At 72.7% G+C, this 114,896-nt stretch carries 92 protein-coding genes and 3 pseudogenes (2 of these 95 running past the window's edge); 52 read left to right on the top strand and 43 right to left on the bottom strand.

What is annotated here, in order from left to right; translation table 11 throughout:
- Positions 1–263 carry the beginning of an MFS transporter gene (locus J2S55_RS08515; protein ID WP_306858510.1) on the bottom strand. The gene continues 1,042 nt to the left of window position 1, outside the view, so the window shows 263 of its 1,305 coding nt (coding positions 1–263); the start codon lies at positions 261–263; the stop codon falls past the left edge of the window.
- 119 nt (positions 264–382) lie between these two features.
- Here J2S55_RS08515 and J2S55_RS08510 point away from each other — a divergent pair, with 119 nt between their 5' ends.
- The 8 genes and pseudogenes from J2S55_RS08510 to J2S55_RS08480 all read left to right on the top strand — a co-directional run bounded on the left by J2S55_RS08510 (position 383) and on the right by J2S55_RS08480 (position 7,479).
- A complete protein-coding gene (locus J2S55_RS08510) occupies positions 383–1,372 on the top strand; it encodes an Lrp/AsnC family transcriptional regulator (RefSeq protein WP_306858509.1) in 990 nt (329 codons plus the stop codon).
- Positions 1,369–2,673 carry a M20/M25/M40 family metallo-hydrolase gene (locus J2S55_RS08505; protein ID WP_306858508.1) on the top strand — a complete coding sequence of 435 codons (1,305 nt, stop codon included), beginning with the start codon at positions 1,369–1,371 and terminating at the stop codon, positions 2,671–2,673. Before J2S55_RS08510 ends, J2S55_RS08505 begins: the two co-directional genes overlap by 4 nt.
- Before the next feature lie 852 nt (positions 2,674–3,525).
- A complete protein-coding gene (locus tag J2S55_RS08500; protein WP_306858507.1) occupies positions 3,526–3,774 on the top strand; it encodes a DUF6400 family protein in 249 nt (82 codons plus the stop codon).
- Positions 3,761–3,991, top strand: coding sequence for a hypothetical protein (locus tag J2S55_RS08495; RefSeq protein WP_306858506.1), 231 nt, complete (start codon positions 3,761–3,763; stop codon positions 3,989–3,991). Before J2S55_RS08500 ends, J2S55_RS08495 begins: the two co-directional genes overlap by 14 nt.
- A gap of 103 nt (positions 3,992–4,094) precedes the next feature.
- On the top strand, positions 4,095–4,499 hold the full coding sequence (locus J2S55_RS08490; RefSeq protein WP_306858505.1) for a RidA family protein: 405 nt from the start codon (positions 4,095–4,097) through the stop codon (positions 4,497–4,499).
- A 145-nt stretch (positions 4,500–4,644) separates the two neighbouring features.
- A pseudogene (locus tag J2S55_RS08485) lies at positions 4,645–5,151 on the top strand (lytic polysaccharide monooxygenase auxiliary activity family 9 protein); the annotation flags it as partial.
- Complete coding sequence (locus tag J2S55_RS48715; protein WP_503167700.1) at positions 5,140–5,376, top strand: carbohydrate-binding protein; 237 nt, start codon at positions 5,140–5,142, stop codon at positions 5,374–5,376. The pseudogene J2S55_RS08485 and the gene J2S55_RS48715, both read left to right, overlap by 12 nt.
- Before the next feature lie 231 nt (positions 5,377–5,607).
- On the top strand, positions 5,608–7,479 hold the full coding sequence (locus J2S55_RS08480; protein WP_306858503.1) for a glycoside hydrolase family 15 protein: 1,872 nt from the start codon (positions 5,608–5,610) through the stop codon (positions 7,477–7,479).
- A 64-nt stretch (positions 7,480–7,543) separates the two neighbouring features.
- Here J2S55_RS08480 and J2S55_RS08475 read toward each other — a convergent pair whose 3' ends face one another.
- Complete coding sequence (locus J2S55_RS08475) at positions 7,544–8,752, bottom strand: damage-control phosphatase ARMT1 family protein (protein WP_306858502.1); 1,209 nt, start codon at positions 8,750–8,752, stop codon at positions 7,544–7,546.
- Positions 8,753–8,921: 169 nt separating this feature from the next.
- On the opposite strand from J2S55_RS08475, the gene J2S55_RS08470 reads away from it, so the two are divergent.
- Positions 8,922–9,680, top strand: a complete 759-nt coding sequence (locus J2S55_RS08470) for a DUF72 domain-containing protein (RefSeq protein WP_503167698.1) — start codon at positions 8,922–8,924, stop codon at positions 9,678–9,680.
- A gap of 93 nt (positions 9,681–9,773) precedes the next feature.
- Here J2S55_RS08470 and J2S55_RS08465 read toward each other — a convergent pair whose 3' ends face one another.
- Both J2S55_RS08465 and lanL read right to left on the bottom strand, forming a co-directional pair.
- The gene (locus tag J2S55_RS08465) at positions 9,774–11,585 is read right to left on the bottom strand and encodes an ABC transporter ATP-binding protein (protein WP_306858500.1); all 1,812 of its coding nucleotides are present in this window, start codon (positions 11,583–11,585) and stop codon (positions 9,774–9,776) included.
- A gap of 217 nt (positions 11,586–11,802) precedes the next feature.
- The gene (lanL, locus tag J2S55_RS08460) at positions 11,803–14,760 is read right to left on the bottom strand and encodes a class IV lanthionine synthetase LanL (protein ID WP_306858499.1); all 2,958 of its coding nucleotides are present in this window, start codon (positions 14,758–14,760) and stop codon (positions 11,803–11,805) included.
- Between the two features lie 381 nt (positions 14,761–15,141).
- On the opposite strand from lanL, the gene J2S55_RS08455 reads away from it, so the two are divergent.
- Positions 15,142–16,260 (top strand): LLM class flavin-dependent oxidoreductase, encoded by a 1,119-nt coding sequence (locus J2S55_RS08455; protein WP_306858498.1) that lies wholly within the window; start codon positions 15,142–15,144, stop codon positions 16,258–16,260.
- Positions 16,261–16,322: 62 nt separating this feature from the next.
- On the top strand, positions 16,323–16,970 hold the full coding sequence (locus tag J2S55_RS08450; RefSeq protein WP_306858497.1) for an FMN reductase: 648 nt from the start codon (positions 16,323–16,325) through the stop codon (positions 16,968–16,970).
- Between the two features lie 267 nt (positions 16,971–17,237).
- Here J2S55_RS08450 and J2S55_RS08445 read toward each other — a convergent pair whose 3' ends face one another.
- The gene (locus J2S55_RS08445) at positions 17,238–18,917 is read right to left on the bottom strand and encodes a penicillin-binding transpeptidase domain-containing protein (protein ID WP_306858496.1); all 1,680 of its coding nucleotides are present in this window, start codon (positions 18,915–18,917) and stop codon (positions 17,238–17,240) included.
- Positions 18,918–19,161: 244 nt separating this feature from the next.
- Here J2S55_RS08445 and J2S55_RS08440 point away from each other — a divergent pair, with 244 nt between their 5' ends.
- Together J2S55_RS08440 and J2S55_RS48255 are read left to right on the top strand one after the other, a co-directional pair.
- Positions 19,162–19,338 (top strand): hypothetical protein, encoded by a 177-nt coding sequence (locus tag J2S55_RS08440; protein ID WP_306858495.1) that lies wholly within the window; start codon positions 19,162–19,164, stop codon positions 19,336–19,338.
- Positions 19,338–19,499: pseudogene (locus tag J2S55_RS48255) on the top strand (helix-turn-helix domain-containing protein); the annotation flags it as partial. The gene J2S55_RS08440 and the pseudogene J2S55_RS48255, both read left to right, overlap by 1 nt.
- 36 nt (positions 19,500–19,535) lie before the next feature.
- On the opposite strand, the gene J2S55_RS08435 reads toward J2S55_RS48255, so the two are convergent.
- From J2S55_RS08435 to J2S55_RS08420, 4 genes are all read right to left on the bottom strand, one after another.
- Positions 19,536–20,363, bottom strand: coding sequence for a hypothetical protein (locus J2S55_RS08435; RefSeq protein WP_306858494.1), 828 nt, complete (start codon positions 20,361–20,363; stop codon positions 19,536–19,538).
- A 515-nt stretch (positions 20,364–20,878) separates the two neighbouring features.
- Positions 20,879–22,396 carry a hypothetical protein gene (locus tag J2S55_RS08430; RefSeq protein ID WP_306858493.1) on the bottom strand — a complete coding sequence of 506 codons (1,518 nt, stop codon included), beginning with the start codon at positions 22,394–22,396 and terminating at the stop codon, positions 20,879–20,881.
- A gap of 97 nt (positions 22,397–22,493) precedes the next feature.
- Positions 22,494–23,087, bottom strand: coding sequence for a phosphoribosylanthranilate isomerase (locus J2S55_RS08425; RefSeq protein WP_306858492.1), 594 nt, complete (start codon positions 23,085–23,087; stop codon positions 22,494–22,496).
- 94 nt (positions 23,088–23,181) lie between these two features.
- A complete protein-coding gene (locus J2S55_RS08420) occupies positions 23,182–23,997 on the bottom strand; it encodes a PIG-L family deacetylase (RefSeq protein WP_306858491.1) in 816 nt (271 codons plus the stop codon).
- A 166-nt stretch (positions 23,998–24,163) separates the two neighbouring features.
- On the opposite strand from J2S55_RS08420, the gene J2S55_RS08415 reads away from it, so the two are divergent.
- A complete protein-coding gene (locus J2S55_RS08415) occupies positions 24,164–25,867 on the top strand; it encodes an AMP-binding protein (protein ID WP_306858490.1) in 1,704 nt (567 codons plus the stop codon).
- 214 nt (positions 25,868–26,081) lie between these two features.
- A complete protein-coding gene (locus J2S55_RS08410) occupies positions 26,082–27,326 on the top strand; it encodes a glycosyltransferase (RefSeq protein ID WP_306858489.1) in 1,245 nt (414 codons plus the stop codon).
- Positions 27,327–27,397: 71 nt separating this feature from the next.
- On the opposite strand, the gene J2S55_RS08405 is transcribed toward J2S55_RS08410, so the two are convergent.
- The 5 genes from J2S55_RS08405 to J2S55_RS08385 all read right to left on the bottom strand — a co-directional run bounded on the left by J2S55_RS08405 (position 27,398) and on the right by J2S55_RS08385 (position 32,367).
- On the bottom strand, positions 27,398–28,165 hold the full coding sequence (locus tag J2S55_RS08405; RefSeq protein ID WP_306858488.1) for a helical backbone metal receptor: 768 nt from the start codon (positions 28,163–28,165) through the stop codon (positions 27,398–27,400).
- Between the two features lie 50 nt (positions 28,166–28,215).
- On the bottom strand, positions 28,216–31,437 hold the full coding sequence (icmF, locus tag J2S55_RS08400) for a fused isobutyryl-CoA mutase/GTPase IcmF (RefSeq protein WP_306858487.1): 3,222 nt from the start codon (positions 31,435–31,437) through the stop codon (positions 28,216–28,218).
- A 128-nt stretch (positions 31,438–31,565) separates the two neighbouring features.
- Positions 31,566–31,754 carry a hypothetical protein gene (locus J2S55_RS08395; protein ID WP_306858486.1) on the bottom strand — a complete coding sequence of 63 codons (189 nt, stop codon included), beginning with the start codon at positions 31,752–31,754 and terminating at the stop codon, positions 31,566–31,568.
- Positions 31,755–31,780: 26 nt separating this feature from the next.
- Positions 31,781–32,116, bottom strand: a complete 336-nt coding sequence (locus J2S55_RS08390; protein ID WP_306858485.1) for an ArsR/SmtB family transcription factor — start codon at positions 32,114–32,116, stop codon at positions 31,781–31,783.
- A gap of 2 nt (positions 32,117–32,118) precedes the next feature.
- Positions 32,119–32,367 (bottom strand): hypothetical protein, encoded by a 249-nt coding sequence (locus J2S55_RS08385; RefSeq protein ID WP_306858484.1) that lies wholly within the window; start codon positions 32,365–32,367, stop codon positions 32,119–32,121.
- A gap of 253 nt (positions 32,368–32,620) precedes the next feature.
- Between J2S55_RS08385 and J2S55_RS08380 the strand changes: the two genes are divergently transcribed.
- The gene (locus J2S55_RS08380; RefSeq protein WP_306858483.1) at positions 32,621–32,788 is read left to right on the top strand and encodes a DUF3073 domain-containing protein; all 168 of its coding nucleotides are present in this window, start codon (positions 32,621–32,623) and stop codon (positions 32,786–32,788) included.
- A 98-nt stretch (positions 32,789–32,886) separates the two neighbouring features.
- Here the strand turns inward: J2S55_RS08380 and J2S55_RS08375 are convergent, their stop codons facing one another.
- The 6 genes from J2S55_RS08375 to J2S55_RS08350 all read right to left on the bottom strand — a co-directional run bounded on the left by J2S55_RS08375 (position 32,887) and on the right by J2S55_RS08350 (position 39,068).
- The gene (locus J2S55_RS08375; protein WP_306858482.1) at positions 32,887–34,464 is read right to left on the bottom strand and encodes an MDR family MFS transporter; all 1,578 of its coding nucleotides are present in this window, start codon (positions 34,462–34,464) and stop codon (positions 32,887–32,889) included.
- Between the two features lie 269 nt (positions 34,465–34,733).
- Positions 34,734–35,375: an acyl-CoA-like ligand-binding transcription factor gene (locus tag J2S55_RS08370; protein ID WP_306858481.1), complete on the bottom strand. Its 642-nt coding sequence runs from the start codon at positions 35,373–35,375 to the stop codon at positions 34,734–34,736.
- A 137-nt stretch (positions 35,376–35,512) separates the two neighbouring features.
- Positions 35,513–36,379, bottom strand: coding sequence for a universal stress protein (locus J2S55_RS08365; RefSeq protein WP_306858480.1), 867 nt, complete (start codon positions 36,377–36,379; stop codon positions 35,513–35,515).
- A gap of 19 nt (positions 36,380–36,398) precedes the next feature.
- Complete coding sequence (locus J2S55_RS08360; RefSeq protein ID WP_306858479.1) at positions 36,399–37,397, bottom strand: Acg family FMN-binding oxidoreductase; 999 nt, start codon at positions 37,395–37,397, stop codon at positions 36,399–36,401.
- Positions 37,398–37,410: 13 nt separating this feature from the next.
- On the bottom strand, positions 37,411–38,076 hold the full coding sequence (locus J2S55_RS08355; RefSeq protein WP_306858478.1) for a CBS domain-containing protein: 666 nt from the start codon (positions 38,074–38,076) through the stop codon (positions 37,411–37,413).
- Between the two features lie 137 nt (positions 38,077–38,213).
- Positions 38,214–39,068 (bottom strand): universal stress protein, encoded by an 855-nt coding sequence (locus tag J2S55_RS08350; protein ID WP_306858477.1) that lies wholly within the window; start codon positions 39,066–39,068, stop codon positions 38,214–38,216.
- 333 nt (positions 39,069–39,401) lie between these two features.
- Here J2S55_RS08350 and J2S55_RS08345 point away from each other — a divergent pair, with 333 nt between their 5' ends.
- From J2S55_RS08345 to J2S55_RS08320, 6 genes are all read left to right on the top strand, one after another.
- A complete protein-coding gene (locus J2S55_RS08345) occupies positions 39,402–40,625 on the top strand; it encodes a beta-ketoacyl-[acyl-carrier-protein] synthase family protein (protein ID WP_306858476.1) in 1,224 nt (407 codons plus the stop codon).
- Positions 40,626–41,290: 665 nt separating this feature from the next.
- Positions 41,291–42,166 (top strand): universal stress protein, encoded by an 876-nt coding sequence (locus tag J2S55_RS08340; protein WP_306858475.1) that lies wholly within the window; start codon positions 41,291–41,293, stop codon positions 42,164–42,166.
- A gap of 426 nt (positions 42,167–42,592) precedes the next feature.
- Positions 42,593–43,708: a methyltransferase gene (locus J2S55_RS08335; protein WP_306858474.1), complete on the top strand. Its 1,116-nt coding sequence runs from the start codon at positions 42,593–42,595 to the stop codon at positions 43,706–43,708.
- A gap of 227 nt (positions 43,709–43,935) precedes the next feature.
- Positions 43,936–44,337 carry a VOC family protein gene (locus tag J2S55_RS08330; protein ID WP_306858473.1) on the top strand — a complete coding sequence of 134 codons (402 nt, stop codon included), beginning with the start codon at positions 43,936–43,938 and terminating at the stop codon, positions 44,335–44,337.
- Between the two features lie 148 nt (positions 44,338–44,485).
- Entirely contained in the window at positions 44,486–45,040 is a 555-nt protein-coding gene (locus tag J2S55_RS08325; RefSeq protein ID WP_306858472.1) for a TetR/AcrR family transcriptional regulator, read from the top strand.
- Complete coding sequence (locus J2S55_RS08320) at positions 45,037–45,429, top strand: DUF6463 family protein (RefSeq protein WP_306858471.1); 393 nt, start codon at positions 45,037–45,039, stop codon at positions 45,427–45,429. Before J2S55_RS08325 ends, J2S55_RS08320 begins: the two co-directional genes overlap by 4 nt.
- 112 nt (positions 45,430–45,541) lie before the next feature.
- On the opposite strand, the gene J2S55_RS08315 is transcribed toward J2S55_RS08320, so the two are convergent.
- Positions 45,542–46,687 (bottom strand): SEL1-like repeat protein, encoded by a 1,146-nt coding sequence (locus tag J2S55_RS08315; protein ID WP_306858470.1) that lies wholly within the window; start codon positions 46,685–46,687, stop codon positions 45,542–45,544.
- Positions 46,688–47,098: 411 nt separating this feature from the next.
- Here J2S55_RS08315 and J2S55_RS08310 point away from each other — a divergent pair, with 411 nt between their 5' ends.
- Positions 47,099–47,347, top strand: coding sequence for a hypothetical protein (locus J2S55_RS08310; RefSeq protein WP_306858469.1), 249 nt, complete (start codon positions 47,099–47,101; stop codon positions 47,345–47,347).
- A 5-nt stretch (positions 47,348–47,352) separates the two neighbouring features.
- Positions 47,353–47,535: a hypothetical protein gene (locus J2S55_RS08305; protein ID WP_306858468.1), complete on the top strand. Its 183-nt coding sequence runs from the start codon at positions 47,353–47,355 to the stop codon at positions 47,533–47,535.
- Positions 47,536–47,549: 14 nt separating this feature from the next.
- On the opposite strand, the gene J2S55_RS08300 is transcribed toward J2S55_RS08305, so the two are convergent.
- Positions 47,550–47,720 carry a hypothetical protein gene (locus J2S55_RS08300; RefSeq protein WP_306858467.1) on the bottom strand — a complete coding sequence of 57 codons (171 nt, stop codon included), beginning with the start codon at positions 47,718–47,720 and terminating at the stop codon, positions 47,550–47,552.
- A 7-nt stretch (positions 47,721–47,727) separates the two neighbouring features.
- Positions 47,728–50,292, bottom strand: coding sequence for a collagenase (locus J2S55_RS08295; RefSeq protein ID WP_306858466.1), 2,565 nt, complete (start codon positions 50,290–50,292; stop codon positions 47,728–47,730).
- A 301-nt stretch (positions 50,293–50,593) separates the two neighbouring features.
- Between J2S55_RS08295 and J2S55_RS08290 the strand changes: the two genes are divergently transcribed.
- The 6 genes from J2S55_RS08290 to J2S55_RS08265 all read left to right on the top strand — a co-directional run bounded on the left by J2S55_RS08290 (position 50,594) and on the right by J2S55_RS08265 (position 57,300).
- A complete protein-coding gene (locus J2S55_RS08290) occupies positions 50,594–51,550 on the top strand; it encodes a LysR family transcriptional regulator (RefSeq protein WP_306858465.1) in 957 nt (318 codons plus the stop codon).
- A gap of 132 nt (positions 51,551–51,682) precedes the next feature.
- On the top strand, positions 51,683–53,392 hold the full coding sequence (locus J2S55_RS08285; RefSeq protein ID WP_306858464.1) for an ABC transporter substrate-binding protein: 1,710 nt from the start codon (positions 51,683–51,685) through the stop codon (positions 53,390–53,392).
- On the top strand, positions 53,389–54,342 hold the full coding sequence (locus J2S55_RS08280) for an ABC transporter permease (protein ID WP_306858463.1): 954 nt from the start codon (positions 53,389–53,391) through the stop codon (positions 54,340–54,342). Before J2S55_RS08285 ends, J2S55_RS08280 begins: the two co-directional genes overlap by 4 nt.
- The gene (locus J2S55_RS08275) at positions 54,339–55,328 is read left to right on the top strand and encodes an ABC transporter permease (protein WP_306858462.1); all 990 of its coding nucleotides are present in this window, start codon (positions 54,339–54,341) and stop codon (positions 55,326–55,328) included. The genes J2S55_RS08280 and J2S55_RS08275 overlap by 4 nt, the downstream gene beginning before the upstream one ends.
- On the top strand, positions 55,325–56,329 hold the full coding sequence (locus J2S55_RS08270) for an ABC transporter ATP-binding protein (RefSeq protein WP_306858461.1): 1,005 nt from the start codon (positions 55,325–55,327) through the stop codon (positions 56,327–56,329). Before J2S55_RS08275 ends, J2S55_RS08270 begins: the two co-directional genes overlap by 4 nt.
- Positions 56,326–57,300, top strand: coding sequence for an ABC transporter ATP-binding protein (locus tag J2S55_RS08265; protein WP_370879603.1), 975 nt, complete (start codon positions 56,326–56,328; stop codon positions 57,298–57,300). The genes J2S55_RS08270 and J2S55_RS08265 overlap by 4 nt, the downstream gene beginning before the upstream one ends.
- Positions 57,301–57,363: 63 nt before the next feature.
- Here J2S55_RS08265 and cydB read toward each other — a convergent pair whose 3' ends face one another.
- Together cydB and J2S55_RS08255 are read right to left on the bottom strand one after the other, a co-directional pair.
- Positions 57,364–58,347, bottom strand: a complete 984-nt coding sequence (gene cydB, locus J2S55_RS08260) for a cytochrome d ubiquinol oxidase subunit II (RefSeq protein WP_306858460.1) — start codon at positions 58,345–58,347, stop codon at positions 57,364–57,366.
- Positions 58,348–58,371: 24 nt separating this feature from the next.
- On the bottom strand, positions 58,372–59,760 hold the full coding sequence (locus tag J2S55_RS08255; RefSeq protein WP_306858459.1) for a cytochrome ubiquinol oxidase subunit I: 1,389 nt from the start codon (positions 59,758–59,760) through the stop codon (positions 58,372–58,374).
- Positions 59,761–60,083: 323 nt separating this feature from the next.
- On the opposite strand from J2S55_RS08255, the gene efeU reads away from it, so the two are divergent.
- Complete coding sequence (gene efeU / locus J2S55_RS08250; protein ID WP_306858458.1) at positions 60,084–60,917, top strand: iron uptake transporter permease EfeU; 834 nt, start codon at positions 60,084–60,086, stop codon at positions 60,915–60,917.
- Positions 60,918–60,930: 13 nt separating this feature from the next.
- Positions 60,931–62,070 carry an iron uptake system protein EfeO gene (gene efeO, locus J2S55_RS08245; protein WP_306858457.1) on the top strand — a complete coding sequence of 380 codons (1,140 nt, stop codon included), beginning with the start codon at positions 60,931–60,933 and terminating at the stop codon, positions 62,068–62,070.
- 108 nt (positions 62,071–62,178) lie between these two features.
- Here efeO and J2S55_RS08240 read toward each other — a convergent pair whose 3' ends face one another.
- Together J2S55_RS08240 and J2S55_RS08235 are read right to left on the bottom strand one after the other, a co-directional pair.
- Positions 62,179–63,030 carry a universal stress protein gene (locus J2S55_RS08240; protein ID WP_306858456.1) on the bottom strand — a complete coding sequence of 284 codons (852 nt, stop codon included), beginning with the start codon at positions 63,028–63,030 and terminating at the stop codon, positions 62,179–62,181.
- A 166-nt stretch (positions 63,031–63,196) separates the two neighbouring features.
- Positions 63,197–63,898: a hypothetical protein gene (locus J2S55_RS08235; protein ID WP_306858455.1), complete on the bottom strand. Its 702-nt coding sequence runs from the start codon at positions 63,896–63,898 to the stop codon at positions 63,197–63,199.
- 161 nt (positions 63,899–64,059) lie between these two features.
- On the opposite strand from J2S55_RS08235, the pseudogene J2S55_RS08230 reads away from it, so the two are divergent.
- Positions 64,060–64,466, top strand: a pseudogene (locus J2S55_RS08230) (pyridoxamine 5'-phosphate oxidase family protein).
- Positions 64,467–64,470: 4 nt separating this feature from the next.
- Here J2S55_RS08230 and J2S55_RS08225 read toward each other — a convergent pair.
- Positions 64,471–65,334, bottom strand: a complete 864-nt coding sequence (locus J2S55_RS08225) for a universal stress protein (RefSeq protein ID WP_306858454.1) — start codon at positions 65,332–65,334, stop codon at positions 64,471–64,473.
- Positions 65,335–65,604: 270 nt separating this feature from the next.
- Here J2S55_RS08225 and J2S55_RS08220 point away from each other — a divergent pair, with 270 nt between their 5' ends.
- Positions 65,605–66,297, top strand: coding sequence for a Mut7-C RNAse domain-containing protein (locus J2S55_RS08220; protein WP_306858453.1), 693 nt, complete (start codon positions 65,605–65,607; stop codon positions 66,295–66,297).
- A gap of 206 nt (positions 66,298–66,503) precedes the next feature.
- On the opposite strand, the gene J2S55_RS08215 is transcribed toward J2S55_RS08220, so the two are convergent.
- Complete coding sequence (locus J2S55_RS08215) at positions 66,504–67,169, bottom strand: GNAT family N-acetyltransferase (protein WP_306858452.1); 666 nt, start codon at positions 67,167–67,169, stop codon at positions 66,504–66,506.
- Between the two features lie 52 nt (positions 67,170–67,221).
- Here J2S55_RS08215 and J2S55_RS08210 point away from each other — a divergent pair, with 52 nt between their 5' ends.
- Positions 67,222–67,407: a hypothetical protein gene (locus J2S55_RS08210; RefSeq protein WP_306858451.1), complete on the top strand. Its 186-nt coding sequence runs from the start codon at positions 67,222–67,224 to the stop codon at positions 67,405–67,407.
- 100 nt (positions 67,408–67,507) lie between these two features.
- Here J2S55_RS08210 and J2S55_RS08205 read toward each other — a convergent pair whose 3' ends face one another.
- A complete protein-coding gene (locus tag J2S55_RS08205) occupies positions 67,508–68,473 on the bottom strand; it encodes a helix-turn-helix transcriptional regulator (RefSeq protein WP_306858450.1) in 966 nt (321 codons plus the stop codon).
- A gap of 165 nt (positions 68,474–68,638) precedes the next feature.
- Between J2S55_RS08205 and J2S55_RS08200 the strand changes: the two genes are divergently transcribed.
- Complete coding sequence (locus J2S55_RS08200) at positions 68,639–68,872, top strand: heavy-metal-associated domain-containing protein (RefSeq protein WP_306858449.1); 234 nt, start codon at positions 68,639–68,641, stop codon at positions 68,870–68,872.
- Positions 68,873–68,914: 42 nt separating this feature from the next.
- Here J2S55_RS08200 and J2S55_RS08195 read toward each other — a convergent pair whose 3' ends face one another.
- Positions 68,915–69,616, bottom strand: coding sequence for a TetR/AcrR family transcriptional regulator (locus tag J2S55_RS08195; protein WP_306858448.1), 702 nt, complete (start codon positions 69,614–69,616; stop codon positions 68,915–68,917).
- Positions 69,617–69,700: 84 nt separating this feature from the next.
- On the opposite strand from J2S55_RS08195, the gene J2S55_RS08190 reads away from it, so the two are divergent.
- Positions 69,701–70,684 carry a zinc-binding dehydrogenase gene (locus J2S55_RS08190; RefSeq protein WP_306858447.1) on the top strand — a complete coding sequence of 328 codons (984 nt, stop codon included), beginning with the start codon at positions 69,701–69,703 and terminating at the stop codon, positions 70,682–70,684.
- A gap of 237 nt (positions 70,685–70,921) precedes the next feature.
- Here the strand turns inward: J2S55_RS08190 and J2S55_RS08185 are convergent, their stop codons facing one another.
- On the bottom strand, positions 70,922–72,136 hold the full coding sequence (locus J2S55_RS08185; protein WP_306858446.1) for an acyl-CoA dehydrogenase family protein: 1,215 nt from the start codon (positions 72,134–72,136) through the stop codon (positions 70,922–70,924).
- A 198-nt stretch (positions 72,137–72,334) separates the two neighbouring features.
- The gene (locus J2S55_RS08180; protein ID WP_306858445.1) at positions 72,335–73,291 is read right to left on the bottom strand and encodes a glucosyl-3-phosphoglycerate synthase; all 957 of its coding nucleotides are present in this window, start codon (positions 73,289–73,291) and stop codon (positions 72,335–72,337) included.
- Between the two features lie 128 nt (positions 73,292–73,419).
- Between J2S55_RS08180 and J2S55_RS08175 the strand changes: the two genes are divergently transcribed.
- Positions 73,420–75,408 carry a hypothetical protein gene (locus J2S55_RS08175; RefSeq protein ID WP_306858443.1) on the top strand — a complete coding sequence of 663 codons (1,989 nt, stop codon included), beginning with the start codon at positions 73,420–73,422 and terminating at the stop codon, positions 75,406–75,408.
- On the opposite strand, the gene J2S55_RS08170 is transcribed toward J2S55_RS08175, so the two are convergent.
- On the bottom strand, positions 75,393–76,862 hold the full coding sequence (locus tag J2S55_RS08170) for a helix-turn-helix domain-containing protein (protein WP_370879602.1): 1,470 nt from the start codon (positions 76,860–76,862) through the stop codon (positions 75,393–75,395). The two genes, J2S55_RS08175 and J2S55_RS08170, sit on opposite strands and share 16 nt — an antisense overlap.
- Positions 76,863–77,103: 241 nt before the next feature.
- Here J2S55_RS08170 and aceA point away from each other — a divergent pair, with 241 nt between their 5' ends.
- The gene (gene aceA / locus J2S55_RS08165; protein ID WP_306858441.1) at positions 77,104–78,396 is read left to right on the top strand and encodes an isocitrate lyase; all 1,293 of its coding nucleotides are present in this window, start codon (positions 77,104–77,106) and stop codon (positions 78,394–78,396) included.
- 217 nt (positions 78,397–78,613) lie between these two features.
- Here aceA and mihF read toward each other — a convergent pair whose 3' ends face one another.
- A complete protein-coding gene (mihF, locus tag J2S55_RS08160; protein WP_306858440.1) occupies positions 78,614–78,922 on the bottom strand; it encodes an integration host factor, actinobacterial type in 309 nt (102 codons plus the stop codon).
- 162 nt (positions 78,923–79,084) lie between these two features.
- On the opposite strand from mihF, the gene J2S55_RS08155 reads away from it, so the two are divergent.
- On the top strand, positions 79,085–79,258 hold the full coding sequence (locus tag J2S55_RS08155) for a hypothetical protein (protein ID WP_306858439.1): 174 nt from the start codon (positions 79,085–79,087) through the stop codon (positions 79,256–79,258).
- A gap of 330 nt (positions 79,259–79,588) precedes the next feature.
- Positions 79,589–79,876: an HU family DNA-binding protein gene (locus J2S55_RS08150; protein WP_306858438.1), complete on the top strand. Its 288-nt coding sequence runs from the start codon at positions 79,589–79,591 to the stop codon at positions 79,874–79,876.
- Positions 79,877–80,315: 439 nt separating this feature from the next.
- On the opposite strand, the gene J2S55_RS08145 is transcribed toward J2S55_RS08150, so the two are convergent.
- From J2S55_RS08145 to J2S55_RS08130, 4 genes are all read right to left on the bottom strand, one after another.
- The gene (locus tag J2S55_RS08145) at positions 80,316–81,050 is read right to left on the bottom strand and encodes a DUF7873 family protein (protein ID WP_306858436.1); all 735 of its coding nucleotides are present in this window, start codon (positions 81,048–81,050) and stop codon (positions 80,316–80,318) included.
- Positions 81,051–81,146: 96 nt separating this feature from the next.
- Complete coding sequence (locus tag J2S55_RS08140; protein WP_306858435.1) at positions 81,147–81,962, bottom strand: ABC transporter ATP-binding protein; 816 nt, start codon at positions 81,960–81,962, stop codon at positions 81,147–81,149.
- Between the two features lie 172 nt (positions 81,963–82,134).
- Positions 82,135–83,802: a serine/threonine-protein kinase gene (locus J2S55_RS08135; RefSeq protein ID WP_306858434.1), complete on the bottom strand. Its 1,668-nt coding sequence runs from the start codon at positions 83,800–83,802 to the stop codon at positions 82,135–82,137.
- Between the two features lie 213 nt (positions 83,803–84,015).
- A complete protein-coding gene (locus J2S55_RS08130; protein ID WP_306858433.1) occupies positions 84,016–85,554 on the bottom strand; it encodes an alpha/beta hydrolase in 1,539 nt (512 codons plus the stop codon).
- Between the two features lie 229 nt (positions 85,555–85,783).
- Between J2S55_RS08130 and J2S55_RS08125 the strand changes: the two genes are divergently transcribed.
- From J2S55_RS08125 to J2S55_RS08115, 3 genes are all read left to right on the top strand, one after another.
- A complete protein-coding gene (locus J2S55_RS08125; protein WP_306858432.1) occupies positions 85,784–86,557 on the top strand; it encodes an ABC transporter permease in 774 nt (257 codons plus the stop codon).
- 150 nt (positions 86,558–86,707) lie between these two features.
- Positions 86,708–87,496 carry an ABC transporter permease gene (locus J2S55_RS08120; protein WP_306858430.1) on the top strand — a complete coding sequence of 263 codons (789 nt, stop codon included), beginning with the start codon at positions 86,708–86,710 and terminating at the stop codon, positions 87,494–87,496.
- A 4-nt stretch (positions 87,497–87,500) separates the two neighbouring features.
- Positions 87,501–88,250, top strand: coding sequence for an ABC transporter ATP-binding protein (locus tag J2S55_RS08115; protein WP_306858429.1), 750 nt, complete (start codon positions 87,501–87,503; stop codon positions 88,248–88,250).
- On the opposite strand, the gene J2S55_RS08110 is transcribed toward J2S55_RS08115, so the two are convergent.
- The gene (locus tag J2S55_RS08110) at positions 88,238–88,624 is read right to left on the bottom strand and encodes a winged helix-turn-helix transcriptional regulator (RefSeq protein WP_306858427.1); all 387 of its coding nucleotides are present in this window, start codon (positions 88,622–88,624) and stop codon (positions 88,238–88,240) included. The two genes, J2S55_RS08115 and J2S55_RS08110, sit on opposite strands and share 13 nt — an antisense overlap.
- A gap of 87 nt (positions 88,625–88,711) precedes the next feature.
- Here J2S55_RS08110 and J2S55_RS08105 point away from each other — a divergent pair, with 87 nt between their 5' ends.
- The 3 genes from J2S55_RS08105 (at position 88,712) to J2S55_RS08095 (ending at position 92,105) form a co-directional block, all read left to right on the top strand.
- Positions 88,712–89,335 carry an NAD(P)-dependent oxidoreductase gene (locus J2S55_RS08105; RefSeq protein WP_306858426.1) on the top strand — a complete coding sequence of 208 codons (624 nt, stop codon included), beginning with the start codon at positions 88,712–88,714 and terminating at the stop codon, positions 89,333–89,335.
- 196 nt (positions 89,336–89,531) lie between these two features.
- On the top strand, positions 89,532–90,596 hold the full coding sequence (trpD, locus tag J2S55_RS08100; protein WP_306858425.1) for an anthranilate phosphoribosyltransferase: 1,065 nt from the start codon (positions 89,532–89,534) through the stop codon (positions 90,594–90,596).
- Between the two features lie 141 nt (positions 90,597–90,737).
- Positions 90,738–92,105, top strand: a complete 1,368-nt coding sequence (locus tag J2S55_RS08095; protein ID WP_306858424.1) for a hypothetical protein — start codon at positions 90,738–90,740, stop codon at positions 92,103–92,105.
- Between the two features lie 44 nt (positions 92,106–92,149).
- On the opposite strand, the gene J2S55_RS08090 is transcribed toward J2S55_RS08095, so the two are convergent.
- On the bottom strand, positions 92,150–92,410 hold the full coding sequence (locus J2S55_RS08090; RefSeq protein ID WP_306858422.1) for an N-acetyltransferase: 261 nt from the start codon (positions 92,408–92,410) through the stop codon (positions 92,150–92,152).
- Between the two features lie 17 nt (positions 92,411–92,427).
- Here J2S55_RS08090 and J2S55_RS08085 point away from each other — a divergent pair, with 17 nt between their 5' ends.
- From J2S55_RS08085 to J2S55_RS08065, 5 genes are all read left to right on the top strand, one after another.
- Positions 92,428–92,559: a hypothetical protein gene (locus tag J2S55_RS08085; protein ID WP_306858421.1), complete on the top strand. Its 132-nt coding sequence runs from the start codon at positions 92,428–92,430 to the stop codon at positions 92,557–92,559.
- Positions 92,560–92,753: 194 nt separating this feature from the next.
- On the top strand, positions 92,754–93,656 hold the full coding sequence (locus J2S55_RS08080) for a siderophore-interacting protein (RefSeq protein ID WP_306858419.1): 903 nt from the start codon (positions 92,754–92,756) through the stop codon (positions 93,654–93,656).
- Between the two features lie 214 nt (positions 93,657–93,870).
- The gene (locus tag J2S55_RS08075) at positions 93,871–95,556 is read left to right on the top strand and encodes an ABC transporter ATP-binding protein (protein WP_306858418.1); all 1,686 of its coding nucleotides are present in this window, start codon (positions 93,871–93,873) and stop codon (positions 95,554–95,556) included.
- Between the two features lie 31 nt (positions 95,557–95,587).
- Positions 95,588–97,624 carry an ABC transporter ATP-binding protein gene (locus J2S55_RS08070; protein WP_306858417.1) on the top strand — a complete coding sequence of 679 codons (2,037 nt, stop codon included), beginning with the start codon at positions 95,588–95,590 and terminating at the stop codon, positions 97,622–97,624.
- Complete coding sequence (locus J2S55_RS08065) at positions 97,624–98,697, top strand: iron-siderophore ABC transporter substrate-binding protein (RefSeq protein WP_306858415.1); 1,074 nt, start codon at positions 97,624–97,626, stop codon at positions 98,695–98,697. The genes J2S55_RS08070 and J2S55_RS08065 overlap by 1 nt, the downstream gene beginning before the upstream one ends.
- A gap of 77 nt (positions 98,698–98,774) precedes the next feature.
- Here J2S55_RS08065 and J2S55_RS08060 read toward each other — a convergent pair whose 3' ends face one another.
- Both J2S55_RS08060 and J2S55_RS08055 read right to left on the bottom strand, forming a co-directional pair.
- On the bottom strand, positions 98,775–98,975 hold the full coding sequence (locus J2S55_RS08060; protein ID WP_306858413.1) for an MbtH family protein: 201 nt from the start codon (positions 98,973–98,975) through the stop codon (positions 98,775–98,777).
- Positions 98,972–114,896, bottom strand: the 3' portion of a protein-coding gene (locus J2S55_RS08055; RefSeq protein ID WP_306858412.1) for a non-ribosomal peptide synthase/polyketide synthase. Its footprint extends 6,497 nt past the window's final position; the window shows 15,925 of its 22,422 coding nt (coding positions 6,498–22,422); the start codon falls outside the window, past its right edge; its stop codon occupies positions 98,972–98,974. The genes J2S55_RS08060 and J2S55_RS08055 overlap by 4 nt, the downstream gene beginning before the upstream one ends.

Here is a 114,896-nt window from a genome sequence, read left to right as displayed (position 1 = left end):
CGGTCGGCGAACGAGCCCACGAGCAGGCCGCCGAGCGGCCTCATGAAGAATCCGACCGCGAAGACCGCGAACGTGCTCAGCAACGGCACCAGGCTGTTGCCGGCGCTCTTGGGGAAGACCTGGGTGGAGAAGTAGATCGCCAGGAACGAGTAGGTGTACCAGTCGAACCATTCGACGACGTTGCCGACGTTGGCGGCCATCAACTGGCGGATCCGGCTCCGTGGGATGCCGAGCGGGGCCGGCCTGGGGGGAACTGTGGCCACGGGGACTCCTCATGCTCAGTGGCAGACAAGCATCTTGGTGGCCTACCTTGCAGTGGAGTGATAGAAATAGTCAAACATCCTTAAATCTCTTTACATTTCCGACACGTAGACGGGCTTGCGTGACCACTTTCGATGATCTCGACTGCCGCCTGGTCGCCGCCTTGCAGGTCAGCCCCCGCGCGACGTGGGGCGAGATCGGCGGCGCCGTCGGCGAGCACGACCGGACCGTGGCCCGCCGCCTCCAGCGGTTGCTGGCCACCGGAGCCGTACGGGTCACCGCCATCCTCGACGAGCTGCGCTGCGGGATCGGCACCCCGGTGCACCTGCACGTCCAGGTCGCTCCCTGTACGGCCGGGCAGGTCGCCGAGGCCCTCTCCGCCCGGCCCGACACTCGCTCGGTCTACTCGGTCACCGGGGCCGCCGACATCGGCTGCGAGCTGGTGGCCCCCTCCAAACAGCTCCTGCACGAGATCCTGACCGCACAGATCCCCGCCACACCCGGCATCGTCCAGACCCGGACCCAGGTCGTGCTGCACACCTTCCAGACGGTGGCCGAGTGGCACGCGCCGTACCTCACCGAGGAGCAGGTCGGCCGGCTGCGGGCCACCGCGCCGCCGGCCGGCCCGCCGCCGGAGCGCGTCGAGCTGACCGGGGCCGAAACGGACGTCGTCGGTCTGCTGGCCGCCGACGGCCGCATCGGCTTCACCGCGATCGCCGAACGGCTGGAGATGTCCGTGCCGACCGCCCGCCGCCGGGTCGCCTCGCTCCTGGAGCGCGGCGCGGTGCACCTGCGCGCGGAGGTGGAGCCCGCGCTGCTCGGCCTGGAGGTGGAGGCCCAGCTCTGGCTCTCGGTCCGCGCCCACGGCCTGGACAGGGTGGGCGAGACGCTCGCCGCCCATCCGAGCGTGCGCTACTGCGCCGCCACCGCGGGCACCCACACCATGATCGTTCAGGTCGTCGTGGCCCATGAGGCGGAGCTCTACCGCTTCCTGACGGCCGTCGTCGGCCCGCTCGACGACGTCACCGACGTCAATGTCACCCTCATCACCCGTGCCTACAAGCGTGGACACCTGCGCAAGTCGGGCCTGCTCACCCTGGAGTGCCAATGACCCCCGCCGAGACCGAGGTGGCCGAGCTCTGCGCCGAGCTCATCCGCGTCGACACCAGCAACTACGGAGACGGCAGCGGCCCCGGAGAGCGCGCCGCCGCCGAGGTCGTCATGGCCAGGCTCGCCGAGGTCGGCGTCGAGGCGACCTACGTCGAGAGCGCCCCGGGCCGCGGCAACGTCGTGACCAGGATCGAGGGGTCCGACCCCGGGCTGCCCGCGCTGCTGGTCCACGGCCACCTGGACGTCGTGCCCGCCAGCGCCGCCGACTGGAGCGTCGACCCGTTCGCCGGCGAGATCAGGGACGGCTACATCTGGGGCCGGGGCGCGGTCGACATGAAGGACATGGACGCCATGATGCTGGCGGTCCTGCGGCAGATGGTGACCGAGGGCCGCAGGCCCCGGCGCGACGTCGTCTTCGCGTGGGTGGCCGACGAGGAGGCGGGCGGCCAGTACGGCGCCAAGTATCTCGCCGCCAAGCATCCCGAGCTGTTCGACGGGGTCGACCACGCCATCAGCGAGGTCGGCGGCTACTCCCTGGAGGTGGATCCGTCGCTGCGGCTCTACCTGATCGAGACCGCGCAGAAGGGGCTGGCCTGGATGCGCCTGGTCGCCGACGGCACCGCCGGGCACGGCTCCATGCTCAACCAGGACAACGCGGTCACCGAGGTCGCCAAGGCGGTGGCCAGGCTCGGCTCGCACGAGTGGCCGCTCAAGCTGACACCGACCGTGCACCGGTTCCTGTCCGAGGTGGCCGACGCCTTCGGGCTGCCCTTCGACCCGCAGGACCCGGCGCCGATCATCGACGCCATCGGCCCGCTGGCCAGGTTCGTCGGTGCGACCCTGCGCCACACGACCAACCCGACCATGCTCACCGCGGGCTACAAGGCGAACGTGATCCCCGGCCAGGCCGCCGCCGTGATCGACGGCCGGTTCCTGCCCGGTTTCGAGGAGGAGTTCCTCGCCACGGTGGACGAGCTGATCGGGCCGGGCGTCCGGCGCGAGTACGTCACCCACGACATCGCGCTGGAGACGACGTTCGACGGCGAGCTGGTCGAGTCGATGATCGCGGCACTGAAGGCGGAGGACCCGACCGCCCGCGCGGTGCCGTACTGCATGTCGGGCGGCACCGACAACAAGACGTTCTTCGCCGACCTGAACATCAGGGGATTCGGGTTCGTCCCGCTGCGGCTGCCCGCGGACATGGACTTCGCCGCGATGTTCCACGGCGTCGACGAGCGCGTGCCGGTGGACGCCCTGCAGTTCGGCACCCGCGTCCTCGACCGGCTGCTGACGGACTACTGAGGGCGGCGGCCGTCGGATGAAGCGCCGCAGGTGGTCGGCGGTGCCGCTGCCGGCGGACCGCACCGCCTGGGCGCTGCCGACGGCCGGCATACGGCGCCTCGCCACAGCACGGACACCCGCCGGGAATTCTCCGCCGCGCATTATCCGAATTACCGGGAGTGGATATCCCGTCGGCGGCGGCGCCGCCGGGAATCGCGCCGTCCGCACCTATCGGAGAATGTCAGCAAATGGCCACGGGCTGGCAGGTTGATGCCAGCCCGCCCACTTCCCCGGCAGCCGGCGGACGACGAACATAAATGTCATCAGCCCGCGATTCACCGGGGATCCCGACAACCCGTGCGACACAGAGAGAAGGCGCAAATGGCGAAGTTAATGTCCCGCAGGGCTCAGACCGGCCACCAGACCCCGGCCTCAGCCGCTTTACTCCCCACTTTAATTCCCACCTTGTCAACTGCTTTATCAACAGCTTTATCCCCCGGCGCCGCCACCTGACTCGCCGGCGGACGTCCGGATGGCGGAAGGGCTCACCACGCCCTTCCGCCATCCGCGTGTCCCCGTGACGTCACCTGATCCGCCGGGCGCCGCCCGCCGGGCACCGGTCGCGGGCCGGCCGTGCGAGGGGCTGCCGTGAATTCCGTCACGGACAGGGCGCAAAAAACGACATAAGGTATATAAAGGACAAGGTCTCCTCTTCGGAAGGGACTCCACCCCCGCCCATGTTCGAGTGATCGTAAAGAAGCGCCCCCTTCCGGCCCCCGCCGTACCCTCGCGGCGGTCAAGCTCCGACCGGCCCCCGGAAGGCATCCCCGATCACACGGACGACACGTCCGCCACCCATCGGAGAGCCGCGCCATGAGCCAGGAAAGCAGCCGCGCACACGCCGTCTTCGAGATCGACCTCACCTTCGAGGAGACCCGCCGGCGCGCCGCGGTCATGACGGCGCTCGGACCGGACTGGGATCCGCCGGCGATGATGCGGGGCGAGGAGCTGGCCCACGACCTCCTCTACTCCGGCCTCGACGAGCGGCAGCAGGAGACCTACGACATGCTCGTGGCCGCCGGAGTCCTGCCGCGGAGGGGGCCGGGCCGTGCTGCCGATTGATCCGCACGCCGACCTGGGGCGCAGGGCCTGGGTGCCGTGCCCCGCGTGCCGCGACGACAGGGACTGCGCGGACTGCCTCGACGGCCGCAACTGCGGGGAGCACTGGCGCTACCTGATCGGCAACACCGGCAGCCGCCTGCATCTGCAGTGCCCGGGATGCACCCACCTGTGGGACCACGAGACCCACTTCGGCGCCGGGGGCACGCGCCCCTGCTGACGGGCGCGCCGCCCGCCCGGAGGGATCTCCGGACGTCACGGTGCCCTGTGGGACAGTGTCTGTGATCTCACGTCCCATCCCTGCGGCATCTGGAACGGCACACGTGTCTCATATCGATTTCAGCACTCCTCCGACGCTGCCGGCGACCAACGGCTACAGCCATGTCGCCAGCGTCCCGCCGGGCAGCCGGCTCGTCTGGACCTCCGGCCAGGTCCCCATCTCCGCGGACGGGACACCGGCCGCCGCCGGCGACTGGGAGGCCCAGACGCGCCTGGTCATGCAGAACGTCGGAGCCGCGCTCCAGGCGGGCGGGGCGACCTGGGACGACGTGTTCAAGCTCACGATCTTCGTCGTCGACACCTCGGCACTGCCCGTCATCCGCGCCGTACGCGACGAGTTCGTCAACCTGGAGCGGCCGCCGACGAGCTCGCTCGTGCAGGTCGCGGGACTATTCCGGCCGGACGTCCTGGTGGAGATCGAAGCGGTGGCGGCGGTCCCCCCGGCCTGACCGCCCGACGTCCAGGGCCCGCCGCCCGGCATCCCGTCCGGATCCCCGAGATCCGACGGCTCCTGGGGGATCGCATTACTCAAACATTTACTGTTAGGAAACTTTCCTTTATGTTTGATTTATCCCCCCAGCAAAGGAGTACGAGATGCGAAGGACGATCACCTTCCTCGCGACGGCGATCCTCGCCATCGGGGCCACGGTGTTCATCGCCTCGCCGGCTCAGGCGCACGGCTACATATCGTCGCCGCCGAGCCGGCAGGCCATGTGCGCCCAGGGCCGCGTCGCCAACTGCGGTGAGATCATTTATGAGCCGCAGAGCGTGGAAGGGCCCAAGGGCCTGCGGAGCTGCAGCGGCGGCAACTCCCGCTTCGCCCAGCTCGACAACGAGAGCAAGGGATGGCCGGCCACGAGCGTGGGCAACACGGTCACCTTCAACTGGGTGCTGACCGCCCGTCACGCCACCAGCACGTGGGAGTACTACATCGGCGGCACCCGGATCGCACTGTTCAACGACCAGGGCCGCCAGCCCGGCGCCACGGTCTCGCACTCGGTGAATCTGGGCGGCAGGTCCGGCCGCCAGAAGGTCCTCGCCATCTGGAACATCGCCGACACCGCCAACGCCTTCTACTCATGCGTCGACCTGCAGGTCGGCGGCGGCTCCCCGGAGCCGACCCCGACCACCGGCCCCACGCCCACCCAGACGCCCACCCCGACCTCCACCCCGACGGTCCCCACCGGGACGTGGGCCGCGGGCACCTCCTACCAGGCGGGTTCGCAGGTCACCTACGGCGGCGCGAGCTACCGGTGCATCCAGGCGCACACCGCGATCCCCGGCTGGGAGCCGCCGAACGTCCCCTCGCTGTGGCAGCGGCTCTGAGCCTCGCCGCGGCGGGGCTCCCAGCGCGGATCCCCTGACACGCCGAGTCCGATCCCCTGATACCGCGCAGGCGGGCGGCGCCCGGCCGCGGCCCTGCTCCCGCGGCCGGGCGGCGCCACCCGGTGCCCCCTCCATCCGAAACCTGCCGGGCCCTTGACGCATCCGAAACCTGCCGGGTCCTTGACGCGGGACAGACCCCGGCGCGCACCCGGGCCGCGTAGCTTGAGGGACGTGGGGTGGGACCGCGACGGCGAGAGGGCTGACACGACGGCGGGGTCGGCGCACCGGCCGGGCCCGGCGCGGGTCCCCCGTTACCCGCCGATCGCCGACCACGGGCTGATCGGCGACCTGCACAGCGTGGCGCTCGTCGACACCGGCGGCACGATCGGCTGGTACTGCTGCCCGCGCTTCGACTCGCCGAGCGTGTTCGCCTCGATCCTCGACGCCGACCGGGGCGGATCGTTCGAACTGACCGCCGACGTGCCGGCGAGCACCAGGCAGTTCTACTTCCCCGACACCAACGTCCTGATCACCAGGTTCTCCGCCCCCGACGGGGTGGGCGAGGTCCAGGACTTCATGCCGGTCTCCGGGATCCCCGAGAAAACGGGCCGGCACCGGCTGATCAGGCGGGTGAGGTGCGTGCGGGGGGCGCTGCCGTTCCGGGCGCGGGTGGCCCCCCGGTTCGACTACGGCAGGCAGTCGCACGGCTTGAGCCTGCGGGACGGACGGGCGGTCTTCGAGTCGCCGTCGCTGTCGCTGTCCCTGTCCGCCAGCGTGCCCGTCGAGACCGACGGCCCGGACGTGTGGTCGGAGTTCAAGCTCGACGAGGGCGGATGCGCGGTGTTCGCCCTCGACAGGCTCGGCGACGGCGTGGAGCCGCAGCCGTGCCCGGTGGCCGAGGCCGAGGAGGAGTTCGCCGCCACGGTCGCGTACTGGCGGCGCTGGCTGTCGGCGTCGCGATACCGCGGCCGGTGGCGGGAGATGGTGCACCGTTCGGCGCTGACGCTGAAGCTGCTCACCTACGCCCCGACCGGCGGGATCGTGGCCGCGGCGACGACCAGCCTCCCCGAGCAGATCGGCGGGGAACGCAACTGGGACTACCGGTACGTCTGGATCCGCGACTCGGCGTTCTGCGTGTACGCCCTGCTCAGGCTGGGCTTCAGCGAAGAGGCGGCGGCGTTCATGCGCTTCCTGTCCGAGCATGTCAGCCGCAGGAACAGCGACCCGTCGGGCCCGTTGCAGATCATGTACGGCCTCGACGGACGCACCGAACTCCCCGAGGTCGAGCTGTCCCACTTCGAGGGCTACCGGGGATCGGCCCCGGTGCGCACCGGGAACGGCGCCGTCCACCAGCTCCAGCTCGACATCTACGGGGCCCTCATCGACTCCGTCTACCTCTACGACAAGATGGGCCAGCCGATCTCCAGCGACCACTGGGAGGAGATCCACGCCCTGGTGGACTGGGTCTGCGACAACTGGGACCAGCCCGACGAGGGCGTCTGGGAGACGCGTGGCGGGCGCAAGGACTTCGTCTACTCGCGGCTGATGTGCTGGGTGGCGATCGAGCGGGCCATGCGGATGGCCGGCCACCGCGGGCTGCCCGCCGACACCCTCCGCTGGCAGCGGGCCCGTGACGCGATCTACCGGCAGATCATGCGGCGCGGCTGGTCGTCCCGGCTGCGGGCGTTCGTCCAGCACTTCGACGACGACGTCCTCGACGCCTCCGTCCTGATGATGCCGCTGGCCAAGTTCGTCTCTCCCACCGATCCGAAATGGCTGTCGACGCTCGACGCCCTCGGCCGGAACCTGGTGTCCGACTCGCTGGTGTACCGCTACGACCCCGCGGCCAGCCCGGACGGGCTACGGGGCCAGGACGGCACGTTCTCGATCTGCTCGTTCTGGTACGTCGAGGCGCTCACCCGCGCCGGACGTCTCGACGAGGCGCGGCTGGCCTTCGAGAAAATGCTCACCTACGCCAACCACCTCGGACTGTACGCCGAGGAGATCGGTCAGACCGGTGAGCAGCTCGGCAACTTCCCGCAGGCGTTCACCCATCTCGCGCTGATCAGCGCCGCGTTCAACCTCGACCGCGCCCTCGGCTGACGCGCGGCCGCGCCCCCGGACGGTCCGGCCACGGCCACGCCCCGGCCCGGCCCTCGCCCGGCGGCTACAGTCTGGCCTGGATGAGGGCGTGCGTGCCGCTGGTGCGCCAGGGGCGACCGTCCGCCTCCAGCGCCGCGACCGTCTCGGCGCCGAGGCCGACCACGACGTCGGACTTCAGGGTGCGCAGGGCCACCACGGGCCCGGGGAAGTATCCGACCGTCTCGGCGAACGGCGTGGTCGGGGCCCACGCCCGGTCGCCGACGAGCCGCCGGTAGTTCAGGTCACCCTTCATGATCGTCAGTGTGGCGGAGGCGAACTCCTCCCTCAGGTCACCGGGCATCTCGTCGTACGGCAGGGGCGCGCACGAGAAGGCGTGCGTCCGCACGGCCAGCCGTCCCGAGCTCATCGCCGCGCGCAGGCGCTCCCCCACCTCGCCGGCCGCCCCACCTGCGGCCGACAGCCGCCGCACGGAGGCGACGACGTCCGCCGGCACGGCGTCGGAGACGTAGTACGGCGAGGGCTTCACGTGCAGGGACACCTCGCGCACCGCTCGCGTGTGCAGCAGGTGGTCGATCAGGGCGAGGTCCGGCAGCAGCTCGCCTCCGGCGTTGTCGGCCACCAGGCAGACCCGCGCGGGACCCGGGCCGTCCACCGCCGGCCAGATGAGATCCCCGTCGTCGGCCAGCAGGCCCGTCACCTGGCCGCCGGCCTGCGCACCTGCGGCGGAGAGCCGGAAGCCGAGATCGGCCTGGTTGCCCCAGAGCGCCCGGTGGACCAGCGTCCGCGCCTGCTCCTCGACGGGCATACTGGACAGTCCGCCGAGCGCGCGGAGCTCCTCGTCGACCCCCTTGCCCAGCAGTTCGGCCTGTTTGAAGGGCTCGAAGGGGTCTATGCCGCGCCACGGCCCCGGGTCGAAGTATCCGACCGCGGCCAGGAGCTTGCGGTAGAAGTAACTCTCCGCCCACAGGAACGGCGCGTCGTCCCACCGCCGCCCGAGGTGGCCCCGGTCCCAGCTCCGCCAGAGCTCACGGTCGTGCACGGGCCCCTCCAGCGGGCGGATCACCCCGTCGGTGATCTCCGCGAGCAGCAGGTCGAGCGCCCGCCGCCGGTCGGGACCGTACGGCGTGGCCTCGCCGACCCGCCGGATCAGGGCGGGGTGCCGCTCGTGCATGACCCCCCAGGGGAAGGAGCCGGGGACGTTGCTCCGGATCACCGGCGGATCGGAGGTCACCGCGGCCTCTCCGGGCCGCCCCCCGGCGTCGCCATCCGCCATCTGCCCTCTCCGATCCGTCTCGCCGTCGCGCCGGCCGCCCGAGCCGGCTGTCCGAGTAGTATCGGACGCCCCGCGGCGGAGGCGGGCACCGCCCCCGCCGGTGTGGCTCCCGCGGCGGCGGGCAGGACTCGATCGTGGAGAGGGCGGGGATCGACGGGGCTGAACCCGCATGATGCGGGTGGGGACCTCTGGCTGGCAGTACGCCGACTGGCGCGGGGTGCTGTACCCACCCGGTGTGCCCCAGCGTCTGTGGCTGGAGCGGTACGGCGAGAGCTTCGAGACCGTCGAGAACAACAACACCTTCTACCGGCTGCCGGCCCGCCAGACCTTCGAGAGCTGGAAGGACCGCACCCCTGACACGTTCGTCATGGCCGTCAAGGCGAGCCGCTTCCTCACTCACGTCAAACGGCTGAGGGATCCCGAGGAGCCGGTCGGACGCCTGATGGCGGCGGCCGGCGGCCTGGGGGCCAAGCTCGGGCCGGTCCTGCTGCAGCTCCCGCCGACGCTGACGGCCGATCCCGGACTGCTCGGCGCGTGCCTGGACTGCTTCCCCGCCCACGTGCGGGTCGCCGTCGAGCCGCGGCACACGTCCTGGTGGAGCGAGGCCGTCCGCGAGGTGCTGTCGGCGCACGGCGCGGCCCTGTGCTGGGCCGACCGCCTCGGCCGCCCGCTGACACCGCTGTGGCGGACCGCCGACTGGGGTTACCTGCGCTTCCACGAGGGCGCCGCCGATCCCTGGCCGGCCTACGGCGACGGCGCCTTCCGTTCCTGGCTGCGCCGGCTGGGCGGGACGTGGGACGAGCGCTGCGAGGTGTACGTGTACTTCAACAACGATCCGGGCGGCGCCGCGGTCCGTGACGCCGCCCGGTACGCGGGACTCGCGCGCGCCGAGGGATGGCCCGTGAGCCGCACGCCCTCCGGGGTCTAGGGACGCCGGAGCGCCTGGCCGGGACCCGGGGACGCCGGGCGGCGGCCGGCCCCGGCGGGTCACCGCGACGGACCGGGTGGCCTCCCCGGCGGGTCAGGCGCCGGTCTGGGCCCGGACCATCCGCGAATACAGCCCGCGCCGGTCACCGAGCAGGTCCAGGCGGGTGCCGTGCTCCACCACCCGGCCGCCGTCCAGGGCCACGACGGTGTCGAAGGATTCGAGCACGCCGAACCTGTGAGTGATCATCACGGTGGTCCGCCCCGCCCGTTCGGCCAGCACCGCCTCGACGACCTCCGACTCGGTCAGCGGGTCGAGGGCGGAGGTCGCCTCGTCCAGCACGAGCACGGGCGTGTCGGCCAGGAGCGCGCGGGCCAGGGCGACGCGCTGCCGCTCGCCGCCGGACAGCAGCGCCCCCCGCTCGCCCACGAGCGAGTCGTAGCCGTCCGGGAGCGCGGTGATCCGCTCGTGGATCCGGGTGATCCGGCACACGCGCACGAGGTCGTCCATCGTGGCGCCGGGAGCGGCGTATCTGAGGTTGTCGGCGACCGACCCCTGCAGGAGGAAGGGGTCCTGGGTGGCGATGCAGATCCGCCCCGGCAGCGGCGCCCTGATCTCCTCGCCGTCGATCGCCACCGAGCCCTCGGTGGGCGGGTGCAGCCCGGCGATCAGGTGGCCGAGCGTCGTCTTGCCCGAGCCGCTCGGGCCGACGACCAGCGTGGCGGAGGCGGCGGGGATGCCGAGGCTCACGCCGTACAGGGCGGGACGGTCCTCCTCGGCCGCGCCCGGGTAGCGGAAACCGGCCCCGCGGACGGCGAGCGCGCCGGGGCCGGAGGCGGGGCTCCGCCGCGGACCCGGTCCGGGCTCCGGCTCGGGCTCAGGCTCCGGCTCCGGCTCGGGCTCGGGCTCGGGACGGAGGTCGAGGTAGTCGAAGACCCGCTCGAAGGCGCCCAGGGCGGAGCGGAACTCGGTGACGACGTGCAGGATCTGCCACAGGGGCTGGTAGAGCCTTGCCTGGAGCACGGTGAAGGCGGCCAGCGTGCCCGGGGTGATCCCGTCGGTCAGCCCGGCCGCCACGAACACCAGGTAGGGGGTCAGCACGAAGAAGACGTGCCCCACGCTCATCACCCACTGGGCCACCATCCCGGCACGCACCCCGAGCCGCGCCAGCCGCTCGCTCTCCGCGGCGAACCGGGCGGCCTCGTCGTCACGCCTGCCGTGGACCCTGGCCAGGGTGACACCGCCCAGGGACAGGCGCTCGGCGACGATGGAGGACAGCTCCGCCCGGGCGCGCTGGCTGACGGCCGACAGGTTCTCGAGCGCCCGCCCCGACCGGGAGGCCACCAGGAGGACCAGCGGTGCGAGGACCAGGGCGACGCCCGCGAGCGCCGGTGACAGGGCGGCCATCGCCCCGGCCGCGACCACGGATCCGGTGACGCCGGAGAGCATGCCGGGCAGGGTGTCCTTGACCGCGTACTCGATCTGCGCGGTGTCGCCGGCCAGCCGCGACTGGATCTCGCCGCCCCGCTCGGTGGCGAAGAAGGACAGCGGCATGCGCTGGAGGCGGCCGAACATCTCCGTGCGGAGCCCGTGCACCACGCGCTGCGCGACGCGGGCCGACAGCCACGTCTGCCCGAGGTCCACCACGCCCACCGCGCAGGCGACGGCCGCGGCCAGCCCGGCGATCAGGGCGAGCAGCGGCAGGTCGGGGCCGCCCGGCCCGAACAGCGCCCGGTCGAAGACCTCCCGGGTCAGCAGCGGGACGGCGGCGTTCAGGGCGGAGTAGGCCGCGATGAGCACGACGACGGCGCAGATCGCGGCTCTGTACGGGGTGAACAGCCGCACGACCCTGCGCCGGGTCCCTGGGGCGGGAGAGGTCTCCGGAGCGGAGGGGGGACGATCGCGCACGGCCGCACCTGTCCTTGCCTGGTGATCGAACAGGCCCCGCCCGCCGTCTCCGGGCGGGCGGGGCCTTCACGTCAGTCGCCGGTCACCTCAGTTGTCGGTGCAACCGAAGTGCTTGATGCAGTGGGTCAGTCGGAGCGCCTCGGTGGCGGCCGGCTCGATCTCCTGAAGAGCCTGCAGGTCCTCAACGTCGAAGGACATGGTCTTTCCCTCCTGTGCATCACGGGGCCGCCTCTTTACGGCCCGCTCTTTCCTTCATCGCCGTCCCGTCGCAGACGGCGAGCATTGGGGCGTCGCCGGGCATCCACAGCCGGGGATGCCGGTGGCGCAGCCGGAGGAGGAAGGCGACGGTGCCCGCCGTACCTCCGAGGAAGGTCGGCGCCGAGCCGCCGTCGTGGTCGGGGACCAGCAGCCGGCCGGACCGGTCGACCGCCCTGGTCTCCAGGCAGGCGGCCAGGTCCAGCGCCCACCGGTGGTAGCGGTCCTCACCGGTGAGGTCGGCCATGTCGAGCAGGAACTCGCCGTCGCCGGACAGCCCGTGGCACGGCACCGGGCCCGACTGCCACCGGGTGCGGTGCACGGCCGTCGCCGCCCCGCGCGCGAACTCCAGGGCGAGCGGGTCGCCGGTGGCCTGCCAGTGCCTCACCAGGAACGAGCCGATCCCGGAGGATCCGTTGCACCAGTACGGCCGGCGTGGGCGGACCGTCTCCAGGTCGCCGCGTAAGGTCGGCCACCAGGCGGTGTCCCCGTCGACGTCCGCGTGCGCGTAGAGGGCGCGGGCGATCTCGTGCGCGGTCGCCGTCCAGTCGGGCCGGTCCAGGGCCCGGCCGGCGTGCAGCAGCGCGGTCCCGATCCCGGCGATGCCGTGGGCGTAGCCGAAGTGGTTGGCTCCGGCGAGGCCGGAGTCGAACGTCTCCGGCGTCGGCCACTGCGGGTGCCCGTCCAGGTACGACCGGGCGCCGTGCAGGTTCTCGAACGTCTCGGCGGCCTGTTCCCGCAGCGCCGGATCACCCGATCGCAGCGCGACGCGCAGGACCGCCATGCCGCATCCGGCCAGCCCGTGCGTCACGTCCGGGCTGGGGTGGTCGGTCGGCAGCAGACTCGCCATCCGCACCGTGGACCGGGCCAGCCCGGCGTCGCCGAGGGCCGTCGCGGCGTCGTACAGCGCCCACACCGCGCCGGAGCGTCCGAAGTAGAGGCCGGGCCGCCAGACGTCCTCCTCCTCCAGCCGCCGCAGCAGCCGGTGGGAGAGCCCGGCGACCGCGCCGGCCGCCTCCGGCGCGGGCATGGCCGACGTCAGGACGGCGAGGATGCCCGCCGCGCCGCCGTGCACCGAACACGGGTCCGGCTCGGCCCCGCCGGAGGCGTCCGGCTGCGACAGCAGGCCGCCATCGCGCGTGTCCACCGCCTCCACCAGGTGCGCGATCCCGTCGTCGATCAGCCGGTCGATCCGGCTGGGCGGCCGGGCCGCGCCCTGCTCGGAGGCGCGTTCGGAGACGCGTTCGGAAGCGCGTTCGGAGGCGCGTGAGGGGCCGGAGCGCGCGGGGACGGGCGCGGAACCCGACCGCTCGGAAACGACGGCCTGCTCAGGGACGGACGCGGAACCCGACCGCTCGGAAACGACGGCCTGCTCAGGGACGGACGCGGAACCCGACCGCTCGGAAACGACGGCCTGCTCAGGGACGGACGCGGAACCCGACCGCTCGGAAACGACGGCCTGCTCAGGGACGGACGCGGAACCCGACCGCTCGGAAGCGAGGGCGGCGAGGAAGCGCTCGCACCGCTCCAGCGGCCAGCGCCGCTCCGGCTCCGCCGCCAGCAGCCCCTCCGCCAGCGGCCGCAGCAGGGCCAGCGTGGGGTTGGCGGCGGCCACCGCCGCGACCCGGCCGAGGCCCGGCGGGTCCAGGTGGGCGCCGACCGCCAGGAAATACACCATCGCGCCGAGGCTGTAGAGGTCGGCGCTGCCGTCCGGCGCGGGCCGGGGCTGCCCGACGTGATCGGTCAGCTCCGGCGCGAGATAGCCCGGGGTCCCGGCCACCATGACGGTGGCGCCCGGCACGGCCGCGTGCTCCAGGTCGATGAGCCGGAGTCCGCCGTCGGGCAGCAGCATCACGTTGCCCGGCGACAGGTCCCCGAACACGTGGCCGCGGCCGTGCACCGCCTTCAGCAGCCCGACCAGTCCCCCGACGACGGGCAGCACGTCCGCCGCCCCGTTGCCGAACCCGTCGTCGCCCAGCGGCCCGGCGTTCCCGTCGGACCAGCGCTGCAGCGTGATCCCCGGCACGGACTCCTCGACGAGGAAGACGTGCCCGCCCTGCTCGAAGAAGTCCACCACGGCGGGCACCGCTCCGGTCCCCGCGAGCGCCTCCAGGCAGGAACGCTCCGTCGCCACCCGGTCCCGGGCGTCCTTGCCGCGCAGGTCGGCGCAGGCGTGCGGGCGGCCCTCCTTGACGACCACCTCGCGCCCGGTCTTGGTGTCCTCGGCGAGATACACCCCGCCCCGGTTGGCATGCCGTACGGCCCGGCGGACGACGAAGCGGCCGTTCAGCATGACCGCGGCCGTCCCGGGGCGCCGCTCCGGCGTGGGATCGTCGAACGGGCAGGTGGCGAACGGCGGCGGGGAGAAACGCGGCCGCCGCTCGTCGAGGACGAGCCGGCCCTCCGGCGAGCGCAGCCGGATCTCGTAGAAACCGTCGTTACCGAGCACCCGGTGCCCACCGAAAGCACCGTAGCGATAATGCACGATCCCGCCCGGCCGGTAAGGGCGGTCGGAGAGGATCACGGGCCCGGGAAGGCCCCGGGTGGCCTCGTCGAGAACGGCGGCCAGGCGCACCGATTCCGCGTCGTCGCGCGGATAGACGGTGACGAACTTCCCGGCCTGCGCACGGCTGCAGTGCGGTTCGAGGAATTTCCAGTAGTCGCTCAGCCGGGCGGGGAACTTGAAGGCGCAGCCGGCTTCGACCAGCACCCGCGAGACACGGGAGAGGACCACGGGGGCGGAGAGCATCGTCGCCGAGACGTGCAGCTTCCACCCCTGGTCAGGGAGGGCGCAGGGGTCCGGCGCGACCTTGCACCAGAGGGCGTCCTCGGCGATCGACCAGCCCTGCGCACCGGCGCGTCCGAGCTCGGCGGTCACGATGTCGCGCAGGATGGCCGGGTCCGTCGAATACGTTCTCACGTGCGCTCACCCCCGGTCCGTCGTGGCTGTTTCCGGCTGGACAAGAGATTGGCGGACGACTCTTGTAAAAGATTGGAGATTTAATTGCACACGAGGTGAAGGCGCGTTTGTTCCGGCGAAAAAAATCTTCCCGCCAAAATGGCCATGTCATTATCGGATTTGTGCTCACACCCGGCGGCGCCCCGCCCGCCTCAGCACCCCCGTCCAGCCCGCCGCTCCGGCGCGACCCATCCTCACCATCCGCCCCGCCCCCACCTCTCGCAGGCCGCATGGGAGGGCGGGACCGGGCGGTGCGGACACGGGACCGGAGGTCAGGAATAATCCGGCCGTCACGGTGTTGAGGGTAGTTGAAAGTTAAATGACATGAGGAAGGTGGGAACGATGCAGTTCGGGATCTTCACCGTGGGCGATGTCACCACAGACCCCACCACCGGCCGGACGCCGACCGAGCACGAGCGGATCAAGGCGATGGTCACCATCGCGCTCAAGGCGGAAGAGGTCGGGCTGGACGTCTTCGCCACCGGCGAGCACCACAACCCGCCCTTCGTGCCGTCGTCGCCGACGACCATGCTCGGCTACATCGCGGCCCGGACCGAGCGGCTCATCCTCTCCACCTCCACGACCCTGATCACCACCAACGACCCGGTCAAGATCGCCGAGGACTACGCGATGCTCCAGCACCTGGCCGACGGGCGCGTCGACCTGATGATGGGCCGCGGCAACACCGGGCCGGTCTACCCCTGGTTCGGGCAGGACATCCGCCAGGGCATCCCGCTGGCGATCGAGAACTACGCGCTGCTGCACCGGCTGTGGCGCGAGGACGTGGTCGACTGGGAAGGCCGCTTCCGCACTCCCCTGCAGTCCTTCACCTCGACCCCCCGCCCGCTGGACGGGGTGCCGCCGTTCGTCTGGCACGGCTCGATCCGCAGCCCCGAGATCGCCGAGCAGGCCGCCTACTACGGCGACGGATTCTTCGCCAACAACATCTTCTGGCCCAAGGAGCACTTCATCCGCCTGATCGAGCTCTACCGCGAGCGCTTCGCCCACTACGGGCACGGCACTCCGGAGCAGGCCGTCGTCGGGCTCGGCGGCCAGGTGTTCATGCGGAAGAACTCCCAGGACGCCGTGCGCGAGTTCCGTCCCTACTTCGACAACGCGCCCGTCTACGGCCACGGCCCCTCGCTGGAGGAGTTCACCGACCAGACGCCGCTCACGGTGGGCAGCCCGCAGCAGGTCATCGACAGGACCCTGACCTTCCGGGACTCCTTCGGCGACTACCAGCGCCAGCTGTTCCTGATGGACCACGCCGGCCTGCCGCTGAAGACCGTGCTGGAGCAGCTCGACATCCTCGGCGAGGAGGTCGTGCCGGTGCTCCGCAAGGAGTTCGCGGCCGGCCGGCCGGCCCAGGTGCCGGACGGCCCCACCCACGGGGCCCTCGTCGCCCGCCGCGCCGCCGAGGCGGCCGGGGAGCCGTCCCTCCCCGCGGGCTCCCCGGCCTGACCGGCCCACGCTCGCAACCCGCGCGCCCCCGTGGAACCCGCGCACACCATGAAGGAGAGTAGATGAAGCCCCTGAAGCTCGTGGCGGTCTCGGCCGGCCTCAGCCAGCCCTCGTCGACACGCCTGCTGGCCGACCGCCTGGTCGAGGCGGCCGGGCGGCATCTGGCGGAGGAGCGCGCGGCCGAGGTGCGCGTGGTCGAACTGCGCGACCTCGCCACCGACATCGCCAACAACATGGTGACCGGGTTCCCCGGCACCGCGCTGCGTGAAGCGATCGAGGCGGTGACGGAGGCGGACGGCCTCATCGCCGTGACGCCGATCTTCACCGCCTCCTACAGCGGTCTGTTCAAGTCGTTCTTCGACGTGATCGACAACACCGCGCTCGCCGGCAAGCCCGTGCTCATCGCGGCGACCGGCGGCACAGCGCGGCACTCCCTCGCCCTTGAGCACGCCCTGCGCCCGCTCTTCGTCTACCTGCGCGCGATCGTCGTGCCCACCGCCGTCTACGCCGCCTCCGAGGACTGGGGCACGGGCGGGGACACGCGCACCGACGACCTCGCCGCCCGCATCACCCGCGCGGCCGGGGAACTGGCCGACCTGATGCTACGCCGGCCGGCGACCGCCGGGCGGGCCGGCAGCGGACAGACCGGCGCCGGGCGGGTGGACGCCGTCATCCCGTTCGAGCAGCAGCTCGCGGCGCTGCGCCCCTGAACGCCCCGCGGCGGACAGCGCCCCGCCGCGGTCACGGCCGGCCCGGGTTCCGAGCAGCCGGATCCCGACCGGTACGGATCCCGAGCGGTACGGGTCCCGAGCGGTACGGTTGCCAACCGGCCCGGATCCTGACCGGTACGGGTCCCGAGCGGTGCGGTTGTCAACCGGCCCGGATCACGAGCGGTGCGGGTCCCGAGCAGCATGATTGTCAACCGATACAGGCCCCGAGCAGCGCGGATCCCGAGCAGCGCGAGGTTCCGGCCGGCGCTACAGCGCCTGGAGGAACCTCGCGGCGATCGGCGCCGCCACCCTGCCGCCGCTGCCGCCGTTCTGCACGAACACCGCGAAGGCCAGGGAGTCGCGGTAGCCGATGAACCAGGCGTGGGCCTGCGCGCCGCCGACCTCCGCGGTGCCCGTCTTGCCGGCGGTGCCCGGCGGGAGGCCGGCCTGGGCGGCCGTGCCCTGGGTGACCACGGCTCCCATCATCGCGCGCAGGCCGGCGACCACGCCTCCGTCCAGCGGCACCGGCGCCGGCAGATCGGCGGAGGGCTCGGCGGTCATGACCGCCGGTCTCCAGACGCCGCTCGCGACCGCCGCGGCGACCTCGGCCATGCAGAGCGGGCTGGCCTGTACCGAGTTCTGGCCGATGGCGTCGGAGCCCAGCTCGTTCAGGTCCCCGGACGGCCGGATCCGGCAGAAGCTCAGGCCGGGCTTCTCCCGGAACCCGAACCGGTCGGCGGCCTCGGCGCGCAGCCGGTCGTCGCGCAGCCGGTCGTAGGTCTGCTGGACGAAGGTGGTGTTGCAGGAGAGCGCGAAAGCCGTGGCGAGGGACACCGTCCCGTGATCGGCGCGGTCGTCGTTGGTGAAGCTCCTGGCGTTCGGGATGGTGTAGGAGGCCGGGCAGGTGACCGGCGAGTCCGGGGTCAGCCCGGTGCCGAGCAGCGCGGCGGCGGTCACCACCTTGAACGTCGAGCCGGGCGGGTAGAGACCGTTGAACGCCCGCTTGCCGCCCAGAGTGTCCGCCACCGCCCGGACCTGGGCGGTCTGGAGGTCGAGGGCCACGATCGCGGCCGGGCTTCCCAGCCCGTCCAGGGCCCGGGCGGCGGCGGCCTGCACGGGCTGGGAGATCGTGCTCCGCGCCTCCGCGGGCGGCGGGGCCGGGGAGGCCAGCAGCACCCGGCCCGAGGGGGCCTCCTCCAGCACCAGGACGGCCGCCGTGTCGTCCAGGCCGGTGACGTAGTCGCCTGCCCTGCTGTCGCGGGGGAACGGCAGCCCCTCGCGGGTGAGCACGGCCGGACGGCGGACCCTGCCCTCCCGGAGCCGCAGGCTCCCGCCGTTCTTGAGGGAGGGGTGCAGCGTCTCGGACGACCAGAGCACCTTCCAGGCGCCGGAGCGCAGCCCCAGGCGCAGGACCGCGGAGAACTCCCACCGGCCCAGCCCTGTCACCTCCCGCACCCCCCGGAAGGCGACCTCGGCCGCCTCCCCGCCCTGGCGGCGCAGCTCGCCGGGGGCGATGGACAGCGACGCGACCCGCAGCTCGGCGTCGAAACGCCGGTGCCGCTCGGCGAAGTCGGCCGGCGGATCGGCGACCAGGCCGCTCATCGAGGGGAAGTCGCCGGCCTGCCAGGCGGCGAAGTATCTCGCCGCGGCCGGTTCGGGGCCGTCCGGCGGAGGCGGCGCCGGAGTGGACGTGGGCGGGGCCGACGGCACGAGAGGGGGGACCGGCGGCGGGGTGGACGGTACGGCGGCGGGCGGGGGCGCCGAGGTGAGCGGCACGGCGGGGGTGGGCGTCAGGGACGACGGCTGCCCGGCCCTCCCTTCGGCGAGCCCGGGCCGCCGGGGCGGCGAGGCCATCACGGCGTCCGGTATGGTCACCAGCCCGTACGCCCCGACAGCGATGATCGCCACTATCGTGACGGCCAGCGCGAGGAGCCACCGCCTGTTCATCCCGTGATACCCCCTTGATCCCCCTTGATCCCCACGGCTGTATATCAGCGGCGGAGCGGGCGGGCCAGGTCCGCATCCGGCCAAGCGCGGCCCGGCCGGGGGCGGAGCGCCGGCGCGGGAGAACAGGTCCCGGGAACGGGTCGGGGACCGCCCGCCCCCTTCTCTCCGCAGCTTTTGATCTTGCTCCGGCAACGGGCCGTCCGCGCGAACGCGGAGCGCGAGGCTCGTGACCTGATCGGAGGCCGTGTCGAGCACGACCTCGGGACAGGGGTTACAAAGGGCGACGGCCGACCTGATGATCGTCGCCAACCACCGACCGGCCCTGACCGACGAGGAACCGGCCGCGATCGAGCGGGCGGTGCCGGCCTCCGCGGTCGCCGAGGACCACGGGGTCCGGTCCGCCCAGGACGGTGAGCGCTGATGCGTGCGTCAGGGACGCTCGACGCCGAGACCATCCTGACCGCCACCGAGGACGTGCCGCGCCGGCACGGGCCGGAGAAAGCCACGGTGCTGGACGTGGCACGGGCTCTGGGGGTCAGCCACGCCGGCGTCTACCGGCACTTCCCGTCCAAGGCGGCGCTACGCGAAGCCGTCACCCTCTCCCCGCCGCCGGCTCGGTCACTGATTCGGGCCGGGAGCGGGCGAGGAGCTGAAGACGCCCTCCCTGGTGTATTTGCACGCGCCGCCACCGCATGCGGGATTCGAGTCCCAGCCGTCGCTGTAGGCCACCATGCGGTAATGGTTGGCGAGTCCCTTGGTTTTCGCCTGCCAGCCCCCGGGCGGCACCTTGCCGTCGAATTGCTTGACGTAGTTGCCCAGGACGTTCCGGTAATAAATCCGGTGCCTCGCGTACAGGTAGTCGGCCGATCCCACCGGGGTGCAGTTGTAGACGTAGCTGTTGGCGTAGCGGAACTTGCCGCCGAAGTCCGATGAGTAATACGACTTGGGCGCCATCCCGGCCACCGCGGAATCATGCCAGTCCACATACGGGTAGTAACCCGAGTAACACGACTGGCCCGAAACGGTGGAGACGCGGGCGGCGGAGCCGGGCACCGCGAGGGCACGGGCGATGACGGGAGAGGCGGTGACCGTCCGCCCTTCGAGGTCCGGCGGCGTCGGATCCTCCCGGAACTCCTCCAGCAGCAGCCGGGGGACCGGCAGGCTCGTCGGGGTCGCGTCGAGGTAGGCCTCGAGCATGCTTCCCACCGGAAGGCGCACGATCGGCGCGTTCTCCCCTCCGCGTCCTTCCTGGAACAGCCCGTAGTCCTGCGAGGACGCGCTGTAGGAGAACACGACCCGCACACCGTTCACGTAGCTGAGTTCGGCGAGCGTGTCCTCCGGCTCCTCCGGCTCCTCGGACGGGGAGCCGCCGACAGGGGGCGCGGCCCGCGCCTTCGAGTGCGCGAAACTCGTGGGCGCCGACGAGGCCAGGACCGCAAGAACCATGAGGGACACGGTCGCCATTGAGGTAAGCTTCCCGAGCGCCATCAATTACTCCTCGAACGCTGGAATAAAGTCCTGCGCGGAGTATGAACCGAGCCCTCCAGAATGGTCAAGCAAGAAGCCGTCCCCAGAACACGGAGATCCGGCCCGCCGTGTCGGCCGATTAATAATTGACCCCGCGGCTCCATGCTTTCAAACCGGACGGGACGTCTTGTTCCGCCCTGCGGCCCGGGGCTCTTCTTACCGTCCCATCGCATGACGGAACGGGCGAGGAGGCTTCAGGAAAGGCGAGATTTCATTCTCGTCGATGTCCTCACCGGGGCGGTGAACGCGGGCGGTGAACACGGGGATGTGCGGGCCGGCGGCGGATCGGGCCGGACCGGCGGCCCGGGAGACCGTGATCCCGCGTGAGCGGGTCCGGACCGGCCCCGGCGCCCGCTGACGCCCCGGGGCCGATGACCACCCCGGGCGAGGGCCCGCGCCGGTGCGCGGGCCCTCGTGTCAGCCGCGATCCTCGGTCAGAGGCGGCAGGAGACCTTGTAGTTCCCCACGTTCGACTTGACCGCCTTCGGGGTGCCCGGGAACAGCTCCAGCCATACGGACGCGCTGGTGTTGTAGGTCGGCTGCATCCCCAGCACCGCGTGCTCGGTCCGGGGGCCCTGGTCGTGGAAGAAGGCGGTGCGCACCGCCGACGTCCGCGTGTAGGAGCCGAAGTCGAGGACCCACCGGTAGGGCACCCGGCCGGGCCCCTTCGCGGTGATGTCACCGGACAGGTACTGGCGGTAGTCCGCGTTCCAGCCGCAGTAGTAGAGGTACAACGACTCCTTGGCCACCTTGACCGACTCGACCTGCGCGTCCGCCGTCGGCGGCGTGCCGTCCTCGCAGGTCACCGTGGAGGTCGCCACCTCCGACCTGACCCCGTTGACCTCGATCGCCAGGGAGACGACGCCTCCCTCGGTGATGGGCCGGTGCGCGGTGAAGCTCCGGTGCATCTCGTTGAGCCTGACCTCTTCCACCGGCCCCGGGACCCCGTTCCAGATCCGCCGGAACTTGACGATCGCCGGCTTCTTCTCCGCCTCGAACCTGACGGAGAACGGCAGGTCCGCCGCGCCCTCATCGCTGTCCGCGGGCGGGCAGGGGCCTCGGTAATTGGGACGGAGCGCCGTCACCGTGACGGTGGCGTCGGTCGCGTCGGTGCACTTGATGGCGTAGGGGAACTTGTTGGAGACCACGGACCCGGCCGGGGAGAGGATCTCGATGGCCCGCCAGCCCGAACGGGTGTCGAAGGCCACCCTCTCCTCGTAGTTGACCGGGACCTCGGCCGCGCCGCCCTGGGTGAACTCGCGGGTCTGCTCCTGCGACTTCCAGCCGTTGCTGTCGATCCACCGGTACTTCACGGTCGCCGGGACCCGCGACACCTTGAGGGTGCCCGTGGTGTTCCAGTAGAACGGGGTCCAGCAGGGCCCCTCGTAGTCCCCTCGGTTTATCCCGGTCACCGTCGCCGACGCGGTGGCCTGCGGGGCGGTGGGCGTCCCCGAGGCCGTCGGCCGCGGAGTCCCGTTCGGGGCCGGGGTCGCCGGCGGCACGCTCGGCGTCCGGGTGGGCGAGGGCGAGGCCGACGAAGTGGGCCGGACCGTCGAGGCGGGATCCGGCTGGACGGTGACCGATCCCTGGCAACTCACCTGGAAACGGACCTTCTTCGACGTCCTGCCCCGCGCACCAAGAACCTGCAGCGCCTGCCAGCTCCTGGTGTCGGTGGTGAACGTGCGCCGGTCCCAGAGCGTGACCCGGCCGGTCAGCACGGCCGTCCGTACGGCTCCCGCCGCGCCGTCCCCCCGCAGCCAGCGATATTTGATCTTGGTGCCGGGGCGGCCCTTGACCACCGCCGCGAAGCTGACGTTCACCGGGCAGTCACCGTTGTAGCGCGCCGGTGACGCCTTGGCGGCCGACACCGTAACCGGACCGGAAGCCGCGGTGGCCGGGGTGGCCACCGCGACACCACCGATCGCGGTACCCATCGCGAGAATCGCGATCAATTTTCTTACATTGGAAATCACGGGCCCGAAGGGTAGACAGGGTCACTTGGATCTCACTGGTCACCGACTTGTAGCCACTGGTAGCGGGTGCGCCGGATCATCCGGCGGCGCGGGCGGCGGTGACGAAGCTTCTGATCAGGCCGGCGTCCTTCACCCCGGGCGCGACCTCCACGCCGCTCGACACGTCGACGCCCCAGGGCCGGGCGGCGGCGATCGCCTCGGCCACGTTCGACGGGTCCAGACCGCCCGCCAGCATCCAGCGGCCCGCCGGACGGCCGCGCACCGCCGCCCAGTCCCACGGCTGCCCCGAACCGGGCCTGGGCGCGTCGACGATGAGCAGGTCCTCGTCGAAGGCGCCGCAGCGCAGATCCGCGCCCGCGGCCCCGGCGCGGATCAGCGTGAGGTCGAGGTCCTTCAGCGCGGTGAAGTCATCGTGCGGGTGGTCGCCGTGCAGCTGGACGGCGCGCACCCCGGCCTCCAGCGCGGCCGCCCGGATCTCCTCGGGGGTCTCCCCGGCGAACACCGCCACGGTCAGCACGTGCGCGGGCACCGTGGAGGCCAGTTCGCGTGCCCGCGCCGGGGTGATCCGCCGGGGACTCCTGGTGAGGACGTAGCCGATCGCGTCGGCTCCCGCCTCGACGGCGGCCGTCACATGCTCGGGCTCGCGCAGCCCGCAGATCTTCACGTACACCCTCCGCACACTATCGGCGCGGGGCGCCTCCGGCCGCCACCCGCGTGATCGCCCCGGGCCCGCCTCCAGCGAACAGTGATCTACAGGACAGGGCCTAGCGCAGGCCGTCGAAGAGGTCGTCCTCACGGTCGGCGGCGGGGACGCGGCTGAGGTGGCGGATGAACGCCTCGTGGCCGAGCGCCCGCTGCTGGGCCTCGGCGGGCATGCGCAGCAGGAAGATGTTCTCGCCCTGGCTCGCGTGCGCCTCCAGCGCCTTGCGCTTGTGCTCCACGTAGGGTTCCACGTCGACCACGGTGGTGATCTGCTCCTCCGGGGTGCCGAAGTCCGGGGGGAGTTCCAGGTCCTCGGGGGCCCCGCCGATCGAGCGGAGGTATTCGAACAGCTCGGCGACCCGTTCCCGGGGCACCGCGGTGTAGTAGAGCTTGCTGGGGATGCCGGATGCCTCGACCGCGGCGAGGGTGATCCGGTTGGCCTGGATGTGGTCGGGGTGGCCGTAGTTGCCGTTCTCGTCATAGGTGACGACGACCTGCGGCCGGTAGCGCTCCATCAACGCGGCCAGCCGCCCGGCGGCCTGCTCGACGGGGACGTTGGCGAAGGCGTCCGGCGCCTCGTTGGCGGCCCAGCCCACCATGCCGGAGTCGCGGTAGCCGAGCAGCTCCACATGGTCGATCCCGAGGTGGGCCACGGATTCGCGCAGCTCCTCCAGCCGCCGCTCGCGCACCGCCGCCTCGTCGTGGCCGGGCTCCCCCGGCTTCACCCCGCCGGGACCGTCACCCTGCTCCCCGTTGGTGCAGGTGACCAGGACGGTGCGGATGCCCTCCTCGACGCACTTGGCGAAGATGCCGCCCGTCCCGATCACCTCGTCGTCGGGATGGGCGTGGACAGCCATCAGTGTCAGCTCGTCAGCCATGGATATCGACCCCTCCGGATAAGAAGGCCACGCGGCCCCGATCACTCTACGGCCGCCGGCGGGCGGCCGGAATCGGGCCGTCCGCCTGATTCCGGCCGCCCGCCGAGCGGGTAGGTGAGTCCTGACAGTCACGCGCGACACCCCGTCGCCGCCGGAGGGAGCCGTCATGGTGGGCACGACGAAGAACACCGAGATCTACCGGGAGGCCCGGGACCTGCTGCTGGACCTGGGCGGGGACTACGAGGGGGCGGTGGGACGGTTCGTGTGGCCGGTGTTCCAGGGCGCCTTCAACTGGGCGCACGACTGGTTCGACGTGATCGCCCGCGGCAACGGGCGGACGGCCCTGTGGCTGGTCGAGGAGGACGGGTCTGAGACCCGCCACACCTTCGACGAGATCGCCTGCCGCTCGGACCAGGTCGCGGCCTGGCTGGCCGGGCAGGGGGTGGGCCGCGGTGACCGCGTGCTCGTCATGCTGGGCAACCAGGTCGAGCTGTGGGAGTCGATGCTGGCGGTGATGAAGCTCGGCGCGGTGATCATGCCGACGACCACGGCACTGGGCCCGGCGGACCTGCCCGACCGCATCGAGCGCGGCGGCGCCCGGCACGTCATCGCCAACAGCGCGGACACCGCGAAGTTCGCCGGGGTGGCGGGCGACTACACCCGGATCTGCGTCGGCGAGGCACCGGCGGGGTGGGCCGCCTATCGCGACGCCTACGCCGGCGCGGCCGGGCCCGTGGCGCACCCGGGCACCGCGCCGGACGACCCGCTGCTGCTGTACTTCACCTCCGGCACGACCAGCCGGCCGAAGCTGGTGGAGCACACGCAGGTGTCCTACCCGGCCGGACATCTGTCCACCATGTACTGGATGGGCGTGCGGCCGGGCGACACGCACCTGAACATCAGTTCGCCGGGCTGGGCCAAGCACGCGTGGAGCTGTTTCTTCGCCCCGTGGATCGCCGAGGCGACGATCTTCGTCTACAACTACGCCCGCTTCGACGCGGGCGCGCTGCTGGCCCAGATCCGCCGGGCCGGGGTGACCACGTTCTGCGCGCCGCCGACGGTGTGGCGGATGCTGATCAAGTCCGACCTGTCCGGCGGTCCCGGCTCGCTGCGGGAGGTGACGGCGGCCGGCGAACCGCTGAACCCGGAGGTCATCGAGCAGGTCCGCAACGCCTGGGGGCTGACGCTGCGCGACGGGTTCGGGCAGACCGAGACCACCGCCCAGGTCGGCAACACCCCGGGGGCGCCGGTCAAGCCCGGCTCGATGGGCCGTCCGCTCCCCGGGGTGCCGGTGGTGCTGGTCGACCCGATCACCGGGGAGCCGGCCGAGGAGGGCGAGATCTGCGTCGACCTGGCCCGCAGGCCGATGAACCTGATGACCGGCTACCAGGGCGACCCCCGCCGGGAGCGGGAGGCGATGGCCGGCGGCTACTACCACACCGGTGACATCGCCTCCCGGGACGCGGAGGGCTACATCACCTACATCGGGCGGACCGACGACGTGTTCAAGGCCTCCGACTACAAGATCTCGCCGTTCGAGCTGGAGAGCGTGCTCATCGAGCACCCGGCCGTCACCGAGGTCGCGGTGGTGCCCGCGCCCGACCCGGTCCGGCAGGCCGTGCCCAAGGCGTACGTCGTGCTCGCCCCGGGCTGGACGCCGGACCGGGAGACCGCGCTGGCCATCCTGCGCCACGCGCGGGAGAAGCTGGCCCCTTACCTGCGGGTGCGCCGGGTGGAGTTCGCCGAGCTGCCCAAGACGATCTCCGGAAAGATCCGCCGGGTCGAGCTCCGAGCCCGCGAGGAGCGGGCCGCCGGCACCGGCTCGGCCACGGAGTGGCGCGACGACCAGTTCCCCGAGCTGCGGACCTGAACGGAGACGGTGCGTCCGGCGACCCGGCGGTGCCGTCCGAGGCCGGGGAGGAGAGGAGGAGGCCGTCCGTTCACAGCGGACGGTAACGGGGAAGGGGGGCGTCCGCTCCTTTCCGCTCTCAACCTATAGTGCACCGGCGGGCTTGCCACAAGACCCGGGTCGTGCCGCAGAATCGTCGGCCGAGGCCAGAACCTGCGGAAACGGGAGTCGTGGAATGCGTGTGTTGTTGTTGACGTACGGGTCGCGCGGGGACGTCGAACCGATGGTGGGGCTCGCGGTGAGTTTGCGGGAGCTCGGCGCGGAGGTGCGGGTGTGCGCGCCGCCGGACTTCGCGGAGCTGCTGGACGGTTCCGGCCTCCCGCTGGTGCCGCTCGGCCGGTCGGTGCGCGAGATGGCGTCCGGGGCGGTGACCGGGAAGGAGCCGCTGCCCGCGGCGGGCCTGCCCCAGCGCGCGGCCCAGATGGTCGCCGCGACGTACGGATCGGTCGCCGCGGTGGCCGAGGGATGTGACGCGGTGGTGGCGACCGGCTTGATCCCGGCCGCGGCCGCCGCGCGGTCGGTGGCCGAGAAGCTGGGCATCCCCTACGTGTTCGTGGCCTACTTCCCGACCTACCTGCCGTCGCCGCACCACCCGCCGCTCGCGTGGACCCGGCCGCTCCCACCGGAGGTGACCGACAACCGGGTGCTGTGGGACCTGAACACGGAGGACATGAACGCGCTGTTCGGCGAGGCGATCAACGGCCACCGGGCGTCGATCGGCCTGCCCCCGGTGGACAACGTCCGCGACCACGTCTTCACCGACCAGCCGTGGCTGGCGGCGGACCCGGCCCTGGGCCCGTGGCTGCAGCCGGCGGATCTCGACGTGGTGCAGACCGGCGCCTGGATCCGGCCGGACGGACGCCCGCTCCCGGCCGATCTGGAGGCGTTCCTGGACACCGGCGCGCCCCCGGTGTACGTGGGCTTCGGCAGCATGCCCATGCGCGCCGCGCAGGACGTCGCCCGGGCGGCCATCGAGGCGGTCCGCGCGCACGGCCGCCGCGCACTCGTCTCGCGCGGCTGGGCCGGCCTGGCCCTGACCGACGACCGGGACGACTGCTTCGCCGTCGGCGAGGTCAACCAGCAGGCACTGTTCGGCCGGGTGGCCGCCGTCGTGCACCACGGCGGCGCGGGCACCACGACGACGGCCGCCCGGGCCGGCGCGCCCCAGGTGGTGGTGCCCCAGATAGCGGACCAGCCGTACTGGGCCGCCCGGGTGGCCGAGCTGGGCATCGGCGCGGCACACGACGGCCCGACCCCGACCACCGAGTCCCTGTCAGCCGCGCTCAGGACGGCGCTGGCCCCCGAGACCGGCGCCCGGGCGAGGGCCGTGGCCGGTACGGTCCGCACCGACGGGGCGACGGTGGCCGCGAGGCTGCTGCTCGAAACGGTCAGCCGAGAAAGGCCGCCGGTGTCCGCGTGAACCACGCGGGATCACCGAGCCGGGGAAAGTGCCCCGCGCCGGGCTGCGCCGCCGACGTTTCGACCCGGGGTTCAGCCGCCGATGATCGTACGGCGTAGCTGGGCCGACAGCACCGCGGGCGCCTCGACGAGCGAGGGGCCGTACCACGTCAGGCGGCGCCCGTCGAGCAGGGCCGCCGCGACGCCGGGGAAGCTCTCGGGGCCGTCGTCCGCGGTGAAGCGGTACGGCTCGTCCGGCAGCACCACCAGGTCGGGCCCGGCCTCCCGCAGCCGGTCGATCGGGATCTTCGGGTAGCGCTCGGGGTGGTCGGCGTAGATGTTCACCACGCCCAGCCGGGCCAGCACGTCGCCGGTGAAGGTCTCCCCGCCGACGACCATCCACGGCCGGCGCCACACCGGGATGACCGCCCGGCACCACGGGGCGCGGGCCTCCTGCCGCCAGGCGGCCTCCGCCCCGTCCAGCCAGGCCGGGCGGGGCAGCCGGCACGCCTGGGTGAGAACGCGCTCCAGCGAGGCCAGCGCCTCGTCGACGGTACGGATGACCGTCACCCACACCGGGACGCCGGCCGCCCGGAGCGCGTCGAGATCGGCGGCCCGGTTCTCCTCGAAGTTGGCCAGCACGACGTCGGGGCGGAGCGACCTGATCAGCTCCAGGTCCGGGTTCTTGGTGCCCCGGACCCGGGTGACGTCGAGGCCGGCGGGGTGGCTGCACCAGTCGGTGGCCCCCACGAGCAGCCGGGGCGCGGTCGCCGCGACGGTCTCGGTCAGGGAGGGGACGAGGGAGACGATCCGGCGCACCCTCGCGGGGACCGCGACCGTGGCGCCGGTGTCGTCTCTCATCTCGCCGTCCTCTCGGCCCGTGGCCGGCTCCCCGGCCGGGCCGGCCCCTGTCACACGTTACGGCGGTACTGCCCGCCGGCCTCGAACAGCGCCTCGGTGATCTGACCGAGGGAGCAGACGCGGGCGGCGTCCATCAGCGCGGCGAAGGCGTTCTCGTCCGACGCCGCCGCCTGGCGGAGCCGCTGCAGGGCCTGCGGGGCCTGTCCGGCGTTCGCCTCCTGGAAGTCGCGCAGGCGGTGTAGCTGGGACTGCTTCTCCTCCTCGGTGCCACGCGCCAGCTCCAGCGGGCCGTGGTCGACCTCGCCCTTGGGGTTGCGGAAGGTGTTGACCCCGATGATGGGCAGGGAGCCGTCGTGCTTGCGGGTCTCGTACAGCATCGACTCGTCCTGGATGCGCCCGCGCTGGTAGCCGGTCTCCATCGCCCCCAGCACGCCGCCCCGGTCGGAGATGCGCTCGAACTCCTTGAGCACGGCCTCCTCGACCAGGTCGGTGAGCTCGTCGACGATGAACGAGCCCTGGAGCGGGTTCTCGTTCATCGCCAGGCCCCACTCGCGGTTGATGATGAGCTGGATGGCCATGGCCCGCCGTACCGAGTCGGGGGACGGGGTGGTGACGGCCTCGTCGAAGGCGTTGGTGTGCAGGCTGTTGCAGTTGTCGTAGATCGCGATGAGCGCCTGCAGGGTGGTGCGGATGTCGTTGAAGTCCATCTCCTGGGCGTGCAGGGATCGGCCGGAGGTCTGGATGTGGTACTTCAGCTTCTGCGCCCGCTCGGCGGCGCCGTACCGCTCGCGCATCGCCACCGCCCAGATGCGGCGGGCCACCCGCCCGAGCACGCTGTATTCGGGGTCCATGCCGTTGGAGAAGAAGAACGACAGGTTCGGCGCGAAGTCGTCGATCTTCATGCCGCGGGCCAGGTAGGCCTCGACGTAGGTGAAGCCGTTGGCCAGGGTGAAGGCGAGCTGGCTGATCGGGTTGGCCCCGGCCTCGGCGATGTGGTAGCCGGAGATCGAGACCGAGTAGAAGTTGCGCACCCCGTTGGCGATGAACCATTCCTGGATGTCGGCCATCATCCGCAGGCTGAACTCGGTGGAGAAGATGCAGGTGTTCTGCCCCTGGTCCTCCTTGAGGATGTCGGCCTGCACGGTGCCGCGCACGGTGGCCAGCGTCCTGGCGCGCAGCTCCGCGGCCTCCTCGGGCGAGGGCGGGCGGCCGTGCGTGTCGCCGAAGCGGTCGAGCGCCTGGTCGACGGCGGTGTTGAGGAAGAAGGCCAGGATCGTCGGCGCGGGCCCGTTGATCGTCATGGAGACAGAGGTGTTGGGCGCCGACAGGTCGAACCCGTCATACAGCGCCTTCATGTCGCCGAGCGTCGCGATCGACACCCCCGACGTGCCGACCTTGCCGTAGATGTCGGGGCGGAGCGCGGGGTCGTTGCCGTACAGCGTGACCGAGTCGAAGGCGGTGGACAGCCGGGTCGCCGGCTGGCCCTCCGACAGGAGCTTGAAGCGCCGGTTGGTGCGGAACGGGTCGCCCTCTCCGGCGAACATCCTGGTCGGGTCCTCGTCGTCCCGCTTGAAGGGGAAGACGCCGGCGGTGAACGGGAAGCGGCCGGGCAGGTTCTCCGCGCGCAGGAACCGCAGCAGGTCGCCGTGGTCGGACAGCCGCGGCAGCGCCACCCGCGGGATCCGGTTGCCCGACAGCGTCTGGCGCCACAGCGGGGTCCGCAGCTCCCGGTCGCGGACCTTCACCACCAGCTCGTCGGCCCGGTATTCCTCCGCCGTGGCGCTCCATCCCTCCAGGAGCGCCCGGCTGCCGGGATCGACTCCGGCGGCCGCACGGGCCAGCAGGAGGTCCACGGCGGCGGTGTCGGCGCCCTCCTCGGCGATCATCTCCCGGACGGCGGTGAGCCGCTGCAGGCCGCGCACCGCCTCCGCCTGATCCGCGGTGTGGGCGTGGTAGCCGCGGACGGTCTCGGCGATCTCGGCCAGGTAGCGGGACCGGGCCGGTGGCACGATGCCGTCGGCGACCTTCGAGGTGTTCCCGCTCACCTCGGGGAGCACGCCCGGGGTCTCGGGCAGCCCGTGCTCGCCGAGCAGGCCCCTGAGGCGCTGGTAGAGCGCGGTGACGCCGGCGTCGTTGAAGCGGGAGGCGATCGTGCCGTAGACGGGCATCTCCTCCGGCGGGACCCCGAACGCCTCTCGGTTGCGGACGAGCTGGCGGCGCACGTCGCGCAGCGCGTCCTCGGCGCCCCGGCGCTCGTACTTGTTGATCGCGACCACGTCGGCGAAGTCGAGCATGTCGATCTTCTCCAGCTGGGAGGCCGCGCCGAACTCCGGCGTCATCACATACAGCGACACGTCCGCGAACGGCACGATCGCCGCGTCGCCCTGCCCTATGCCAGGAGTCTCCACGATCACCAGGTCGTGGCCCGCCGCCCGACAGGCCGCGATCACGTCGCCGAGGTGCGCGGGCAGCTCCTGTGCCCCCCGGGTGGCCAGGGACCGGAAGTAGGCGCCGCCGCCGGACAGGCTGTTCATCCTGATCCGGTCGCCCAGCAGCGCTCCCCCGCCGCGCCGCCGGGTCGGGTCGACCGCGATGACGGCGACCCGGAGCTTGTCCTCGAAGTCGATCCTGATCCGGCGCAGCAGCTCGTCGGTGAGCGAGGACTTGCCCGAACCGCCGGTGCCGGTGATGCCCAGCACCGGGACCGTGCGGGCGGCGGCGGCACCCCGCAGCGCCTCCAGCCACGAGGCGTCCGCGGCGCCGGACTCCACCATCGTGATCGCGCGCGACAGCGCCCGGTGGTCGCCCGCGACCACCTCGGCCATCGCGGGCGCCCCGCCGGCGGTCAGGTCCACGTCACACGCCTCGACCACCTTGTTGATCATTCCGGCCAGCCCCAGCCGCTGGCCGTCCTCGGGCGAGAAGACCCCGGCGACGCCGTGGGCGTGCAGGAGGTCGATCTCCTCGCGCACGATCACCCCGCCGCCCCCGCCGTAGACCTTCACGTGCCCGGCCCCGCGCTCGCGCAGCAGGTCCACCAGGTAGGTGAAGAACTCCACGTGTCCGCCCTGGTAGGAGCTGACGGCCACGCCCTGCGCGTCCTCCTGGATCGCCGCGGTGACGATCTCGTCGACGGAGCGGTTGTGGCCCAGATGGATGACCTCGGCGCCCTGCGACTGCAGGATCCGCCGCATGATGTTGATGGCCGCGTCGTGGCCGTCGAACAGCGCCGCCGCCGTGACGACGCGGACCGGATTGACGGGAACGTGCACGAGGGCTCCTCCGACTGACGGCCGACTACTCCACCTGGACTTCCCTCAAAATTACTAGGACGTCCTAGTAAATACTAGGACGTCCTACTGATTTCCGCTCCGGCTTCGGCCGAATCCCCGTGCCGGCCTCAGCCGAGATCCCATGCCATGACGACCGCCAGGCCGACGAAGTGGATCAGCACGACCACCGCGATGAGGAAGACGAACACGAACTTCGCCGGCCCGTGCTCGAACTGGCTGCCCTCCTTCAGCACGGGCCGCTGCGCCTGACGGTCGGCGATCCGCTCTTCGAGGGTCTTCCTCTTCCGGTTGGTCACGGCGGTCCTCGGGTCGGGGTGAGCGCTCATCCGCGGGCCTCCGCCCGCAGCTCGGCCAGCAGTTCTCCCTGACCCGCCAGCAGCTCGGTCAGGATCCGCCGGGCGGCGACCATCAGATCGGCCACATCGGCGGTGGACAGGGCGTAGACGACGGTGGGCCCCTCGCGGGTGGCGGTCACGATCCCGGCTCGGCGCAGCACCGCCAGCTGCTGGGACAGACTGGACGCCTCGACGTCGATCGCGGCCAGAAGGTCACGGACGGGCAGTGGGCCGTCCTGCAGCAGTTCGAGCACCTGGATGCGGACCGGATGGCCGAGGGTACGGAAGAAATCGGCCTTGGCCTGATTGAGCGGCACCGGCATGATCACACAGCCCCGTCGGCGGGCCCGCCGCCCGCGTACCGCACGTCGATGCCGTGCCGGTCGGCGATGCGCAGCAGGCTCTCCAGCCGTCCGGACAGGATCTCGACCGCCTGGCCGTCGAAGGCGTGCCGCGTGATCCGCAGCTCGGCGTCGACCTCGTCGACACGTGCCCGCAGCCGCGCCGCGAACTCGCCCCGGCCTTCCGCTTCCCGTAGATCAGGTGAACTTCGGCTCCCGAACAGCGAATACACGACACTCATCATGTGCCAAGTTGCATAATTGTTCAAATTGTAAGGTTTATAGGTAAGCTGACGGCAGTGATATGTTCTCGGACGTCGCTCAGCCGGCCCGGATCCCGGTCCGGACCAGGTCGGCGGCGGAGCGGGACACACCGGGCACGGCCGCCGGCGGCGGGGCCGGCCCAGGGTGTCACGCTACGTCAGCCGACAGCGCGACTGTGACAAGAGGTCGAGCACGCCTGCGTGCGTAGAGGGAGTGCAGCCAATGGGGCGGGGTCGAGCCAAGGCGAAGCAGACGAAGGTGGCTCGCCAGCTGAAGTACGGCACCCACGACATCGATCTTGAGCGGCTCCGCAGGGAGCTCGGCAGCGGTGACGATCCCGCGCCCGAGACCGAGACCGAAGACCCCGCCGACGGGTCCCCCGGCGGCTAGGTCGGTGACCGACTGACCTGCGGCCCGCCCCCCTTCCACAGGGGGGCGGGCCGGGTCCGTCCTGACGTCGGCGGTCACACGCTCAGGCGGTCACACGCTCAGTGCATGGCCGCGCTCTCCTGGGCGAGCCGTTCGTCACCGGTGAGGGTGTTGAGCGGCTTCTCCTTGATGAACAGCACCGCCACGAGGGCGAGCGCGGTCAGCGGGGCGCCGATGAGGAACAGGTCGGCGGTGGCGGTGGCGTAGACGTCCTGGATCACGCGCACCACCGGCGCGGGCAGCGTGGAGATGTCGGGTACGGCGTGGCTCTGCTCGCCACCGGAGGCGGTCGCCACCGGGCCGAGCTTCTCGGCCATCAGGCTGGTGACCCGGTTGGCCAGCACGGCGCCCAGGGCGCTGACGCCGACCGCGCCGCCCATGCTGCGGAAGAACGTCAGCACGGAGGTGGTGACGCCCAGGTCGTGGGCCGGGACGTCGTTCTGCGCGGCGAGCACCAGGTTCTGCATGAGCATGCCGACGCCGACGCCGAGCACCGCCATGTACAGCGAGAGCACGGGGACGCCGGTGTCGGCGCCGATCGTGGACAGCAGGAGCATGCCGGCCAGCATGATCACGCCACCCGCGACCAGGAACCCCTTCCAGCGGCCCCACTTGGTGATGAGCTGCCCGGCGACGGTGGAGGAGACGAGCAGGCCGAAGATCATGGGCAGGCTCATCAGGCCCGCCACGGTCGGCGACTTGCCCAGGGCCACCTGGAAGTACTGCGACAGGAAGACCGTCCCGCCGAACATCGCGACGCCGACCAGCACGCTGGCGACGGTGGCCAGCGCGACCGTGCGGTTGCGGAAGACGCCGAGCGGGATGATGGGCTCGGCCGCCCGCGACTCCACCCACACCGCGACGGCCAGGATGAGCACTCCGGCGCCGACCAGGCCGGCCGTCCACGCCGAGGCCCAGGCGAACTGGTTGCCCGCCAGCGACGACCACACCAGCAGCGTCGAGACGCCCGCGGTGATGAGGAAGGCACCGAGATAGTCGACCTTCACCTGCTTCCGGACGACCGGCAGCTTGAGGGTGCGCTGCAGCAACACGATCGCCAGGATCGTGAACGGCACGCCGATCAGGAAGCACCAGCGCCACCCCAGCCAGGAGGTGTCGACCAGCAGGCCGCCGATCAGCGGCCCGGCGACGGTGCCGACGCCGAACACGGCGCCGAAGATGCCGGCGTAGCGGCCCAGCTCACGGGGCGGGATCATCGCGGCCATCACGATCATGGACAGCGCGGTCATGCCTCCGGCGCCGACGCCCTGCACCACCCGGCTCACGATCAGGATCTCCACGTTCGGCGTGAGACCGGCGATCAGCGAGCCCACCACGAACAGTCCCAGCGAGAGCTGGATCAACAGTTTCTTGCTGTAGAGGTCGGCCATCTTGCCCCACAGCGGCACGGTGGCCGTCATCGCCAGCAGCTCGGCGGTGACGATCCAGGTGTAGACGGTCTGGCTGCCGCCCAGGTCGGTGATGATGCGCGGCAGCGCGTTGGCCACGACGGTGGAGGCCAGGATGGACACGAACATGCCCACCATCAGCCCGGAAAGCGCCTGCAGCACCTTGCGGCGGGAGGGACGCGCGGCGGCGTCGGCGGCCGCCTCCGGCGGCACACTGGTGGTCGTCATTCTTCCTCGGGTTCTCTTGCTTCAGGGGACCCGGCACGAAAGGGCGCCGGGCCTGGAACGGGTGACAGGGCCGTGGTGTGACCGGGCCGTGGTGTGGCCGGCACCGGGTGGTGCGGCCGGGGACGGAGCCGGATGGGGGAACGGACGTGACGGGACCGGGCGGGAAGAGGCGTCACGGGACCTGACGGGTCACGGAACCTGTTGGGTCACGGGACCTGACGGATCACGGGATCTGTTGGGTCACGGGACCTGGTGGAAGGAGGGAGAGGTCAGGCGGGAGAGGAGGGGTCCGCCAGCCCCGCCGTCAGATGGTCGAAGGCCTCGTCGAGCAGCTCCCCCAGCTCGCGGTCTCCGCCTCCGGCGCTCCAGCGCATCATCGCGACCCGGAACGCCGTCCAGGCCACGGCCGTGACCAGGATCGGGTAGCCGTCCGCCACCGGATCCACGCCGATCCGCCCGGCGACCGCCTCCGCGATCATCCGCTCGACCTCGGCGCCGTTGGCGACGAGACGGGGCAGCAGCGACGGATTCTGCTCGAACACCTTCAACCGCAGCAGCCACTGCTCCTGCCGGGCCTGGATCTGGTCCGCCTCGGCGCGCAGCGCCCGCCGCAGCACCTCGATGACCGGCAGCTCCGCCGGCGCCGACCTCATCATCTCGCCGATCTGCGTGTCGGTCCCCGGCCCCTTGCCGGTGACCGCCTCTTCCTTGCAGGAGAAGTAGTTGAAGAAGGTGCGCGAGGAGACGTCGACGGCCTGGCTGATGTCCTCCACGGTGACCCCGCCGATGCCCCGCTCGGCGACCAGCTCCAGAGCGGCCCGCTCCAGAGCCGCGCGCGTCTCCTGTTTCTTCCGGTCCCGCCGGCCCAGATCGACCGCGCCCGGCCGATCACCCGTATCCACGATGGTCACACCATGCAGCATAGGCGAAAACTTTCACCTTCTGCATGTTTTCATAGTATGAAGTGATATACGACACAGTGAAATGGCATGTCCGGCTGCTCCCCGCCCACGCCGCCTCCCGGGACCACCGGGAGGACAGCCCCCGGTCAGACATACCGGGGACGTGTCCCGGCGGGGACCACCGCGAGGGGGCAGGCGGCGTGGTGCAGCAGCGAGTGGCTCACCGAGCCCAGCAGCAGCCCGGCCAGCTCGCCGCGCCCGCGCGATCCCACGACCAGCACGTCCGCCTGCGCCGAGGCGTCCCTCAGCACGTCCACCGGGTGCCCGTGCTCCACCTGCTCGACGAGCTTGACATCCGGGTAGGACCCGCTCCAGGCCGCCAGCGCCTCGGCCGGCCGGCGCCGCTCGCCCTCGGCCATCTCCTGCGCGACCGGCGGAGCGAAGAGACCGCCGCCGGCCGCGGGCCGTCTCCAGGCGTGGATCGCCCGCAGTGTGGCACCGCGCACGGACGCCTCGGCGAAGGCGAAACCGATGGCGGCCGCACCGGACGGGGAGCCGTCGATGCCGACGACGACCTCGCCGCGGGTGTGCGCGGGCAGGTCGCGGACGACGGCCACCGGGCAGGCGGCGCGCCCGGCCACTCCCAGCGCGACCGATCCGAGCAGCATGCCGCGGAAACCGCCCAGCCCGTGACTGCCGACCACCAGGAGCTCGGCGCGCTCGGCTGCCTTGAGCAGGCCGAGGCGGGGGTCGCCCGGCAGCAGCAGGGTCTCCGCCTCGACGTCGCCGTCTTCCTCACGCGCCCGCCTCAGTGCTTCGGCCAGCGTGGACGTGGCCCCGTCGCGCATCCACTGTCCCACGGCGGCGTGCGGGACGCCCTGCGGCATCTCATAGGCCCAGACCGGCATGATGTGCACGATGCGCAGCCTGGCGCCGCGCAGGCCCGCCTCCCGCACCGCCCAGCCCACGGCCTCAAGGCCGGCCCGCGAGCCGTCGACTCCCGCCAGGATCATGACCTCCCCCTTCCGGTCACTACGGCCGGCGCTCCCGGAGCACCTCGGCGACCGGCCGCCGGATGCCCCCGCCCGCGCCGGAGGTGTAGCCCAGACGCATGATCATCTGGGGGTGTTCGCCGGACAGCAGTTCCTGCCGTAGGAACTCCCGCAGGTGGGGCATCTCCAGCGCCTGGGTGTGGAAGGCCGCGCCGACGTCGTAGGCGGAGGCGTACAGCAGGACGCGCTGCAGCGCCTGACCGGCCGCGATCCAGTCCTCGCGGGAGTCCCCCGGCGTGGTCAGCACCGCCACGGTCCCGGTGGAGGCCGAGAAGAACTGGTCACTGTCGTCGCCCCACGGGTGGCCGTGGGCGTAGTCGCGTTGGGCGAAGTGCGGACGGGTCCGCCTGGGCTCGCGGGGATAGCCCTCGGCCGGGACCCCCTCCTTGCGGGAGCTTCCCGGCGGCTGGGCCCAGCTGATCATCTCCAGGGTGAACAGCCGGTTCTGGGACTGCACGTCCTGGGCGGCGCAGGTGAGGGCGGCGAGCACCCGGACCGCGGCCTCGGAGCGGACCGGCGTCAGCCGCGCCCCCTCGGCGGCGGCCTGGGAGACGAGGGCTCCGAGGAGGCGGTCCGGCACGGGCAGCTCGGTGAATCCGGCGCGGTGGGTGCGGCGGCGCTCGATCTCACCGTGCAGCAGCCGGGTGTGCTCGTCGGCGACGGCGGCCTCCCCCATCCGCACCGTCGCCAGCAGGGCGGGGCGGTCGGGGTCGGGCAGCACCCGCGCCCGCGCCTCGCAGCCGAGCACGCGCAGCGCGAGCCGCAGGTTCATCAGGGCGGCGCCGCAGCTGATCAGCAGCTCCCGGCCCGCGGGGTCGCCGAGCCGCAGCTTCCTGTCGCTGTCGGCCCGCAGGGAGATCTCCTCTCCGTCGACGGCGAAGGACCACGGCTGGGTGTTGTGCACCGACGGCGCCCACACGGCGGCCTGCACCGCCGTGTGGATCGTCGAGGCGATCTCCTCGCTCGTGCGGGCGCTCACGTGCCCACCTCCGTCACAGGTAGGGGGTCGAGACAGGGACCAGGTCGTCGGAGCGGTACGTCAGGCCACCCTTGACGCCGAGAACACCGTCGATCCGGCGGATCTCGGCGACGAGAAGCGATCTCTGGGAGCGGCGGCCGACCTGTCCCGCCAGCGTGATCACACCCGTCTCGACGCCGACGGCCAGCTCCCGCCGGTCGATGCCGAGCCGTTCGCAGACCGCGGTGACCTCGCGGTCGATCTCGTCGGCCGGACGGGTGAAGACCTTCAGCAGATCGCTCTGGTGGACGATCCCGGTGACGCGTCCGGTGGCTGTGTCGACCACGGGCAGCTGCTTGATCCGGTGCCGGTGCATCAGCCGCGCCGCCTCCCGGACGGAGGTCTCCGGGGTGACGGTGATCGCGGGGGTGGTCATGATCTCCCCGGCCGTGCCACCGGCCGCCTTCCTGCGCTCCTCGCGCCTGCCGCGGCCACCGAAGACGCCGCCGGCGTGCCTGTCGGGATCGATCTCCTTGAGCAGCAGGTCATCCTCCGAGACCACGCCGACGGGACGCCCGCCGGCGTCGATGACGGTGACTGCGCCGATCTTGAAACGCCGCATGGCGTCGACGATCTCGGAGAAGGACGCCTCCGGCCGCACCGCGACGGCCCTGACACCCATGACATCCACGACCTTCATGATTGGCCTCCTCGTTACGAGCCTCCCGGAGCCCTGCCGGCCGCGTCAGCGACGAAAGTCCCCGATGCGGAGGACCTACGGTCCGCCGTCCGCGGACCGGTGGGCGGCGAGATCCCGCGCGTCCCTCACGTCCCGCTTCAGGCGCTGACCACCGCGACGGGGCACCGGGCGTGGTGCAGGACCCCGTGACTGACCGAGCCCAGTACGGCCGAGCCGAGCCGGCCCAGCCCGCGCGAGCCGACGACGGCCAGGTCCGCGCTCCGCGACGCCTCGCAGATGACGGCGACGGAATGCCCGCAGACCGCCGTCTGCGTGACTTCCACCTGCGGGTACTTGTCCCGCCAGGGAGTGAGCGTGTCCGCCGCCACGCGCCGCTCGGTGTCGAAGATCTCCTCGATCAGTGGCGTGTAGGCGGCGGCCCCCTGCCCCGTGACGGGCATCTGCCAGGTGTGGACCGTATGCAGCCGGGCGCCGCGCCTGGTGGCCTCCTCGAAGGCGTATTCCAGGGCCGCCGCCGAGTGGGCCGAGCCTTCGAAGCCCACGACGATCTCGCCGTAGGTCCGCTCCGGCTCGCCTCTGACGACCACGAGCGGCGCGGCCGTGTGCCCGGCCAGGGCCAGGGAGACCGATCCGAGCATCAGTTCGGCGAATCCGCCGCGGCCCCGGTGGCCCACCACGATCTGCTCGGCGGTCTCGGCCTCGCGCCGGAGGACTTCGACCGTCCGGCCGGTTTCGAGCGCGGTCTCCACCTCGATCCGCGGGGCCCGCTCGCGCGCCAGGGTGGCCGCGGCCTCCAGCACGCCCCGGGCGTGCTCGGTCACGGAGTCACGGAAGCCGGGCGGGGTCTGGAGCGGGATGTCGTAGGTCCACGGCCCGGACACGTGGACGATCCGCAGGGCACATCCGCGCCGCGCGGCGTCGGCGGCCGCCCACCCGACCGTGACCTGCGAGGAAGGTGAGCCGTCCGTGCCCACCGCTACATGCGCTGTCATGGCGTCCTCCTCGTTTCTCCCCCTTCCATCCGACCCTTTCCCGGCGTTTCCCGCAGTGGCCGAAAGACCCGGCCGTCAGGGACTTCCGGCCTCTGCCCACCGGCCCCGGGGTCCCGGCGCCGAGGAGGACGAGAACCGCGCAAACGGCGCGGACGGCGCGATGGTGCCCAACTCCGGCACCGGAACCATAAGAGATTCCCAACAAATCCTCGCGCGCAATCTTCGTTGACCGCGGCACCTACGGAAACGGCCGCGCGCTGGCAGCGTGGATCCGGGACCGAACGGCTTGCGAGGCGTCTCGGAGAGGCGCTTCACGGAGAAGGGGGTTGTCCGATGGCGGTCGACAGAGCTGATGTGGCGGTCACGGGGCTGGGCGCCACCACACCGTTGGGCGGTGACGTGCCCTCCACCTGGGCCGCCCTGCTGGCCGGGCAGTCCGGGATCAGCCTGATCGAGGAGGAGTGGGCGGCCGCTCTGCCGGTGCGGATCGCGGGCCGGCTACGGGTGGAGCCCGAGGAGGTGCTCGGCCGGGTCAAGGCCCGGCGGCTGGACCGCTGCGAGCAGGTCGCCCTGATCGCCGCACGTGAGGCGTGGGCCGACGCCGGAGCCCCCGAGACGGAGCCGGAGCGCCTGGCGGTGGTCATCGGCACCGGAGTCGGCGGGTTGCTGAGCACTCTCGCCCAGGCCGACGTCCTGGAGACCTCCGGAGCGCGGCGGGTCTCGCCCTACACCGTGCCCATGATGATGCCCAACGGGCCCGCGGCCGTGGTCAGCATGGAGCTCGGTGCCCGCGGCGGCGCCCACACCCCGGTGAGCGCCTGTGCCTCCGGCGCCGAGGCGATCGCGATGGGCCTGGACCTCATCCGCCTCGGCCGCGCCGACGTCGTCGTCGCGGGCGGCAGCGAGGCGTGCGTCCATCCCCTCACCATCGCCGGATTCGCCCAGGCCAGGGCACTCTCCACGCGCAACGACGCCCCCCAGGAGGCATCGCGGCCCTTCGACACCGCGCGGGACGGGTTCGTCCTCGGCGAAGGGGCCGCCCTGGTGGTCCTGGAGCGCGCGGAGTCCGCCGCGGCCCGCGGCGCCCGCGTCCACGCGATGCTGGCCGGCGCGGGCGTCACCTCCGACGCCCACCACATCACCGCGGCCCACTCCGACGGGCAGGTGCGCGCCATCCGGCTGGCCCTGGCCTCCGCCGGCCTGGACGCGCTCGACATCGGGCACGTGCACGCCCACGCCACCTCCACTCCGCCCGGCGACGTGACCGAGGCCCGCTCGATCGCCGAGGCGATCGGGACGCACCCGGCGGTCACCGCGACCAAGTCGATGACCGGCCACCTGTGCGGCGCCGCCGGGGCGATGGGGGCCATCTCCGCGATCCTCGCCATCCGCGACGGGATCGTCCCCGCCACCCGCAACCTGGTCGACCTCGACCCGGAGATCAAGCTCGACATCGTCACCGGCCGGCCGCGACGAGGACGGCAGGACACGGCGCTGTCCAACTCCTTCGGGTTCGGTGGCCACAACGCCTCCCTGGTCTTCGCCTCCGCCCCCTGAACAGATTCCTCCGACCCACCCCGAACGGGGCTCCCCGAGCCCGCTTCCGAACAGGGTTCCCCGAGCCCACCCCCCAACAGGGTTCTCCGGCCCCCCGAACGGGATTCCCCGAACCCACCCCCCACGGGGTTCCCTGGATCCGCCCCCCAACGGGGCTCTCCGGATCCGCTTCCGAACAGGGTTCCCCGGGCCCGCCTCCCGAATGGGCTCTCCGGACCCCGAACGGGTTCTCCGGGTCCATCTCCCGAACGGGTTGACCGGGCCCGCCGGCCTGGACAGGGATCCCGGTTGAGCCGGGCCGGCGCGGGCGGATCCGACGGCCGCGGCCGGGCGGGCTTCCTCGCGGGGCAGGCGGACTGAGTACACCCGCCTTCTGGCCCCGCTCGGCGGCGGAGATCCGGGGGCCCGGAGCGGCCGATTCCCGGGCCCATGGGACCTTCGCCCCTACCCGGGCGGCCAGAGGGCGGGCGAGCATGGGAGAAGAGGGGACCCGGACACAGGAGGCGGGGACATGACCTCACATGGCCTCGGACCCGGCCACCACGAGCGGCACGCCGTACCGGCGGACAGAGACTCGGGGTGACGGCCATGACCTCACACGGCCTCAGGCCCGGCCACCACGAGCGGCACGCCGTACCGGCGGACAGGGACTCGAGGTGACAGCCATGACGGACCCCGTCGTCGTCGGCGTCGACGGCTCGGCGTCCTCGATGCAGGCCGTGACCTGGGCGGCGGAGGAGGCCGTGCTGAGGGGCGCGCTGTTGCGCATCGTGCACGCCGCTCTCCGCTGGGCCTATGACGTCCCCCTCGTCCCGCAGCCCGCCCACTGGGGGCCGGCCGCGGAGGCCGCCTCCTGGGAGCTGCTCCGCCGGGCCGCCGAGCAGGCCCACATCCGCGCCCCCAGCCTGGAGGTCATCACCGAGATCCTCGACGGTGCCGCCGCCGAGGCGATCGCCGCCACGGCCGAGACCGCGCAGCTGGTCGTCGTCGGCGGCCGGGGCCGGGGCGGATTCACCGGGCTGCTGCTGGGCTCGGTCGGCCATGACCTCGCCGCCCGGTCCCCCTGCCCGGTGGTGATCGTGAGCAGGCCGCGCGCCGGGCGCGGCACGGAGGTCGTCCTCGGCGTCACCGGACACCCCGGCCGCGATCCCGTCCTGGAGTTCGCCTTCTGCGAGGCCGCACGGCGGCGAGTCCCGCTCCGGGCGGTGCACGCCTGGACCCGCCCGGCCGTCAGGGCACCCGGTGACATGCAGCCGCTCGTCTTCGACATCACGAGCGTCGGCGAGGAGGAGGCCCGCCTGCTGGCCGAGTCCATCAGTGGCTGGCGCGAGCGCTTTCCCGACGTGCCCCTCATCGAGCACGTCGTGCACGAGCATCCTGCCAAGGCGCTCATCGACGCCTCGGACGGCGCCGAGCTGGTCGTCGTCGGCCCTCCCAGCAGGGCGAGACTCTTCGGCTCGCCCGTGCACGCCCTGGTCCAGCACGCCCGCGCGCCCGTCGCCGTCGTCCACCACGCGGCCTCGCACACCTACCGGAGCTGAACGCTCACGGCCGCGCCTGCCGGAGCCGGGCGACCACGCCGTCTCGCGCCCGCCGGGGCACGTCGGAGCGGCGCCGTCCAGAACCCTGACATAAGTATCTTCATGTCAAGGTATTTCTGAGGAGGCGTGATGCTCCACCATGTCCAGCCGGCCGGCACGCAAGGCGCATCCCGGCCTCCTGGGCCGCGACCTCGACCTATGGGCCCGGCGGTCGGGCGAGGCCGGTCGATCATGCGAGCCACCGGCAAGCCCTAGTATGAGATGCTTCCGGATCCCACGAGGAGGTTGATCATGTCGTTCCCACCGCCCGGCATGGTTCTCGGCGACGCCTCGGCGCGCACTCCCTCGCGGGAGGCCGCCACAGGCTGATCCACCGCGACGGAGTGCTCTTCATGACCATCACTGGTTCGATCATGAGGAGCCCGAGTGCTCGAGGTCTGCTGGACCGAAGACGGCGGAGCCCGGTCCGCCCGCTGGCGTTCCGAGAACGGTTCGCCGCCACCCACCCGCGTGGTGACCGCCGATGACCGCCTCACCACCGACACCGCCTACCGTCTGGCCCGCGAGGGCACCGCGCTGTTGTGGCGCAGCGACTTCCACAACGCCCGCCAGCTCCTGCGCGCCATGGCACGGCGCGCCGGGCGCCGTCCGCGCGTTCCCGCCCGGTCCCCTGCCCACGCCTTCCAGCTGCACCGCCAGGCGCGCTCCCAGCTCGCCCGCACGCTGGGCAGGCTGCTGGTGCCGCTCGATCATGACTACACCGTCCCCCTGCGGCGCGCCCCGGACGTGCGACAGGCCTGCGTGGAGGTCTACGGTCCGGCGGCGGGGCCGTCGGTGACCTCGCTGCGCGAGCTGCTGGGCATCGCCGGGGCACACGAATGGCGCAGCAGGGGCGTCGAGGTGCCCGCGCTGGGCGGGCGCGTCCATCCGCACTACGGCGTCTTCTCACCGACCCGCGGCGAGTACGTCGACCTGGTGGCCCGAGCGCCGCTCGCCTCGCGCTCCAGGGCCTTCGACATCGGCACCGGAACAGGTGTGCTCGCCGCTGTCCTCGCCCGCAGGGGCGTCGAGCGCCTCGTGGCCACGGACCAGGACCCGCGCGCCCTGGCCTGCGCCCGCGACAACCTCGAACGGCTGGGCCTGGCCGGCCGGGTCGACGTCGTGCACGCGGACCTCTTCCCGCCCGGCCGCGCGCCGCTCGTCGTCTGCAACCCGCCGTGGATCCCGGCCAAACCCGCCTCGCCCCTCGACCGCGCGGTCTACGATCCCGGCGGCCGCATGCTGCGCGGATTCCTGAACGGGCTCGCCGGGCACCTGGAACCGGACGGCGAGGGCTGGCTTATCCTGTCGGACCTGGCCGAACATCTCGCCCTGCGGACCCGCGCCGAGCTCCTGTCCGCCTTCGAGGCCGCGGGTCTGCGGGTCGTGGACCGGCTGGAAACGCGGCCGAGACACCCCCGTGCCTTCGACGGGACCGACCCCCTCCACGCGGCCCGCGCCGCCGAGGTCACGTCCCTGTGGCGGCTCCGCGCAGGTCCTTGACCGGGCCGGTCCCTGATCGGCCGGACTCCCCTCGCCCGGTTCCTGCGCCGTGCCGTACACGCGGGGGCCGCGCGAGGCGGGGTCCGGCCGACGCCCCGGGCCCGTACGGCATGCCGGAACGGCCCGGGGACGGCTGAACCGGTGTGACCCTCCAGGCGCCGCGTCCGGCTGATCCACCGGCGGCGATTGGCGTGGTGATCCGCCCTCCGCCGTGACAGAGTCGTCACATGCTCAACGACAGCCCCGTCGCCACCCGGCTCCCGGCCCAGGATCTCCAGCGAGCCAGGGCGTTCTACGCGGACAAGCTCGGTCTCGAACCCGTCGAGGAGCGGCCCGGCGGCCTGCTCTACCGGTGCGGCGGCGGCCGGTTCGCGCTGTTCGCGTCGGCGGGGGCGGCCTCGGGCGACCACACCCAGATGGCGTGGGAGGTCGACGACATCGAGGCCGTGGTCGAGCGGCTGCGGAGCAGGGGCGTGGTCTTCGAGGAGGTCGACCTGCCCGGCCTGCGGACGGTCGGCGGCATCGCCCACGTCGAGGGGAACTATCCCTCGGTCGGCGTCGGCGAGCGGGCCGCCTGGTTCCGCGACAGCGAGGGCAACCTCCTGGGCATCGGCCAGCCTGTGCGCTGAGACGGGCCCGCTCCGGACCGACCGGTACGGCCGGCCCGGGATGCCGCCGGCCCCGGCGCGGTGCCCGCGGGCCGCCGGCCCCGGCATCAGCGCCATACCATACCGTATGGTACGGTTCCGATGCTTGATCGACGGAGGAGCGGAGACATTGGCGAGCAGACACGACTGGCTGGAGGAGGGACTCGGCGTGCTGGGCGAGGAGGGGGCGCCCGCGCTGACCGTGGAGCTGCTGTGCGGGCGGCTCGGCCTGACCAAGGGTTCCTTCTACCACCACTTCAAAGGCATGGCCGGGTTCAAGACCGAGCTGCTGCGGCATTTCGCGGCCCAGCACACCACCCGCTACATCGACGCGGTGGAGCACACCGGCGGCTCCGTCCGGGCCAGGCTGGACCGCCTCCTGGAGCTGGTCCTGGCCGACGAGAAGGGATCGGGCGATCCGGAGCCGGCCATCCGCGCCTGGGCGCTGCAGGATACGGAGGTGCGCGCGACGCAGGAGCTGGTCGACCGGCTGCGCATCGACTACCTGCGGTCGCTGTGGCACGAGGCCGGAGGCGCCGAGGCGGACGCCCTCCCGATGGCCCGCATGCTGTATCTGATACTGATCGGGGCCGGGCAGATCGCCCCGCCGGTGCCCGCCGAGGAGCTGCGCGACGTCTACGAGCTGGCGATGCGCCTGATGCCGGACGACGGGAAGGACGGATGAACGGGCTGACCCGCTGGGTGCCACGACTGATCATCGCGACGGCGGTGCTCCACTTCGTCTGGGCCTTCGCCCAGCCCAACGCCTGGTCCGAGATCGCCGGCGACGGGTTCCTCAGCGCCGTCGTCGACACCGGCGCCGCCGGATACTGGCCGCGCGAGGCGAGCGTGTGGTTCCTGACGGGGGGTGCCGCGCTCCTGGCGATGGGGACGCTCAGCCGGTCCGTGGTCCGGGCGACCGGGCGGCTGCCCGCGCAGGTCGGGTGGTACCTGCTGGTGATCGGCGTGCCGTTGTGCGTCATCTACTTCCCGGTCACCGGCAGCTGGGTGCTGCCCGTCATCGGCGTGCTCGCCCTGGTCGCCGCCCGCCGCCCGCCGCAGGAGGCCGGCTGAGGGAGCGCGGGACTCCCGGGCCCGCCGCCCGGGGCGGCCGTCGCCCCGGGCCCGGCGGGCCCCGGCGGCGGTGACGGCCGCGGACACCGGTCAGGAAAGGGCCACGGGAGGCTCACCGGTCGCCGACGGTGGGCGCCTCGATCAGGCCGACCGGCAGCACTCCGTCCGCGTTCCAGGGCGCGTGGCTGATCTGCGCGGAGACGCCGTTGAACTTGGCGGCGGCGTGCGGATGGCCGTGGCCGGCCGCGCGGTTGAACCAGGCCGCGGCCGCCCAGTCCTCGTCCTGGCGCTGATGGATCACCGCGAGCTCGTAGGCGGCCTCGGCATGTCCGCACTCGCCGGCCAGCCGGTAGAAGAACATCGCGACGCTTACCTGGGCCGGGGTCGCGCTCTGGTACTCGCGGCCGTAGCGGTAGGCGAGCTCGGCGGCGGCCGCGCACCGGTGCGGATGGTTGAACAGGCCCGGCGCGTCGGCGTGACCGGCGTCGTTGGCCCGGCGCAGCCACTGATGGGCCTCCTCGGGCCAGTCCCGCAGCAGGGCGATGACCGCCAGGCGCATGCAGGCCCGGCCGTCATCGGCGTCGGTCCGCTGCAGCAGCCGGGCACCGGTCCTGCCGTAGATCTCCAGGTGGCGCTGGGTCGGCCCGGACATCGGCGGCGGCGCGCCCGTGGTGGCCTGGGGCCGGACCGTCCTCCTGCCCGCGGACGGCATGGCGGATGGCATGGCGGACGGCGTCGCGTACAGCTCGACCGGCGGCTCGGCATACGGCTCGATTGACGACACGCTCCGCGGCACGCCGGGCGGCATCGCATACGGCTCGACCGGCGGCACGCTCCGCGGCACGGCGGGCGGTACGGTCCGCGGCGCGCCGGGCGGCCTGGCCTGCGCGATCGCCTCTGCCCCGGCGGGTGCCGAGTCGGCGGGAGACGGCTGAGGAGTGCGGGCGGCCCGCCACCGGGCGTTCCAGTCCTGGAGGCTGCCCAGCTCCCGGACATCGAGGTGGGTCTGCTCGGCCGCCATATGACAGGCGATCACGAACGAGGCCACCCACGACCAGCCCGGGACCCGTTTCCGCTTGCCGGTCAGGATGTCGTTCGTGGTGCTCTCCGCCAGTTCCCTGCGTCGGCCACCGCCACCATCGACGCGCACCGACAGCCTGCGCAGTTCAGACAGCGTTGGGGAGCCAGCCAGCTCGCACAGCTCGTTGAGCTGCTCGATGAAGGCGCAGCGCGCCGCAACGCGATGTTGTTCAACCATCGCCCCAGCCGGAAATGAGTGATCCACGATCTACATGAGGTAACGGGAGTCATATTCGCATTAACGGATGGTCAAGCGGGCTAGATCGCATATCCCACTTCGTCCGGAATAACGGACAGACGACCTGGGGTGAGGCGCCGGACGCGCCAGGGCCGGCCCGGATGTTTCCGGATAAGTCCGGACGACATCGGCGAGGAGCCCGGCCGGGGCCGGACGGGATCGGAGGATCCCGGACCCCGGCGGGCGGCACCGGACGCCGGGCCGGTCCCTCGCCACGTGGAAGCGCTCCCGTCCCGCCGGGCGGCCGACCGGCCCGGAGTCGTCCGGAGATGTTTGGAGCGGTGGCGGCGGACCGGCCGCTGCCGCATCGTTGGTGCCTCACCCGACTGCCGACGATGGAGGCGAGAGCCCATGCCGTGCACCGCCGCTGGTCCGCATGCCTTTCTCCGCGCCACCGGCGATCGGCCGGGCCACCCGCCGGCGCCCTGGGTCCACGGCGACGACCAGTTGCTGATCCTCCTGGTGACGACGTGGGCGCTGGCCACCGGGCGGGTCCCGCCCAACCGCCCGGCCGATCAGCTCAGTGAGGCCGAGCTCATCGCGTTCTGGGCAGACGAGCAGACCGCCACCGGCCACCCGCCGGTGCCACCGCAGGAGTGAAACCGATGTTCTCGACGCCCGTGCTCCTTCTCCTCACCGTCACCGTGCTGGTGGCGGCGATCGCCTGCGCGCTCACCCTGGCGGCCGGCGCGCCCTGGCCCACCGCCCTGCTGAGCGCCGGAGCGGCGGGCGGGGCCACCATGGGCATCCTCCCCCGCCTGCTCGACGACCACCGCGACGGCGACTAGGCGTTCCGTCCGGATCATCGTGCGGAGCGGAGGAGACCCGCCGCCCCGGCCACCGCGACGCGGGCGGTGACCTCGCCGGCCGGCCGGGACAGCATGCCGTCGGCCGCCGGACAGTGCCACGGCGACAGCGCCGCGCCGCCGTACCGGACGTCTGGATCCGGTACGGCGGCGCGGCGCGTGTTCACGGCGGGGTCAGTATTGGACCTTGACCGCGGCCCCGGAGAAGCTCTGGGCCGCGTGGAGGCTGATGTAGTTGTAGCCGGTCGGGGGGTTGGTGATGGTCAGGGTCTCGTTGTTGCCCGAGTTGGTCGAGCGGTGGGTGTGGGCCGACGTGCTGGCCCAGGTGGTGGGGTTGTAGTAGAGGTCGGCGTTGCCGGTGCCGCCCGACGAGGTGATGGTCAGCTTGGTGGTGCCCGCCGGGACGTAGAGGTAGAGGTATCGGTAGTCGCCGGCGGGGGCTGACAGGTTGCCGCGCTGGCAGTTGCGGCCGAGCTCGTCGGTCCTGCTGGAGGTGCATTCGGGGGTGGTGGATCCGCCCGAGGTGACCGTGACCTGCTTGTCGGCGGCGGCGGTGGCGCCTCCGTTGTCGGTGACGGTCAGCTTCACCGTGTAGGTGCCGGCGGTGGTGTAGGTGTGGGAGGGGTTGGCCGAGGTCGACGAGGCGCCGTCGCCGAAGTCCCACCGGCGCGAGGCGATCGTCCCGTCGGAGTCGGTCGAGGCGTCGGTGAAGTTCACCGCGAGGCCGTCGGCGGTGAAGGTGAAGGCCGCCTGCGGCGCCTGGTTGCCGCCGCCGCCCGCGCAGCCGCCCGCCGCGCACGCCGCCAGCCAGGTCCGCCAGTCACTGTCGTAGCGGCTGCCGATCGTCGTGGTCAGGAAGGTCCGGGCGGAGTCCCAGGCACCGGTCCGGTAGTGGCCGAGGACGGTGGCGACGTCACCGGGGTGCTTGTCCAGCATGTAGCGCACCGCCAGGTAGCCCCAGCGGTAGATGCGGGTCGTGTCGTGGTCGTAGGTGGTGTTCCACAGCGTGCTGAGGGCGTAGGTCTGCTTGGCCGCCTCGGTGATCGCGGCGTCGTAGGCGAGCTTGCGGTAGGAGTAGGAGACGTACTCGGCGAAGCCCTCGATCCACCAGATGGTGGGGGTGGCGACGCCGGCCTTGAAGTCGCCGTGCATGTTGAACCGGCCGTCGAGGTAGTGGGTGTACTCGTGGTTGAGGTTCCAGATCTGGAAGTCGGGCCGCACCCACTCGGCCTCGTAGGCGATGAAACGGGGCTGGTTGCCCGCGGCGGACGGGTTGCCCTCCAGGTACATCCCGCCGTTGTTGGTGTCGATGCCGAACATCGCGCCGGCGTAGGTCTGGTAGTCGGTGCTGGAGTCGAAGACGCAGACCTCGATGGTGGTGTTGTTGTCACCGTCGACCGGACGGTTGCCGTCCTTGGCGACGCCGTGGAAGTAGGCGTCCTGGTCGGTGAGGCTCCGGCAGCTCTCGGCCAGCTGCGCCGACGTCATCTCCTGGGCGCGGATCTTGATGCTGGTGCCGCAGGCGTAGTTGACGGGCAGCACGTTCCGCGCGAGGAGCTGCTGGAGGTCGCAGGTGCCGTAGGAGGAGCAGTTGGCCTTGTCGTAGAAGTCGGCCATCTCGGCCACGCCGACCCAGAGGGGGGCGGTGGCGCCGGTGATGTTGCTGCGGCCGAGCAGGTCCTTGGCCATCGGCCGGACCTTGGCCTGCAGCGTGGCGTACTGGAGGAAGCGGCCGAGCTCCCGGCCGGCGTTGGCGGTCAGGAAGGAGCGCTCGGTGCCGAGCAGGCCGAGGTGGTTCAGCGCGAAGGTGTTGAGGGTGTCGATGACGCTCGGGTCCGCCTTGACCGCGCTGACGAACGCCGGGACCTGGTGGCCGCGGAAGAGGATCGTGTAGACGTTGTTGACCGCGTTGAGCATCCACCAGTGGGCGTCGTAGGAGGTGTCGTAGCCGTTGAGCAGGCGCTTGACGACGTTGAGGTAGCGGTCGTTCTCCTGGGCGCTGTCGATCAGGGTGACGGCCTCGGCGAGGATCTCGCCGTTGGCGTCGTTGACGGTCGAGGAGCGGGAGTTGCCGAAGAAGCCGTCGAGGCCGGACTGGATGGCGGTCTTCAGGGCGGGCCCGTAGGCGCCCACGGTGGAGGGGTCGTACCACTGCACGTAGTAGCCGGCGCGCAGGTACAGCACGAGCTGGGCGGTGCTCGTGCTGTTGTCCCCCGGGTAGGAGACGGCGTTGTCGCGCAGCGCGTACGCGACGCTGGTCATCTGCGACTCACGGAAGGCGTAGTAGGCGTCGCTGCCGGCCAGGTTGAACAGGGTGTTGACGCAGCTGGTGGTCGAGGCCTTGATCTGCTGGACGAGGGCGCTCCCGGACCGGCTGGTGAAGTCACCGATGTTGCACGCGGCCGCCGCCTTGGCCGTCCGGCCGGTGGCCGAGGGCCTCGGATGCTCCGGTGCGGGTGTGGGCTCGTCCTCGTCGTGCCGCAGGGCGTCCGTCGAGGCGGACAGCGGCGGGCGCTCCTTGACCTTCTTCGGGGACGCCTGGACGTGCGGCGTCTCGCCGCCGGCGGGGTCCGCTCCGACGGGCGGGGGACCCGTGACGGTGCCGTTGGGTGCGGCGGCGGTCCCGGCCGGGGCGGCGCTCGCGGGCGAGGCCGCCAGCGGCTGGAGGACGAGCCCCAGGGCGAGGACGGGTGCGAGCAGCGCCGGCAGGCGCCTGCCGAACTCGCGCGGGGACGGCATGGTTCTCAATTAAACCTCCGGGGGGTATCCACGACGGGATGCGAGGTTGGGTTCGGCCGGCGGTGGACGACGGAAGTGCGGGGGTGTGCCGGTGATTCAGCAGCTGGGGGGTGTGCCGGTGAATCGACAGCCGGGGGGTGTGCTGCCGAATCGACAGGGGAGAAGTCGGGGGCTCCGCCGGGCCTGGGGGTGGAGCGGGGGGTTCCGGGGCTCCAGATCCGGAGAATCGGAGGGACGCATTGCCCGAAGTTTCATGGCCGGATGCGACCTGCCGTCATAACCCGGAACATAATTCTTGGCTATGGATCTCGACATCAGGCATCTCCGCATGATCTGTGCGATAGCGGAAACAGGTAGCGTCACAGGGGCCGCGGCCCGGCTGGGCCTGTCCCAGCCGGCCATGACCAACCAGCTGCACCGCGTCGAGGAGCTGGTCGGCGGGGCGCTGTTCGTGCGCAGCCACTCAGGGGTGCAGGCGACGCCCCTGGGACGCCAGATCGTCGCCCGTGCCCGCATCGTCCTGGCGGAGGTCGACGCGCTCTTCGGCGACCTGCGCGGACCCACCGGCCCGGCCGGGGTCGTCCGGCTGGGCTGCGTGCACCTGGCCTGCGTCGCGAGCGTCGTCGACCGGGTCGGCGACACGCTGCCCGGACACGAGGTCTCGCTGCGCATCGAGCCCTCCGCGACCCTGCTGGCCGAGGCGCTCTCGCACGGCCAGCTCGACGCGGCGCTGCTGGGCGTCATCGAGGGGTTCGACATCACGCTGACGGCGCCCGTCGTCAGCCGCACCCTGGTCCCCCGGTACCCGATATTCATCGCCCTGTCGGCGGCCCACCGGCTGTCCGGACAGGAGGAGATCCACCTCGCCGACCTGAAGGACGAGTCCTGGATCAGCCCGCCGGGCGCCGACGACGGCTCGCTCGCCGCGCTGCGGGCCTCCTGCCGCGCGGCCGGGTTCGAACCCAACCTGCGCTACGACGCCCCGAGCGGCGCCGGGCGCCCGCTGGTCGCGGCCGGGCACGGGGTGCGCCTGGTCGATCCCTCCTGGCCGGCGCCGCCCGGCACGGTCGTCCGCCCCCTGGCCGGTCAGCCCCAGGTCGCCCGGCTGGTCGTGGCCTGGCGCCGGGACCGGTTGAGCAACGAACAGGCGGCGGCGCTCTACCGCGGTCTCGCGACCGCCTACACCGACCACGTGGGCGACAATCCGGTCTTCAAGCGCTGGTGGGACGCGCATCCGGAGGTGCATCCGCTCATCTGAGCGGCCGGGGGGCCTGGCCGGATCCGGCCATCGGGAATGACTACGGATTGATAACGCTCTATTGTGAATGGTATTTCACATTACTATGTTACGCATCACTCTCGATCTTCCCCCAGCGACGTGGAGTGATCAATGTCCCCCAGGACTACAGCGGGCATCTGCCTGCTCGCAGCGGCGGTTCTGTCAGGCACGGCGGCCTGCGGCGGGAGCGGTCAAGCGCCCGCCGCGAACCGGTCCGGCGAAGCTCAGCAGCCCTCCTCCGGCGAGGCCGCCCGGGGCGGGACGCTCACGATCCTGTCCAACCAGGACTTCGCCCACCTCGACCCGACCCGCAACTGGACGATGCCGGAGATGGACTTCGGCCTGCGCTACCTCTACCGCTCCCTCGTCACCTACAAGGCCGAACCGGGCGCGGCCAGCCTGCAGGTCGTCCCGGACCTGGCCACCACCACCGGCGAGATGTCCGACGGCGGCAAGACCTGGACCTTCACCCTCAAGGAGGGCCTGAAGTACGAGGACGGCTCCCCCATCGTGGCCGCCGACATCAAGTACAACGTGGAGCGGTCCTTCGCCCCCGAGCTGCCCGGCGGCCCCAACTACGCCCGGCTGGTCCTGGCCGGCGGCGAGAAGTATCGGGGCCCCTACAAGGACGGTTCCCTGAAGTCGATCGAGACCCCCGACGACAGAAAGATCATCTTCAGGCTCAAGCGCCCCGTGGCCGAATTCCCCTACTACGCCACCCTGCCGACCTTCGCACCGGTGCCCCGGGCCAAGGACACCAAGGCCCAGTACGACAGCCGCGTCTTCTCCTCGGGCCCCTACAAGATCGACACCTACGACCGGGGCAAGGAACTCGTGCTCAGCCGCAACGAGCACTGGGATCCGGCCACCGATCCGGCTCGCAAGGCGCTGCCGGACAGGGTCGTCGTCAAGCAGGGCCTGCGGCAGAGCGTGATCGTGGACCGGCTCATCGCCGACCAGGGCGACGACCAGACCGCGGTCACCTACGCCGACGTCAACGGCGAGAGCTTCGCCAAGATCCTCACCAACCCCAAGGTCAAGGCGCGCTTCCACAACGAGATCCGGGGCTGCACCGACACCCTGGCCATGAACACCACCATGGCGCCCTTCGACAATCCGAAGTTCCGGCTGGCCCTGCAGCACGCGATCGACAAGGAGGCCTACCAGACCATCAAGGGCGGCCCGGCCTTCGGCGAGGTCGCCACCGCCTACCTGCCGCCGTCGCTGTCCGGCGGTGTCCCGCAGGACACCCTGAAGATCCCGCCGACCGGCGACGTGGCGAAGGCCAAGGCACTGATCGCCGAGTCCGGCGTGGCGACGCCGGTGAAGATCAAGATGTACGCCTCTACCGGCGACAAGGGCGCCGCCACCGCGATCCAGGAGTCGCTCAAGCGCGTCGGCGTCGAGACCGAGATCAGCACCTTCGACCCGTCGGTCTACTACGACACCATCGGCGACACGGCCAAGTTCGACGGCATGGCGCTGTACGGCTGGTGCCAGGACTACCCGTCCGGCTCCTCCTTCATCCCGATGATGTTCGACGGCCGCACCATCACCGAAAAGGGCAACAGCGGCAACATGTCGCTGTTCAAGGACCAGGAGACCATGGACAAGATCGACGCGATCTACGCCATGACCGACCTGAAGGCCGCCGACCAGGCCTGGGTCGACCTGGACGCCGCGATCATGCAGAAGACCCCGATGATCCCCCTGCTCTGGATCCGCAAGCCGCTGCTCACCGGCTCCAAGATCGGCGGCGCGTTCGGCCACCTGATCTGGTCCGGTCAGTTCGACTACGCCACGCTCGGGATCAGGAAGTGACCGCCACCGCGCGCGAGGCGGCCGCGGTGGACTCCGCGGCCCCGCCCCGCCGCGGCCGCTCCCCCGGACGGGTCGCCTACGAGCGGCTCCGCCGCGACCCGGCCGCGCTGTCCGGCCTCGCCGTCGTGACGGTCTTCGTCGCCATGGCCCTGGCCGCCCCGCTGCTGACCGGCCTCAACGGCTGGGAACCCGAGACCTTCGACAAGACCGCGATCGACCAGGCGCTCGGCGGGATCCCCAAGGGGGATCTCGGCGGGATCGGCGCCGAGCACTGGCTCGGCGTCGAGCCGGGCAACGGCCGCGACGTCTTCAGCCGCATCGTGTACGGCGCGCGGGTGTCGCTGCTGATCGCGGTGGCCTCCACGGCCGTCACCGTGCTCGTCGGCACCGCGGTCGGCCTGACCGCCGGATACTTCGGCGGCAGGGTGGACACCGTGCTCAGCCGGATCATGGACCTGGTGATGTCCTTCCCCAGCCTGATCTTCATGCTGGCGCTGCTGTCGGTCGCGCCCGACGCCGACCGCGTCCTGCTGCTCGTGCTGATCATGAGCATGTTCAGCTGGCCGTACGTCGGGCGCATCGTGCGCGGGCAGACGCTGAGCGTCAAGCACCGCGAGTTCGTGGACGCCGCCCGGGTCAACGGCGCCATGGGGGCGCACATCCTGCTGAAGGAGATCCTGCCCAACCTCACCGCGCCGATCCTCGTCTACACGACGCTGGCGATCCCGGCCAACATCGGCACCGAGGCCGCGCTGTCCTTCCTCGGCGTCGGCGTGCGGCCCCCCACCCCGTCATGGGGCCAGATGATCGACAACGGCCTGCTCTGGTACCAGACCGTGCCGACCTACTTCATGATCCCCGGCATCTGCCTGTTCCTGACCGTCCTGGCCTTCACCCTCCTCGGGGACGCGCTGCGCGACGCCCTCGACCCGAAGGGAGCGGGCCGATGACCCTTTACACGCTGCGGCGGCTGGCCGCGGTGGCGGGCGTGCTGCTGGTCATCTGCGCGGTGACCTTCGCCGTCTTCTACGTGCTCCCCTCGGACCCGGCCGCCCACGCCTGCGGCAAGACCTGCACCCCGGAGCAGGTGCAGCTGGTGCGCGGGCAGATGGGCCTGGACCGGCCGGTGTACGAGCAGTTCGGCACCTACGTGGCCGGCATCTTCGCCGGCCGCACGCTGGGCACCGGCCCGGCCGCGCTGGAGTGCTCCGTCCCCTGTTTCGGCTACTCCTACCAGAACGCGCTGCCCGTCTGGGACCTGCTGACCGACCGCCTGCCGGTGAGCGTCTCGCTGGCCCTCGGCTCGGCCGTGCTCTGGCTCGCCGGCGGCCTGGCCGTCGGGCTGGTCGCGGCCCTGCGCCGGGGGAGCACGCTCGACCGCTCGCTCATGGCGGCCACGCTCGCCTCCGCCTCGGTGCCGGTCTACTTCACCGCGATGATGCTGCTGCTCGTCCTGGTCCAGCAGCTCGAATGGCTGCCCTACCCCGACTACCGGCCGATCACCGAGGATCCGGCCGCCTGGGCGGGCAACCTGCTGCTGCCCTGGATGACGCTCGCCAGCCTGTACGCCGCCATGTACGCCAGGCTCACCCGGGCCTCGATGATCGAGACGATGGCGGAGCCGTACATCAGGACGGCCCGCGCCAAGGGCCTGTACGAGCGGACCGTCGTCACCAAGCACGGCCTGCGCTCGGCGCTCACCCCGATCGTCACGATCTTCGGCATGGACCTGGGCGGCCTGCTCGCCGGGGCGGTCATCACCGAGCACGTCTTCGGCCTGCCGGGCATCGGGCAGCTCACCTACGACGCGATCTTCAAGGCCGACCAGCCAGTCGTCCTCGGCGTCACCCTGCTGGCCGCCTTCTTCATCACCCTGGCCAACCTCGGCGTGGACCTCGTCTACGCCGTGATCGACCCCCGTGTGAGGTACGCGTGATCCTGGAAGTCAGAGACCTGCGGGTGAGCTTCCCGGCCGGGACCGCGGTGGACGGGATCGGCTTCACCCTGGACCGGGGCCGCACGCTCGGCATCGTGGGCGAGTCGGGCTCCGGCAAGTCGGCGTCATCGCTTGCGATCATGGGCCTGCACCGCGAGGCCGCCGTCTCCGGCTCGATCGTCTTCGACGGCGAGGAGCTGGTGGGCGCACCCGCCTCCCGGCTCCGCGAGCTGCGCGGCCGCCGGATGGCGATGATCTTCCAGGACCCGCTGTCGTCGCTGCACCCCTTCTACACCGTCGGCGAGCAGATCGCCGAGGCCTACCGGCTGCACCTGCGGGCCTCGCGGCGGGCGGCGCGCGAGCGCGCGGTGGAGATGCTCGCGGAGGTGGGCATCCCCGAGCCGAGGCGGCGCGCGGGCGAGTATCCCCACCACTTCTCCGGCGGCATGCGGCAGCGCGTGATGATCGCGATGGCCCTGTCCTGCGAGCCGGACCTGCTCATCGCCGACGAGCCGACCACCGCCCTGGACGTGACCGTGCAGGCGCAGATCCTGGAGCTGATCAAGAGGATCCAGGAGGACCGCGGCGTGGCGGTCATGATGATCACTCACGACCTGGGCGTCGTGGCGCGGGTCGCCGACGAGGTCCTGGTGATGTACGGCGGGCGCACCGCCGAGCACGCCCCCGCCCGGGAGGTCTTCCGGGCCCCCCGCCACCCCTACACGCGGGGGCTGCTCGCCTCGGTCCCCCGCCTGACGGCCGCCGACGGGCAGGACGGAGGACGGCTGCGGGCGATCCCCGGCAACCCGCCGTCGCTGCTCGCGCCGCCGTCCGGCTGCCGGTTCCACCCGCGCTGCGCCCGTTACGCCGCCGCCCCCCACGACGCCTGCGTCACCGAGGTCCCGGAACCGCGCCCGGCCGCGCCCGGCGGCTCCGGGCCGCCGGGCGCGGGCCACCGGACGGCCTGTCACCTCGCCGAGATCCCCGGAGGCACACGATGACCGTACAGTCCACCGCCGGGCCGGAGGCGGCGGGCCGGACCGCGCCGCTGCTGGCCGTACGGGATCTACGGATGACCTTCGGCGGGCGGCGGGCCGGGGTGAAGGCCGTGGACGGCGTCACCTTCGACGTGCGGCCCGGGGAGACCCTCGGTCTGGTCGGGGAGTCCGGCTGCGGCAAGTCCACCACCGGCCGGATGATCGTCCGCCTGCTGGAACCCACCGGCGGCACCGTCACCTTCGACGGCCGCGACATCACCCGTCTCAGCCAGCGCGACCTGCGCCCGCTCCGCCGGGACATCCAGATGATCTTCCAGGACCCGTCCGCGTCGCTGAACCCCCGCCAGACCGTCGAGCGCATCGTCTCCGGCCCGTCACGGCTGCTGGACCGGCGCGGCGTGATCGAGCTCCTGGAGCGGGTCGGTCTGGGCGCCGAGCACGCCGACCGCTATCCGCACGAGTTCTCCGGCGGCCAGGCCCAGCGCATCGGCATCGCCCGGGCGCTGGCGTCCCGGCCCAGGCTGATCGTCTGCGACGAGCCGGTGTCGGCGCTGGACGTGTCGATCCAGGCGCAGATCGTCAACCTGCTCACCGACCTCCAGCGGGAGCTGGGGCTGGCGTACCTGTTCATCGCCCACGACCTGTCGGTGGTGCGCCACATGTGCGACCGGGTCGCGGTGATGTATCTCGGCCGCGTCGTGGAGATCGGCCCCCGCGAGTCCGTCTACACCGACCCGGCCCATCCCTACACCCGCGCCCTGCTGTCGGCCGTGCCGGTCCCCGACCCGGAGGTGGAGCTCACCCGTGAGCGGATCGTCCTGCTGGGCGACCCGCCCAGCCCGGCGGCCCCACCTCCGGGCTGCTCCTTCAACCCCCGCTGCGCCTCGGCCCGGGACCTGTGCCGGAGCCAGGCGCCCCCGCTCGGACCGCACGGCGCCGGCGGCAGGAGGGTGGCCTGCCACTTCCCCGGCTGACGGTCCCCCGCCGACGGCCTCCCGGCCGGCGGCGCGGACCGGCGCCCGCCGGGCCCGTGGCGTTCAGCCGTCGCCGAGCGGCCGGGTCAGGCGGCGGCGGAACACCCAGTAGGTCCAGCCCTGGTAGGCCAGCACCAGGGGTGTGAAGACGGCCGCGACCCAGGTCATCACCGTGAGCGTGTACGGGCTGGAGGCGGCGTTGTCCACGGTGAGGCTGTTGGCGGGGTCGAGCGCGGGCATCACGTCGGGCCACAGGGTGGCGAACAGGGTGACGGTGACCGCGACGATGGCCACCGTGTTGGCGGTGAAGGCCCAGCCGTCGCGGCCGCGCACCGTCGCGACCAGGGCGCCCGCGATCGCCGCGGCGGCCAGCGCCACGGTGGCCCAGGTGACGGGCCTGCCCACCGTCAACTGGGTGATCACGAGGAAGAGACCGCCGACGGCCAGCGCCGCCGGAGCGGCCACCCGGATCAGCCGCGCGGCGCGCTCGCGCAGCTCCCCGCCGGTCTTCAGCCGGACGAACAGGGCGCCCTGCAGGGTGAAGAGCACGAGCGTGGCCAGGCCGCCGAGCAGCGCGTAGGGGTTGAGCAGGGTGAGCAGCGAGCCGGTGTACTCGTGGTCGGCGTCCAGCGGGACGCCGACCACGATGTTGGCGAAGGCCACTCCCCACAGGAACGCCGGCCCGAGCGACCCCCAGAAGAACGCGCGGTCCCAGCCGGTGGGGCTGTCGCTCTTGTTACGGAACTCCAGGGCGACGCCGCGCACGATGAGGGCCACCAGGATGACGAACAGCGGCAGGTAGAAGCCGGAGAACAGGGTCGCGTACCACTCGGGGAACGCGGCGAAGGTCGCGCCGCCCGCCACGAGCAGCCAGACCTCGTTGCCGTCCCACACCGGCCCGATGGTCTGGACGAGGACGCGCCGGTCGGCCTCGTCACGGCCCAGCAGCGGTAGCAGGATGCCGACGCCGAAGTCGAAACCCTCCAGCACGAAGTAACCCGTCCACAGGACGGCGATGAGCAGGAACCAGACGGTGGTGAGCTCCATGACTGCTCCTTCGGCAGGATGGGTTCAGTAGGACAGGGCGGGGACGGTGTCGGCGGGCCGGTCGGGCTCGCCCTCGTCGTCCGGGCCGATCCGGATGAACTTCAGCAGCAGCCGGATCTCGACGACCGCGAGCACCGCGTAGATCAGGGTGAAGCCGGCCAGCGAGACGGCGACCTCGGTGACGTCCACGCCGGGCGAGACCGCGGCGGCGGTGCGCATGATCCCGAAGACGGTCCACGGCTGGCGGCCCATCTCGGTGAAGATCCACCCCAGGGAGTTGGCCAGGAACGGCAGGCCGATCCCCAGGATCGCCAGCCGGTGGAACCACGGGCCGCGCGGCAGCCGCCCGCGCCGGGTGGCCCAGAGGCCGGCGAGCGCGAGCAGCGCGGCCAGCGCCCCGAAACCGATCATCAAGCGGAACGACCAGTAGGCGAGGCCCACGACGGGCCTGTAGTCGCCCGGGCCGTAAAGGCTCTCGTAGCGGGCCTGGATGTCGTTGATCCCCTCGACGCGGCCGTCCGGCGTGTTGGTGGACAGCAGGCTCAGGCCGTACGGGATCTGCAGGTTGATGTGGTTGCGGCCGTTCTCGACGTCGCCGACGGCGAACAGCGAGAAGCCGGCGGAGGTCTCGTCCTCCCACAGCGCCTCGGCGGCGGCCATCTTCATCGGCTGCTGTTCGGTCATGATCTGCGCCTGCCAGTGACCCGACAGGGCGACCCCGACGGAGGCGGCCAGGGTGACGGTCAACGCCAGGCGGGCGGAGGTGCGGAACAGCCCGACCTCCCTGCCGCGGGCGAGCTGCCAGGCGCTCACCCCGAGGACGAAGGCGCCGGCGGTGACGAACGCGCCGAAGATCACGTGCGGGAACGTCACCAGCGTGGTGGAGTTGGTCAGCACCGCCCAGATGTCGGTCAGCTCGGCCCGGCCGGTGACCGGGTTGAGCCGGTAGCCGACCGGGTGCTGCATCCAGGAGTTGGCCGCCAGGATGAAGTAGGCCGAGATGTTCGTGCCGATCGCGGCCACCCAGATCGTCGCCAGGTGGAGCCTGGGCGACAGTCTGTCCCATCCGAAGATCCACAGGCCGAGGAAGGTGGACTCCAGGAAGAAGGCCATCAGCCCCTCCATGGCCAGCGGGGCACCGAAGACGTCACCCACGAAGCGGGAGTAGTCACTCCAGTTCATCCCGAACTGGAACTCCTGCACGATGCCGGTGACCACGCCCATCGCGAAGTTGATCAGGAAGAGCCTGCCCCAGAACTTGGTCAACCGCAGATAGGCCGGTTTCCGGGTGCGGTGCCAGGCGGTCTGCAGTCCCGCGACGACGATCGACAGGCCGATCGTCAGCGGCACGAACAGGAAGTGGTAGACGGTCGTTATACCGAACTGCCAGCGGGACAGGTCCAAGACGTCCATCAGTGCTCCAGGTAATCAGTGGGTCACTGAAGGGTGGCCGGACGGGCGGGGTCCGGCGTAGGGTCGGCGGACCCCGCCTGGGGGGACCTTCGTCCCGACCGCGGACCGCACCCCGGTCCGTCATACGGGCCGGACCGACATGGTGGGGTACGGCCGGCCGGCGCCGGGGAGGTGGTGCGCGGGCCGGCGCCGGGCCTCGCGGGAGCGCGGGGCGCCGCCTTCTCCCGCTCCTGAGGCACCCCGTACCTCGACCCGGCGATGGACGTCGAGTAAGGTTTACCTGCCCTAATTAAGGTAACCCTTTCCAACCGCCTGGAGTGACGGTGTTCGCCAGCTACCTCATCGGCCTGCGCGAGGGGCTGGAGGCCACGCTCGTGGTCTCCGTCCTCGTCGCGTTTCTGGTCAAGAGCGACCGCAGGGACCGGCTCCCCCTCGTGTGGCTGGGGGTGATCGCCGCCGCGACGCTCTCGATCGGTTTCGGCGCGCTGCTCACCTTCACCGCCGCCCATCTCGGCCACCGGCAGCAGGAACTCTTCGACGCGGTCACCTCGCTCCTCGCCACGGTCTTCGTAACCTGGATGATCTTCTGGATGCGCCGGGCCGCCCGCTCGCTCTCCGGCGAGCTGCGCGCCAAGCTCACCGACGCGCTGCGGCTCGGCCCGGTCGCCGTGGTCGTCATGGCGTTCCTGGCCGTGGCCCGCGAGGGTCTGGAGACCGCGCTGCTGTTCTTCGCCTCCGTCCAGGGCGCGACCACCAGCGCCACCCCGCTGATCGGCATCAGCCTCGGCATCCTCACCTCGATCGTGATCGGCTGGGGCCTCTACAAGAGCGCCCTGAAGATCAACCTCACCACGTTCTTCACCTGGACCGGGCTGCTGCTGATCCTGGTCGCCGCCGGAATCTTCAAGTACGGCGTGCACGACCTGCAGGAGGCCAACATCCTGCCGGGCCTGTCCACCCAGGCGTTCGACATCAGCGCCGTCCTGCCCGCCGACTCGTGGTGGGGCGCGCTCGTCTCGGGGATGTTCAACATCACACCGCAGCCGACGGTGCTGGAGACCATCGCGTGGGTCGCCTACGCGGTGCCCACGCTGGTGCTGTTCCTGCGCCCGCCGTCGTCCAGGCGGCCCACCCCCACTGTCTCCACCACCGCCTGAAAGCAGAAGAATCATGCGTAACCCCATCATCCTGGCCGCAGCCGGGCTGGCCCTGGCCACGCTGTCCGCCTGCTCCGGGGAGCCCCAGACGGCCACCACGGCGGGCGCGAGCCCGGCCAAGGACGCCAAGATCGCCGTCGCGGCCAGCGACACCGCGTGCAAGGTCGCCGTCAGCGAGATCAACGCCGGCACCTCCACCTTCGCGATCACCAACGGCGGGTCCAAGGTGACCGAGTTCTACGTCTACGCGGCGGGCGACCGGGTCATGGGCGAGGTGGAGAACATCGTGCCGGGCCTGACCCGCGAGGTCATCATCGAGCTGCCGCCCGGCACCTACGAGGCCGCCTGCAAGCCCGGCATGGTCGGCAAGGGCATCCGCAACCCGCTGAAGGTCAGCGGCGAGCACAAGCCGCTGTCCGACGACGCCCAGCTCGCGGAGGCGACCGCGGGCTACAAGCGCTACATCAAGTCGCAGAGCGACACGCTGCTGGTCAAGACCCAGGAGTTCGTCGACGCCGTCAAGGCCGGCGAGATCGACAAGGCCAAGGACCTCTACCCGGTCGCGCGCACCTACTGGGAGCGCATCGAGCCGGTCGCCGAGATCTTCGGCGACCTCGACCCGGCCATCGACGCGCGCGAGGCCGACCTCGAGGAAGGCCAGGAGTGGACCGGATTCCACCGGATCGAGAAGGATCTGTGGATCAAGAAGGACGTCGCCGGGGACGGCCCGATCGCCGACAAGCTGATGACCGACGTCAAGACCATCGTGCAGAAGGCCAACGAGGCCCAGCTCTCCCCCCTCCAGCTGGCCAACGGCGCCAAGGAGCTGCTCGACGAGGTCGCCACCGGGAAGATCACCGGCGAGGAGGACATCTGGTCGCACACCGACCTGTGGGACTTCGACGCCAACCTGCAGGGCTCCAAGGCCGCCGTCCAGGCGCTGCGCCCGGTGCTGGAGGAGCGCTCGCCCGAGCTGGTCAAGACGCTCGACGAGAAGTTCGCCCTCGCCGAGGCCGCGCTGGGCGCCCACCAGAAGGGCAGCGGCTGGAAGCTGCACAACGAGCTGTCGAAGGCGGAGCTGAAGGAGCTGTCCGACGCGATCAACTCGCTGGCCGAGCCGATCAGCAAGCTGGCCGCCGCCGTCACGGCGTGAACCACGCGCCGTGAGGCGCATGGCCCGGGCCGCGCGGGGTGAGCCGCGCGGCCCGGCCCCGCCGGCCGGGACGATCCGCGGACGCGTGACGCGTGGCACGTCCGGCGTTCACGACCGGACCACCGCCACCGGGCAGTGCGCGTGGTGGAGCACGCCTCGGCTGACCGATCCCAGGATGATCGCCCTGATGGCGCCGCGGCCGTGCGAGCCCATGACGAGCAGGTCGGCCCGGGCCGAGGCGTCCACGAGAGCCGACACCGGGTGGGCGTGGGGGACCTCCTGCACGACGTCGACCCCGGGGAACCTCTCCTGCCAGGCGGCGAGCTGGCCGGCGGCCACCAGGCGCTGTGCCCGCCGTACCTCGCCGACGTCATAGGCGCTCTCCGGCGTGAACGCGTGCGCCACCACCTGCCAGGCGTAGACGGCGCGCAGCATGCACCCGCGCAGCCTCGCCTGCTCGAAGGCGAAGCCCAGCGCGGGCTCGGATCCGGAGGAGCCGTCGATGCCCACGACGACCTCACCGTGCGGCCCGCCCTCCTCCCCTCTGACGACCACGACGGCGCCCGAGGTGTGACCGGCCACGTGGACGACCGCCGAGCCCAGCAGCGCCCCGGCGAAACCTCCCGCGCCGTGGCTGCCGATCACGAGCTCGGTGGCCGCCCCCGCCTGGTCGCGCAGGGCCTCGACCGGTGCCCCCTCGATGAGCACGGTGGTCACGTCGACCTCCGGCCGCCGTTCGACGGCCACCCCGGCCGCCTCGGCCAGCACCTGCTCACCGGCGCGCGTCATGAACTCGGGCCAGTCGGGCGGAGGGAAGACCGCGACGCCGTACGGCCAGCTGTCGACGACATGGACGATCCGCAGCGGCAGCCCCCTGCGGGAGGCGTCGTCGACCGCCCATCTCACGGCCGCCGTGGCGGTGGGCGAGCCGTCCGTCCCGGCGGCGACCAGTTCAGCCATGGCTCGCCCTCCTGTTCTCTGCGCCTGCTGGGGCTCCGTCGGAGCGTGACCTGGGCGGTCCCCGCCCAGGGGGCCCGTCCGGCACGGGCGGGCCCCCTGCCCCTCTCCTTCCCGGTCCCGGCCGGAGGGACCCCGCGGCCACGACGGCAGGCGCGGCCGGGCGGCGCTAGTGGCCCATCACGGGCCTCGCCCCCGCGGCCGGGACCGGCAGGTGCTCGCGGATGAGCAGCCCGCTCGCGGCCAGTACCCACAGTCCCGCCAGCAGACCGGGCAGGTACCCGACCAGCAGGCCGTCAGGCGCCAGCGCGCCCCCGGTGATCCCGACCGCGAACGCGGCCAGCACCATGACCACGGCGACCACCACGGCGGCCCAGGCCATCCAGAGCGGGAACACGCGCGTACGCATGATGGCCGCGGCCGAGGCCCCGAACGGCACCGCCATCGCGATCCCGGTGACCGTGCCCATCACCGTCAGAGCGGTGTACGGCCCGGCCGCGATCGCCAGGAGCGGCCTGTGCAGGGTCATCGCGTAGGTCATTCCGGCGAACACCGCCACGCCGACGAACCCGATCGCGGAGACGAGAATGTAGCCGGCGAGCACCAGCGCGGGTGCGTCGCTGCTCTCCTCCGCACGCCGGAAGGCCGTGGCCAGCGCGGTGCCGAACCACAGGAACAGCGCGATCGCGATGGCGTACAGCAGCGCTCCGGCGAGGATCTGGGCCCGGTACTCCGCCAGGTATCCGGCGATCGTCGACACCGGGGCCGTGATCCTCGGCGCCCCTCCCATCACCAGCCTCCCGACGATCCAGAACACCAGTGCGCCGATGCCTGCCAGGCCACCCCATCGGAACTCGTGACTCTCCTTCACGTGAATCACCCCCACGCTCTACGATTCGCCGCTTCCGCCGACACTTCCAGGGCCGAAGGTCCCTACTTCGGCTGCCTTGGGGCGGCCGAGGGCCGATCGACCGGGATGGGGGGACCTTCGGCCCTTAACGCGGGTGAGGGCGGTCGGCAAGCTTGGGGGGTATGAAAGCCGACTCGGTCCGACTGGAGGCGCTCTCCCGCGGGGAGTGCATCGATCTGCTTGCCTCGACGCCGATCGGGCGGATCGTCTTCACCGACCGGGCACTCCCCGCGGTGCAGCCGGTCGGCTTCTGCCTCGACGGCGAGGACATCGTCATCCGCACCGGCGGGGGTCCAAACTCGCCGCCGCCACCCGCCACACCGTGGTGGCCTTCGAGGCCGACGACTTCGACCTGCAGGCGTTCACCGGCTGGTCGGTCACCGCCGTGGGGCACGCGCGAGCCGTGCACGACCCCGCGGAGATCGCCCGGCTGTCGGCACTGCCGCTGACGACCTGGGCGCTCGGCGGCTGGGACCACTTCATCGTGGTGCGGACCGAGCAGATCTCCGGCCGCCGCGTCCGGCGCTGAGGCGCTAGTGAGCCTGCGGCGGGGCGGGGACGACCGCGACGGGGCACATCCCCCGCTGGAGGAGCGACCTGGCGACCGGACCGACTTTGCCGTGCCCGCGCGCGCCGCCGACCACCATGAGGCTCGCCTGTCTGGACAGGTCCGGCAGGAGGCTCTTGGCGGGCTCGGCGACGGAGCGGGCCTGGACGGGCACCGCGGGATACCTGCCCTGCCACGGTTCCAGGCGCCGCGTCAGGTCGTCCTCGGCGCCCCTCGCGACGGCCTCCGTGTCGGGCACCAGCGGCATCGGCGCGCTCCACGCCGCCGGCTGCAGGCGCCTGGCCTGCACGGCCACCAGGTCCAGCCGCCGGATGTCGGCCTCGTGGAAGGCGAACTCGATCACCTCATCGGCTGTGTCCCCGGCCATTCCCAGGACCACGGCCCCGTGGTGCCGAGAGACGGGGATCGGGCCGGGGCCGCGCACCACGACCACCGGGCAGCTCGCGTGCGCCGCCACGTAGCCGGCCACCGACCCCAGAACGGTCCTGGCCAGGGTGCCCATGCCGCGGGAGCCCACCACGACCAGCTCCGCGCGGGCCGACAGCTCCACCAGCCGGTCGCCGGCGGCCCCCTCGTGCAGGTCGGCGGTGACGCTGGTGATCGTGCTGCGCGCGCGGGCGCAGTCGGCCCCGTGGTACAGCACATGCTCGGCCGCCTTGCGCAGGTGAAGCTTGGCCTCGTCATCGGCCTCGCCGTACGGCCACCGCCACGTGTGGGTCACCGCCAGGGGCAGCTTCCTGAGCTCGGCCTCGTCCATCGCCCATTCCAGGGCCTGCATGGAGAAGTCGGAACCGTCGTAGCCGACGACGACGTCACGGGTATCGGTCATCTTCCTCACCTCCCTCCCATGCTCGGCGCCCCGGCCCCGGGGCGGCAGGGCGGAAGGTCCCACCGGCCCGGGACCTTCCGCACTCCTTCCCCCTTCACTTCCTCTTCCTCCCGCTTCCTCTTCCTCCCGTTTCCTCCTTCTTCCGCGCTCCTTCCGCGCGGGCTCCGGCCCGGGTGGTCCGGCGCCCCGTCCGTGCCTGGCCGCCGGATCGGGCCCGCCCGGCGCAGGTACCCGACACCGGCGCGACGCGGCGTGCGGGATGCTTGATGGGTGGTCTGCCTGCGTTTCGCCGACGAGCTGCGGATGTTCCTCGCCCCGGACCGGCGGGGCGGGCAGGTGCGCGTGCCCCATGACGGCACCTCCTCGCTGGGTCACCTGGTCGAGTCGGCCGGCGTGCCGCTCACCGAGGTCGGGGGGCTGGTGCTCGGCGGGCGGCGGAGGGCGCCGTCCCACCGGCCGGATGACGGCGACACCGTGGACGTCCTGCCGGTGCGGAGGCCGCAGCGGGTCGACTCCGCCGGGTTCGTGCTGGACGTCCACCTGGGCACGCTCGCGCGGCGGCTGCGGCTGCTGGGCGTCGACGCGGCCTACGGCAACGACCGCGACGACGACGAGCTGATCGCCCAGGCGAACGCGGAGCGCCGGGTGCTGCTGACCCGGGACCGCGGCCTGCTGCGCCGCAGGGCGCTGTGGTCAGGGGCGTACGTGCGCGGAGTCCGGCCCGACGACCAGCTCGCCGACGTCCTGGACCGGTTCGCGCCCGCCTTGTCCCCGTGGACACGGTGCACGGCCTGCAACGGGCTGCTCGCGCCGGTCGCCAAGCAGGACGTGGAGCACCTTCTCGAACCGGCCACCCGCCGCACCTACGACACCTTCGCCCGCTGCCGCTCCTGCGGCCACCTGTACTGGCGGGGCGCCCACCAGCGGCATCTGGAGGCGATCGTCGAGCGGGCCCGCGGATGAGCGGCGCTCCGCCGGAGGCCGGTCCGGGCCGGGACCGTGCGGCGCTTTCCGCAGTCGTCCGGTGGGGCATGTGATCAGGGAAGCCGGCTCGGCGGGAGAGCTCAGCCGAGGCAGCCCCCTGAGCCGGCGCCGTTGTATGCCCCTCAGGCGGATGCACCCGCAGCGTACGCACCGCGACGGCCGGACGGCACGAGTGTGGAGCCGCCTCAGCGGACCGGATTCTCGGTCACGCCGAATGCGGTCCACCCCAGGTCCGGGAAGCCCGCCGCCGCCGCGACGGCCGCGGAGGCGAGGTTGCCCGGATCATGCATGTACGTGGGTACCGCCCCCTCGTCCAGCACCCGCCGCGCCGCCTGGGCGACCAACTGGCGAGCCAGGCCACGGCCACGCGCGGCGGGCGCGGTCACGACGGCCAGCTCGTGCCCGTACCCGTCATGCCGCTTGATCCCCACTCCGGCCAGGTGCTCGCCGGTGTCCGGATCCACCGCGACCAGCACCTCGCCGCCGAAGGGCCACAGCCATTCGGGCACGCCCGGCGCCCGGGCGGGCAGCCACTCCCCCGCGTCGGGGAATGGCGCCGGGGTCACGCTCCAGCGGAAGACCGCGGTGAACCAGCCGTGCCCAGGGCGGCCGACCAGGGCGGCGATCCCGTCAACTCCGAGGCGGTACTGCTCCGCCACGCTTTCGACCAGCTCCGGCGGGACCGACAGCACGCCGCTCGTCGGGCTCGCGACACCGAGGGCCGGATGGATCCGGCCGTCCCAGGCCGGGCGGACGCGTCCGCGGGAGCCGACGACATCAAGGCCACTCCCGGCGGGCCACCGGCCCAGCCAATGGGACAGATGCCCCGCCAGCCGCTGCTCCGGTCTCATCTCGCACACTCCTATACGGTAGGGGGGTATAGTACATCGCCAGGAGGTCGACATGCGACGTTTGAATCCCCTGCAGCCCGCCGACGCGCCGGACAAGTCTCGCGAGCTGCTGACCGACATCATCGAAAGGCACGGCGGCGTCGGCGACATGGTCGCGACCATGGCCCACTCCCCCGCGCTGCTCCAGGGCTATCCGGATCTCTCCCGCTCCATGAAACGGATGACGTCACCGTTCTGACCACCGGGCCGGGGAAAACCTCGATCGGTACTGGTGTCCTCAGCGCGCCGGCGGGTCGCACCTCACCAGCCGGACCAGCCCTGCACCACCGGGGGCCGGGTCAGTCAAGCAAGCCCAGGCGAGCAGCACGCACACCGGCCTGAAAACGGCTGCCCGCCCCCAACAGCGCCGTGAGCTCCCCGACGATCCGGGTGACCGTGCGTGTCGACACACCCAGCGTCCGCGCGATGGCCTCGTCCTTCGCCCCGGTGGCCAGCAGGCGGAGCACCGCTGTCTGCTGGTCTGTCAGCGCAGCGCCGTCGGCGGCGCGGGGGATGTCACGGGGCTCCGAAGCCGCCGTCCAGACCGTTTCGAACAGTGCGGTCAAAGACCTCACCAGGAGGGTCCCACGGATGAGCACCGCGCCTCCGGCGAGGTCGCCGGGTTCCGACTGCACAATCGCGACCTGCCGGTCATAGATGAGCATCCTCGTGGGAATCACCGGCGTGACCCTGACCTCAAGGCCCGCGGCCAACCACACCGGAATGAATTCGCGGATCAGCGGATCGGCGACCATCCGCTGGGCGTGGATGGAGCGTATGCGCACCCCCCGGTCCAGGTTGCGCCGGTTGTTGACCAGGGCCGCCTCGAGACCATCGCGTGTCCATTTCGCCGGAGGATGCATCGCGACCACTTCATGCTTGACCATCGCGGCGCACTCGTCGATCCGCTGATGGAGGGCGCTCACGCGGGCCCGCTCGTAGAACTCCACACTGATGTCGTCCCCGCGCCTGGCGGTGACGCCCAAATAGTCTTTGACCAGCGACGCCGTCATCACGTGCTGCTCCAGCATCTGGTCCAGCGCCCGGTGCTGGGACTCCAGGATGCGTGCGAGAGCGACCGTGGAATCCACAGTCGTCTCTGTCTGGGAATTGAAAAGGCTCAGCCGTGACAACCGCTGCCTGGCCCGGGCGACATCCGCAGCCGCGAGCCCGAGCGCTCCGGCGGCCTCTGCCGGCGACTCCCCCTGCTCGTGCATGCGAGCGTACAGCTCATATGCGACGTGATCGTCTGTGGTCTCAGTCATGATGATCGGCTCATGCTACCGAAGCCACTTCCGGTTCCCGTCATGGCGGGTTCCGGAAGCCGGTTGCCCTCGATCTTCCCTGCGCGACTACGCCACGATGGTGGCGGAGGCGGACTCGAGTCGATGCCCACACCCTGTCGTCCACGTTAACCAGAGGAGAACGGCATGATCACCGTCGCCTACAGTCTCGTTTCCTATCAAGTCTCGGAAATCTCGTCCGAGACCTGTGCGCACTGTCTGGACAGCATTCGAGTCGAGCTCATCCAGGTGCCGGGCATCGTGGGAGTGGAACTGACGCCGGAGACCGGGCGAGTTTCCATTCTCACCGACGGCCCCGTCCCCGAGCGTCTGGTCATCGACGCGCTGGAAGCGGCGGGCTGCGAGGTCCGAGGCGACTGACCATGGGTACGGCAGCACGCCGCTCTCCCAGGAGCGGCGTGCTCAGACCGTGGCCGTCGCCTCGTCACCGTCCTCGGGCGGTGACACATCTGCGGGGGCGTACTCCCAGCGTTCGGTGAGGAGCGCGGGAGGGGGTGGGGTCCCGGGCAGTCGGGGGTGACCGGGGCGCAGACCGTCGAGAGCGATGGCGATCGTACGCTTCCGGGCGTTGTGGGCCGCGTCGATCAGGTCGGTGCGCCCCTGCCGGTCAAGCTGTTCGATCAGGGGGGACTTGCCGAGCTGTTCGATCAGTAGCGAGATGTCCATGGCCGTGGCGTCCGGCCTGAGCACTCCGGCGGCATGCGCGCGAGCCACCAGGTCCCGCATGAGCTCCTCCGACCTGGTGAACTTGGCGGCCATCTCGTCGGTGACGGCGATCGTGCTGGCCAGCGGCCCGAGGGAGCCGCCACTGAACTCGACGCAGGCGCCGATGTAGTGAGCGAGCCCCTCCCAGGGGTCGTCGTGCCGCAGACCGCGTTCGGCGGCCTGAATCCACTGGTCGAGGGAGAGCGCGCACAGGTGCTGGAAGAGCTCGTCCTTGGAACGGTAGCGGCGGTAGAGGCTGGCGATGCCGACTCCGGCGCGTGCGGCGATCGTCGCCACCGACGCATGGGCTCCGTCCACGGCCAGGACCTTCTTGGCGGCCTCCAGGAGGGCGTGGTCGTTGCGTTCGGCTTCTGCGTGCCGGGGGGCTTTGCGTGCCATGCGCTCACTGTAGCCGCCTTGCGGAGCGATTCGCTCCGTTATATGTTCTCAAACGAAGCGTTTTTATCCGTTTGAGGGAGTGTCATGCGGGCTGTGGTGATGGAAGAGTTCGGCGGGCCGGAGACACTGCGGACGCGGCAGGTCGAAGATCCCGTGCCGGGGCCGGGACAGGTGCTCGTCGCGGTGGCGTACGCGAGCATCACGTTCGTCGAGACGCAGGTGCGCTCGGGCAAGGGGCCGTTCGGCAGGCCCGCACTGCCCCGCATACCCGGCAACGGCGTGGGCGGTCGCATCGCCGCCGTCGGACCGGACGTGGACCCGGACCTGGTGGGGACGGTCGTGGTCACCACCACCGGCGGCGAGGGCGGTTATGCCGAGCTGGCGCTGGCTCGGGCCCAGGACGCGGTCCCGGTCCCCGCGGGCCTGGAGCTCAAGGACGCGGTCGCGCTGCTGGCCGACGGGCGTACGGCGTTGCTGCTGTACCGGCAGGCGGAGATCAAGCCGGGCGATCGGGTCCTCGTGGAGGCCGCGGGGGGAGGTGTCGGCAGCCTGCTGGTGCAGCTCGCCGCCACCGCGGACGCCCACGTGATCGGCGCCGCCCGAGGCGCCGGCAAGGCGGGGCTGGTCACCTCGCTGGGCGCGGCCTCCTATGTCGACTACTCCCGGCCCGACTGGGTGGATCGGGTGATGGAGGCGACCGGCGGCACCGGGCTCGATCTCGTCTTCGACGGGGTCGGCGGCCGGATCGGCACCGAGGCGATCGGCGCGCTGCGTGAAGGCGGACGCGTGAGCGTCTACGGAATGGCCAGCGGCGCCGACGCCGACCTCGACGAGGGCGAGCTCCGGGCCCGCTCCATCGACGTCATCGGGCTCACCGCCGCGCCGAGCCCCGCCCAGACCCGCGCGCTCGTCGTCGATGCGCTGAACCTGGCCGCCGACGGGAAGTTGCGGCCGGTCATCGGCCAGACCTTCCCGCTCGACGCGGCAGCCGCCGCGCATCGAGCGATCGAGTCGCGGACCACCACCGGCAAGACCCTGCTCATCCCCGCCGGCGACGCGCGCGGCTGAGATCGGCCGCTCATCGCGCTCGCCCTGCCGCCCCTGACCCTGCGGCGCGCAACCCCGCCACGACCGAGCCGGCCCGGACAGGTCACGACACCCACCCCGGCGTCCGACTGAAGGACCAAGCGATCACGCAAGTCGAGGTCTACTTCGACGTCCTGTGCCCCTGGTCCTACAACGGAGCCCCGCCGGTATCGGCCGTTCAGGAACCCGCCGCGCCGGCAAGGCTCCTGGGCGGCGTTCTCAGCGGACCGGCAGACCGGTGACGGCGCGGCCAATGATCAGGCGCTGGATCTCGCTGGTGCCCTCGAAGATGGTGTAGATCTTGGCGTCGCGGTGGAAGCGCTCGACCGGGTGTTCGCGGGTGTAGCCGGCTCCGCCGAGGATCTGGATGGCCTGCTCGGTGACCCAGACCGCGGTCTCGCCCGCCACCAGCTTGCACATCGAACCCTCGGCCTGGTCGAAGGCGCGGTTGTTACGGGCCATCCAGGCCGCGCGCCAGGTCATCAGCCGGGCGATGTCGACGCGGGTGGCCATGTCGGCCAGCAGGAAGGCGACCGCCTGGTTCTCGCCGATCTTACGGCCGAACTGCTCGCGCTCCCGGGCGTAGTCACGGGCGTACTCGTATCCCGCCCGGGCGATGCCCACGGCCATGGCCGCCACCGACGGGCGGGTGGTCTCGAAGGTCCGCATCGCGCCCTGCTCGCCGGCCCGCTCGCCGGAGCGGACGCGTTCGAGCCTGGCGTCGAGCTTCTCCGCGCCGCCGAGCAGGCACGCGGCCGGCACGCGCACGTTGTCGAGGATCACCTCGGCGGTGTGGGAGGCGCGGATGCCGTGCTTTCTGAACTTCTGCCCCATCGACAGCCCCGGCGTGCCGGGCGGGACGACGAAGGACGCCTGGCCCCGGGCGCCCAGCGAGGGGTCCACCGACGCGACGACGACGTGGACGTCGGCGATGCCGCCGTTGGTCGCCCAGGTCTTCACCCCGTTCAGGATCCAGTCGTCGCCGGAGCGGACGGCGCGGGTGCGGATGGCTCCCACGTCGGATCCGGCGTCGGGCTCGGAGGCGCAGAACGCGCCGAGCCTGACGTCGTCGGGGGTGCCGAACATCTGCGGGAGCCACTCCCCCATCTGCTCGGGGGTGCCGCTCGCGGACAGGGCCGCGGCGGCGAGACCGGTGCCGACGATGGACAGGCCGATGCCCGCGTCTCCCCAGAAGAGCTCCTCGAACGCGACCGTCAGGCCGAGGCCGCTCGGCTCGAACCACTGCTGGGCGAAGAAGTCGAGCGAGTAGAGCCCGATCTTGGCGGCTTCCTGGATGACCGGCCAGGGCGTCTCCTCGCGCTCGTCCCATTCGGCGCCGGCCGGGCGGACGACGGACCGGGCGAACCGGTGCACCCAGTCGCGCACCTCCCGCACGTCCTCGCTCAACTCCGGACAGAAGCCGGTCTCGCTCATCGCGCACTCCTCCCGAGAAGGGTTACCACCGGTAACACCCCTACCTTACTGGCGGGTGGACCGCTCCGCGCAACACGGCGGCGGCCACGGTTCCGGTCCGCGATCCCGGCCGTGGAGGCCGGCGGAGCACGGGGTACGGCCGGCGCGCGCGGCGGCCGTCAGGGCCGGCACGCCGAGGAGGAAAGGCCGGGTGGCCGGTCAGTCCGCGGCGTGGGAGTGGTATCCGGAGACGGTGATCATCGGGGGGCGCTCGGCCACGGCCACGTCGCGGACGGTCGCGCGGTGACCGCTGGGGCCCCGGCGGAACTGCACCAGCCGGCGCGACGGCGTGTGCAGCGAGACCATCTTGTCCTGGCGTTCGAGACGGGACCAGGAGGTCTGCAGGATCTGGGCGGCCATGCCGCCGAGCGCCTCGGTCGACTGGTGGGAGTGGACGCGGCGGCCCAGGTCGACCTGGGCGAGGCCGTCGAGGCCGGCGAGCTCCAGCAGGTCGATCAGCAGGCCCAGCTCCACGCCGTAACCGGTGACGAACGGGACCCGCTCCAGCACGGACCGGCGCCCGGCGTACTCCCCCGCCAGGGGCTGCACGAACCCGGCCAGCAGCGGCCAGTGCAGGTTGAGCAGGGGACGCGCGACGAGCTCGGTGACCCGGCCGCCGCCGCTCTGCACGTTCTGCAGCGGCCGCTCGTAGCAGCCCTTGACGTAGGCCACGCCCGGGTCGCCGAGCAGCGGGCCGAGCAGCCCGGTCACGAACGACGTGCTGAACTCGCGCAGATCGGCGTCGATGAAGACCAGCAGGTCACCGGAGGTCACCGCGAGGGACTTCCACAGCGCCTCGCCCTTGCCGTCCATCGGTTTCAGGTCGGGCAGGATCTCGTCCTGCGCGATCACCCTGGCCCCCGCCCGCGCGGCGCGCGCGGCGGTCTCGTCGACGGAACGGGAGTCGATGACCACCAGCTCGTCGACGAGGGGCACCGTCTCCATCAGATCACGCCGGATCGCGGTGACGATCTCCCCGACCGTCTCCTCCTCGTCACGGGCGGGCAGCACGACGCTGACCGTCGTGTCGCCTTTGGCCTCCAGCAGCCACGGCAACGGCCAGTCGGCCGATGATGAGGTGCGCCCACGTAGCCATGCCTCCACTTCAGGCAGCACAGCCCACCTTTCCCATCATCGCGGAATCGACGGCTATCAGCCTATGCGGCACTGATTGTCACCAGGTACCGGATCCCGATCTCTCCCACAGATGGGAAGATCGAGGCAGACCGGAGCGAGGGGGCGGCATGGACCCGGTGGCGGTGATGAGGGCGGCCCGTGCCGTCCGTGACGAGCTTGACCATTTGCTGGGCGGAGCCTCCGGGGAGCTGCGGGAGCGGCTCGACCCGCTGCTGGCGGAGGAGGGTGTCCAGGAGCCCGGTCCGCTGGCCGACGTCATCGTGATGCTCATCGCCCAGTACGGCCCCGCCTGGGAACGGTTCACCGTACTGCGCCGGCTGAACGAGCAGGCCGCGGCCGAGGGGCCGGCCGTGCCGCCGGGGCCCGTGAGCCAGGACCCGCCGTCCGCTCCGGCGCCCGCGGCCCCCGATCCCGCGGGCTCGGCGAGCCCCGCCCCGGCCCCGTACGGCCAGGGCGGACCGGACCGGCCGTGGCCCGGCGAGGCTGCCGCGGGGATGCCCGCCGATCCGCCCGCCGAGCACGGGACCGGGCCCCAGCACGGATCGCCCCCTCCCGCGCCTCCCCTTCCCCCGCCGTCCCCCGCCTCCTCGATGCCCCCCGCCCCCACGGCGCCGGAGCGCGGCCCCTCCGTGCTCGACCGGCTGACCGGGGCCTTCCGCAGGCGGCGCAGGCAGCCGGCGCCCGCCGGCGCGGAGTGGGAGGCGTTCCCGCTGATCGAGGTGGCCGACGAGGTGGTGGCGGGCTGGGGGGTCGAGGTCCAGGTCGGTCTCTCCCCCGGCGGCCCCCCGGCCGCAGCCGCCCCCGCACCGGGCGCCGGGGCCCTCCCCGCACCCGGGGCCGCCCCCTCCCCGGGGACCGCTCCCCCGCCCGGCACCGTCGCCCCCGGCGCCGTCGCCCCGGCCGGGGAGGTCCCCGGCGCGGCCCCCTTCGTCCACGGGCCGGCCGATCTGGACATCCAGCTCATCGCCGAGGGGTTCGAGGCGCCCGGCGGATGGCGGGTACGGCTGCGCGTCGACGGGGCTTCGCCGTACCCGAGGGCGGCGGTCCGCCTGGTCGCTCTCCCGCAGGAGCAGCCGGCGCTCGCCCGGCAGATCCAGGCGATCCACGCGGTCGGCGGCCAGGTGACCGGGTTCGGCGTGCGCGCGCTCGCGGTCCTCGACTCTCCCGGCATGCTCGGCCGGGAGAGCGTCCCGCAGCCGGTCGCGGGCACCCGGGTCCGGGTGGCCGGCGGCGGGGAGCCGGCGGACGTCACGGTGGTCGTCGTCCACGGCGACCGGCCGGGGCGGCTGTGGTGGACCTACCAGTCCCCGCACTTCACCACGCCGGACCAGGCCGAGATCTGTGAGCTGGGGATGCGGACCTCCGAGTTCGGGCGGCACGTGGCGGAGCAGGCGCACAGCGTCGAGGACATGGGCCGGCGGGTCGCCTCCAAGATCCCCCGGGGTTTCTGGGAGCTGCTGCACGCGGTGGCCGGGCGCGTGGCCCCACGCCGGCCGAGCGTGCTGGTGCTGTCGCAGGAGCCGCACATCCCCTGGGAGCTGGCCACGCTGGAGCAGCCGTTCGACGGGTCCGTCCCCGCCCTGCTGAACTGCCAGACGGTGACCGGCCGTTGGCCCCTCGGCGGCCGGCGGCCCGAGCTGCCTCCGCCGACGCGCGCGCGGGGCGAGAGCATGGCGGTCGTGTACGGCGGGGCGGAGGTCCACCCGCTGGTCGCCGCGTACGGCGCCGCCCGGGTCACCCCCGTGCTCGGCGACGTCCTGGCCATGCTCGCCGAGCCGCCGGACCTGATCCACTTCACCGCCGGGGGGACGGCGTCCGAGGCCCTGGGCCGGGACATGGGCGAGGGCCCGTTCGTCTTCCTGGAGGAGCCCGGAGACTGCCAGGCCTTCCTGCTGGCGGGGGCCAGCGGGGTGGTCGCCCCGCTCTGGCCCGTCGGCGACGGCCTGGCGCCGGAGTTCTACCGCCGCTGTCTCGCCGGCGAGCCCCCCGCGGAGGTGCTGCGCTCCCTGCGCTGCCAGGTGCCCGCCACGGGGCCCGCCTACCAGTTCTTCGGCCACCCGTCGCTCACGCTGTCGCGGGGTCACTCCAGGGCGTGACGCTCCAGGAAGGTGTAGACGTCGGCCTCGTCCACGCCGGGGAAGGACCCGGGGGGCAGGGCGGCCAGGATGTGGGAGTTGCCGCGCGCCGAGGGCCAGGCGTAGCCCTCCCAGCGCTGGGTGAGCTCGGCGGGCGGGCGGCGGCAGCAGTCGCCGGTGGGGCAGCCGGACTTGGTGCGGTGGGTGGTCTCCCTGCCGCGGAACCAGCGTGACTCGCGGTACGGCACGCCGAGGGTGATGGCGAAGTCCCGCTCCCGGGACGGGTCGACGTGGGCGACGCAGAAGTAGGTGCCGGTGGGCGAGTCGGAGTACTGGTAGAAGACGGAGAACCTGTCCGGGGAGCGGAAGACCTGCCGTCCCGACCACTGCAGGCACATCCGCTGGCCCTCGATCGCGCCCTGCTCGTCGGCGGGGAAGACGATGCCGTCGTTCTCGTACGCCTTGTAGATGATCCCGCCGGCGTCGTTGCGGACGAAGTGGCAGGTCAGGTCCAGGAAGTGGGTGGCCAGGTTGGTGAAGCGGTGCGCGGCCATCTCGTAGGAGACGGCGAAGACGTCCCGCAGGTCCTCCACGCTCAGCGCGCGGTCCTGTTTGGCCTCCCTGAGATACGGCACGGCGGTGGCCTCGGGCACCAGCACGGCGGCGGCGAAGTAGTTGGCCTCGGTCCGCTGGCGGAGGAAGTCGGCGAAGTCGCGGGGCTTGTGGTGGCCGAGGGCCAGGTGGCCGAGAGTCTGCAGCAGGATGGTGCGCGGGGTGTGCATGCCGAGCTGCTCGTGCTTGACGTAGATGCGCCGGTTGCGCAGGTCGGTGATCGAGCGGACGGTGCGGGGCAGGTCCTGGACCGTCTGAACGGTGTAGCCGAAGTGGGTGACCAGGGCCTGGACGGTGCTCTGCGACAGCGCGCCGGTGCGGTAGCCGACCGCGGAGAGCGCCTCGGCCGCGGCCTTCTCGATCTCCTCGAAGTAGTTGCCCCGCTCGCGCTGCATGCGGCGGAGCTCGGCGTTGGCGACGCGTGCCTCCTCGGGGGTCGCGGTGCCCCTGGCCTGGCGTGAGCGCAGCTCGCCGTAGAGGCCGAGGATGTGTTCGAGCACGTCGTTGGGGACGCGCGCGGAGACCTTCAGCCTGGCCAGGCCGAGCCCCGCGTACAGCGGGTCGCGCTGCGCCTCCTCCAGCGCCATCTCCAGCTGGGCCCGGCGGTTGGGCGCCTGGCGGCGGAGCAGCTCCTCGACCGGCACGTTCAGGGCGGCGGCGAGAGACTTCAGCAGCGACAGCTTCGGCTCGCGCTTGCCGTTCTCCAGCAGGGAGAGCTGGCTCGGCGCACGGCTGACGCGTTCGCCCAGGTCGGAGAGGGTAAGGCCGCGCTGCTTGCGCAGGTGTCTGAGGCGCTGGCCGAACGCGATGAGATCGAGCTCCTGCGTCAAGGACAGCGGTTCTTCACCGACCAGGGATGCCATAGCACGATGCTAAACGAAATTTCCGGAATTATTTCAACGCCCCCCAGCCTCCCCTGGCCCACGCCGCCGGGATTGGTCTAGTCCATAGCGCAAACTCTTAAATTCTTCTCTCCTGAATACCCGCCAGTATTCGCTCAGCGAGAAAAATCGAGATTCTTTCGTCAAGATCGGCCTTGTTTGCCCGTTTCGTCCGAGCACACACTCAGAGCAAGGCACCCAGGGGACGACAAGGAGTGAAAAAATGAACGATCGCCTCAAGGGAGCCGCAGATGAGCTGCGGCGCGAATGGGAGACCAACCCCCGCTGGAAGGGCACCGAGCGCACCTACACGGCCGAGGACGTGGTGCGGCTCCGCGGGTCCGTCCAGGAGGAGCACACCCTCGCCCGGCTCGGCGCCGAACGGCTGTGGGACCTGCTCACCACCGAGGACTACGTGCACGCGCTCGGCGCGCTGACCGGCAACCAGGCCGTGCAGCAGGTCAAGGCGGGTCTGAAGGCGATCTACCTGTCGGGCTGGCAGGTCGCGGCCGACGCCAACCTCGGCGGGCAGACCTACCCCGACCAGAGCCTCTACCCGGCCAACTCGGTGCCGGCCGTCGTGCGCCGCATCAACAACGCGCTGCTCCGCGCCGACCAGATCACCTGGTCGGAGGGGGACGAGAACGCGCCGCACTGGCTGGCCCCGATCGTGGCCGACGCCGAGGCGGGCTTCGGCGGCGTGCTCAACGCCTTCGAGCTGATGAAGGGCATGATCGCCGCAGGTGCGGCGGGCGTGCACTGGGAGGACCAGCTCGCCTCCGAGAAGAAGTGCGGCCACCTGGGCGGCAAGGTCCTGATCCCGACCGGCCAGCACGTCAAGACCCTGAACGCGGCCCGCCTCGCGGCCGACGTGCTGGGGGTCCCCTCTGTGATCATCGCGCGGACCGACGCCCAGGCCGCGACGCTCCTGACCACCGACGTCGACCCCCGCGACCACGCCTTCACCACCGGCGAGCGCACCGCCGAGGGCTTCTACCGCGTCCGCAACGGCGTCGACTCCTGCATCGCCCGGGGCCTGGCCTACGCGCCCCACTCCGACCTGCTCTGGATGGAGACCTCCCTGCCGGATCTGGACGTGGCCCGCGAGTTCGCCGAGGCCATCAAGGCCAGGTACCCCGACCAGATGCTGGCCTACAACTGCTCGCCCTCCTTCAACTGGAAGAAGCACCTGGACGACTCGACCATCGCCAAGTTCCAGCGCGAGCTCGGCCACATGGGCTACAAGTTCCAGTTCATCACGCTGGCGGGCTTCCACTCGCTCAACTACTCGATGTTCGACCTCGCCCGGGGCTACGCCGAGGAGGGCATGAGCGCCTACGTCGAGCTCCAGGAGGCCGAGTTCGCCGCCGAGCCGCGCGGCTACACCGCCACCCGCCACCAGCGCGAGGTCGGCACCGGATACTTCGACCTGGTCAGCACGGCCATCGCGCCGGAGTCCTCCACCACGGCCCTGCGGGGTTCCACGGAGGAGGAGCAGTTCGAGAAGGCTCACTAACCCTCCGGACCCGAGCCCGCCCGGAACGTTTCCAGGGCATGGGACTCCTTCCCGGGCGAGCTCGGTGACCAGGTCGAGAACGAGGCCCCGCCGTACGGATTTCCCCCGAGTCCGTCCGGCGGGGCCTTTCGCCGTCGACGGCCCGGCCCCGGAGCGGCCCGGGCGGCACGGCCTGCTGCGCGGCCGCGGCCCGGGCGGGTCGGCGCCGGTCCGCCGATCAGCCGGCGATGGCCTCGATCAGCTTGCGGCGCTGCTGCGTGCCGAGCCCGCCGAGACGGCGGGCCTCGTCCACGTCGGCCTCCGCCATGAGCTGGGCGGCCTTCACATTGCCGATGCCGGGCAGCGCGCGCAGCGCCTGCGACACCTTGATGCGCTTGGCGATGTCGTCATCGCGGCCCAGGAGCTGCTCAAGGCTCACAGAGCCGGCCTTGACCTCGGCCAGAAGCTTGGCTCGGGCCGTACGGGTCTCAGCGGCCTTGGCGAGGGCGGCCTGACGCTGTTCGGGGGTTAGCTTGGGCAGAGCCATGTTGACTTCTCCTCGATTACTCGGATTATGACGTGCTGTTACCCACAGCAACTCGGCTAATCATCGCCTAAGTGTGGGAAACACCGTGTGTTCGGCACAGACCATCACGATATGCCCAGGGAGTTACCCCGGCCTTACCTGACTCTTCGTAGCCTCAACCTCATGGGTATCTGGCAAGGGCCGGACGGCATCGAGGTCGAGGCGATCATGCTTGGCGACCTCCCATGCCTGCGCGTGACCCAGCGGATCGGTGAACAGCGGATGGTGCTCGCTTACTGCATGGACGTGCGCGAGGTCGGCCGGCTCGTGAATCTGGCCGAGCTCGTCGCAGCGTAGGGCCGGCCCCACGAATGATCAAATAAAGATCACAACCTGGTCCGATCCGAGACCGGTGTGAACTTCCGCGGCTCCTGGGACGTCGGACTGGTCAAGGGAGGCCCGTATGGATGTTCTGGACGGCCTCGTTGACGAAGACCTCCGGCTGGAGCTCCTCCTCGTTGAGGCCCTGTACGAGGAGGCGGAACGGCTGGCCGCCCAGCCCGACCGCTGATGAACGGCGGAGAGTGCCCGCCACCTCACCGAGGTGGCGGGCACTCTCTCGCCGCCGGAGGGCGCGGGCGCGGAGCGGACTCGATGGATCCGGGCGCAATAGCGTTAACTATGCCCATGAACAAGCGCGAGCTGATCGAGAAGGCCGCGGCTGAGGCCGGACTCAGCCGGCGGCAGACCGCCGCCGCTCTGGAGGCGATCCTGGGGACCATCCAGACGGCCGTGGCATCCGAGGACAAGGTCGCCATCCCGGGTTTCGGGTCCTTCGAGATCGTGCACAAGTCGGCGCGGACCGGGCGTAATCCGCAGACCGGCGAGCCTCTGGAGATCGCCGAGACCTGGACGGCCAAGTTCAAGCCGAGCCCGGGGTTCATGGGCCTCATCCGCCAGCGCAAGAAGGACTGAGCTCCCCACGGAGGTCCCCTCACCGGTCACCGGGCGGAGACGGGCCGCGGACGGCGACGGCCCCCGGGGAGGTGTCCACTCCCCGGGGGCCTGGGTGCCGCCATGTCGCGGCGTCAGCGCGTTTAAGAGGGCCGGTCATTCATAACGATGTCGTGCTCTGCCATTAAGCTACGAACGCATGTGGAGCGTCCAGCGGGACTCGAACCCACACCCGACCATCACTGCCTTCCCTCGGTCGATCTGACGCTCGGCGGCGAATGCTGAACCTGGAGCGAGAGTCTGAGCTTGAGCGGCCGCCTCTACCAGTTGGGCCATCCCGGCGCGGACGGTGCCGGGAGAGGGACTCGAACCCCCACTTGAACCGCGTGTCAGTCTGACATTTCAGTTTCAGCTTCCGCGCTTTCGCGCGTCCCCGCGCTCCCACGGGGAGTCTTGAAGGCTACCCCAGGAGGTAGCCGAACACCTTCTCGCCGATGCGCTGGTCGACCACCTCGGTGCCGTTGGCCTCCTCGCGGGCGAACTTCACGGCGTCCTGGAGCCTGGTGACCCGCTCCAGGAGCTCGTTGACCCGCTTGCGCGGGACGGCGCCGGAGAAGGTGACCTTGGTCCAGAAACCGACCACGATGTCCTCGTGGTAGACCTCGACCTGGGCCGGGTGCTTGTCGGTCGCCTCCGCCTTGACGTGGTTGCGGGGCACCTTCTTGGTCCGGGTCGTCTTGACCGGCTCGGTCCGCCAGCAGTCGGTCGACTGGTCCAGCGTCCACGTCTCCGCCGCGTCGAGGACGGGCAGCTTGGCGACGAAGGTGTGCAGGTCGACCAGCTGCTTCTCCAGGAAGAGCAGGTAGGTGACCGGCACGTTCTCCAGCAGGGTGGCGCCGTCCACCCTGACGTCGGCCCGCGCGACGCAGTTCGCCCAGTCCTTGGTGGCGGTCACGTCGAACAGCCGGGTGAGCGTGGTGCCGAGCTGCTTGAGCAGGTCCTCGGCCTGGACCTGCACGCGTGTGGACTCGGCCGGCAGGTGCTCGCCCTCGTCGTCGATCGGCTGGTAGGTCCGGGAGATGCCCGACAGCAGGGTGTTCTTCTGGACCGTGTGGTACGCGTCGGTCACCTTGCGCTGGGCGTCGGACTTGACGCCCTTCTCCACGGCGAGGATCTGGTTCAACTTGGTCGCCATGGATGTAACGCTATCGGGAAGATCACCCGCTCTCATCCCTTTTATCAACCGGCTTCAGCTTTTCGGCGGCCGGCCCCGGCGGCGGGCGGCCCGCGCTCAGTGCCGTACGGCGCGGGCGTACCAGCGGCCGTCGAGGTTGTCGATGCGCAGCGTCCGCCCGAAGCACTCCGACAGGTTCTCGCCGGTCAGGATCTCCGCCACCGGCCCGGCCTCCTGGATGCGGGTGTCACGCATCAGCAGGGCGTGGGTCGTGGTGGCCGGGACCTCCTCCAGGTGGTGGGTGACGGTGACCGTGGTCAGCGCCGGACGGGTCGCGGCCAGGTCTTCGACGGCGGTGATCAGGTCCTCGCGGGCGGGCAGGTCGAGCCCGGCGAACGGCTCGTCCAGCAGCAGCACCACCGGGTCGGCCATCAGCGCCCTGGCCACCCGGATCCGGGCCCGCTCCCCCTGGGAGCAGACGCGGAAGAGCCGGTCGGCCAGATCCTTGCAGCCCATGTCCGCCAGCAGATTGTGCGCCCGCTCGTGCTGGGCCGGGCCGTAGCGGTCCCACAGGGGCGCGCTGGTCCCGGTGTGACCGGTCAGCACGACGGTGTGCGCGGTGGCGTTCTCCTCCTCCAGCAGCTCCTCGTCGACGAGCCGCTGGCTGGCCGCGACCAGACCGATGTGACGGCGCAGCTCCCTGAGGTCGACCCTGCCCAGCCGCTGGCCGAGCACGGTGGCGGCGCCCTCCGTGGGATGCCGTACGGCGGCGGCCAGTGACAGCAGCGTGGTCTTGCCCGCCCCGTTGGGACCCAGCACCACCCAGTGCTGGCCGTACTCGACCCGCCAGTCGATGCCCGCCAGGAGAGTCCGTCCGACCGCCCGCACCCCGACACCGCTCAGCTCCACCGCGCCGGGCACGGACTGCTCCATCGGTCTCCCCCTCCGGTTCGATACGCGCCGATTACCCTAACCGATGCGGCAGTTTGCCTCCTTGCCCCGTCCGCGCGGCGACGACAGCCCGGTGGACCTCCCGCCGGGGCGGCTCGGGGCCGGAGCGGGCGCCCCGTGCTCCCCGTGTTCCCCGGGCCCTCAGCCCTCAGCCTCAGCCGCCGATCTGCGCCGAAGGGCTCGTGCCCGGCGGAGGCGGGGACGTGGGCGCCGTCACCGACGGGGCCGGCGACGGCGCCGGGCTCTCCCCGTCGCCGGTCTGCGGGATCTGGGTGAAGGACGGCTTGGGACTGCCCGGCGTGGCCGGGCAGTCGTCGCCCCTGCCCCTGCCCTTGGCCGTCGCGTCCGCGCAGGTCCGCGGCCCGCCCCCGCCGGGCGGGCCGTCACTGCCCGGCGAGCGGCCGGGCCGGGGCTCCTCGCGCTCGCCGTCGGCCGCGGGCACCGAGACGGTGCGGGTCGCGGTGACCAGGACCGTGGAGGGCGTCATCACCGGCGTGGTCCGCGGCCTGCCGCCCGGCGGGCGGGCGGCGCGGGAGGCGGGGTCCGCGGTGCGCTCCTGGACCGGGATCACCACCGGCACCCGGCCGGGGGTGCCGGAGCCGTCCTCGACACCGCCTCCTCCGCCCCCTCCGCCCCCTCCGCTCCCGGCGGCGACCACCGTGACGGCCGCCATGGAGACCGTGGCCAGCGCCGCGAAGCTCGCCTGCGACAGGTGCGCGCTCCGGCGCGGCGCCCGGCGGGAACCCCTGGTGGGGGCCGAGGGCTCCCGGACCGGTCCGGCGGAGGCGGGGACGTGGGCGCCGTCTGCGGACGGGTGGGAGACGCGCCGTGGGCGGCCGTCCCCGGTCAGGTGGGACAGATGCCATGGGCGGCCGTCTCCGGTCAGGTGGGACGGGGGGTGCGCCCGCCCGCCCTCGGGCGGGTGGCGCACCGGCGTCCAGATCTCCGCCAGCACCTCGGCCACCGCCACGCGGAGGTCCCGCGGAGCGCCCACGCCGCCCGCCGCGAGCAGCGCGCCGAGCAGATCGGCGGCCCGGGGCCGGTGCGCGGGGTCCTTGGCCAGGCACGCCTCGACGGCCGGGCGCAGCAGCGCGGGCACCGAGGCGGCGCGCGGCGGCTCGACCATGATGCGCCGGGCCACCGCGTCGGGCTCGCCGGCGCCGAAGGGGTGGTGACCGGTGGCCGCGTAGGCGATCAGGCAGCCCCAGGCGAAGACGTCGGAGGCCGGCAGCGCGGAGCCGCCGACGAGCCGTTCGGGGGCCACCCAGCCGGGGCTGCCCATGACCTGCCCGGCCTGTGTGTGCGTGGCGAGGGCGCCGACGTCCCTGGCGATACCGAAGTCGATCACACGGGGCCCGGTGTCCGACAGCAGCACGTTTCCGGGTTTGAGGTCGCGGTGGACCAGCCCCGCCTCGTGCACCGCCACCAGCGCGGCGGCCACCCCGAGGGCGGCGCCGTAGGCCAGGTCCGGGGTGAGCGGGCCCTGCTCGGACACCACCTGGGACAACGCCGGCCCGGGGATGTATTCGGAGACCAGGTAGGGGCGGCCCCGGTCGGTGCCGTCCTCGACCACGGCGGCGGTGCAGAAGGGGACCACTCGCCGGGAGAATTCCACTTCCTCCGCGAAACGGGCACGGAGCGTGGGATCGTGGAGATGCACCGGATGCGGCGTCTTGAGGGCTACCACCCCGCCCTGCGGGTGTTCGGCCAGATAGACCACGCCCATGCCCCCCACGCCGAGGCGGCCGAGCAGGAGGTAACGGCCGATGATGACCGGGTCCCCGACGGTCAACGGCCGCACACCGGGCGGCATGCCGTTCATGGGGCCAGTTCCGCCACGTGCCATCCTGGATGAGCCTCTCATGTACGCGCTACGGCAAGCACACTGTGGCGGCATCCGAGAGGGCTTCGCTCCCGACCTGTCACAAGGGATATGACAGGTAAGGCGAATCATCCCTCGGGGTAAGTCACCGGTGATGTCCCGGATGCGTGCTGAGGCCCGCTGTGACGGCGTGACCGGGGTGGGGCACGCCCGTCAGGCCGCGGCGGAGCCGGACTCGGGCCGCACGGACGTGTCGCGGTCGGCGGCGGGGCCGGAGCGCGGGGGAAGGTCCTGAACGGCGAGATCGGGTCCGGCGGGGGCCTGAATCGGGAGGTTCTGAACCGGGAGGTCCTGAACGGCGGCGACCTGAACGGCGAGATCGGGTCCGGTGAGGTCCTGAACCGGGAGGTCCTGAACCGGGAGGTTCTGAACCGGGAGGTTCTGAACCGGGAGGTTCTGAACGGCGGCGACCTGAACGGCGAGATCGGGTCCGGCGAGGTCCTGAACCGGGAGGTCCTGAACCGGGAGGTTCTGAACGGCGGTGAGGAAGCGGGCGATGTGCCGGAAGACCTGGCGGGCCTCGGGGACGAGGTCGGCGAGGATGGCGAAGACGTGGGGCATGCGGCGCCACTCCTCGTAGGTGACCGGGACCCCGTGCGCGCGGGCCCGCTCGGCTACCCGGCGCCCCTCGTCGCGGAGGACCTCGGTGGAGCCGGTGACGATCATCAGCGGCGGCAGGCCGGTGTAGTCGCCGAAGACCGGGGAGACCAAGGGGTCGCGAGGGTCGAGGCGGGCGGTCCAGCGGCGGGCGAGCCAGCCGACCCGGCCCGCCGGGATCATCGGGTCGAGCAGGCGGTTGACCCGGCGGGGCACGTCGGTGAGGTCGGCCCACGGCGACAGGCAGACCGCGGCCGAGGGCAGCGGCAGCCCCCTGTCACGCAGGGCCAGCAGCGTGGCCAGGGTGAGGTGGCCGCCGGCGGAGTCACCGGCGAACAGGACCTGCGCCGGGTCGTAGCCCCACTCCAGCAGGCACAGGTAGGCCGCTGTCGCGTCTTCGAGCGACTCGGCCGGCGTGTGGACCGGGCCCTGACGGTAGTCGACGGCCAGCACCGGGCACCGGGCGGCGGCCGACAGACGCCAGGTGATCGGCCGGTGCGTGGCCGGGGAGCAGAGGAAGTAGCCGCCGCCGTGGAAGTACAGCACCACCCTGCTCTCGTCGAGCCCCTCCCTCAGGTCCCCGTCAGTCCCGCTCCTTCCGTCAGTCCCGCTCCTCCCGTCAGCCCCGCTCCGCTTCCTGGCGCCCCCGCCGGAGCCGTCCCCCAGCCCGTGCCCTCCGCCGGAGCCGCTCCGCTGCCCGTTCCTCCCGTCAGCCCCGCTCCGCTGCCCGGCGCCGTCGCGGGAGCCGGCCCCTGGGGCGCCGCTCCCGTCGAGCCAGGGGGCTCCGCCCCCGTCGGCCCCGGACCGGCCGCTCCCGCCGGACTCGGGGCCGCCGCCGGGCAGCCGTCCGGCGCGGATCCACTCGCCGGAGCACGGCCCGATCTCCTCCTGCACCACGCTCACGTGGGCGGGCAGGGGGAGCGGCACCCTGCCCGCCAGCGCGACGAGGCGGGAGGCCGCCACGAAGCCGGCGTCGGTTCTCAGCAGCAGGCCGGAGATCGGTTTGAGCGTGCCGCGCAGGACCGTGTTGAGGGCTGCGGCCTGCCAGCTCACGGGGTAGCCGGGGCAGACGTCCACGTCGATCTCATCGCGCATGCGGGCCTCCGACAAGGAGGATTCCCGCAGAATATCCTTCTATTCCAGCGGTAACCGTATCGTGTCGATCACGGCCACATGCCGACCCGGACCGCGCCCCCGCCGCCCGCAGTCCGCGGCCCCAGGCCGGACCGCCCGCCACCGGTAAATACGTTGCCGCCGTCGAGGGCGCCGAGGAAGATAGGAGGGTTGCCCTGACGCCCATGAGGAGGCCGCCTTCCTGCTCTATGTGCGCATCGCCGGATACGGCTTCCGCCGCCACTCCGCCTACCGCGCCGCCGCCTTCGCCGGAGCCTTCACCAACACCGTGTTCGGGATCCTCCGGGCCTACGTCCTCATCGCCCTCTGGGAGGCCCGTCCGGGACTCGCCGGATACGACGTCGCCGACGCCGTCACGTTCTGCTTCCTCAGCCAGGCGTTCATCGGCCCCATGCAGGTCTTCGGCGGCGGGCTGGAGATCGCCGGGCGGGTCCGCACCGGCGACATCGCCGTCGACCTCATCCGGCCGGCGTCCCTGCAGATGTGGAGCCTCGCCGACGACCTCGGCCGGGCGGCCCACCTGTTCCTGCTGCGCAGCCTGCCGCCCACCGTCGTCGGGGCCGCGCTGTTCGGGCTCGTCACCCCGGCCGACCCGGCGACCTGGCTGTTCTTCGCCTTCTCCTGCACGCTCGGGGTGGTCGTCAGCTTCGGCTGGCGCTATCTGATGGCGCTGTCCACCTGCTGGATCGTCGACGACCGGGGCCCCCAGTCGCTGTCGCTGGTGATGACCTTCTTCTTCAGCGGCATGGTCCTGCCGCTGAACCTGTTCCCCGGCTGGCTCGGCACCCTGGCCGGCGCGCTGCCCTGGTCGGCGATGGTCCAGGTCCCCGCCGACGTCTACCTCGGCAAGCGGGACGTCCTGGAGGCCCTGGCGTTCCAGGCCGCCTGGGCGGTGGCGCTGCTGGCCCTGGGCGCCCTGGTCACCCGGGCCGCCCGGCACAAGGTCGTGATCCAGGGTGGGTGACGACGTGACCACCGCGGGACACCGGACAGGCGTGACCACCGCGGGACACCGGACAGGCGTGACCACCGCGGGACACCGGACAGGCGTGACCACCGCAGGATGTCGCACAGGCATGACCGCCGCGGGAGACGGGACAGGAGGGAGCGCCTGATGGTCAGGACCTATCTGCTGCTGGCCTGGACCTGGCTGAGGGCCTCGGCTCAGTACCCTGGACCGCTGATCATGATGGTGGCCGGCTCGTTCGCCGTCAACGCGCTGGACGTCCTGGCGATCTGGGTGATCTTCGAGCACACCGGGACGCTGGCCGGCTTCGGCCTGGCCGAGGTGATGCTCCTGTACGGGACCGCGGGCCTGTCGTTCGCGCTGAGCGACATGCTCTTCGGCAACGTCGACCGGCTCAGCCAGCACATCAGGGCCGGCACCTTCGACACCATGCTGATCCGTCCGGCCAGCCCGTTCGTCCAGATAGCCGTCGACCGCTTCAGCGTGCACCGCTTCGGCAGGATCGCCCAGGCCCTGGTCGCGCTCGGCATCGCCCTGTCCCGGCTCGACATCCCCTGGAGCAGGGCGTGGATGATCCCGGTGATGATCGTGTGCGGGGTGGTCATCTTCGCCTCGATCTTCGCCCTCGGCGGCGCGCTGCAGTTCCTGCTGACCGACGCTCCCGAGGTGGCCAACGCCTTCACCTACGGCGGCAGCACGCTCACCCAGTATCCGCTGAGCGTCTACGGCGAGGAGCTCGTCAGGGGCGTCACCTTCGTCATACCGCTGGCGTTCGTCAACTGGCAGCCCGGACTGTTCGTGCTGGACCGGCAGGACCCCTTCGGCCTGCCGCCCGGCCTGCGCTTCGCCGCGCCCCTGGCGGCCCTGGTGCTCGCCGCCGCCGCCGCGCTCGCCTGGCGGGCGGGCATCCGCCGCTACCGCTCAACGGGGAGTTGATCACATGATCGAAGTCGACCGGGTCGGCCGCTCGTTCACCGTGGGCCGCCGCCGCACGCGCACGACCGTGCACGCCGTACAGGATCTGTCCTTCACCGTCGAGGCCGGGGAGTTCGTCGGCTATCTCGGCCCCAACGGCGCGGGCAAGTCCACCACCATCAAGATGCTCACCGGCATCCTCGCCCCCACCTCCGGCCGCATCCAGGTGGCCGGACTCGACCCGGCGCGCCGCCGTACGGCTCTCGCCCGCAAGATCGGTGTGGTCTTCGGCCAGCGGACGACACTCTGGTGGGACCTGCCGCTGAAGGACAGCTTCGAGTTGATCCGCCACCTTTACAAAGTAGATCGAGTTGACTTCCGCCGCAGGCTGGACGAGCTGACCGGCCTGCTCGGCCTCGCCGAGTTCGTCGACACGCCGGTCCGCCAGCTCAGCCTCGGCCAGCGCATGCGGGGCGACATCACCGCCGCCCTCCTCCACTCCCCCGCCGTGCTGGTGCTCGACGAGCCCACGATCGGCCTCGACGTGGTCAGCAAGGCCGCCATGCGCGAGTTCCTGCGCCGCCTCAACGCCGACCACGGCACCACGGTCCTGCTCACCACCCACGACCTGGGCGACATCGAGAAGCTCTGCCGCCGCGTGATGCTCATCGACCACGGCCGTCTGACCTTCGACGGCACCCTCGACGACCTGCGCGCCACCGCCCCCGAGGAGGACTCCATCGAGGACGTGGTCGCCCGCCTCTACACCGGCTGACCGGCCGGACCGCCCGCCGCCCGGACGTCGTGCAGGTCACGGGCCGACATCACCGCGTTGACGTTGCGCTCGGCCCAGTCGGTGACGGCCCGCAGCGGCTCCTGGAGCGACTGGCCGAGCTCGGTCAGTGTGTATTCCACCCGGGGCGGGACCTCGGCGAAGACCCTCCGGGTCAGCAGGCCGTCGCGCTCCATCGCCCGCAGCGTCTGCGTCAGGACCTTCGGCGTGACGCCGCCGATCGTGTCGCGCAGCTCGGTGAACCGGCGCGGCCCCTCGTGCAGGCTCAGCACCACCAGCACCGACCACTTGTCGCCGATGCGGTCGAGCACCACCCGGGTGGGGCAGGACGGGTCGAAGGAGTCTCCGTTCAGCATGGTTTCCAATGTATATCAATAGCACTTTGAAGTAACCAGTATCCAATGGATACGGTCAAGCCGACAGCACGTTTCAGGAGGTCGAAGATGAGAATTCTGCTGATCGGCGCCAGTGGCATGATCGGGAGCCGGGTCGCCGCGGAGGCTCGCGCCCGAGGCCACGAGGTCACCGGCGTCACCCGCAGCGGCACGGCGGGGACGGCGGTCGCCGACGCCTCGGACCCGGCCGCGATGGCCCGGCTCGCCGCCGGTCACGACGCGGTCGTGTCGGCCATCGCCCCGCCGCGGGACGGCTCCGAGCCTTCCGGCCCGCTGCTGGCGGCCGTCCGCGGCCTGCTCGGAGGGCTCCGCGAGGCGGGCGTGCGCCGCCTGGTGATGGTCGGCGGCGCGGGCAGCCTGGAGGTGGCGCCGGGCGCGCGGCTCGTCGACAGCCCGGACTTCCCCGAGATCTACCGGAACGAGGCCCTGGCCCTGGCCCAGGCGCTGGAGCTGCTCCGGGCCGAGGCCGGGGACCTGGACTGGACCTACATCTCCCCGGCCATCGTCATCGAGCCCGGCGAGCGCACCGGGAAGTTCCGGCTGGGCGGTGACCAGGTGCTCGTCGACGACCGGGGCGACAGCTTCATCTCCGCCGAGGACTACGCCGTCGCCCTGGTCGACGAACTGGAGAACAGCCAGGCCGTCAGGCGCCGGATCACCGTCGCCCGCTAGCGCGGCGGCCGCGCCACGCCCCTCGCGCGTCGCCAGGACGGCACCCGCCGGATCGAAGGACGGCGCCTCGATGCGCATGCGGCCGGGCGCGGGCTCCGGCGCGTGCGGTCGGTACAGTGCTGGTGAGCCGGCGCATGCCGGTCGCCACGCTCGGAGACACCGCCCGGCCCGCCGCGGTCGCATCGAGAGGATCCCCGTGACTGAGCCCGTCCGCTCCTGGCCACACCTGCTCGCGGCGCTCCTGCGCGGGCACGACCTCGACGCGGACGACACCCGATGGGCCATGCGGCAGGTCATGGACGACGCGGCCGGCCCCGTCCAGCTCGCCGGGTTCCTGGTCGCCCTGCGGGCCAAGGGTGAGAGCACCGCGGAGCTCCGCGGAATGCTCGACGCCCTCATGGAACGGGTCGTGCCCCTCCCGGTCGACGGCGCGGACGTCGTCGACATCGTCGGTACCGGCGGCGACGGCGCCCACACCGTGAACGTGAGCACCATGGCGGCGATCGTCGTCGCCGCCGCCGGCGCCCCGGTCGTCAAGAACGGCGGCCGATCGGTGTCCAGCAAGGCCGGTTCCGCCGACGTCCTCGAAGCCCTGGGCCTGCCGCTCGATCTCACGCCCGACGGCATCGCCCGGTGCCTGCACGAGGTCGGCATCGGCTTCACCTTCGCCCCGCGCTTCCACCACGGCCTGCGTCACGCCCTCCCGGTGCGCAAGGCGCTCGGCGTCCCCACCGCCATCAACTACCTGGCGCCGCTGACCAATCCCGCCGGTCCCCGCGCCGCCCTCGTCGGCTGCTCCAACCCCGCCCTCGCCCCGGTCCTGGCGGGTGTGCTCGCCGAACGGGGCGTCAGCGCCCTGGTCGTGCGCGGGGCGGACGGCCTCGACGAGATCACCACCGCCGCGCCCACCGACGTCTGGATCGCCGGCAACGGCGGCGTCCGGCAGGAGACGCTGGACACCGCCGACTTCGGACTCGCGCGCAGCGCGCCGGACGCGCTCCGCGGCGGTGACGCCGCCTACAACGCCTCGGTCGTCCACCGGGTCCTGGCCGGCGAGCCGGGCGCCGCCCGCGACGCCGTCCTCGCCAACGCGGCCGGAGCCCTCGCCGCCCACCGCGATCTCGGCGGAGGTCTCCGCGACGCCTTCGCGACCGGTCTGCAGGAAGCGCGCCACGCCGTCGACAGCGGCAACGCCATCGCCACCCTCGACAACTGGCTGAAGCTCGCCTCGTCCCTGGCCGGCGGCGCTGACGGACCATGACCGGCCGCGGGCGCATCCTCGGAAGGGGCTCCCGAGCGGTAAACGCGCTCCGTACTGTATGCGTCACATCTGGTGTATGCGACATCTGTCGCAAGGGAGCGCGCCGGACACGGAAGGGAACCCATGCTGCCATTAAGCGGTGTGACCCAGCAGGAGCCGTTCACCCACCCCCATCTCCCCCAGCCGCCACTCCGCACGACGCTGCACCGGATGGTACGGCGGGCCTACGGCCGGGTCCGGGCAGCGGACCTGGGCGCGCTACGGGTCGCGCTGGGCAGCACCGGCGTGGACAACTACGCCCGGACCGCGGCCCCGCTGGACTACACGACCACGGCGGCCGACGACACGCTGGAGAAGCTGATCGCGGTCTTCGAGGACAAGACCCCGTACGTCATGCAGGCGGGAGCCCGGCAGAACCAACCGCCGAACGGCAACGGCCAGACGGTGCTGAAGACCATGGTGGACGAGGTGGTCACCGTTCACACCCAGGTCGCGGCCGGCAACGCCGACGGGCACATCATCGCCGTCTTCGGCCTGCCGGACAACACCAGGGTGCCGGAGATCAGGAAGGTGTTCACCGAAGCCGCCGAAGGGCTGCAGAGGCTCCACGACAACCGGCTGATCCTGCTGGACCGCCGCGGCGACCTGGCCATCCAGGGTGCCGGCGCGACGTCCTCGCCCAGGTCGATGACCGTTCCCGACGCGTTCGCGGACGCCCGTACCAACGATCGGGTCCGCACCCTGATGCACGAGTCCTTCCACGTCGCCCGCGCGGAGATCACGGATCACGTCTACTTCGGCGTGCCGGGCTTCGCGACGGCCGACTGGGGGACCATGAGCACCAACGCCGACCACTACGCCGAGGTGGCCAGGCGCCACGCGGGCCTGAACCTGCCCGTGCCCGCGCCGCTCGCCGTGCTCGGCCCGCCGGCCGGCCCGGCCCTGACGCTTCCGCAGGAGGCCAAGGTGCGCCAGGCGGTGGCGGAGGCGCAGGAGCGGCTCACCCGGGGCTGGGCCCGGTCGTTGTGGGTGTGGCAGAACATGGGATACGTGCAGCGCTACCAGAACTCCTACGTGTGGCTGGGTGCCGCGCCGACCGAGCTGCTGCTCCGGCAGCTCATGCTGGAGTCGCAGCAGACCTCGATGACCCTGCACCACGGGACCGGCGGCCGCGCCACCACTCGGGTCGACGTCCCGCCGGTGCTCCCCTCCGTCACCGCGTACGATCTCGCGGTGATGGAGGAGGTCCTGGCCGACCTGCACCAGCTGGTGGGCTGGGGCCGCGGGCAGAACACCGTGCAGGTGCTGTCGGCCGGGGCGGCCCTGCCCGCGGCGCACGCGGCCTACCTGTGGGCCGCGGACGTGACGAACGCGGCGACGCCCATGACCAACCTCGCCGACCAGCTCGTCAGTCAGGCGACGCAGTCACTGGCCGATCCCTGGCTGCCGACCCCCGCCGCGCTCAAGACCCTCGTGGACGGCATGCGCGTCCGCTACGGGCAGCTCTAGCGGGTCCGGCCGGCGATCGCTCCGGTGGCGGGCCGCATCACCGGTCATGGACTCCAGACCATCGTCCGCCGGTGAAGCCGCTCGCCACCGTGCCTGAGGCCGGGGACCAGCGGGGTCGGGCCATGGCCGGTGAAGCCCATGCGTTCGAAGAACCGCACCGCACGGGTGTTCTCGACCAAGGTCTGCAGGTGGCACCCGGGGGATCCGGCCCGTCCGAGCCGATCGAACCATCGGTTCATCAGCTCGCCGGCGGCGCCGGGATCACGGGGGCCGCCGGCTACGGCGAGGTGCTCGCCCCCGGACACACCCCGTCCTGTCGGCCATGATGCGCTCCGGGCCGCTGAAGCGGTCCGAGGGCTGGACGGAGGACGCCGACTTCCGGTCCGGCCTCGACCTCCTGCTCGACGGCATCGAGGCGCTGATCGCCCGGCGCGCGTCTCAGCAGGGCGGATGAACGCCTCCACCCCGCGCCGCGGCGGGCCCCGCTACGGCAGGTCCCGCGTAGCGCCCGCCGCCGCCGTGGCCCGGCGCGTCTCAGCCATGGCGATATCGGGTGAAATTCATAGATGACCACAAGACGGAAGGTAGGTTAGCCTAACTTTATCTTTGCCTCCGGCGGGTGACCGCAGTCACAGGGAGAGCCGAACGATGATCGACCCCTTCCGCATCTTCCATGTACGGGTGAGCAGGCTGGCCCGGCTCAGCCCATCCTTCCTGCGCGTGACCTTCACCGGGGACGACCTCCACCTTTTCGCCGACAACGGGCTGGATCAGCGCATCAAGCTCATCCTGCCGCTGCCCGGCCTCGGACTTACCCCGCTGCCGACCGGCTCCGACTGGTACACCCGCTGGCGCGAGCTCCCCGACGAGTCGCGCAACCCCGTGCGCACCTACACCGCCAGGGCGGTCCGGCCCGATCTGCGCGAGGTCGACGTCGACGTCGTCGTCCACGAGCTGCACGACGACTCCGGCCCCGTCGCCCGCTGGGCCCGCGACGTACGGCCCGGCGACGAGGCCGCGCTGTTCGGCCCCGACGCCCGGCACGACGGCGAGCACGGCGGGCTGGAGTTCCGCCTGCCCGCCGGGGACGGCCCCGTGCTGCTGGCCGGCGACGAGACCGCCGTGCCGGCGATCACCGCGATCCTGGAGCGCATCCCCCGCCACCGCGCGGGCGAGGCGCTGCTGGAGGTGCCGCACGGGGCCGACGTCATGGACGTCGACGCGCCGAGTGGGCTGACCGTCACCTGGCTGCCGCGCGACGGCTCCGGCCACGGCAGCCGGCTGGTGCCCGCCGTACGGGCCGCCGCCGGCCGGCTGCTGCCCTCGCTGCCCTCTCCCCGGCAGTTCACGGACGTGGACGTCGACGTGGAGGAGCTGTGGGAGGTGCCGGAGGAGGAGACGCCGGCGCCGCAGCGGATGTACGCGTGGCTGGCCGGCGAGGCGGCCGTCATCAGGACGCTCCGCCGCCATCTGGTCGCCGAGCGCGGGCTGGACCGGCAGTCGGTGGCGTTCATGGGTTACTGGCGGATGGGCCGCTCCGAGCAGCACTGACCGCACCCCGGGGCCGGTCCGGGCGAGGTCCTCCGGAACGGCGGGCGGCGCGGCGGCTCCCGGATGTCGCGACGTGCCCGGCAGGCCGGCGGCGCCCCGACGGCGGCACGCGGACCCGCGACGCGGCCTCGGCGGAGGCTGGTCCGTGACCATAAACATAGGCTAGCCTTACCTAAGTTTCATGGTCGGCTGTTCCAGAGGGGTGCGGGTGGGCATGACGGGTCCGTCGGGGCGGGACGTGCTGAGGCGCGCGGTCAAGGGGCAGCGGCGGGACGTCGCGCTCGGCTCCCTCCTTGGGGCCGGGCACCAGGCCGGGGAGGCGCTGGTCCCGGTCCTGATCGGCGTCGTGATCGACCAGGCCGTCGCCAGGGACGACGCGGGCGCGCTGCTGCGCTGGCTCGCGATCCTGGCCGTGGTCTACGTGGGACTGTCGTTCAGCTTCCGCTTCGGCGCCCGCGCCGGGGAACGGGCCGCCGAGCAGGCCGGTCACACGCTACGCGTCGAGCTCGTACGGCGCGTGCTGGACCCCGGCGGCGGGGCCGAGAACGGCCGGCTGCCCGGCGCCTTGACCACCATCGCGACCGAGGACGCCAAACGGGTCGGCGCCGTGAACATGGCGCTGATGTTCGGGATATCGGCGTCCGCGGGGCTGCTGGTGGGCACCGTGGTGCTGCTGCGGACCTCGGTGCCCCTCGGCCTGACGGTGCTGCTGGGGACACCGGTGCTGCTGTGGCTCGGTCACCTGCTGAGCAAGCCGCTGGAGCATCGCAGCGAGGCCGAGCAGGAACGGGCCGCACACGCCTCGGGCGTCGCCGCCGACCTGGTGGCCGGGTTGCGGGTGCTCAAGGGCATCGGCGCGGAGTCCGCGGCGGTCGCCCGCTACCGGCGCACCAGCCGCCGCTCGCTTGCGGCCACCCTGCGGGCGGCCCGGGCGCAGTCCCTGCAGAGCGGCATGGTGCTCGCCCTGACCGGGGGGTTCATCGCCGTCGTGGCGCTGGTCGGCGGGCGGCTCGCCGCCCAGGGCGACATCAGCCTGGGCCAGCTCGTGTCGGCGGTCGGGCTCGCGCTGTTCCTGCTCGGGCCGCTGGAGACGTTCTCCTGGGTGAACGCCGAGTTCGCCCAGGGCCGGGCGTCGGCGGCGCGCATCGCCGGCGTCCTGGCCACGCCACCGGCCGTCACGGCCGGCGGCGGGCGGCTGCGGCAGCCCGTACGGGGCCAGGTGCGGCTGCGCGGCGTCAGCCACGGCGGGCTGCGAGAGGTCGACCTGGACGTCGCCCCCGGCGAGCTGATCGGCGTGGCCGCGACCGATCCGGCGGACGCGACGGCCCTGCTGCGCTGCCTGAGCCGGCAGGCCGACCCCGACGCCGGGGTGGTCGAGCTGGACGGCGTGCCGATGCGCGACCTGGACCCGGCCGACATCCGCATGGCGGTGCTGGTCGCCGAGCATGACGCGGACCTGTTCGAGGGCACCCTGCGCGAGAACGTCACCGCCGCGCCCGGATCGGCCGATCCGGAGCGGGCGATGGCGGCCGCCGGGGCCGACGAGGTCGCCCGGACGCTGCCGGAGGGCCTCGACACGGCGGTGAGCGAGCGCGGGCGCTCGCTGTCCGGCGGGCAGCGCCAGCGTGTCGCCCTCGCCCGCGCCCTGGCCGCCGACCGGCCTGTGCTGGTCGTCCACGACCCGACCACCGCGGTCGACGCGGTCACCGAGAGCCGTGTCGCCACCGGCATCCGCGAGATCCGCCGGGGCCGTACGACGATCCTGGTCACCACCAGCCCCGCGCTGCTCGCGGTCGCCGACCGGGTGGCGCTGCTCGACGGCGGCCGGGTCGTCGACACGGCCCCGCACGCCGACCTGGTGCGGCGCCACGCCGCCTACCGGACGGCGGTGCTGGCATGACCGGCGGACCCGGCACAGGAAGGCAGGGACGATGACCGCGGCGGAGGAGCACCGGATGCCGGAGCCGGCCGGGACCGGCACACCACAGACGGCGCCCGGCCCGCGGCCGGCGCCCGACCGGCGCACGGACGCGCGGCAACCGGACCCGGAGCGGGCGGACCCGGGGCAGGCGGACCCGGGGCGGGGGCCGGAGGGGGGCCGGGAACTGCTGCCCACCGCGTCCCCGGCCCGGACCCGCGCCGCCGTCCGCGGGCTCCTGCGCCCGCACCGTGGGCTGGCGCTCGGCGGGTTCGCCGTGATGGTCGCGGCGACCGCCGTCGGGCTGCTCACCCAGCCGCTGCTGGGGCACATCGTGGATCTGGTCGCCGACCGGCGGCCGGCCGGGGCGCTCACGTGGCCGGCGGCGCTCCTGGTGCTCGTCGCGCTCACGCAGGGAGCCGCCACCGCGCTCGGGCTGTCGCTCATCTCGCGGCTGGGAGAGACCGCGCTCGCGGAACTCCGCGAGCGGTTCGTCGACCGGGCGCTGCGGCTGCCCCTGGAGCAGGTGGAGCGGGCCGGCTCGGGCGACCTCACCGCCCGGGTCACCGGTGACGTCTCGCAGGTGTCGGAGGCGATCCGGACCGCCCTGCCCGAGCTGGCCCGTTCGCTGCTGGCCATCGTGCTGACCCTGGGGGCGCTGGCCGTGCTCGACTGGCGGTTCCTGCTCGCGGCCCTGCTCGCGGTGCCGGTCCAGGCGCACACCGCGCGCTGGTACGTGCGCAACGCCGTGCCGCTCTACGCCCGGCAGCGCATCGCCACCGGAGCCCGGCAGCAGCAGTTGCTGGACGCCATCGGCGGCGCCGCCACCGTACGGGCGTTCCGGCTGGAGGCCGAGCACACCGAGCGGGTCGCCCGGCGGTCCTGGTCGGCGGTGGAGCTGACGATGCGCGGAGTACGGCTGGTGCTGCGGTTCTACAGCCGCCTGCACCTGGCCGAGTACACCGGGCTGGCGGCGGTCCTGGTGGTCGGGTTCCTCATGGTGCGCGGCGGTTCCGCCTCCATCGGCACCGCGACGGCGGCGGCACTCTACTTCCACAGCCTGTTCGGGCCGGTCAACTCCGCTCTCGTGCTGCTCGACGACGCCCAGTCCGCCGGCGCGAGCCTGGCCAGGCTGGTCGGGGTCGCCGACCGGCCGGAGCGGGAGGAGCCGGAGACACCCGGCGGGCACCCCCGGGAGGAGCGGGAGGAGCCGGGGACGCCGAGCGGGCGGTCCCGGGAGGAGCGCGGCGCCCCGCCGGGCTGGGCGGTGGCGGTGCGCGGCCTGGGGCACGCGTACGGAACCGGGCGGCCCGTGCTGCACGATGTGGACCTCACCCTCCGGCCCGGCGAGCGCGTCGCCCTGGTCGGCGCCAGCGGCGCCGGCAAGACCACGCTCGCCAAGCTCATCGCCGGCATCCACCGCCCGACCGCCGGCTCCGTACGGCTGGCCGCCGGGCGGCCCGGCGGCGGCCCCGCGGTGGCCCTGGTCACCCAGGAGGTGCACGTCTTCGCCGGGCCGCTCGCCGACGACCTGCGGCTGGCCCGGCCCGGCGCCACCGACGACGACCTGCGCGCGGCACTCGTCCGCGTGGACGCGCTGGCCTGGGCCGAGGCGCTGCCCGAGGGCCTGCGGACGGTCGTGGGGGAAGGCGGCCACCGCCTCACCGCCGCGCAGGTCCAGCAGCTCGCCCTCGCCCGGCTGGTCCTGGCGGACCTGCCGATCGCCGTGCTCGACGAGGCGACGGCCGAGGCCGGCAGCGCCGGGGCCCGGACCCTGGAGAGGGCCACGGAGCGGGCCGTCGAGGGCCGCACCGCCCTGGTCGTCGCCCACCGCCTCACCCAGGCCGCGACCGCCGACCGCGTCGTCGTCATGGACGGCGGCCGGATCGTGGAGAGCGGCGGGCACGACGAGCTGCGCGCCGCCGGCGGGCGGTACGCCGCGCTCTGGGAGGCATGGTCGGACATCCGTGTCACCGCCGGCCACCGCCCCGCCGCGCACGACGGATCCACCCCTGACAGAGATGAACCGACGGACATGAAGGACCGCTGATGTCTCACTCCCCGAGGGGCGCCCGGCTCGCCGCGGCGCTCGCCTCCGCACTGCTGCTGCTCGGCGCCGTCGCCGCGTGCGGCTCCGGCCCCGCCCCCGGCCCGAGCTCCGCCGCCGCCGATCCCGCCGCCACCGCGCCGAAGGGCGGCGCCTTCCCGGTGACGATCGAGCACAAGTTCGGCAGCACCACCGTCGCCTCGGAGCCCAAGCGGATCGTCACGGTCGGCCTGACCGACCAGGACGCCGTGCTGGCCCTCGGCAAGGTCCCGGTCGGCACCACCGACTGGCTCGGCGGCTACGCCGGCGCCATCGGCCCCTGGGCCACCGGCAGGCTGGGCGGCGCCGCCGCGCCGACCATGCTGACCGACACCGGTACCGGCCCGCAGGTGGAGAAGATCGCCGCGCTCGCGCCGGACCTGATCATCGCCCTGTACTCGGGTCTCACCAAGGAGCAGTACGAGACCCTGTCGAAGTTCGCCCCGGTCGTGGCCCAGCCGAAGGCGTACAACGACTACGGCGTGCCCTGGCAGGAGCAGACCCGGACCATCGGCAGGGCGCTGGGCAAGGAGGCCGAGAGCGGCAAGCTCGTCGAGGACGTCGAGGCCCGGTTCACGGCCGCGAAGAAGGAGCATCCGGAGTTCGCGGGGGCCGGCGTCGTGGTGGCCACGCCGTACGAGGGGTTCTTCGTCTTCGGCAGCCAGGACTCGCGCTCGCGCACCCTCACCTCGCTCGGCTTCACGCTGCCGGCCGATCTCGACAAGGTCATCGGCGACAAGTTCGGCGCCGGCATCAGCAAGGAGCGCAGCGACCTGCTCGACCAGGACGCGATCGTGTGGACCGTGCCCGACGTCGCCAAGGACCCGGCCGCGCTCCACAAGGACAACGTCTACAAGGATCTGAAGGTGGCCAGGCAGAGCCGCGAGGTCTTCATCGGTGAGAGCACCGACTACGGCAAGGCCTTCTCCTTCGTCACGGTGCTGAGCCTGCCGTACGTCCTGGACCGGCTCGTCCCGCAGCTCGCGGCGGCCGTCGACGGCGACACCGCGACGCAGGTGGAGCAGCCGGCCTCCTGAGCGGGGGCACGGCGTGAGAGGGGGCCGGGCCGCGGATTCCGCGGCCCGGCCCCCCCTTTCACGTGCGCGGTGTGCGGCTACGACTCGATCAGGCTCTTGGGGCGCATGTCGGTCCAGTTGGCCTCGATGTGGTCCAGGCACTCCTGGCGGGCGCCGGGGCTGTGGACGACGGTCCAGCCGGCCGGGACCTCGGCGAAGCCGGGCCACAGGCTGTGCTGTCCCTCGTCGTTGACCAGGACGGAGTAGACGCCCTCGGGGTCGTCGAACGGGTTGCTCATGCGGGGTTCTCCTCTGTTGTGTGCAGGGGGTCGGCGGTCGATCCTGTCGTGTGCAGGGGGTCGGCGGTCAGCGCCCGGGCGCGGTCCACCAGGGCTTCCAGCATCCGGAACCAGGTCTCGGCGAGATCCCGGACGGCCTCCTCGGCCAGCACCTCGGAGGCGTAGGACCAGGAGGCGACGAGTTCCGGCCCCGCGGGCCGGTCCTCGGTCAGCGCGTTGACGGTCAGGGCGTGGGACATCGGCATCCGCGGATCGTCGCCCAGCTCCGCCGCCTCGCCCTCGGCCGCCCACGACCAGTCCGTCGCCTCGGGGACGCCGAAGCGGCCGAGGTAGTTGAACTGGATCTGCGGCCCCGGCTGCCGGGCCAGCTCGGGCCCGGTCACCGGGTTCAGGTACCGCAGCAGGCCGTGGCCGACGCCCGCCGCAGGCAGGGCGGCCAGCTGCTCCCTGATCCGGGACACGGCCCCGTCGAGCGCGGGCCCGCCGGCGAGCGCGTCGGCCAGGTCCACCGCGCCCGGGTCCAGCCGGACCGGGACGACGCTGGTGAACCAGCCGACCGTGCGCGACAGGTCGGCCTCGCCCGCCAGCTCCGCCTCGCGGCCGTGCCCCTCCAGGTCCACCAGCACCGAGCCGCCGTGCCCCGGCCCGGCCGTCCGGCGGCGCCGGTCGGCCACCGCCAGTGCCAGGGCGGTCAGCAGCACGTCGTTGACACCCGCCCCGAAGGCGGCGGGCACCCGGCCCAGCAGCGGCGCCGTACGGTCGGCGGGCAGGGTGAGGGACAGCTGCCGCGAGGTGGCGGCGACGTCCCGCGCCGGGTCGAGGGCCCGCGCCGTCAGCGGCGGGTCCCCGCCTTCCAGGATCGAGGTCCACAGCGGCAGCTCGTCCTCGCGGGCCGGGTCCGTGGCACGCTCGCCGAGCAGTTCCGCCCAGCGGCGGAACGGCAGGCCGACCGGCGCCGGCGTCACGGGCCTGCCGGCCTCGACGTCCTGCCAGGCGGCGGCGAGGTCGGGCAGCAGGATCCGCCAGGACACGCCGTCCACCGCCAGGTGATGGATCAGCAGCAGCAGCCGTCCGGGGCGCTCCCGTCCCGCGTCGAACCAGACCGCCTGCAGCATGTCGCCGGCGTCCGGGTCGAGGCGGGAACGGGCCGCGCGGGCGTGCTCGGCGACCGCCGCGCGCAGCTCCGCCTCGCCGGCCGCGGCCGTGTCGACCCGGACGAGCCGGGAGGCCGCCTCCACCGTGCCCGGGGCGGGCACCCGCAGCGACCACCGCTCGGCGCCGTCCCCGGCGGGGCGGGGTGCGGCGGGGGTCCTCTCCAGGCGGGCGCGGAGCATGTCGTGCCGGTCCATGACGGCCTGGAGCACGGACCGGAGCCCGGTCTCGTCCACCGCCGCGGGGATCCGCAGCAGCGCCGCCTGGTGGTAGCCCCGGATCGGGCCGCCCCGCTCGCGCAGGGCGTGCATGATCGGGGTCAGCGGGACCGTGCCCGTGCCGTCGCCGGATGCCCGCTCCTCCGTGTCGGGGACCGGCGCGCCGGCGACGGCGGCCAGGGCGGCGGCGGTGCGATGCTGGAAGACCTGACGTGGAGTGATCTTCAGGCCCGCCGCGCGGACCCGGCTCACCAGCCGCATCGCGACGATGCTGTCACCGCCGAGGGCGAAGAAGTCGTCGTCGACGCCGGTCCGGGCCAGGCCGAGCACCTCGGCGAAGATCGCGGACAGGGCGCGCTCGGCGTCGTCGGCGGGCTCACGGCCGCCGTCGGTGGCCGTGAAGTCCGGCGCCGGGAGCGCCCTGCGGTCGAGCTTGCCGTTGGACAGCAGCGGCAGCCTGTCCAGGATCACCACCGCCGCCGGGACCATGTAGTCCGGCAGGGCGGTCCCGGCGTGGGCGCGCAGGGCGGCCGGGTCCGGGGCCGCGGCGTCCTCGGCCGGGACCACGTAGGCGACCAGTTGCTTGACCCGGGGCCGGTCCTCGCGGGCGACCACCACGACCTGGGCGACGGACCCGTGCCGGTCCAGCACGGCCTCGATCTCGGCCGGTTCGACGCGGAAACCACGGATCTTCACCTGGTCGTCGGCGCGCCCGCCGTACTCCACCTGGCCGTCGGCGTTCCAGCGGGCCAGGTCGCCGGTGCGGTACATGCGGCTGCCGGCCGCGCCGAACAGGTGCCCGTAGGGGTCGGCGACGAACCGCTCGGCGGTCAGGGCCGGGCGGCCCAGGTAGCCGCGGGCCAGGCCCTCGCCGGCGAGGTACAGCTCCCCGGTGACGCCCGGCGGGACGGGCCGCAGGGCGGCGTCGAGCACGTAGACGCGGGTGTTGCCGACCGGGCGGCCGATCAGCGGGCGCCCGCTGTCCCGGACCCGGGCGGCCAGGGCGTCCACGGTGGCCTCGGTGGGGCCGTAGAGGTTGAACGCCTCGGTGGAGCGCAGGGCGGCCAGGTCGCTCCAGAGCGAGTCCGGCACCGCCTCGCCGCCGACACCGATCACGGCGAGCGGGCACCGGCCGTCCTCGATCAGGCCGAGGTCGGCCATCTGCGCGAAGAACGAGGGCGTGACCTCGATGAAGTCCAGTCCCCGCGCGCGGACGGCCGCGGCCGTCAGCTCGGGGTCGCGGCGCGTCTCGTCGTCCAGGATGTGCAGCGCGTGCCCGTCCAGCAGCCACAGCTGCGGCTGCCACGAGGCGTCGAAGGAGAACGACCAGGCGTGGCCGACGCGCAGGTGGCGGCGGCCGGTGGCGCGCCTGGCCGGGTCGTGGAGCATCCGGCGGTGGCTGTGGAAGAGGTTGACGACGCTGCGGTGGCAGACCACCACGCCCTTGGGGCGGCCCGTGGAGCCGGAGGTGTAGATGACGTACGCCGGGTGCCGCGGGTCCGGGGCGGTGGTGAGGTCGTCCCCGGGCTGCGCGGCGAGCCGCCCGGCGGTCCGGGCCGTGTCGAGCCGCAGCCGGGGCACCCTGCCGCCGGGCAGGGCGGCGGCCGGCTCCCCGGCGGTCAGGATCAGCAGGGGCCGGGCGTCCTCCAGCATGTCGAGCACCCGCCCGGCGGGCAGGTCCGCGTCGACGGGCAGGTAGGCGGCGCCCGACTTCAGCACGGCGAGGATCGCCAGGACGAAGTCCGCCGAGCGCGGCAGCGACAGGGCGATGATCCGCTCCGGCCCGGCGCCGTGCTCCACGAGCAGGCGCGCGAGCCGGTTGGCGCGCTCGTTGAGCTCGGCGAAGGTCCAGCTGACCGGGCCCGAGACGACCGCGACGGCGTGCGGGGTGGCGGCCACCTGGGCCTCGAAGAGCGCCGGGACGGTGGCGGGCGCGCCGGGCGCGGCCGGCCGGGCGGTGTCGTTCCAGGTCCGCAGGATGGTGTGGCGGTCGGCGGCGCCGAGGATGTCGACCCGGCCGGTGGGCTGCCCGGCGTCGGCCGTCATCGCCTCGAACAGGCGCACCATCGAGGCGGCCATCCGCTCGGCCGTCGCGCGGTCGAACAGGTCGGGCCGGTACTCGGCGGTCAGCACGAGGCGTTCGGCGGGCTCGACCGCCCAGGTGAACGGGTAGTGGGTCGAGTCCTGGTGGTCGTGTACGGCGGCGCGCAGCCCGTCGCCGAAGGCGTCGCCCCCGGCGTCGGGATAGGACTCGAAGACCACGAGCGTGTCGAACAGCTCGCCCAGCCCGACCCGGCGCTGGATGTCGGCCAGGCCGAGGTGCTGGTGGGCGATGAGCCGGGACTGCTCGTCCTGGAGGCGGCCGAGGAACGCCGACAGGGGTTCGTCGTCGCGGACGCGGACGCGGACCGGGACCGTGTTGATGAACAGGCCGATCATCGACTCGACGCCGTCCAGCTCGGGGGGCCGTCCGGAGACGGTCGCGCCGAAGACCACGTCGTCGCGGCCGGTGAGCCGGGACAGCAGGATGCTCCAGGCCCCCTGGACGAGGGTGTTGAGGGTCAGGCCGCGGGAGCGGGCCAGGGCCGTCAGGGCCTCGGTCAGCTCCCGGGTCAGGTGCGTGGTGTGCGTCTCGGGCACGGCCGGGGCCCGGTTCGGGTCGGCGGGCGCCAGGTGGGTGGGCGCCTCGAGGCCGTCCAGGGCCTCGGCCCACGCGGCGGCGGAGGCGTCGGCGTCCTGCCGGGCGAGCCAGGCGAGATAGTCACGGTAGGGGACCGGCGGGCCGGCGGTTCCGGCCCGGCGGGCGTACAGCTCCGACAGCTCGCCCATCAGCCGCGGCAGCGACCAGCCGTCCAGCAGCAGGTGCTGGTGCGACAGTGCCAGGCGGTGCCGGCCGGGCCCCAGGCGGACCAGCATCAGCCGCAGCAGCGGCGGCTCGGCCGGTGTGAAGCGGCGCCGTTCCTGGGCGAGACAGCCGGCCCACCGGGCCTCCCGGGCCGCCTCGTCCAGCTCCGAGAGGTCCACCTGGCGCCAGGGCAGGGTGACCGTACGCGGGACGACGGCCACCGGGCGGCCGGAGGGCAGGTACCGGAAGCCCGCGCGGAGGTTTTCGTGCCGGTCGAGCAGCGCCTGGCCGGCCTCGCGCAGCCGGGCCGCGTCCAGCGGGCCGTCGATCTCGTAGGACACCTGCACCGTGTAGACGTCCGGCCCGCCGTCGCCGGAGTCGAAGGAGGCGTGGAACAGCAGGCCGGCCTGGAGCGGCGTCAGCGGCAGGATCTCGGCGGCGTCCGGCATCCCGGCGCGCTCGTCGTCGGTGAGCGTGACCAGCGCGGCGGGCGCGGCCGTGCCGCCGGTGGCCTCCGGCGCGCCGGCGACCGCGGCCAGCGCGGCGGCCGTCCTGTGCCGGAAGACGTCCCGGGGGCTGATCACCAGCCCGGCCGCCCGGACCCGGCTGACCAGCTGCATGGCGACGATGCTGTCACCGCCGAGGGCGAAGAAGTCGTCCTCGGCGCCGACCCGTCCGAGGCCCAGGACGGCGGCGAACAGCTCGCACAGCAGCTCCTCGCGCGGGGTGCGCGGGAGGGTGTCGCTCACCTCGGCCGCGAAGTCGAAGGCCGGCAGGGCCCCGCGGTCGAGCTTGCCGTTCGGGGTGAGTGGAAGGGCCTCCAGGGTGACGAAGGCGGCCGGGACCATGTGCTCGGGCAGCGCGGCGCCGGCGTGCTCGCGCAGGGCCGCGCCGCCGGGGGCCGCCCGGCCGGGGGCCGGGACGACGTAGGCGATCAGCCGCTGCTCGCGGACGGCCACCGCGGCGTGCGCCACCGCCTCGTGGCGGGACAGCACCGCCTCGATCTCCCCGGGCTCGATCCGGAAGCCCCGGATCTTGACCTGGTCGTCGGCCCGGCCGAGGAACTCCAGTTTCCCCTCCCGGTCCCACCGCGCCAGGTCACCCGTGCGGTACATGCGCGTGCCGGGCCCGCCGTACGGGTCGGCGACGAACCACTCGCCGGTCAGCCCGGGGCGGCCCAGATATCCCCGGGCGAGCTGGACTCCCGCCAGGTACAGCTCCCCGGCCACTCCCGGCGGCACCGGGCGCAGCGCGGCGTCCAGCACGTACGCCCGGGTGTTCCACACCGGCCGGCCGATCGGGACCGGGCCGGTCCCGGGCAGGACCCGGGCGGCGGTCACGTCGACGGACGCCTCGGTCGGCCCGTACAGGTTGTGCAACTCGGCGGGGAGCACGGAGTGGAAGCGGGAGGCGAGGTCGGCGGGGAGCGCCTCGCCGCTGCACATCACCCGGCGCAGCCCCGGGCAGCGCGCGGCGCCCGGCTCCGCCAGGAACGCCCGCAGCATCGACGGCACGAAGTGCACGGTGGTGACCCGCTCGTCCCGGATCAGCCCGGCCAGGTACGCCGGGTCCTTGTGCCCCTCCGGCCGGGCCACCACCAGCGTCGCCCCGGTGATCAGCGGCCAGAAGAACTCCCACACCGACACGTCGAAGCTGGAGGGCGTCTTCTGCAGCACGCGGTCCTCGGCGGTCAGGCCGTAGGCGTCCTGCATCCACAGCAGCCGGTTGACGATGCCCTCGTGCGGCACCACCACGCCCTTCGGGCGGCCGGTGGAGCCGGAGGTGTAGATCACGTACGCCGGGTGCCGGGGATCGTAGGAGCCGGGCAGCTCTCCCGGCGGGCCGTCGGGCAGCCCGTCCCGCAGCACGCAGACCGGGTGCGCGTCCTCCAGCATGAACGCGACGCGCTCGCGCGGGTAGCCGGCGTCCAGCGGCAGGTAGGCCGCGCCCGTCCGGTGCACCGCCAGCAGCGCGACCACCAGTTCCACCGAGCGCGGCAGCGCCACCGCCACCGTGCGCTCGGGGCCGGCCCCCATCCCGGCCAGCGTCCGCGCCACCCGCTCGACCTCGGCGTCCAGCTCCGCGTAGGTCAGCCGCCGGCCGCCGGCGACCAGGGCGAGCGCCTCCGGCGTCCGCGCCGCCTGGGCGGCGAACAGCTCCGGCAGGGTGATCGGCGCCACCGCCCGCGCGGTGTCGTTCCACTCTCCGACGACCAGCCGGCGCTCGCGCTCCTCCAGCACCTCCAACCGGCGGACCGGCAGGTCGGGGTCGGCGACCACCTGCTCCAGCAGCCGCAGCAGCCGCCCGGCGAGCTGTTCGACCGTGCCGTGGTCGAACAGGTCGGCGCTGTACTCGATCCAGCCCTGGATGCCGTCGCCCTCCCCCCGCTCGACGAAGTCGAAGCTCAGGTCGAACTTCGCGCTCTCCTGGCCGAGCGGCTCGGGCCGCACGGTCAGCCCCGGCAGGTCGGGGGTGCCGCCCGGGCCGGTCAGGTAGACGGCCATCACCTGGAACAGCGGGTGCCTGGCCAGCGAACGGGCCGGGTTGACCGCCTCCACCAGCCGCTCGAACGGCAGGTCCTGGTGCTCGTAGGCGGCCAGGTCCGTCTCGCGCACCCGCGCCAGCAGTTCGGCGAAGGTCGGCCCGCCGGACAGGTCGGTGCGCAGCACCAGGGAGTTGACGAAGAAGCCGACCAGGTCCTCCAGGCTCTCGTCGGCGCGTCCGGAGATCGGCGCGCCGAGCGGGATGTCCTCCCCCGCGCCCAGCCGGTGCAGCAGCGTGGCCACGGCCGCCTGGGCCACCATGAACATGCTGACACCGTGGGCGCGGGCGAGCCGGCGCATACCGCGCTCCAGCTCGGGGCCGAGCGACAGGCCGACCGCCCCACCGCGGTGGCTGCTCTGCTGGGGACGCGGCCGGTCCGCCGGGAGCGCCAGCTCCTCGGGCAGGCCGGCCAGGGTCTGCCGCCAGAAGGCGAGCTGGCGGGCCTGCGGGCTGTGCGGGTCGTCGCCGTCGCCGAGCAGGTCGCGGTGCCAGAGGGTGTAGTCGGCGTACTGGAGCGGCAGCGGCGCCCACCGCGGCGCGTGACCCTCGTGACGGGCCCGGTAGGCGGTGGACAGGTCGCGCAGCAGCGGCCCGTCCGACCATTCGTCACCGGCTATGTGGTGGACCACCAGCAGCAGCACGTGCTCCTGCGGCGCCACCTGGAAGATCCGGGCCCGCAGCGGCGGTTCGCGGTCGAGTTCGAAGCCCTGCCCGGCCGCCTCGGCCAGCCGTCCGGGGAGGTCCGCCTCCGCGACCTGCTCGGCGCGGATGTCGATGCGGACCCGGTGCGGGTCCAGGACGACCTGATGGGCGCGCCCGTCCCGCTCGGGGAAGACCGTGCGCAGGCTCTCGTGCCGGACCGCCACGTCCTGTACGGCCGCCGCCAGGGCGTCCGGGTCCAGCGGGCCCGACAGCCGCCAGGCCGTCGGGATGTTGTAGGTGGCGCTCGGACCCTCCAGCCGGTACAGGACCCACAGCCGCTGCTGGGCGGACGACAGCGGCAGCGGCTCCGGCCGGACGGCGGGGGTGGGAGCGGGCACGCCGCCCCGCCCCTCCCGCAGCCGCCCGGCGAGCCGGGCGACGGTGGGGGCCTCGAAGACCGCGCGGAGGCCGACCTCGGCGCCCAGCGCCGAGCGGATCCGGCTGACCAGCCGCATCGCCAGCAGGGAGTGGCCGCCGAGGGCGAAGAAGTCGTCGTCGACGCCCACCTGCGCGGCCCCCAGCACGGCGGCGAACAGCTCGCACAGGATCTCCTCGCGGGCGTCGCGGGGGCGCCGCCCGGAGGTGGGGGCCGCCGGGTCCGGGGCGGGCAGCGCGCGGCGGTCCAGCTTGCCGCTGATCGACCTCGGCAGGGCGGGGAGTTCCACGAAGGCCGCCGGCACCATGTGCTCGGGCAGCGCGGCGGCGACGTGCGCGCGCAGCTCGGCGGGGGCGGCGCTCCGGCCGGACGGCGGGACCGTGTAGGCCACCAGCCGCCGCGCGCCGGGGCTGTCCTCGCGGACCGCCACGGCGGCCTGCGTCACGCCGGGGTGGGCGCGCAGCACCGCTTCGATCTCGCCGAGCTCGATGCGGAAGCCGCGCAGCTTCACCTGGTCGTCGGCCCGGCCGAGGAATTCGAGGGCGCCGTCGGCGCGGCGGCGCACCAGGTCGCCGGTCCGGTACATACGACCGCCGGGCGCGCCGTACGGGTCGGCGACGAACCGTCCGGCGGTCAGCCCGGGGCGGCCCAGGTATCCGCGGGCCAGTCCCTCCCCGGCCAGGTAGAGCTCGCCGGGCACCCCGACGGGGACCGGGCACAGCGTGCCGTCCAGCACGTGGGCGCGGGTGTTGGCCAGCGGGGCCGCCCAGGGCCGCGGCCGCTCCGGGCCGCCGCTGTGCCAGCCGTAGGCGTCGACGGCGCACTCGGTCGGCCCGTACAGGTCGTGGACCACCGTGCCGGGCAGCGCGCACAGCCGCTCCCAGAGCGGGGCGGGGGTGGCCTCGCCGCCCACCGCGATGACCCCCGGGCGGTACCGGCCGGGGTCGAGGAAGCCGTGGTGGACCAGTTCCTGCAGGTAGGTGGGGGTGAGGTCGACGAAGTCGATGCGTTCGTCCGCCAGGTAGGCCAGCAGCGCCGCCGGGTCGGTCATGGTGGCCTCGCCGACGACGTGCAGCTGGTGTCCGGCCAGCAGCCAGAGCAGCGGTTCCCAGGAGCCGTCGAAGCTGAAGGACGCGGCGTGCACCGCGCGCAGCACCTCGCGGCCGGCGGCCCGGCCGGCTGGGCCGATGAGGTCCTCGTGGTGGGAGCCGAACAGGTTGCTCAGCCCGCGGTGGGTGCCGAGCACGCCCTTGGGCCTGCCGGTGGATCCGGAGGTGTAGATGACGTAGGCGGCGGCCGACGGCAGCGGGCGGGCTCCGGGGAGGGGCGGGCGGTCGCCGGAGGGGCGCTCCGGCTCCCCGGTGGCCGGCGGGGCGTCGAGCAGCAGCGTCTCCACTCCCCCGGCGGGGAGCGCCGGGGCGATGGCCGTGGTGGTGAGCACGCAGACCGGTGCCGCGTCGCCGAGCATGTACTCCAGCCGTCCGGCCGGGTAGCCGGGGTCGAGCGGGAGGTAGGCGGCGCCGGCGGCGAGCACCCCGAGGATCGCCGGCACCATCTCGGCCCGGGGCAGGGCCAGGCCGACCACGCTCTCGGCGCTCACCCCGCGGCGCAGCAGCAGCCGGGCGACGCGGTCGACCCTGGCCGACAGCTCGGTGAAGGTCAGCCGGCCGTCGCCGGTGACCAGCGCCACCTGGTCACCCCGGACCCGGACGGCCTCGGCGAACAGCTCGGGGACCGTGCGCCGCTCCACCGGTCGCGCGGTGTCGTTCCAGGCGCCGCGGGACGCCCGGCGCTCCTCCTCGGTCAGGACGGGCATCCGGCTGATCGGCCGGTCCGGCTCGGCGGCCAGCCGGTCCAGCAGGGCCACGGTCCGCTCGGCCAGCGCCCGGGCCGTCCCCGGGTCGGCGAGGTCGGCGGCGTACTCCAGCAGCAGCAGGACGCGGTCCTCGCCGGCGTGGTCGACGAAGGTGAAGTCCAGGTCGAACTTCGCGGTCCGGATCCGGGTCGGCCACCACTCGGTGGGCAGGCCGAGCACCTGCGGATCGCCGTCGGGGCGGTAGTGGTAGCCCAGCATGACCTGGAACAGCGGGTTGCGGCCCGGCACGCGCGGCGGGTTGAGCGCCTCCACCACCCGCTCGAAGGGCAGGTCCTGGTGCTCGAAGGCGGCCAGGTCGGCGTTCTTGACCCGGGTCAGCAGCTCGGTGAACGTCGGGTCGCCGGACAGGTCAGCGCGGAGCACCAGGGTGTTGACGAAGAAACCGACCAGGTCGTCCAGGGCGCTGTCGGTGCGCCCGGCGATCGGCGCGCCCAGCGGGATGTCGGTGCCCGCCCCCATCCGGTGCAGCAGGGCGGCGACCCCGGCCTGCAGCAGCATGAACATGCTGGTGCCCGTCTCGGCGCACATGGCGCGCAGCGCGCGGACGGTGCCGGCGGGCAGCTCCGCGCGCACCGTTCCGCCGCGGCCGGTCGGCTCGGCGGGACGGGGCCGGTCGAGCGGCAGCGGGATCTCCTCCGGCAGGCCGGACAGCGTCCCGGCCCAGAAGGCGAGCTGCCGCGCGCCCTCACTGCCGGGGTCGGCGGGCTCGCCGAGGAGCCGCCGCTGCCAGAGGGTGTAGTCGGCGTACTGCACCGGCAGCGGCGCCCACTGCGGCGCCCGGCCCTCGCGGCGGGCCCGGTAGGCGGTGCCGAGGTCGGCGAGGAACGGCCGGTCGGACCACTCGTCGGTGGTGACGTGGTGCAGCACGATCGCCACCACGTGGTCGTCCGGGGCCACCCGGAACACCTCGGCCCGGAGCGGGAGCTCGGTGCCCAGGTCGAACGGCCGGGCGACCGCGGCGCCGATCCGCGCGTCCAGCTCCTCCCGCGGGCAGTCCTCGACGGTGAGGCGCGGCTCGGCCTCGGCGGCGGGCAGGACCATCTGGTACGGCTCGCCCTCGTGCTCGGCCAGGACGGTGCGCAGCGCCTCGTGACGGCCTGCCACGTCGCGCAGCGCCTGGTGGAGCGGGCCGGTCTCCAGCGCGCCGCGCAGCCGGAAGACCAGCGGGAAGTGGTAGGCGTCGCCGCCGCTGAGCCGCTCGGCCAGCCACAGCCGCCGCTGCGCCGGGGAGAGCGGGACGCGCTCGGGGCGCCGGCCCGCCGGCCCGACGGCCGGGCGGGCCGGGCGGCCGGCGTCCGCGCGCCCGGCCAGCAGCGCGGGCGTCGGCGCTTCGAACAGGTCGCGGATGGCCAGTTCGGCGCCCAGCTCCGTGCGGGCCCGGCTGATGAGCCGGGTGGCGAGCAGCGAGTGGCCGCCGAGGTCGAAGAAGTCGTCCTCAGCGCCGGTCTGGGGCAGGCCGAGGACCTCGGCGAAGAGCCTGCAGAGCACCTCCTCCCGGGGGGTCCGCGGACCGCGTCCGCCGGTCGGCGCCACCGCCGCTCCGGCGTCGGGCAGCGCCCGTACGTCGAGTTTGCCGTTGTCGTTCATGGGCAGCCGGTCGAGGGTGACGAAGGCGGCCGGCACCATGTAGTCGGGCAGCCTCCGCCGGAGGTCCTCGCGTAGCAGGCGCACCAGGCCGTCGGCCTCGCGTGCCGCCGTCGGGGTGCCGGCGTACGGGGGCGTGCCGCCGCCCGGCCGGTACAGGCCCGCGGTGATCCGGAACTCCTCCCGCACGAGGACGGCCTCGTAGCGGCCCGGCTCGCGCGACCAGGTGGTGAGGAGCCGGTAGCCCTCCTCGGCCCCGAGCGCGTGCAGCGACTCGGGCTCCACTCCCCCGGTCACCGCGGCGCCGGGCTCACTGGCGGCGCGGGCGTCGGGGATCCCGGTCACCCGCAGCCGCTCCGGCCGCCGCTCGCGCAGGTGGCGGGCGAGGTCGCCGGTCCACTCCAGCACCGGCTCGTCGCCGAGCCGGAGGTCGGCCTCGCCCTGGTGGAGGACGACGTCGTAGCGGTGGCGGGACAGCTCGTTGTGGTGGGTGCCGCGCTTGGTGCGCAGGTCGACGCCGAGCCCCAGGGTGGTGAAGTAGTCGGGGTCGACGAGGAGTTCCTTCTCCAGCGCGAGGCCGCGCTCGACGGCCCGGCGGACCTGCTCGGGGTCGGCGTCCCGCCCGGCGCGGGTGAGCTGGACGGCGGTGTGGAAGGCGCGGGCCGTTCTCAGGTTCCGCACGTCGCCGACGAACAGGGCGCCGTCCGGCGTCAGCAGCCGCATGGCGCCCCGGATGACCTCCGTCAGATGGTCGACGCTCGGGAAGTACTGGACGACGGAGTTGACGACGATCGTGTCGAAGTAGCCGGTGGGCAGTCCTTCGGTCACGTGGGCGGGCTGGCAGCGCAGCTCGACCCTGGCGGCCAGCCCGGGGTCGCGCCGCAGGTCCTCGCCGAGCTTGCGGATCACGGGGGCGGCGAAGTCCGTCGCCCAGTACGCCTCCGCCTCGGGGGCCAGGCGTGACAGCAGCAGGCCGGAGCCGACGCCGATCTCCAGGATCCGGCGCGGGCGCAGCTCCCGGATACGGGCGACGGTCTGCTCGCGCCACTCGCGCATGTGCTCGACCGGGATGGGCCGCCCGTCGTAGCTGCTGTCCCATCCGGCGAAGTCCTCGGTGAAGACGGCGGTGCCGATCTGCTCGTACTCGTCGGTGTAGATCTCCCGCCACTCGCCGATCCGCTCCCGCTCGGCCGACTCCCGTTCCTGCCCGGTGGGCCCGGCGGGGACGAGGTAGCCGATGAGGCGCTGGGTGCCGGGGGCGGCGGGGTCGTCGCGGGCGATGACGGCGGCCTGGGCGACCCGGGGGTGCTGGGCCAGGGCGGTCTCGATCTCGCCCAGCTCCACCCGGTAGCCGCGGATCTTGACCTGGTCGTCGGTGCGGCCCAGGAAGTCCATGTTGCCGTCGGCGCGGCGGCGCACCAGGTCGCCGGTGCGGTACATGCACTCGCCCGGCCCGCCGTACGGGTCGGCGACGAACCGTTCGGCGGTCAGACCCGGCCGGCCGAGGTAGCCGCGGGCCAGGCCGACGCCGGCGATGTACAGCTCGCCGGGGACGCCGTCGGGGACGGGGCGCAGCCAGGCGTCCAGGATGTGGGCCCGGGTGCCGCGGATGGGGCGGCCGACGGTGGGGGTGGGGCTGTCGTCCGTGCCGCCGCCGAGGGTGTTGATGGTGTACTCGGTGGGGCCGTAGAGGTTGTAGCCGTAGGTGCCCTCGGTGTCGCGGAGCCGGTTCCAGACCGCCTCCGACACCGCTTCGCCGCCGAGCAGCACCAGCGGCGGGCGGTGGCCCTCCAGCAGCCCTTCCTCGATCAGCAGGTGGGCGTAGGTGGGGGTGACGTTGACGACGTCGATGCGGTGGCCCTCGCAGTAGGCGACCAGGGCCACCGCGTCGCGCCGCAGCTCCTCGTCGCAGATGTGCACCTCATGCCCCTCGACCAGCCAGAGCAGCTCCTCCCACGACATGTCGAAGGCGAAGGAGACCGTGTGCGCGATGCGCAGCCGGCGCCCGCCGGCCGAGGCGACGGCCGGCGCGAAGATCTCCTTCTGGTGGTTGAGCTGCATGTTGGTCAGGCCGCGGTACGGCGTGACGACCCCCTTGGGCCGTCCGGTGGATCCGGAGGTGTAGATGACGTACGCCGGGTGCTCCAGGCTGAAGCGGGGGCGGTCGGCCTCGGTGACCGGACCGCCGGGGAGCCCGGCCAGCTCCCCGGCCACCGCCGGGTCGTCGAGCACGACGCGCGGGACGTCCGGGACGCCGCCCGCCAGCCGGGCGGCGACGGCGGCGGTGGACAGCAGCGCCACCGGCCGGGCGTCGGCGAGCATCATCGCGAGCCGGTCGTCGGGGTGGTCCAGTTCCAGCGGCAGGTAGGCGGCGCCGGTGCGCAGCACGGCGAAGAGCGCGACGACCATGTCGATGGAGCGCGGCAGGCCGAGCGCGACGACCTGCTCCGGCGCCGCGCCTTGCGCGAGCAGCAGCCGCGCCATGCGGTTGATGCGGGCGTCCAGCTCGGCGTAGGTGAGGCTGCGGTCGCCGAAGACGAGCGCGGTCGCGCCGGGGGTGCGGGCGGCCTGGGCGGCGAGCAGGTCGGCGATGGTCTCCCGCGGGGCGGGCACGCGGCCGGCGGCCCACTCCCGTTCCAGGGCGGCGCGCTCGGCGGGCAGCAGCGGGTCGATGCCGCCGACGGGCGCCGCCAGGTCGCGCGTCAGCCGTTCCAGCAGCAGGGCGAAGCGCTCCAGCAGGGCCTGGGCCCGCGGGCGGTCGATGACGTCGGGCCGGTGGGCGAGGGTGATCCGGATCCGCTCCCCCGGCGTGACGATGAGGTTGACCGGGTAGTGGGTGGCGTCGACGTTGGCCACGGCGGTGGCGCCGTGCCGCTCCGACAGCTCCGCCAGCCGCTCCTCGGTGTCGCTGTTGCGCAGCACGAAGAGGGTGTCGAACAGCTGCCGGTGGCCGGTCTCGGCCTGCAGGACGCCCAGGCCGAGATACTCGTACGGCATCAGGGCCAGGCGCTCGCCCTGGACCCGCCGCAGCAGGTCCAGCACCGGCTCGGCCGGGTCGAAGGCGATGCGGGCGGGGACGGTGTTGAGGAACATGCCGATGACGTTCTCGACGTCCGGCACCTCGCTCGGCCGGCCCGCGACCGTCGTGCCGAAGACGACGTCGGTGCGGCCGGTGGCGCCGGCCAGCACCAGGCCCCAGGCGGTGTTGAGCACCGTGTTGAGGGTCAGGGCGTGCCGGCGGGCGCTCTCGCGCAGCCGCTGCCCCAGCTCGGCGGGGAGGACGGTCTCCAGGCTCTCCGGGATGACCGGTTGCCGGCCCTGGTCCGCGGCGGCGAGCAGGGTGGGCTCCTCCAGCCCGTCGAGGGCGGCGCGCCAGGCGCGGGTCGCGATCCCGGTGTCCTGTGCCTCCAGCCAGGTCAGGTAGTCGCGGTAGGAGCCAGGGCGCGGCAGCCCGCGCGCGTCGCCGCCGCTCTCGTACAGCGCGAAGAGCTGGTCGAGGAAGAGCCAGGCGGACCAGCCGTCCCACAGCAGCAGGTGCCGGCCGACGACGAGCCGGTCGCCGCGGTCCGCGCCGAGGCGGATCAGCAGCATCCGGAAGAGCAGCGGCCGGGCCAGGTCGAACCTGCGGGTCCGCTCGGCCTCCATCAGCTCGCGCAGCCGCGCGTCCTGCCCGGCGGCGGGCAGCCCGGACAGGTCGACCTCTTCGAGCGGTATCTCGGGGTCGGCGACGATGAACTGCACCGGCCGGCGCAGGCCGTCGCTGGTGAAACCGGCGCGCAGGCTGGGGTTGCGGGCCAGCAGCGCCCTGGCCGCGGCGCGCAGGCGATCGGCGTCGACACGGGCGGCGAAGTCGAAGGACTCGTGGACGGTGTAGACGTCCAGGGCGCCGTCGTCGTAGGTGGAGTGGAAGAACAGGCCCTCCTGGAGGGGGGCCAGCGGCCAGATGTCCTCCACGGCGCCGCCGCCGAGGCGGCGGACGCGCTCGGTCTCCTCCTCGGTCAGCTCGAAGGCGGAGCTCAGGTCACGGGCCGCGGCGGCGACCGGCGTGGCGGCCGCCGCCGCGGCGGCGGCGGCGGCCAGCCCGGCGGGGGTGCGGTGCTCGAAGACGTCGCGGGGGCTCAGGTCCAGGCCCGCCCGGCGGGCGCGGCTGGAGACGCCGATCGAGGTGATGCTGTCGCCGCCGAGCATGAAGAAGTCGTCGTCGACCCCGATCGCGTCGAGCCTGAGCACCGCGGCGAAGATCTCGGTGAGGGCGCGCTCGCGCCCGTCGCGCGGGGCGCGGGCCTCGGCCCGCGCCGTCCGGGGGGCGGGGAGCGCGTCGCGGTCGAGCTTGCCGCTGGGGGTCAGCGGCAGGGCGTCGAGCTCCACGTACGCGTCGGGGACCATGGGCGCGGGCAGCTCCGCGGCGAGAGTGGCCCGCAGCGCGGTCGGGTCGAGGGGGCGCCGCCCGTCGCCGGCGGGGACGACGTAGGCGACGAGCGCCGTCCCGTGGACGGCCACCGCCGCCTGGGCGACGGCGGGCAGGCCGGTCAGGGCGGCCTCGATCTCGCCGGGTTCGATGCGGTTGCCGCGCAGCTTGACCTGCCGGTCGGTGCGGCCCAGGTATTCGACGGTGCCGTCCTCG

It is taken from the genome of Streptosporangium brasiliense, from assembly GCF_030811595.1.
In the GTDB taxonomy this organism is placed as follows: domain Bacteria; phylum Actinomycetota; class Actinomycetes; order Streptosporangiales; family Streptosporangiaceae; genus Streptosporangium; species Streptosporangium brasiliense.
The sequence above is the reverse complement of the archived record's forward strand: the minus strand, read 5'-3'. Positions and strand labels throughout refer to the sequence as shown.

Excerpts from the sequence above, each read along its gene's own strand:
- J2S55_RS08505 (WP_306858508.1), top strand. The coding sequence starts at position 1,369 with ATGACCCCCGCCGAGACCGAGGTGGCCGAGCTCTGCGCCGAGCTCATC.
- J2S55_RS08500 (WP_306858507.1), top strand. The coding sequence starts at position 3,526 with ATGAGCCAGGAAAGCAGCCGCGCACACGCCGTCTTCGAGATCGACCTC.
- J2S55_RS08475 (WP_306858502.1), bottom strand. The coding sequence starts at position 8,752 with ATGGCGGATGGCGACGCCGGGGGGCGGCCCGGAGAGGCCGCGGTGACC.
- J2S55_RS08470 (WP_503167698.1), top strand. The coding sequence starts at position 8,922 with ATGATGCGGGTGGGGACCTCTGGCTGGCAGTACGCCGACTGGCGCGGG.
- J2S55_RS08455 (WP_306858498.1), top strand. The coding sequence starts at position 15,142 with ATGCAGTTCGGGATCTTCACCGTGGGCGATGTCACCACAGACCCCACC.
- J2S55_RS08450 (WP_306858497.1), top strand. The coding sequence starts at position 16,323 with ATGAAGCCCCTGAAGCTCGTGGCGGTCTCGGCCGGCCTCAGCCAGCCC.
- J2S55_RS08445 (WP_306858496.1), bottom strand. The coding sequence starts at position 18,917 with ATGAACAGGCGGTGGCTCCTCGCGCTGGCCGTCACGATAGTGGCGATC.
- J2S55_RS08435 (WP_306858494.1), bottom strand. The coding sequence starts at position 20,363 with ATGGTTCTTGCGGTCCTGGCCTCGTCGGCGCCCACGAGTTTCGCGCAC.
- J2S55_RS08420 (WP_306858491.1), bottom strand. The coding sequence starts at position 23,997 with ATGGCTGACGAGCTGACACTGATGGCTGTCCACGCCCATCCCGACGAC.
- J2S55_RS08415 (WP_306858490.1), top strand. The coding sequence starts at position 24,164 with ATGGTGGGCACGACGAAGAACACCGAGATCTACCGGGAGGCCCGGGAC.
- J2S55_RS08410 (WP_306858489.1), top strand. The coding sequence starts at position 26,082 with ATGCGTGTGTTGTTGTTGACGTACGGGTCGCGCGGGGACGTCGAACCG.
- J2S55_RS08405 (WP_306858488.1), bottom strand. The coding sequence starts at position 28,165 with ATGAGAGACGACACCGGCGCCACGGTCGCGGTCCCCGCGAGGGTGCGC.
- J2S55_RS08390 (WP_306858485.1), bottom strand. The coding sequence starts at position 32,116 with ATGCCGGTGCCGCTCAATCAGGCCAAGGCCGATTTCTTCCGTACCCTC.
- J2S55_RS08380 (WP_306858483.1), top strand. The coding sequence starts at position 32,621 with ATGGGGCGGGGTCGAGCCAAGGCGAAGCAGACGAAGGTGGCTCGCCAG.
- J2S55_RS08375 (WP_306858482.1), bottom strand. The coding sequence starts at position 34,464 with ATGACGACCACCAGTGTGCCGCCGGAGGCGGCCGCCGACGCCGCCGCG.
- J2S55_RS08365 (WP_306858480.1), bottom strand. The coding sequence starts at position 36,379 with ATGATCCTGGCGGGAGTCGACGGCTCGCGGGCCGGCCTTGAGGCCGTG.
- J2S55_RS08355 (WP_306858478.1), bottom strand. The coding sequence starts at position 38,076 with ATGAAGGTCGTGGATGTCATGGGTGTCAGGGCCGTCGCGGTGCGGCCG.
- J2S55_RS08350 (WP_306858477.1), bottom strand. The coding sequence starts at position 39,068 with ATGACAGCGCATGTAGCGGTGGGCACGGACGGCTCACCTTCCTCGCAG.
- J2S55_RS08345 (WP_306858476.1), top strand. The coding sequence starts at position 39,402 with ATGGCGGTCGACAGAGCTGATGTGGCGGTCACGGGGCTGGGCGCCACC.
- J2S55_RS08340 (WP_306858475.1), top strand. The coding sequence starts at position 41,291 with ATGACGGACCCCGTCGTCGTCGGCGTCGACGGCTCGGCGTCCTCGATG.
- J2S55_RS08330 (WP_306858473.1), top strand. The coding sequence starts at position 43,936 with ATGCTCAACGACAGCCCCGTCGCCACCCGGCTCCCGGCCCAGGATCTC.
- J2S55_RS08320 (WP_306858471.1), top strand. The coding sequence starts at position 45,037 with ATGAACGGGCTGACCCGCTGGGTGCCACGACTGATCATCGCGACGGCG.
- J2S55_RS08315 (WP_306858470.1), bottom strand. The coding sequence starts at position 46,687 with ATGGTTGAACAACATCGCGTTGCGGCGCGCTGCGCCTTCATCGAGCAG.
- J2S55_RS08310 (WP_306858469.1), top strand. The coding sequence starts at position 47,099 with ATGCCGTGCACCGCCGCTGGTCCGCATGCCTTTCTCCGCGCCACCGGC.
- J2S55_RS08305 (WP_306858468.1), top strand. The coding sequence starts at position 47,353 with ATGTTCTCGACGCCCGTGCTCCTTCTCCTCACCGTCACCGTGCTGGTG.
- J2S55_RS08295 (WP_306858466.1), bottom strand. The coding sequence starts at position 50,292 with ATGCCGTCCCCGCGCGAGTTCGGCAGGCGCCTGCCGGCGCTGCTCGCA.
- J2S55_RS08290 (WP_306858465.1), top strand. The coding sequence starts at position 50,594 with ATGGATCTCGACATCAGGCATCTCCGCATGATCTGTGCGATAGCGGAA.
- J2S55_RS08285 (WP_306858464.1), top strand. The coding sequence starts at position 51,683 with ATGTCCCCCAGGACTACAGCGGGCATCTGCCTGCTCGCAGCGGCGGTT.
- J2S55_RS08275 (WP_306858462.1), top strand. The coding sequence starts at position 54,339 with ATGACCCTTTACACGCTGCGGCGGCTGGCCGCGGTGGCGGGCGTGCTG.
- J2S55_RS08265 (WP_370879603.1), top strand. The coding sequence starts at position 56,326 with ATGACCGTACAGTCCACCGCCGGGCCGGAGGCGGCGGGCCGGACCGCG.
- cydB (WP_306858460.1), bottom strand. The coding sequence starts at position 58,347 with ATGGAGCTCACCACCGTCTGGTTCCTGCTCATCGCCGTCCTGTGGACG.
- J2S55_RS08255 (WP_306858459.1), bottom strand. The coding sequence starts at position 59,760 with ATGGACGTCTTGGACCTGTCCCGCTGGCAGTTCGGTATAACGACCGTC.
- efeO (WP_306858457.1), top strand. The coding sequence starts at position 60,931 with ATGCGTAACCCCATCATCCTGGCCGCAGCCGGGCTGGCCCTGGCCACG.
- J2S55_RS08240 (WP_306858456.1), bottom strand. The coding sequence starts at position 63,030 with ATGGCTGAACTGGTCGCCGCCGGGACGGACGGCTCGCCCACCGCCACG.
- J2S55_RS08225 (WP_306858454.1), bottom strand. The coding sequence starts at position 65,334 with ATGACCGATACCCGTGACGTCGTCGTCGGCTACGACGGTTCCGACTTC.
- J2S55_RS08215 (WP_306858452.1), bottom strand. The coding sequence starts at position 67,169 with ATGAGACCGGAGCAGCGGCTGGCGGGGCATCTGTCCCATTGGCTGGGC.
- J2S55_RS08210 (WP_306858451.1), top strand. The coding sequence starts at position 67,222 with ATGCGACGTTTGAATCCCCTGCAGCCCGCCGACGCGCCGGACAAGTCT.
- J2S55_RS08205 (WP_306858450.1), bottom strand. The coding sequence starts at position 68,473 with ATGACTGAGACCACAGACGATCACGTCGCATATGAGCTGTACGCTCGC.
- J2S55_RS08200 (WP_306858449.1), top strand. The coding sequence starts at position 68,639 with ATGATCACCGTCGCCTACAGTCTCGTTTCCTATCAAGTCTCGGAAATC.
- J2S55_RS08195 (WP_306858448.1), bottom strand. The coding sequence starts at position 69,616 with ATGGCACGCAAAGCCCCCCGGCACGCAGAAGCCGAACGCAACGACCAC.
- J2S55_RS08190 (WP_306858447.1), top strand. The coding sequence starts at position 69,701 with ATGCGGGCTGTGGTGATGGAAGAGTTCGGCGGGCCGGAGACACTGCGG.
- J2S55_RS08185 (WP_306858446.1), bottom strand. The coding sequence starts at position 72,136 with ATGAGCGAGACCGGCTTCTGTCCGGAGTTGAGCGAGGACGTGCGGGAG.
- J2S55_RS08175 (WP_306858443.1), top strand. The coding sequence starts at position 73,420 with ATGGACCCGGTGGCGGTGATGAGGGCGGCCCGTGCCGTCCGTGACGAG.
- J2S55_RS08170 (WP_370879602.1), bottom strand. The coding sequence starts at position 76,862 with ATGGCATCCCTGGTCGGTGAAGAACCGCTGTCCTTGACGCAGGAGCTC.
- aceA (WP_306858441.1), top strand. The coding sequence starts at position 77,104 with ATGAACGATCGCCTCAAGGGAGCCGCAGATGAGCTGCGGCGCGAATGG.
- mihF (WP_306858440.1), bottom strand. The coding sequence starts at position 78,922 with ATGGCTCTGCCCAAGCTAACCCCCGAACAGCGTCAGGCCGCCCTCGCC.
- J2S55_RS08155 (WP_306858439.1), top strand. The coding sequence starts at position 79,085 with ATGGGTATCTGGCAAGGGCCGGACGGCATCGAGGTCGAGGCGATCATG.
- J2S55_RS08150 (WP_306858438.1), top strand. The coding sequence starts at position 79,589 with ATGAACAAGCGCGAGCTGATCGAGAAGGCCGCGGCTGAGGCCGGACTC.
- J2S55_RS08145 (WP_306858436.1), bottom strand. The coding sequence starts at position 81,050 with ATGGCGACCAAGTTGAACCAGATCCTCGCCGTGGAGAAGGGCGTCAAG.
- J2S55_RS08140 (WP_306858435.1), bottom strand. The coding sequence starts at position 81,962 with ATGGAGCAGTCCGTGCCCGGCGCGGTGGAGCTGAGCGGTGTCGGGGTG.
- J2S55_RS08135 (WP_306858434.1), bottom strand. The coding sequence starts at position 83,802 with ATGAACGGCATGCCGCCCGGTGTGCGGCCGTTGACCGTCGGGGACCCG.
- J2S55_RS08130 (WP_306858433.1), bottom strand. The coding sequence starts at position 85,554 with ATGCGCGATGAGATCGACGTGGACGTCTGCCCCGGCTACCCCGTGAGC.
- J2S55_RS08120 (WP_306858430.1), top strand. The coding sequence starts at position 86,708 with ATGGTCAGGACCTATCTGCTGCTGGCCTGGACCTGGCTGAGGGCCTCG.
- J2S55_RS08115 (WP_306858429.1), top strand. The coding sequence starts at position 87,501 with ATGATCGAAGTCGACCGGGTCGGCCGCTCGTTCACCGTGGGCCGCCGC.
- J2S55_RS08110 (WP_306858427.1), bottom strand. The coding sequence starts at position 88,624 with ATGCTGAACGGAGACTCCTTCGACCCGTCCTGCCCCACCCGGGTGGTG.
- J2S55_RS08105 (WP_306858426.1), top strand. The coding sequence starts at position 88,712 with ATGAGAATTCTGCTGATCGGCGCCAGTGGCATGATCGGGAGCCGGGTC.
- J2S55_RS08085 (WP_306858421.1), top strand. The coding sequence starts at position 92,428 with ATGATGCGCTCCGGGCCGCTGAAGCGGTCCGAGGGCTGGACGGAGGAC.
- J2S55_RS08080 (WP_306858419.1), top strand. The coding sequence starts at position 92,754 with ATGATCGACCCCTTCCGCATCTTCCATGTACGGGTGAGCAGGCTGGCC.
- J2S55_RS08075 (WP_306858418.1), top strand. The coding sequence starts at position 93,871 with ATGACGGGTCCGTCGGGGCGGGACGTGCTGAGGCGCGCGGTCAAGGGG.
- J2S55_RS08070 (WP_306858417.1), top strand. The coding sequence starts at position 95,588 with ATGACCGCGGCGGAGGAGCACCGGATGCCGGAGCCGGCCGGGACCGGC.
- J2S55_RS08065 (WP_306858415.1), top strand. The coding sequence starts at position 97,624 with ATGTCTCACTCCCCGAGGGGCGCCCGGCTCGCCGCGGCGCTCGCCTCC.
- J2S55_RS08060 (WP_306858413.1), bottom strand. The coding sequence starts at position 98,975 with ATGAGCAACCCGTTCGACGACCCCGAGGGCGTCTACTCCGTCCTGGTC.